The sequence below is a fragment of the Xanthobacter sp. genome (genome assembly GCF_041911315.1).
Taxonomy (GTDB): domain Bacteria; phylum Pseudomonadota; class Alphaproteobacteria; order Rhizobiales; family Xanthobacteraceae; genus Xanthobacter; species Xanthobacter aminoxidans.
In genome coordinates, this window is the sequence record NZ_JAYRPE010000071.1 from 1 (window position 1) to 112,139 (window position 112,139).

A 112,139-nucleotide genomic window follows, 5' to 3' on the forward strand; every position below is an offset into this window, starting at 1 on the left:
AGGCCCGGCCGCCCGACACCGACGCGCCCCGCCGTGCGCCGGCCGAGGGTGATAGCGCCGGATGAAAGGGCCGCCGCCGGTGCGGTGGAAGCCGCGTGCAAGGCCGGCCACGCCACGGCCGCCTATCGCGCCTATCTCGACTGGAACCGCGCCTCAGGGCCGGGCCATTCGGGCACCGCCTCAGCCCGCACTCCGGCCATGGCGGCGGCGCTGCATGAAGTCAGCCGCCACCTTTATGCAGGGGAAGGCGACACCTGGGACGGCCGCGGCTTCCGCTCCGCCTTCGCCGCCGAGCGTAAGGCTGCCCTGAAGCCGACGAAGGCACGCACCGCGCGGGGCCTCGCCCCGCTCTATCCGAAGGCGCGCTGAGGGGGCTGCGCTGCCCCAGAAGCCCGCGCGGCGCTTGAGCGAAAGCAATGTCAAAAACCCGCGCGGCGCTTGAGCGGAGGCAACGCCCCCCACGCGGCGCCTGAGCGAAAGCAACGCTCAGGTCCCGCCCCACACCCGCCGCATGTAATCGGTGAAGACCGTCACCGCCGGCGCGCGCACCGGAGTGGCCCAGGCGGCGCAGGTGATGAGCTTGTCGGCCACGTCGTCGAGATCGCGGATGACGATGCCGCGCCGCTGCAGGTTGCGCACGCAGCTCGCATAGACCGAAACCCCCGCCCCCGCCGCCACCAGCCCGAAAATGCCTTCGGAGGACGACGCCTCCTGCACGATGCGCGGGGTGAATCCGGCGCGGTGGCAGACGGCGAAGAAGGCGGTGCGGAAGGCGCCCCAGTTCTCGCCGGAGCCCAGCACGAACGGCTGGTCGGCAAGGTCGGCGAGGCGCAGCACCCGCACGTTAGAGAGGGGATGGGTGATGGGGAGCAGCGCCACGTAGCGATGGTCGTCGAAGGTGTAGCTCTCCATGCCCGCCTCCTCGAACGGCCCGATCATGAAGCCGATGTCGATGCGCTCCACGAGGAGCGCCTCCTGCTGCTGAAGCGTCGGGGTGAACGACAGCTCCAGCCGGATCTCCGGCCGGTAGCGGCTGAAGGCGTTCAGGAATTCCGGCAGGCGGCCGTTGATGGCGAAGTCCATGTAGCCGATGCGCAGCACGCCCACCTCGCCGCCCGCGGTGCGCCGCGCGCTGGTCACCGCCCGCTCCAGCCGCGCCAGCGCCTCTCGGCTTTCCGCAAGGAAGGCCTTGCCCGCCTCGGTGAGCACCACGGTGCGGGTGGTGCGGGCAAACAGCGGCACGCCGACATCCTGCTCCAGATCGCGGATGAGGCGGCTCATGCCCGGCTGGGTCATGTGGGCGCGCTGGGCGGCGCGGCCGAAATGCAGCTCCTCGGCGAGGATCACGAAGCAGCGGACGTGGCGGAGATCGAAGCGCATGCCTATTAATACCACAAAAGATATCAATAGCGCCGAAATTAGAATTTCCCAATCCGACTGACCTCGCCCAATCTTCTCCCTGCGAGCCCGGTGGCAACGGGCACAAAACCATCAGGGATCAAGGACATGGCCTTCGAGGAAGACCTCGACGCAGCGCTGACGCGCGCCTTCGAGCAGGCAACCCAGCTTTACCAGCGCAACGGCTTCCAGCGGCGGGTCGGCTTCGGCCGGCGGCCGGCGCTCATCAATGTGGACCTCGCCAATGCGTGGACCCGCCCGGGCAACCCGTTCACCTGCGAGAAGATCGACGACCAGATCATCCCCGGCGTGCAGGCGCTGCTCGCCGCCTGCCGTCGCAACGGCCATCCGGTGGTTCATGTCACCACCTGCTATCAGGTGACGGACGAAACCAAGGCCGCCACCGACATGGGTCTGTGGCACCACAAGATCCCGATCGAGGTGGTGGATCAGGCCAAGCCCGAGCTGTGGGCCATCGACAGCCGCATCGAGCCGGTGGCGGGCGAGCAGGTGCTCATCAAGAAGCGGGCCTCGGCCTTCCACGGCACCTACCTCGCCGGCTTCCTGCGCGCCAACAACGTGGACACCATCCTCGTCACCGGCGTCACCGCCTCGGCCTGCGTGCGCACCACTTTGTGCGACGGCCTTGCGGAAGGCTTCCGCACCATCGCGGTGAAGGAATGCATCGGTGATCGCGTGCCCGGCGCGGTGGCGTGGAACCTGTTCGACATCGACGCCAAGTTCGCCGACGTGGAACCGCTGGAGCGCTGCATCGCCTATCTCGACGAGGCGGGCGGCAAGTCCAAGGCGGCCGCGTGAGGCCGAAGTACTTCTGAAAAGACCTGCCGGTGGCGCCTCCCGCGCCGCCGGCTTTAAGCGTTCGACTTCAAATCATAATCCAGAGGCGAACATGACCAAGCTCATTACCCAGCTCACCGGCGCCCCCTCCCGCCGTGCCGTCCTTGCCGGCCTCGGCGCGGGCGCCACCGCCCTTGCCATGCCCGGCCTCGCCCGCGCGCAGGACAAGACCCTCGTCGTCTCCAACTGGGGCGGCGACTGGAACGAGCGCACCATCAAGTTCGTGGAAGCCCCGCTCGTGGAGAGCCAGGGCATCAAGATCGTCCGCGACCTCGGCATGGAGCCCGAGCGCAAGGCGAAGCTGATCGCCGAGAAGCGGCTGCGCCGCGGCACCATCGACGTCATCCACATCAACGAGGGCGACAGCGTCGAGCTGTACGGGCAGGAGGTGATCGAGAACATCGACTTCTCCAAGGTGCCGAACTACGCGAACGTCGTCCCCGCGCTGAAGTCCAAGCCCTTCTTCGTGCCGTGGCTCTACAGCGGCGTGACCATCATCTACAACAAGGACAAGGTGCCGAACCCGCCCAAGTCCTATGCCGAGCTGTGGGACAAGAAATGGGCTGGCAAGATCGGCCTCACCAACCAGCTCTATTTCAACTACATCATGATGGCTGGCCTGATTAAGGGCGGCAACGTCACCAATACCGAGGAAGGCAAGGCCCGCCTCATCGAGCTGAAGGAACTCACCCAGCCGCGCATCTACGCCGCGCACCAGCAGCTCGGCGCCGGCCTCGTCAATGGGGAGGTGGACATCGCGGTGAACTACAAGGCGCGCGGCCTGCAATGGGCCAATGACGGCGCGCCCCTCGCCATCGGCTATCCCTCCGAGGGCGCCATCGCCGTGATGTTCGGCGCCGCCCTGCCGAAGAAGGCGCCGAGCCCGGATTTGTCCTACATCTATTTCAACGCCATGCTGGACCCCAAGGCCATGGCCGGCCTTGCCGGCGCGAGCTTCTACGCCCCGGCCAACGGCAAGGCGGAGCTTTCGCCCGAACTCAAGGCGAAGGTGGACTTCACCGCCGCCGAGGCCGCCGCACTGAAGTTCCCCGATTACGCGCACGTAGCCAAGAATACGGCGGAATGGCTGGAGTGGTGGAACAAGAACATCGCCCGCTGAGCGAGGCCCCCATGACCTCCTCCGCAAGCTCCGGCGCCACCGCGCCGGTGGCAACAACGTCTCCGCCCGCACCGCGCGGGCGGGAGGGGCGGCGGCTCGCCCCCGCCTACGGCCTCACGGCGCCGGCCACGATCTTCGTGCTGGTCGCGCTGATGGGGCCTCTGGCGCTCATGTTCCGCTATTCGCTGAACCGGTTCGTGCCGGGGCAGATGATGGTGGAGGCGCTGACGCTGGACAACTACGCCCGCTTCTTCGCCGACAGCTTCTATCAGGAGGTGCTGGGCACCACGCTGTGGATCTCCGCCCTCTCCACCCTGCTGTGCCTCGTGGCGGGCTTCCCGGTCGCCTATTTCCTGGTGCGGCAGGCCAGCGACAAGTGGAAGGGGCGGCTGCTCCTGCTCATCGTGCTGCCCCTCCTGATGGGCAATGCGGTGCGGACGGCGGCGTGGATGGTCATCCTCGGCGACAAGGGGCTGTTCAACGCCGTGGTCGGTGCCGTCGGCCTCTCGCCGGTGAAGCTCATGTACACGCCCACCGCCGTGGTCATCGGCCTCGTCTCGGTGCTCTTGCCCTTCATGATCGTCACGCTCCAGAGCGTCATCGAGGGCATCGACGCGAACCTTGAGTCCGCCGCCCAGTCGCTGGGCGCCTCCCACCTCACGGTGCTGTGGCGCGTGGTGCTGCCGCTCGCTCTGCCCGGCATCCTCGCCGGGACGATGCTCTGCTTCATCCTCTCCATGAACGCCTATGCGACGCCCGTCCTCATCGGCGGGCCGAGCTTCCACATGATGGCGCCCACCGTCTACCAGCAGGTGGCGAAAGCCATGAACTGGCCGTTCGGCGCGGCGCTCGCCTTCGTGCTGATGGCGGTGACTTTGGTGCTCACCACCACCGCCAACGTCCTGGTGCAGCGCCGTTACCGGCGCTGGAGCGAGTGAGGAACCGATGGGACTTCTCGCCGTCAACCGCATCTATGCCGCCATCACCGCCCTCGTGCTCGCCTTCGTGGTGCTGCCGCTGGGCGCGGTGATCTGGGTCAGCTTCTTCGCCAACCGCATCCTGTCCTTCCCGGCGACGGGCTACACGCTGGACTGGTACGCGCGCGCCTGGCAGCTCGACTCCTTCCGCAACGGCTTCATCACCAGCGTCGAGACGGCGCTGGTGGCGGTGGCCCTCTCGCTGGCGCTCGGCGTGCCGGCGAGCCTCGCGCTGGTGCGCTACCGCTTCCCCGGGCGCGATGCCATCCAGACGCTTCTGCTCTCGCCCATGGTGGTGCCGGGCATCGTCGGGGGCGCCGCGCTGTTCATGGCCTTCATCGAGCTGGAGATCCTGCTGGACGTGGACATTTCCGGCACCCTGCCGGGCCTGTTCGTCGCCCACGGCCTCATCGCCTTGCCGTGGACCGTGCGGCTCGTCACCGCCTCACTGGTGGGCATGAGCCCGTCCTATGAGGAAGCGGCGCAATCGCTGGGGGCGGGGCGGCTCACCACCTTCTTCCGGGTGACGCTGCCCATCATCAAGCCGGGTATCGTGGCGGCGGCGCTCTTCTCCTTCGTCATCTCCTTCATCGATCTGGAGAAATCGATCTTCCTCGTGGGGCCGGGGCGCACCACGCTGCAGATCGCGCTCGTCTCCTATCTCGAATGGAACCTGGATTCGACGGTGGCGGCGGTGGCCACCGTGCAGATCCTCATCATCGGCGTGCTGCTCCTCGTGTCGGATCGCTACGCCCGCCTCTCCCGCGCCTTCTGAGGAGCGTGCTCATGTCCGATGTCGTGCTGCAATCCATCGTCAAGCGCTACGACGCCATGACCGCCGTGGACCATGTCTCCCTCACCATCGGCGAGGGCGAACTCGTCGCGCTGCTCGGCCCCTCCGGCTGCGGCAAGACCACGACGCTGCGCATGGTGGGCGGCTTCATCCCGGTCACCGAGGGACGCATCCTCGTGGGCGGGCGCGACCTCACCCACCTGCCGCCGAACAAGCGCAACATGGGCTTCGGCTTCCAGAACTATGCTTTGTTTCCGCACATGAGCGTGGCCGAAAACGTCGCCTTCGGGCTTCAGATGCGCAAGCTCCCCAAGGCGGAGATCTCGGCGAAGGTAAAGACGGCCCTCGACCGGGTGAAGCTCTCCCACCTCGCCGAGCGCCTGCCCAAGCAGCTCTCCGGCGGCCAGCAGCAGCGCGTGGCGCTGGCCCGCGCCCTGGTGATCGAGCCGGACGTGCTGCTGCTGGACGAGCCGCTCTCCAATCTCGACGCCCAGCTGCGCCACGAGATGAAGACGGAGATCCGCACCCTGCAGCAGCAGCTCGGCATCACCACCATCTTCGTCACCCATGATCAGGACGAGGCACTGTCGGTGGCTGATCGCGTAGTGCTCATGCGCAATGGCAGGATCGAGCAGCAGGGCTCGCCGGACGACCTCTTTGGCCGCCCCGCCTCGCGCTTCGCCGCCGAGTTCATGGGCGTGACGAACCTGCTGTCCGGCGAACTCGCCGGTGTCGGCCGCTTCCGGCTGGCGAGCGGCGAGGAAGTGCGTGTCGATCCGGCGGGCCTCTCCGGCGACCTCTCCCTCGCCGTGCGGCCGGAGCGGCTGGTGCTGGACGGCGCGGAGGAGGACCACAACGCCCTTCCCGCCGTGGTGGAGCTCGCGACCTATCGCGGCCTCGTCATCGACTATCGCGTGGCCACCGCCTCCGGCCTCGCCCTCATCGCCCGCCGCCCCTCACCCGCCGTCGGCGGCCCCGCCCCGCTCAAGCCCGGCCAGCCCGTGCGCGTCTCCTGGCACCCAAACGCCGGAACGCTGGTGGCCGCCTGAGCCATCCTGAATTTCGTTTCCAATAAAGGGGAAAACCCGGTGTCCGACCTTCACGACAAGCTCATCGTCATCGACGGGCTCATCATCTCCGACTTCTCCCGTCCCGTCTTCGAGGACATGCGCAAGGGTGGCCTCACCGCCGCCAACTGCACCTGCTCCATCTGGGACAACTTCACCGAGACGATGCGCAACATCGCCCGGTGGAAGAAGGATTTCGCGGCGAATGCGGACCTCATCTCGCAGGTCTACACCACCGCCGACATCCTGAGAGCGAAAGAGGAGGGCAAGACCGGCATCATCCTCGGCTGGCAGAACACCACCGCCATCGAGGACCACCTGGAATATCTCGAGCTGTTCCACGAGCTGGGCGTGCGCATCATCCAGATGACCTACAACACCCAGAACTGGGTGGGCTCCGGCTGCTACGAGGGCCGCGACAGCGGCCTCTCCGACTTCGGCCGCGACGTGGTGGCGGAGATGAACCGCCTCGGCATCCTGTGCGACCTCTCCCACGTCGGCCCGAAGACCTCGGAAGACACCATCCTCGCCTCCAAACAGCGCGTCGCCTATTCCCACTGCCTGCCGGCCGGCCTCAAGGCCCACCCGCGCAACAAGACCGACGAGCAGCTGCGCTTCATCGCCGACAAGGGCGGCTTCATCGGCGTCACCATGTTCCCGCCCTTCCTGAAGAAGGGGCCGGCCTCCACCGTGGCGGACTATGTGGAGGCGATGGAATATGTCATCGACATCGCCGGCGAGGACATGGTGGGCGTGGGCACCGACTTCACCCAGGGCTATGGCAAGCCCTTCTTCGACTGGATCACCCACGACAAGGGCAATGGCCGCAAGCTCACCGACTTCGGCGAGGTCATCAATCCCGAGGGCTTCCGCGTGATCGGCGACTTCCCCAACCTCACGGCGGCGATGGAGAAGCGGGGCTGGTCCACGGGGCGCATCGAGAAGGTGATGGGTGGAAACTGGCTGCAATTGCTGAAGGATGTGTGGGGGAAGTGAGTCGCCGCACCCTAGCGAGGCCCTGATGGCGAAGCCTGAAATCGAGATCGACGTGGACCCCGAGACCGGCCGCTGGTTCGTGGACAAGATGCCCATGATCCTGGTGCCGCAGCACTTCTACAACAACAACCACTTCGCCATCGAGGCGGCGCTGGGGGCGGAGGCGTTCGACGCGACGCTCGCGCCCGCCGGCCGGCTCTCGGCCTTCGTGTGGTGCGAGCGGCAGGCGCAGGTCTATGGCCTCGCCGGCACCGACGTGTTCGCGCACTACATGAAACGGCTGTCGCAGCGCGGCTGGGGGCGCTTCTCCATCCTCGCGCTGGACCCGGTGGCAGGGACGGGGACGATCCGGCTGGATCACTCCTCCTTCGTCACCGAGGCGACCAAGGGCGCGGGCCGCAAGCTCTGCTACATGTTCGTGCCGTGGCTGGCCGGAGCGCTGGAGTTCGTCTGCGAGCAGGCGGGCGCGCCGCGCCGGCTTCAGGCCCGCGAGGTGCAATGCGCCGCCGAGGGCTTCGACCACTGCCTGTTCGAGGTGGCTCCCGCCGCAGATTGAGCACCAGCCACGACGCCGGACGCAAAAAAGCCGGGCGACCTCGCGGCCGCCCGGCTTTTTCTTGGAATGCTCAGTAGTTGATGGTGGTGCGCACACCGAACACGGCGGCATTCTTCACCAGCGAGATGCCGAGGGGATCGTTCGGGTTCAGCACGCCGCCGCCGGGGTTCCAGATGTACTGGAAGTCGGGCTGGATGGTCCAACCGGGCATCACCTGCGCCGAATAGGTCACTTCAAGCACCGTCTCGCTGCTGCGGATGGGATAGTAAGACCCGTTGTAGAGCGCGGTGTAGAGGTCGGCCTGCTGGGCCGCGTTGGTCACCCGCGCATTGCCGAAGGCGACGCCGAACGAGTCGTCCTCGCGGCCCGGGACGAGGCCCTTGAAGGTGATGCCGCCATCCCAGTAGAAGCCGAGCTGGTTCTGCTCGCTGGGGGCCGCCGTCACGCGCCCGAAGACGCTGATGCCCTTGTCCTTGGTGCCGGGCTTGCGCCAGATCATCTGGTCGATGATGGCGTAGAAGGCGTAGTCACCCTGGATCTGGTTGGGGAGGCCGATGGAAGCGGGGCTCGCCAGCGGCACGCCGAAGATGTCGTAGACTTGGCTGTTGAACGAATTGGAATTGTACCAGCCACCCACCTTCACGGTGCCGGGCAGCCAGGCGGCGTTCTCCGCCTTGTTGTAGCTGTAGGCCACTTCGCCGATCACGAACACGCCCTGATCGACGATGAAGTTCAGGCCGTACTTGTTCTCTTCCTGAGGGTCGCCGCAGCAGGGCGCGGGGTTGCCGTTGAAGAGGCCGACGAGAACGGTCCACTCGTCGTTCGGCACCCACTTCACGCGCACGCCGGGGGTGGCGAGGGGATAGGCGGGGCCGCCGCTCGGCAGATCGGCGGCAAACAGAGCCGGCCAGCCGAACGTCGAATTCAGGAACAGCGAGCCGTTGTCCGAGATGGCGAATTCCGAATCGGCGGAGAGCTGGCCGAAGCGGATGGAGGACTTTCCGTCGCCGAACGCCTGCTCGATGTAGAGCTCGAACAGGCGGGTGGTGGAGAGGGCGTCCACGTTGCTGACGCCCATGATGTTGCCGAGATACTGGCCGGAGAAGCCCGAGCCCTGGATCTGCAGCACGCTGGCGTGGAAGGTCGCGCCCTTCCAGTTGAACAGCTTGTCGAGGTCCGCATCGAGAGAGAACTGGAAGCGGCCGTTGTAGGCGGTGCCGGTGCCGAGGCCGCCCTCGGTGTTGCGCCAGAGTTCGCCGATATAGTTCACGCCGATCTTGATGCCCGCTTCGGCGAGCTTGGGACGGTAGCCGCCCCAGTCGCCCAGCCAGCCGAGCTGCGGGGCGATGGAGGGCTCTGCCTCCTCCTCGGCGGGAGCGGCTGCGGCCGGCGCCTTGGTCGCCACGTCGGCCGCGTGCGCGGTGCCGAGCAGGGGTGCGCCCAGCAGCGCACCGGCGGCGACGCCGGCGAGGAGATAGCGGGCAAGGAGGGTCCGCGTACCCGGAAGGTCCCCGCGGCTGCCGCGGGCGGCGGTCCGAAACACGGTGTCCAGCATCTTAAATTCCCCCATCGGCAGAAGGAGCGCAGCAGAAGGCCCGAACTGCCCTACCGCGCCGGCGCGACTACCATGTTACAGCGCGGCCTTCCGCAAGGCTGAAAAAGACCCGCAAATCGCCGCTAACGAGGCCGGATTGGGGGCGAGTGGCCATGCTTTGTCAATCAGGTCGGCCCCCTTATTGATATAGAATATCTCTAAACTGGCGGTATGGAGATGACGGGAACTTTTGCCAACCTACGGAATTCATACCGCGATATCCGATAGTTAGATCGCCCGCCCCGGTTACCGCCACCCTCCGCGACCAGCCGGACGGGCCAATGGGCCATGATGGTTCGCTGGCCGATGTGGTAACTATGCAACGCGCCGCGACGGCGACCGGGACGGGAGCGACACACTGGGCGCCATGACCGACGCCAAATTGACCGACGCCACATTCCTTCTGCTCATCAATGGCGCGATCGGCCTGACATTCGCAGCGGCGTTCCTTGGAACCACCTGGCGCTCGTCGGTGGAGCTGGGGCGCTGGTGCGCCACGGCCTTCGTCTGCGCCGCCGCCACCGTCCTCATCGAGGCGCTGGCGCGGGACATCCCCTCGGTCAGGCTCGCCTCGACCCTCTCGTTCGGATCGCTCATGGCGGCGCTGTCCCTGATCGCGGCGGGGCTGCGGCGCCACTACCGACCTGATTCGCACCTCGGCTGGCTCGGCGCGGCGGCGCTCCTCGCGGTGGTCTTCACGGCGCTTGCGGGCGTCGACCTGCCGCGCGGAGGCTGGGCGCAGGCGCTGACCTATCAACTGCCCTTCGCGGCCATCCTCGCGTTCGCCGCCGGCACCGTGCTGCGGCACGCGCCCGGGCGGGCGGTGGATCTTGTCCTCGCCGGCGTGCTGGGGCTCTGCGCTCTGCAGTTCGCAGCGAAGGCGGTGCTCATTCCCCTCGAAGGTGCCGACAACGGGGTGCGGGACTATCTGACGAGCGCCTATGCCCGTTATTCGCAGACAGCCGGCAGCATCCTGTCGCTCATGCTCGGCGTGGCGCTGCTCGCGCTCGTCGTGAGGGAGGTCATCGCCGAGGCCACCGGACGGCTGGAGCGGGACGGCCTCTCCGGTGTCCTCACGCGCACGGCCTTCCTCGAACGCGCGGAGCGCCTCGCGGAAGCCGCGCCGCCGGGCACCCGCATCGGCCTGCTGCTCTGCGACCTCGATCATTTCAAGGCGATCAACGACAGGTTCGGGCACCCGGCCGGCGACGAGGTGATCCGGCGGTTCGGCGCGCTGCTCGCAGCCTGCGCGCGCCAGGGGGATCTATGCGGCCGCATCGGCGGCGAGGAATTCTGCCTGCTGATGCCCGCCGCCGATGTCGAGGCCCTCGCCCGCATCGCCGCCGCGCTGAGAACCGGGGCGGAGCAGATGCGCTTCGCCTGGCTGCCGGAGGAGCGGCGCATCACGGCCAGCCTCGGCGGCACGCTGATCGCCCCCGGCGAGCCCCTCGCCTCCGCCATCCGCCGCGCCGACATCGCCCTCTACCAGGCCAAGGCGGACGGCCGAAACCGCTACCGGATGGCGGACCGCCCGGAAGCCGCCTGAGCGCCCTCCCCCAGCGCCGCCGCGCGCGCGAGCAGCCGCTTGGCGGAGAGATAGAACGGCACCTCGATGATGAAATCTCCCAGCCGCGCCCGGTCCTGACCGGCGGCGCGGGCCGCTTCGAAGGCTGCGACGATCTCCCCCGCCTCGGCGACAGCGGCGGCGGAAGGGGTCATCACCGTGTTGATGAGCGCGATGTGGCCGGGCTCCACGGCGCTCTTGGCGCTGTAGCCCAGCGCCCGGCCGGCGCGGGCATCGGCCTCGCAGCCTTCGGGATCGGCAAAGGTGTAGGGGCAGTCGATGGAGAGCACCTTCGCCGCCCGTGCTTCCAGATGCAGGCGCTGGCGGGCATAGGCCAGCTCCACGGCCGCCCGGCTGCGCGGCGCGTCGAGGTCTTCCGCAAGATCCTCGGTGGAGCACAAAACGGCCGTCACGCGCGGGCTGGCGGTGGCGATGGCATAGGTCTGCATGATGCCGCGCGCGGTCTCGATGTTGGGCACGATCTCGATGGCGCCGGGCGGCAGGCCGAGCCGCGCCTCGTGGCGGCTGATCTCCGCATCCAGCGCCATGACCTGCTCGGGCTCGGCGATCTTGGGCAGGTGTATGGCGTCCGGTCGCCCCGCGATCACGCCCGCGAGGTCGGCGAGGCCGTCGCCCTCCAACGGATTGATGCGCACGCAGGCCACGATGCCCGCCGCGCGCCATGCCGCCATCACCTCCGCAGACAGGGACCGCGCCGCGGCCCGAAGCTCTCGCGGCGTGAAGTCCTCCAGTTCCTGGATCAGCGCATCCGCGCCGCAGGACATCGCGGCCATCAGTGCACTCTTGTCGCCACCGGGCGCGAACAGCCAGCTGCGCCGGAGCGCCGGCGGCCGGCGCGTGCTGTCCTGCCGTGCGGTGGTCTTCTGTTCTGTCGCCGACATGGATCTTCCTCTCCCGAGGCGGCGAGATGAGCCGGAACGCGGCCGGCGCACAAGAGCGCGCGCGGTGGGCTTTGGGCCGCGTCACGTCCCCGGATGGGCGCCGCGGAGCTTTTCGGCGAGGAAATCCACGAAGACGCGCACGCGGGCCGGCGTGTTGGCGCCCCCCACGAACACCGCGTGGATGCTTTCCTTGTCCTGCGGGTTGAACGCTTCGAGCAGCGGCACCAGCGCGCCGCTGGCGAATTCGCCGCGCGCATTGGCTTCATCGATGTGGAAATTGCCGACGCGGGTGATGCCCACGCCCTGCGCGGCGAGCTGCACCAGCGTCTCGCCGTTGTTGGCGGTGATGTTGCCCTTCACCTCCAGCATGAAGTCGCGCCCGTCCTCGCGGAACGGCCAGCCGGGCTCGATGCGGCGGAAGCTGAAATCGAGGCAGTTGTGATGGGCGAGGTCGGCCGGCACGCGGGGCGTGCCGTGGCGGGCGAGATAGGCCGGCGCGGCGATGACGGTGCGACCCGTCTCGCCGAGGCGGCGGGCGGTCAGCGGGCTGTCGGCGAGGGGGCCGAAGCGGATGGCCACGTCCACCCGCCCGCCGAGCACGTCGGCGATCTCGTCGCTCAGCTCCATCTCCACCTCGATATCCGGATAGCGGGCCACGAATTCGCCGAGCAGCGGCACAATAACGAGGCGACCATGGGCCATGGAGGCGCTGACGCGGATGCGCCCGCGCGGATTGGCGCGGTCGGCCAGCGCCGCCTCCGTCTCGTCTATATCCGCAAGGATGCGCCGGGCGGCGCGGGCATAGGCCTCGCCTTCCGCCGTGAGGCGCAGCTGCCGGGTGGTCCGCACCATCAGGCGCACGCCGAGCCGCGCCTCGATGCGGGCCAGGATGCGGCTCACCGCCGAGGGGGTGAGGCCCAGCTCGCGGGCCGCCCCGGAGAGGCTTCCCGCGCACGCGACCTTGAGGAAGGCGGCCATCTCTCCGGTCCGGTCGGGGCGGTCCATTCGTGACTCCGGCGCACAGATGCTGGTCTCGGATGCTCTCTATTGCTGCACTGCAATGTCAACCATATTCCGGGACAACACGATCTGCCCCGGAGTTCCTCCCATGAAGATCAACCTGCCGCTGGTGGCGCTTGCCATCGGCGCCTTCGGCATCGGCGTCACAGAATTCTCCCCCATGGGGATGCTGCCGATCATCGCCATGGACCTCGGCGTCTCCATCCCCGCCGCCGGCCTGCTGGTGAGCGCCTATGCCTTCGGCGTTCTGGTCACCGCACCCATCATGACGCTGGCCTTCGCCAGCATGCCCCGCCGCCGGCTGCTGGTGCTCTCCATGGGCATCTTCACCGTGGGCAACCTCATCTCCGCCTTCGCCGACGGCTACTGGATGCTGCTCGCCGGCCGCATCGTCACCTCGTTCAACCACGGCGCCTTCTTCGGCGTCGGAGCGGTGGTGGCGGCGAGCGTGGTGCCGGCGCATAAGCGCGCCGGGGCGGTCGCCGCCATGTTCTCGGGCCTCACCATCGCCACCATCGGCGGCGTGCCGCTCGCGGCGTGGGTGGGCGAGGCCATCGGCTGGCGCGCGGCTTTCTTCGGCATCGCCGTCATCGGTGCCGTCGCCATGGTGGCGGTGCGCCTCTCCCTTCCTCCGCTCGAAGTTCAGGGCGAGAGCGACATGCGCTCGGAACTCAAGGTGCTCATGCGCGGCCCGGTGCTCGCCGCCCTGTTGCTGACGGTGGTCAGCTCCAGCGCCATGTTCACGGTCTTCACCTATATCGCGCCGATCCTGCAGGTGGAGACCGGCGCCGCCTCCGGCTTCGTCACCGCCATGCTGGTGGTCTACGGGCTGGGGCTCGCGCTGGGCAACTGGCTGGGCGGGCGCTTCGCCGACCGCTCGCTGGATGGCACGCTCATCGGCTCGCTGACGGCGGTGGCGGTGCTCCTCGTGCTGTTCGTGCCGGGCATGCACTCGCATGTCGCCACGGTGCCGCTGGTCTTCCTCTGGGGCATCGCCAGTTTCGCCCTCGTGCCGCCGTTGCAGATGCGCGTGGTGCACGAGGCGGCCGAAGCGCCGCATCTGGCCTCGGCCATGAACATCGGCGCCTTCAACCTCGGCAACGCGCTGGGCGCGGCGCTGGGCGGCGCGGTGATCGATGCCGGCCTCGGCTATCCCGCCGTCTCCCTCGCCGGCGCTGGCACCGCCCTCGCGGGCCTCGCCTTCACCCTGCTGCTGCGGCGTGGCCGCCGAGGGCTGGAAGCCGCGCCCGCCCGGGGCTGAAGACCAAGGGATGGCTGCTACGGAAGCGGCCATCCATTCCCCAGCGGAAAAGACCGGCGCCGGATTGGTCCGCTGCGCACGGAAGGGACGCGCCCCCTCCGTATCATCCCGAGGGGGACCGGCGTGGCCGTGGAAATGCCTTAGTGCAGCGCATGGTGGTGCCGTGCGCCCTCTGGCGCGCCACTTCCCCGGACGGTCGATGCGCGTTCTCATTCTCGAAGACAATTCCCGCCTGCGGGCGCTGACCGCCGGAGCCCTGCGCGCCGCCGGCTTCGCCACCGACGCCTTCGAGACCCTCGCCGATGCCCGTGCGGCCGCCGAGACCACCGCCTATGACTGCATCGTGCTCGACCTCGGCCTGCCCGACGGCGACGGCATGGACCTGCTGGAAGCGCTGCGCCGGCGCGGCTCCTCGACACCGGTACTGCTGCTGACGGCGCGCGACGACAAGGCCTCCGTGGTGCAGGGCCTCAACCGGGGCGCCGACGACTATCTGCGCAAGCCGTTCGACGTGGACGAGCTGATCGCCCGCATCCGCGCCCTGCTGCGCCGTCCGGGCACCGCCTTCCAGACGGTCCTTGCGGAAGGCAACATCGCCCTCGATCCCTCCGAGCGGCGCGCCGTGGTGGATGGCACGGCCATCGACTTCAGCCGCCGCGAGGTGGGCGCGCTGGAGATGCTGATGCGCTCCTCCGGTCGGGTGGTGCAGAAGTCCGCGCTAGAGGAAGCGCTCTACGGCTATGACGAGGAAGTCAGTGTCAACGCCATCGAGGTGCTGGTCCACCGGCTGCGCAAGAAGCTCTCCGGCGCTGGCGCCAACCGGGAAATTGTGACCCTGCGCGGCATCGGCTATCTGCTGGCGGAGCCGCGGGCATGAGGCAAGAACCGTGAAAATCCTGCCCCGCGACGTGTTCGGCCGGCTGGTGCTGGGCCTCGTGGGGGTGAGCCTCGTTGCCGTCGCTGTCGGCGCGTTCTATCTCTACACGCGCTTCCACAACACCCATTCGCTGTTCTTCGAGGGCACGCTGCAAGCCTTCATCGGCGACATTGCCGACGACATCCATGTCGTCGACGGCAAGCTGACCGCCAATGTCGATGCCACCACCCGCAAACGCATCGCGGACGAATCCGGCCGCTACGTCGTGCTGGATGAAAAGGGCGACATCGTCGCCGCCTCCCCCGGCGTGACGGAGCGCTTCACCTCGTTCCGCACGGTTCGCCCGCTCTATTTCTGGATCCCCCGGCAGGCGGAGGAAGGGGAATATTACGGCCTCTCGACCCGCATCCCGGAAGTGCCCGTCCCGGTCTATGTGCAGCTGATGTTCCCCAAGGGGCACATCATCTTCGAGTCGGTGCTGCACGAATTCATGAAGGACATCGCCTGGATCTGGCTGCCCTTCCTGCTCGCCATTCTCGCGGTCAACGTCATCGTCGTGCGCATCGCCCTCGCCCCCCTCTCGCAGACGGTGGAGGAGGCGCGCGCCATCCAGCCCGGCGGCCCGGCGACGCTCACCGAGAAGGGGCTGCCGGACGATCTTCTGGCACTGGTGCGCACGGTGAACGCGGCCTTTGAGCGGCTGCGGGAGGCCCATCGCCTGCAGGAGGAGTTCGTCGCCGACATGGCGCACGAGCTGCGCACGCCGCTTGCCGTGATGAAGGCCGAGCTTGCGACCATGAAGGACCCGCACGCCCGCATCCTCGAACACGACCTCGGCGCCATGGAGCGTCTGGTGGAGCAGTTGCTCGACCGCGCGCGGGTCGGCCGCTTCAATCTCGAGACAGGCAAGATAGTAGACCTCAGGGAGGTGGCGCGCGAAGCCTGCGCCTTCCTCGCCCCGCGCATCGTTGGCCGGGGCCGGATGATCGAGGTCATCTCGCCGGACGTCCCGGTCCTCGTGGCCGGCGGACGGGACGACGTGTTCCGCGCTGTGCGCAATCTGGTCGAGAACGCCCTGGAGCACACGCCCGACAAGGGGTTGATCTCGGTGGAGATCACCGGCGAACCGGCCATCGTCGTGCGTGACCAGGGACCGGGATTTCCCTCGCAGGTGCTCGACCGCGAGACCCGCCGCAGCGGGCGGGTGCGCAGCGAGCGCCGGGAGGGGGTGGGCCTTGGCCTCTCCATCGTGGAGCGCACCATGATGGCGCACGGTGGCGACCTCACCTTGTCCAACGATCCCGGCCCGGGCGGCCGCGCCATCATGCGCTTTCCCGATGCCGGCTGGCTGCCGGCGGCCTGACCGCTCACGCAGCCCGTGCGACGGCGACCAGCCCCTCGACCCCGAACGGCAACCGGTGGGCGACGACGCGGATATCCGCATCGCGGAATCCGCCTTCGACGAGGAGGCGCCGCAGCCCGGCCGCGTCATAGGTCCGGTGGGTATCCGCGCCGGCGAACGGCCAGCGCGCCATGGTCGATCGGTCCGTCACGTAGAGCACCGCGCGCCCGCCGGGCTTCAGCACCCGCCGGATCTCGGACGCCGCGGCGCCCCCCGCATCGAAGAAATAGGCGACATTGACGGCGAGCACCCCGTCGAAGCTCGCACCGGCCCACGGCAGAGCGCGGAAGTCCCCCTCCCTCAACTCCACCTGACCGCCCGCGACGGCGCCGCGATTGCGAGACGCCGCCAGCCGGAGCATGGCTGGCGAGCCCTCGATGCCGGCCACATGGCCACCCGGCACGCACTCCGCCAAGGCCGCGATGCCGGCACCGGGCCCGAAGCCGATTTCCAGCACACGGTCCCGCTGCGCGGGGCGAAGGGCCCCGATGGCCAGCCGGTAAGGCGCGCGATTGGCGAGCGACATCGCTCGCCCCACCAGCACGCCCCCTCCCCCCTCGGGGTGGGCGAGCTGGTGGCCGAGCCAGTGCCACAGGGGGGCGACGCCCGCGGAGGCGATGTTCGCCATCAGTGCTTCGCCTTGATCTGTTCGAGCTTCTCGGTGATGACCAGCCGGCGGTTCTCGTCCCACACCTTCCGGTCCGCGCGCACGGGAATGGCGAGCGCGTGGATGAAGGCCTCGCGGGCCTTCCCATACTCGCCCTGGGTCATCAGGAAATCGCCGTAGAAATACCAGGCGTCGAGCCCGTCCGGCGCGCTCCTGGTGGCCTGCTCCAGCAGCGCCCGCGCCTTCGCCTTGTCGCCGAACGCTACGGGAAACCCCGGCACCCGGTAGTAGAGCACGCCGAGGCTGGTGGGCGCGCCGGCATCGAGCACGGTCGGGTTCATCTTGTAGGCCTTCTCCAGCGTGTCGCGGGCGCGGGAGGCGAGCGACAGCGCCGAGATGGGATTGACCAGGGAGGCGCGCTCGCTGGTGACGATGCCGTCCCAGATCAGCACTTCCACCCGGTCGGGATATTTGGCGGCGAGGCTGTCGGCATCGGCGCCGAGGGCGGTCATCTCGTCGGTCTGCTTGGCGCCTTCGGGCACGGTGAACTTGATGGTCTCCCATCGGGTCTGGATCTGCTTCACCTGCCCGAGCACGGGGTCGTCGGCGGGGGTGGAAGCGGCGGGGGCCGCATGGGCGGAAACGGCGAAAGTGGCGGAGAGGAGAGCGCCGAGGAAGAGGGTTGCGCGCATGGTGATGTCCTTGGTGTGCAATGCGTGGATGTGATCCGTCGGCTCAGGTGCCGGAGCGCGCGAGGGACCGGTCGATCAGCTTCGGGAACAGGCGCTGGAGCAGCACGAACAGGCGCTCGGGTCCGGCGGGATAGACGGCATCGCGGCCCGCATCCACCGCCCGCCAGATGTGGGCGGCGACCTTCTCCGGCGTATCGAGGCGCATACCGGTTCTGGCGATAAGGTCACTGAAGGCCGCCGCCGCATCGGTCTGCGTCGCCCGCGGCGCCGCGTAGGTGACGGCAATGCCGCGCCCCTTCCATTCCCGCCGCAGCGCACTGGAATAGCCGCGCAGGGCGAACTTGGAGGCGGAATAGGCGGCAAAGCCGGGATAGGCGATGTCGCCAAACACCGAGCCCACGTTCACCACCCGCGACGGCCGGGCCGCGGCCAGCAGCGGGGCGAGGTCCCGCGTCAGCGCCATGGGGGCGATGACGTTGGTGCGGAACAGGTTTTCCAGCACCGCGTCGGCCATCTCCTCCATATCGCCGCCATCCACGCGGCCGGCATTGTTGAACAGGAGGTCGAGCCGGCCCCAGGCCTGCTTCAATCCGGCGGCGATGCGGGCGCGGTCCTCCGCGCGGGTGAGATCGGCCGGGATGACGATGGGGCGGGCGGAGGGCGGCAGCGCTGCCGCCGTCTCCTCCAGCGCCGCCGCGCGACGGCCGCACACCGCCACGAACATGCCGCGCCGGCCAGCCTCCAGCGCCAGCGCCCGGCCGATGCCGGAGCCGCCGCCGGTGACGAGCACGCACTTCACCTCGCGCGGCAATCCCGTGCGGGGCGCGCCCTGGCCCGACATGTCCTCACGCCGCATGGCTCAGCTCCGCGCGGGCGCCGAGATCCCGGAAGATGTCGCCGTAGAGGCGATAGAACATCCTGGAATGGTCGATGATGATGTCCTGAACGGCCGTGTCCTCGATGCCGTCCACCAGCGCGCGGAAGAAGGCCACGTGCGCCTGATCGAGGCTGCCGTGGGAGGTGAGGTAGGAGAAGCCGGCGCCGCCCGCGCTCCCGAACGTCTTGGCCAGCGTCGCCGCGAGTTGGTCGGCGAGCAGCACCGACATGCCCTCCAGCACGTGCACGCTGCCGAGCATGGCATAGGGGCTCACATGCTCGATGGCATAATAGGTGAAGCCCACCATCACGCGGCAGGCCTGCCCCGGCTGGCCGGTGCGCACCGCCTCGGCATCGCCGCCCATGGCGCGGATGTCGTCGAGGATCCATTTCTCGTGCCCGCGCTCCTCCTCCATGTATTCGAGGAGGGCTGCCTGATAGCGCTCGTCCGTGGCGCGGGAGGCCGCCAGCGCCAGCAGCGGGAAGGTGTGCTTCACGTGGTGGTAGGCCTCGGTCAGGAAGGCCAGATAGAGTTCGCGCGTGCCGCCCGTGCGGGGCGCGTTGGCGACGAGGGGAATGGCGAGGAAGCTCTCGCGCGCCGCCGCGGTCTCGCGGGTCAGGCGTTCATGGAAGCTCATGGCCGATGCCTTTCTGATGATGGCCGGGAAGGGAGTGTCAGAGGGCCGCGGCGACATCGGCGGCGAGCAGATCGCGCGCCACGCGACGGCGGATGCGGCCGTTGTCAGTGAACAGGCCGGCGGCCTTGGCGGGGACCATCTCGATGACGCGCACACGGGCCGGCCGCGCATAGGGCGGCAGCCCGGAGCAGGCGGCGGCGATGCGCGCCTCCACCGCCGCGCGGCCCGCATGGGCGAACCATTCGGCGGCGGGAGGAACCGGCACCACGAGGGCTGCGAGGCCGTCCGGGTCCGCCGCGACGGCGCAGGCGGCGATGTAGGGATCGGACAGGAGCGCCGTCTCCACCCATTCGGGACTGACGTTGCGCCCCAGCGGCGTGACGATGAGATTGTCCTTGCGGCCGGAGACCGTGAGCCGGCCGTCCGCGTCCAGCGCCACCAGATCGCCCGTCGGCCATGGCCGGAGGGCGGGCGCACCGCGCAGATAGCCGTCCGTGACGCACGGCCCGTCCACGTGCAGCTCCCCATCGACGACGGTGAGGGTCAGGCCCGGCAGCGGCTCGCCCACGGTGCCGGCCACGCGCCGGCCCGGCCGGTTCACCGCCACCACCGAGCAGCATTCGGACAGGCCGTAGCCTTCGTGCACGGGAATGCCGAGGTTCCACGCGGCCTCCGCCACCTGGGGCGGCACGGCGGCGCCGCCGACGGCGACGAAGCGCAGGCTGTCCGGGGCGCGGGCCCGCGCGGCGGCAAGCTCCACCACCCAGAGGCGGAGCAGTTCCGGCACCAGCACGCCGGTGGTCGGCCGATGGCGGGCGAAGGCCTCGGCGATGCCGGTGACCGCGCCGCGGCCGATCCGCTCCGAGACCGCGGTGTCGAAATGCACGCGGCCACCCACGAGGGCCGGGATAAACAGAGCGCAGATGCTCTCCAGCAACAGGGAAAGCGGAAGCACGGAGAGATAGGTATCGTCCTCCCGCGCGCCGATGGCTTCCGCCAGCGCGGCGGCGGACCACCCCACCTGCCCGCTCTCGTGCCGCACGCCCTTGGGCTGGCCGGTGCTGCCGGAGGTGTAGATGAGCGTGCCATAGCCCGCGCGGAAGGCCGGCGTGGCGCCGGGCGCGCCGGTCACGGTGACCGCCTGGCGGGCGACACCTTCAGGCACGGCCCCCTCCCCGCCCGGCGCGACGAGGATCAGCTCGATGCCCGCATCGCGCACCACATGGGCGATCTGGGCCGGGCTGAAGAAGCCGGGCAGCGGAACGGCGATGCGCCCCGAAGCCACCAATGCAAGCTGAGCCACGGCATAGGCCCGCCCGTTCGGCAGGAGCAGCCCGACCACCCGCGCGGCAGTCGGAAGCCCGGCGACGAGGCGCGCCGCATCGGCCAGCAACCCGGCGCGGGTGATGGCGCCATCCGGATCGGTGAAGGCGACGCGGTCCGGTGCCCGGCGGGCGTGGCCCGCCACGGCCTCAAAGAATGTCTGCATGGTGCAGCACCCGGCCGGCGTCTGACGGAATGCAGACGGAAGCCGTCTGCGCCCGGCGATAGGCGGCGAGCATGTCCACGCCGCACACGCCGAAGACCTTCGGCTCGGTCTCGTAATAGCGCCCCCAGACCTCGGGATGGGCGACGCGGGCGGGATCGGCATCGCCGAGATAGATCGGCGACAGGCCGCGCCGCCGCACCAGAAGGCTCAGGCGGCGCGTGAGGGTAAAGAAGCACCAGGACAGGCCGTTGGCGCCACCGAAGGCCACGATATCGGCGATGAACGGCACGAGGTCGTGCGGTGCGCCGCTGGCCAGCGTCGTCACCTCATAGACGTCCGAGCGCCGCGGCTTGCGGCCGGTGGCGTGGGAGAGTGCGGCTTCCACCGGCCCGTCCAGATAAAGCTCGGAGAAGAAGCCGTCTTCGGCGAGGCGCAGGCCGGCGGCACACAGGATATCGCCCGCTGCGTTCCGTCGGCACAAGAGGCGCTCGGCAAACGCGCCGACGTGAGCGCCGTACTCGCGGGCATAGACCGATCGGATGAAAGCTTCGACCTCGGCGCGCTCGGCGTCGCCGGGTTCAACAATATGTGCAGATCCCATGTCCGCTTGTCCGTCCGCTTGTGCGTTGAATGCTCTGTCACGGACGTTGCAAGGCTGAGCTTACGCCTCGCTTACAGGCGAGCGGTCAGGGCGGGGAGAATTTGAGGCGGTTTCGGGGCACCGGAAGGCTCTCGCGCCACGCGACGGGGCCAGCGTCGCGCGGCGAACTTCCGCCGCGCCCGCACCCCAGGTGGCGGATTTCCGCCACCCCCATGCGGACGAGCGTGGAAAACCTTGTTTCATTTCAATGAGTAATGCCAGCCCCGCGCATTCCGCAGGGGTGGCATGCGCGGTGCAAAGGCAGGGGCATCATCCGAACCGGCACCAATGCCGGGCTCCCTGGGAGAAACGCCGTGCTGAAACGACTTCGCATCACCGCCACCCTTGTGTCCGCTGTCCTGATGTCCGCTGTCGCGGCGGGGGCGGTCTCGGCGCAGGAGACGGTGCGGGTGGGCAACCTCAAGCTCGCCCATTTCGCCGGTGTCTCCTACATGAAGGAGATCGCGCCGAGCTGCGGCATCAACATCGACCTCAAGCTCTTCCCCAAGGGGCCGGACGTGATGCAGGCGATCCTCGCCGGCGAGCTGGACGTGGGCGCCACCGCCTCCGAGGCCGCCATCTCCGGCCGTGGCAACGGCGCGCCCATCTATATCGTCGGCGGCTTCGCCAGCGGCGGCGCGCGCCTTCTGGCGACCCCCGACAGCGGCATCAAGTCGGTTCCGGACATGAAGGGCAAGCGCGTGGGCGTCACCCGCGGCTCCATCCAGGAGGTGCTGCTGGCCGCTGAACTGGGCAAGAACGGCATGTCCGCCAAGGACATCACCATCGTCTATCTCGGCTACCCCGACCTCAACCAGGCGCTGCTGCAGAAGCAGGTGGACGCCATCATGCAGACCGAGCCGCAGTCGGCGCAGGCCATCGCCCGTGGCTTCGGCGTGGAAGTGCTGAAGCCCTACGACACGCCCATCGGCTCGCCCATCCGCACCCTGGTGATGAGCGAGAAGTTCTACAAGGAACACCCCGAGACGGCGAAGAAGCTGATGGACTGCTTCGTGAAGGCGCAGAAGACCTTCATGAACGACCCCAAGGCCGCCGAGAAGTTCGTGACGCAGGACGTGTTCAAGGGCCAGCTCACCGGCGAGGAATTCCAGGAAGCCCTCGCCAATTCGCCCTACTCCCTCGACATGAGCGCCGACCACATCCAGAAGACCACGGACGTGATGGCCAAGTACGGCGTCGGCAAGATGTCCGCCCCCGCCAAGGCCGAGGACTGGGTGAAGCTCGACCTGCTCAATGCCGCCAAGGCGTCCAACGGCGTCAAGTGAGGGCGGCCCCATGAACATCTCTCGATTCAAGGCGCTCGGCGAGGGGCTTCTCGTGCCCGTCGCCGTGTTGCTCCTCTGGCAGGTGGCCTGCTCCGCGGGCTGGGTGAACCCTATGGTCCTGCCCTCCCCCGCCGCCGTCGCGGCGCGCTGGTGGAGCTATCTTGCTCCACTGGAAGCCTATGATCCGGCAACGGAAAGCTGGATCGCGTGGATCTTCTCCGGCGAGTTGATCCACGATTCCCTCGCCAGCCTGTCGCGGGTGGTCATGGGCTTCGTCGTGGGCGCCGGCCTCGCGCTGCCGCTCGGCCTGTTCATGGGTACGAGCGATTCTATCTATCGCTATGTCAATCCGCTGATGCAGCTGCTGCGGCCCATCCCGCCCATCGCCTACATCCCGCTGTCGATCCTGTGGTTCGGCCTCGGCAACGCGCCGGCGGTGTTCCTCATCGCCATCGGCGCCTTCTTCCCGGTGCTGATGAACACCATCGCCGGCGTGCGTCATGTGGACAGCATCTACATCCGCGCCGCCCGCAGCCTCGGGGCGAGCCGCCTCACCATCTTCCGGCGGGTGATCCTGCCGGCGGCGACGCCCTACATCCTGTCGGGCGCGCGCATCGGCATCGGCACCGCCTTCATCGTGGTGATCGTGGCGGAGATGATCGCGGTCAACAACGGCCTCGGCTTCCGCATCCTGGAGGCGCGCGAATACTTCTGGTCGGACAAAATCATCGCGGGAATGCTGACCATCGGGCTCATCGGCCTCGCCATCGATCTCGCCGTTAGCCGTCTCAACAATCATCTGCTCCGCTGGCATCGCGGCCTGGAATCGTGAGGACCGACATGCCCATCGCAGCTCCCCTCGCGGCCAGCCCCGCCCCCTCCGCCGCCGCGCTCGCGGACGCCGCACGGCCGCACATCGTGGTCTCGGGCGTCGACAAGCGCTTCGTCATTCCAGGCGGCGAGATCGTCGCCCTGAAGGACATCGACCTCACCATCAATGAGGGCGAGTTCGTGTGCCTGCTCGGCCCCTCGGGCTGCGGCAAGTCCACCCTGCTCAACGCCATCGCCGGCTTTTCCGCCCCCACCACCGGCACCATCACGGTGGACGGCCGCGCGGTGAAGGATCCCGGGCCGGATCGGGGCATGGTGTTTCAGGAATACGCCCTGTTCCCGTGGATGACGGTGGCGCAGAACATCGCTTTCGGCCTTGAGATCAAGGGCATGAGCCGCGCCCAGATCGAGCCCAAGGTGAACGAGCTGCTCGCCATGCTGAAGCTGGCGGAATTCCGCGACCGCTTCCCGAAAGACCTCTCCGGCGGCATGCGCCAGCGCGTGGCCATCGCCCGCGTGCTGGCCCTCGACAGCCCGGTGATGCTGATGGACGAGCCGTTCGGCGCGCTCGACGCCCTCACCCGCCGCTCGCTGCAGGATGAACTCATCCGCATCTGGTCGGCGACAGGCAAGACCATCGTCTTCGTCACCCACTCCATCGAGGAGTCCATCTATCTGGCGGACCGCATCGTCGTGCTCACCTACCGGCCGGGCACCATCAAGCGGGACATCAAGGTGGAGCTGCCGCGCCCGCGGGATTCCGCTTCAACCGCCTTCAACGAGCTGAAGCGAGAATTGTCCGCCCTCGTCACCGCCGAGCAGCACCGCTTCGAGGAGGTGGAGGTCAAAGGCTTGACCACCGACTGAGGGCGGACCAGCATCCCGCCTTTATGGCCGGGCCATCCGGGGCCCGGCCGCACCACCTTGAGGACGCGGAATTTTCCATGCGATCGAACCGCATCACGGCCCTCGGTGCCGTGCTGTCCGCCGTGCTGGCGGCGGCTGCGGTGTTCGCCGTTCTCGAAGCCGGGGAGATGGCCGAGGCGCGGGTGGGCGAGCGCCTCGCCTCGGATGCGCGCCACCGGGCGGAAATCTATGCACAGAGCCTCGAAGGTGTCATCGAGCGCTTCGGCTACCTGCCCACCGCCGCCGCCCTCGACGACAATGTGAAGCGCCTCCTCGCCACCCCGCATGACACCGAACAGCTGGCGCAGGTGAACGCCTACCTGGAAACGCTGAATCGCGCCGCGGGCGGCACCGTGCTCTATCTGCTGGCGCCCGGCGGGATCACCATCGCCGCGTCCAACTGGAACACGCCGCAAACCTATGTGGGCGCGGATTTCAGCTACCGCCCCTATTATACCGAGGCCATAGCAGGCCAGACCGGCCGCTTCTATGCGGTGGGCACGCTCACCGGCGTCCCCGGCTATTTCATCAGCGCGCCGGTGATGGTGGACGGCAAGGTCGCCGGCGTGGTGGCGACCAAGGTCAATCTCGACCCGCTGGAAGCCGTCTGGCACGAGGCCGCCGACACCGTCCTGGTGGCGGACGGGCACGGCATCGTCTTCCTCGCCTCGGATCCGAAGTTCAAGTTCCGCTCCCTCCGGCCCATCGACGCCACCGCCGCCGCCGAGATCGCCAAGACCCGCCAATATGGCCACAAGTCCTATCCCTTGCTGCGCATGGGGCAGGCACAGGACGAAGGCGGCCTGAAGGTGCTCTCCGGCTCCGACCTGAGCCCCGCCGGCCTCGTCATCCGCGATGAGAAGGACCTGCCGACCTACGACTGGCGGCTGCTGCTTTTCACCGATGCCGCACCCGTGGTGCTGGCGGGGCGTTCGGCGCGCATCGGCATGACGCTGGCGCTGGTCATTCTCGGCCTTGTCGGCCTCTACTGGCGCCAACATCTCAGGCGCGCCCGCGAAAGCCTCGCCGCGCAAGCGGCACTCGCGGCTGCCCATCGGGAACTGGAAGGCAAGGTCGCCGAACGCACCGCCGACCTCTCCGCCGCCAACACCCGCCTTGCCGCCGAGATCGAGGAGCGGCGCCGTGCCGAAACCGACCTGCGCGCGGCGCAGGACGAGCTGGTGCAGGCCGCCAAGATGGCGACCCTCGGCCAGATGGCGGCCGGCGTGACCCACGAACTGAACCAGCCGCTCACCGCGCTCCGGGCGCTGGCGGACAACACCACCAAGCTGCTCCAGCACGGGCGCGAGGAGGATGCGGAGGCGAACCTCACCCGCATCGCCGCGCTTGTGGATCGCCTCGGCAAGATCACCGGCCAACTGCGTGCCTTCGCCCGCCGCACGTCCAGCGAGAAGGGGCGGGTGGACGCCGCCGCGGTGCTGGCGGAAAGCCTCGCCATCCTCGCCCCGCGCCTGAGGGCATCGGGCGCACGCGTCGTCAGTGATCTCGCTCCCGATGCGACGCAGGTGATGTTCGAGCCCATCCGCCTCAGCCAGGTGCTGGTGAACCTCGTGGGCAACGCCCTCGACGCGGTGAAGGGGCGGCCGGAGGCAATGGTCCGCATCGCTTCCCATCGCGACGGCAGCCGCGTCGTGCTGACCGTGGAGGACAACGGGCCGGGCCTCGCGGAGGGCGCGGCGGCGCGCATCTTCGATCCCTTCTTCACCACCAAGCCGGCGGGCGAGGGGCTGGGGCTCGGCCTGCCCATCTCGCTCGCCATCGCCCGCGATTTCGGCGCCACCCTCGTCGCCCGCAGTCGGATGGAAGGCGGCACGGCGTTCGATCTCGTCATGGACGCGGCCAAAGCCGAAGAGCACCTGACCCTTCCCGCGGAGCCGCTGCGCCATGTTTCCTGAACGCGCCTTCTCCGCCGAGGCCGAAGCGCCCCGCCACGCCAACCGCCCCCGGGTGCTGCTGGTGGACGACGAGGAGATGATCCGCCTCTCCATCGAGCAGACCTTGGATCTCGCCGGCATCGACGTGACCGCCTTCGCCAGCGCGGAGGCCGCCTTGCCCGCCATCGGCCGGGACTATCCCGGCATCGTCGTCACTGACGTACGCCTGCCCGCCCGCGACGGGCTGGAGCTGCTGGCGGATATCCGCCGCCGCGATCCGGAGCTGCCGGTGGTGCTCATTACCGGCCATGGGGATGTGGCCATGGCGGTCAGCGCCATGCGCGAGGGCGCCTACGATTTCATCGAGAAGCCGTTCGTGAGCGACGCTTTCGTGGAGGTGGTGAAGCGCGCGCTGGAGAAGCGTGCCCTCGTGCTGGAAAACCGGCGCCTGCGCACGGCACTCGACCGGGGCGATGCCATCGAGCGGCATCTCGTCGGCCAGTCGGCGGCCATGCGGCGGCTGCGGGACGACATCGCCCAGCTGGCCTCCACCAGCGCCGACGTGCTGGTGCTGGGAGAGACCGGCGCGGGCAAGGAACAGGTCGCCCGTGCCCTGCACGAGGGCGGTGCCCGGCGCGACAAGCCGTTCGTTGCGGTCAATTGCGGCGCCATCCCCGAAAGCATGTTCGAGAGCGAGATGTTCGGCCACGAGGCCGGCGCCTTCACCGGGGCCGGCAAGCGGCGCATCGGCAAGATCGAGCACGCCTCCGGCGGCACCCTCTTCCTCGACGAGGTGGAGAGCATGCCGCTTGCCATGCAGGTGAAGCTGCTGCGGGTGCTGCAGGACCGGCGCATCGAGCGCCTCGGCTCCAACACGCCGGTGCCGGTGGACCTGCGCGTCATCGCCGCCACCAAGGAAGACCTCGGCGCGCTGGCCGATGCCGGCGGCTTCCGGAAAGACCTGTTCTTCCGCCTCGACGTGGTAAAGCTCGTCCTCCCGCCCCTGCGCGAGCGGCGCGAGGACATCCCACTCCTCTTTGAGCTGTTCCTGGTGCAGGCGGCGGTGAAGTATCAGCGCCCGGTGGTGGAGGTGCCCCCTTCGCTGCGGCGGGCCCTGATGCTGGCGGACTGGCCGGGCAATGAGCGCGAGCTGAAGAACGCCGCCGAGCGCCACATGCTGGGCTTCCTCGCCCCCGACTTCACCGGCGGCGCGGCCGCCGCCCCGAGCCTCAACGAATTGCTGGACCGGGTGGAGCGCCTCGTCATCGAGGATGCGCTGAAAGCTTCCGGCAACCGCGTCTCCGCCGCCGCGCTGGCCCTCAACATTCCCCGCAAGACCCTCCACGACCGCATGAAGCGGCTGGGCCTCACCACCACCGACTGACACATCCGGACCGTTCATGACCGCTACCGCCCCCGCCGAGGCCCTCCTCTGGCCGCCCCTCGTCATCGCCAACGCCCCCAACGGCGCCACCCGCACCAAGGCGGACCACCCGGCTTTGCCCATGACCGCCGCCGAGCTGGCGCGCAACGCGGCGGAGATCGTCGAGGCGGGCGCCGCCCTCATCCACATCCATGTGCGTGACGGCGAGGGCCGCCATCTCCTGGATGCCGACGCCTATCGCGAGGCCACCGCCGCCATCCGGCGCGAGGTGGGGGACAGGCTGGTGGTGCAGGCGACGTCCGAAGCGGCGGGGCGCTACAAGGCAGCGGAGCAGATCGCCGTGGTGCACGCCCTGCGGCCGGAGGCAGTCTCCCTCGCCTTGCGCGAGATCATCCCGGATGAAGCGCACGAAGCCGCTGCCGCCGACTTCTTCGCCTGGCTGCGGCGCGAGCGCATCCTGGTTCAGATCATCCTCTATTCGCCGGAGGAGGTGTTACGCTATCACACGCTGAAGGGGCGCGGCGTGCTGGGCGAGGGGGAGGACTTCCCGCTCTTCGTCCTCGGCCGCTACACCAGCGGGCAGGTCTCCACGCCGGCCGATCTGGTGCCCTTCCTCGCCGCCGGCACGCCGCCGCGGCTGTGGGCCATGTGCGCCTTCGGGCCGAAGGAGAATGCCTGCGCCACCATCGCTGCCGGCCTGGGCGGGCATGCGCGGGTGGGTTTCGAGAACAATCTCTTCGCGCCGGACGGTACGATGGCGGAGAACAATGCCGCGCAGGTGCGGCGCGCGGCAGAAGGCGCACGGCTGCTCAACCGTCCGCTCGCCACGGCCGATGTGGTGCGCGGGCTCTACAACGCCTGACGGCGTTCGCGCAGGCGGCGAAGATGCAGGCGTCTTGCGATACGCATTTTCTTCATGCGAACCGGAATCCACTTCGCTTGAAAATGCTCTAGAACGGCAGCGCTCCTCTCACCGGGCGTGCCGCCGACATGCAAGACTCCGCCGTCCTCGCCTGGGTGTTCTACGCCGCCCACCTCAGCCTGCAGATCATCTTCGTCATCCGCGCGCTGCTGCGCCCCCACCGCGAGCCCGCCTCACGCATGGCGTGGGTGCTGGTGATCCTGCTGGCGCCGGTGGTGGGCATGCTCGCCTACGTCCTGTTCGGCGAGGTCAATCTGGGGCGCAAGGCGGTGGAAAGCCTGCGCGCGGCGGTGGCCGCCCTGCCGCCTGCGGAGGGTGTCGCCGGCCCCTCGGCGGAGGCGGAACTTCCCGAACGCCATGTGCCGCTGTTCCGGGTCGGCCAGTCGGTGAACCACTTCCTCCCGGTGGCGGGAAACCGCGCCGAGCTGCTACCAGATTCCGCCTCTGCCATCGCGTCCATGGTCAAGGACATCGACGCCGCGCAGCAGAGCGTCCACGTGCTGTTCTACATCTGGCTCGACGATGCGAGCGGACGCTCCGTGATGGAGGCGCTGAAGCGCGCAGCGGCGCGGGGCGTCACCTGCCGGGCAATGGCGGATGATCTCGGCTCCCGCGCCCTCATCCGCTCCCCCTTTTGGCGGGATATGGCGGCGGCAGGCGTGCGGCTCGCCACGGCCCTGCCCATCGGCAACCCGCTCTTGCGCCCGTTCAAGGGCCGCATCGACCTGCGCAATCACCGCAAGATCGTGGTCATCGACAACGCCATCACCTATTGCGGCAGCCAGAACTGTGCTGATGCCGCTTTCGCGGTGAAGGCGAAGTTCGCCCCCTGGGTGGACGTCATGGCGCGCTTCGAGGGGCCGGTGGTGCGGCAGAACCAGCACCTGTTCGCCAGCAACTGGATGGCGCAGGTGAAGGAAGACCTCGCCCCCCTCTTCGCCGAGCCCCTGCCGCCGCAGCAGCCCGGCTTCATCGCGCAGGTGATCGGGTCCGGGGCGGGCGTCCGCTACTCGGCCATGCCGGAGATGTTCGTGGCGCTGATGAATGCGGCGCGGCGCGAACTCGTCATCACCACGCCCTATTACGTGCCGGACGAGCCGCTTCAGGCGGCGCTATGCTCCGCCGCCCGGCGCGGGGTGGCGACCACCATCGTGTTTCCGAAGCGCAACGACAGCTGGATCGTCGCCGCCGCCAGCCGCAGCTATTACCACGAGCTGCTGGAGGCAGGCGTCGAGATCCGGGAATACGTCGGCGGCCTGCTCCACGCCAAGACGCTGACCCTCGACGGCGAAGTGACCCTGATCGGCTCGGCCAACATCGACCGCCGCAGCTTCGAGCTGAATGCGGAAAACAACATCCTCCTCTACGACCCCACCTTCACCCGGACCCTGCGGGCGCGCCAGCAGGTGTTCCTGGATGCCGCGACGCCGGTGACGCAGGACGATGCGGACGCCTTCAGCGCGCCCCGCCGCCTGTGGAACAACACCATCGCCATGCTCGGCCCGGTGCTGTAGGCGCTGCCGATTTTCCAGTCGCCCATTTCTTAGGCGCCAACGACCGAAATCAGAGCAGATCGGACGAGGCCTGCCGCCCGCCGTGGGCCGCGACGATTTTCTTCATGGCTTCAATGAATTGCCGACGCTCCTCGGGCGCCAGCATCTCCACCGTCACCGCATGGGCGCGGCGGGCGCCGGCCTCCATCTCCTCCAGCATGCGGCGTCCCTCCTCGGTGAGCGAGCAGCTTTGCGAGCGGCGGTCAGTGGCCGACGTGCCGCGCCGCACGAGGCCCCGCGCCTCAAGGCGCTTCAACGCTCCAGTGGTGGTGGTGCGATCCAGCGCGACGATGCGCGACAGGGTGGTCTGGTCCGCCTCGGTCCGGTCCGCGAGCGCCGACAGCAGGCTGTATTGCACCGGCGTCACCCCGAACGGGGCACACAGCTCAGAAAACAGGCTGACATGGATCTGATGCACCCGGCGCGCGAGGAAGCCGGGGCGGTCGGCAAGCGGCCAATCCTCATGCATCCCAGCCTCGGGCTCCACCGTGGAGCCCTTTGATTTTTCACGCGATCTCGTCACGTCCATCCCCTCCGGCGCGCGGCGCCGCTCTCGAAAAATTGATCTAAATCAAAACTGGCACGCGCCCTGCATTTGAAAAATGCGACGTATGCTTCGCTTTTCCAAGGCGGTCCCGAGACCGCACATGCATGGACGGAGACCCCTGATGGCTGAACCCGCCGGCTACGATATCCTCCTCAAGGGCGGACATGTCATCTGCCCCGCCACCGGCATCAACGGCATCCGCGACGTGGCCGTCCGCGACGGGCGTATCGCCGCAGTGGAGGAGACGATCCTCCCGTCGAGCGCCACCGAGACCATCGACGTGTCCGGCAAGCTGGTGCTGCCGGGCATGATCGATACCCACGGCCATATCTACCAGTACGTGACCGGCCGCTTCGGCCTGAACCCGGACATGGTGGGCGTGCATTCCGGCGTCACCACGGTGATCGACCAGGGCGGCCCCTCCTGCATGACGCTGCCGGGCTTCCGCAAGTTCATCGTGGAGCCTTCCGACACCCGCATCTACGCCTTCCTCTCCGCCTATCTCGTGGGTGGCCTTGAGGGCCATTACTACCCCAACCTCTACAGCCCGGATTGCGTGGACATCGACGCCACCGTGCGCTCGGCCATCGCCAACCGCGACCTCGTGCGCGGCATCAAGGGCCACGCCGAGATCGGCGGCTTCGCCCGCTGGGGTATCAAGGTGATGGAAATGGCGGCGGAGATCGCCCGCCGCGCCGAAATCCCGCTCTATGTCCATTTCGGAACGCTCTGGGGCTTGCCGGAGAACGGCGCCAACGGCGAGGATGCCGACACGATCCTTGAGCGGGTCATCCCGCTTCTGAAGGAGGGCGACGTACTGGCCCATCCCTTCACCCGCCATCCCGGCGGCTTCGTGAACCAGCAGGGCGAGGTCCATCACGTCATCCAGGCGGCGCTCGACCGCGGGCTGAAGGTGGACGTGGGCCACGGCAGCCACTTCTCCTACCGCCTCGCGAAGAAGGCCATCGCCGCCGGCGTCGTGCCCCACACGCTGGGTGCCGACATGCACGGCTACAACACCCATGTCCCCGCCCCCGCCGGCACGCCGGAGGAGCATTATGACGACGAGAACCACCCCTTCAAGGGCCAGGCCCGCTTCAGCCTGACCCAGGCCATGAGCTCCATGATGGCGCTGGGCCTCTCGCTGGAACAGGTGGTGCCCATGGTCACGATCAATCCCGCGAAGATGATCGGCCTGACCGACCGCGTCGGCTCGCTCACCGTGGGCTATGCGGCCGACATCTCGGTGCTGGACGACAATCGCGGCCGCTTCCTGCTGCGCGACAACGAGGACACGAAGGTGGTGGCCGAGCGCCTGCTCACCCCCGCCTTCTGCCTGCGCGCCGGCAAGAAGTTCGATGCCGATGCCGTCATCCTGCCCCGGGCGGTGGCGGCGTGAGCCCGGCATCCGCACCCGTTCGGCCGGCTCCGCAGGAGGTCTGGGACACCCTGTCCCAGGCCGAGCGGGATGCGGCCTACAACAACAATGCCGCGGTGAAGGACAGCGCGGCATGGGTCGAGGCGCGCGACAAGGCGGCCCCGCTCTTCCGTGCCGCGACGCCCGCCCATCTGGACATTCCCTACGGCTCCGGCGCCCGGCAGAAGCTGGACATCTACCCCGGCACGCCGGGCGCGCCCTGCCTCGTCTTCATCCATGGCGGCTACTGGCAGCGCAACACGCGCGAGGCCTTCGCCCACTACGCGGAAGGCCTCCTCGCCCACGGCTGGTCCGTGGCGATGCCCAGCTACACGCTGGCGCCGCAGGCGCGCCTCGGCGCGATCGTTGACGAGATCGGCGCGGCGCTCGATCTCATCGCAAAGGACGGCGCCCTTTATGGCGTCACCGGCCCGGTGGTGGTCTCCGGCTGGTCGGCGGGCGCGCAGCTCGCAGTGATGCAGCTGGACCATCCCGCCGTTGCCGCCGGCCTCGCCATCTCCGGCGTCTATGAGCTGGCGCCGCTGCGCGACACTTTCCTCAACGCCGCGCTGGAACTGACGGACGCGGAAATCGCCGCCTGCTCGCCGCTGCGCCATGCGCCGTCGCCGAAGCCGCTGGCCATCGCCTACGGCACGGGGGAAGTGCCGGCGCTGGTGCACGATTCCCGCGCGCTGGCGGCAAAGCGCGTGGCCGCCCATGCGCCCGGCGCGTTGCTGCCCATCCTGGGCGCCAACCACTTCTCCATCCTCGACGAACTGCGCCGCCCCGACGGCCTTCTGGTGCGCGCGGCGCTCGACCTGATGCCGGGAGCCCACGCATGAGCGAACCCCGGTCTCAGGAAGGCGTCGGCGCCCGTCTTCCCCGCAAGGAAGACGATCGGCTGATGCGCGGGCGCGGCCAGTTCATCGCCGACATCCGCATGGCGGGGATGCAGGACGTGGCCTTCGTGCGCAGCCCGCTCGCCCATGCGCGCATCCGCGCCATCCATGTGCCGGAGGATCTGAAGGGCCGCGTCTTCACCGCCGCCGACCTCGACGGGGTGAAACCCATCCGCGCCGTCTCCGGCCTGCCCGGCTTCAAGGTCTCGGAACAGCCCGTGCTTGCCACCGGCAAGGTGCGGCAGGTGGGCGAGCTGATCGCCATGTGCGTCGCCGACACCCGCGCCGAGGCCGAGGACATGGCCGCCCGCGTGGAACTCGACCTGGAAGAGCTGCCCGCGCTCCACGACATGCTGGACGCCCGCAAGCCCGGCGCGACGCTGGTGCATGAGCACTGGGGCGACAACGTCTTTCTCGAAAGCCTCGTGAACATCAACATCGAGGCCGCCTTCCACGCGCCGGTGAAGGTGTCGCGCACCATCTCCACAGCCCGCCAGTGCATGGCGCCCATCGAGGGGCGCGGCACGGTGGTGCATTTCGATCACCGCACCGACCAGCTGGTGGTGCACACCGCCAGCCAGATGCCGCACATCGTCCGCTCGGGCCTCTCCGAATGCCTCGGGCTGGAAGAGGGGCAGATCCGCATCATTTCCCCGGATGTGGGCGGCGGCTTCGGCTACAAAGCCATCCTGCTCAGCGAGGACGTCTGCCTCGGCTGGCTCACGCGGAAGATCGGCCGGCCGGTGCGCTGGCTGGAGGACCGCCGCGAGCACCTGACCGCCAGTGCGAACTGCCGCGAGCATCATTACGAGATCACGCTCTATGCCGAGCGCGACGGCACGCTGCGCGGCATCGATTGCGAGGCGAGCGTGGATAGCGGCGCCTATTCCGCCTACCCCTTCTCCGCGTGCCTCGAAGCCGCGCAGGTGGCGAGCATCCTGCCCGGCCCCTACGATTTCCCGTCCTATCGCTGCCGCACCTGGTCGGTCGCCACCAACAAGTGCCCGATCCTGCCCTATCGCGGCGTGGCGCGCACCGGCGTGTGCTTCGCGCTGGAAGTGGCGCTGGATGCGCTCGCCGCTGAGTTGGGCCTCGCCCCGGAAGTGGTGCGGCTGAAGAACCTCGTGCGGCCGGAGCAGATGCCGTTCGACAACATCACCAACAAGCATTTCGACAGCGGCAACTATCCGGAGGCGCTGCGGCAGGCGCTGGATGCCATCAAGGCCGATGCGGTTCGCAAGCGCCAGCTCGCGGGGGAGCCGGACGGCCGCCGCATCGGCCTTGGCCTCTCCATCTATTGCGAGCAGGCGGCCCACGGCACTTCGGTCTATTCCGGCTGGGGCATCCCCATGGTGCCGGGCCATGAGCAGGCCGGCGCACGCCTCACGCCCGATGGCGGGCTGGAACTGCGCATCGGCGCTCATTCCCACGGCCAGGGGCTGGAGACGACGCTGGCGCAGGTGGCGCACGAAATCCTTGGAATGCCCGTCGCCCGCACCCGCCTCGTGCATGGCGATACGGCCATGACGCCCTATTCCACCGGCAGCTGGGGCTCGCGGGTGATGGTGATGGCCGGCGGCGCCGTGGCGACGGCCTGCACCGAACTCGCCGAGCGCATCCGCCGCATCGGCGCGCACATGCTTCAGGCGCGGCCCGAGGACGTGCGGCTCGAAGCCGGTCGCGTCATCGGCCCGTCGGGGGACGTGACCATCCAGCAGGTGGCGCACACTTGGTATCGCCGCCCGCAGGACCTGCCGGCGGACGTGGACCCGCACGGCCTTGAAGTCACCGCCGGCTACAAGCCGGTGCGCGACAGCGGCACCTTCAGCTACGCCGCCCATGCGGTGGTCGTCGCGGTGGACCCGGACCTCGGCGAGGTGGAAATCCTCGATTACGCCATCGTGGAAGACGGCGGCACGCTGGTGAACCCCATGGTGGTGGATGGCCAGATCATCGGCGGCCTCGCCCAGGGCATCGGCACCGCGCTCTATGAGGAGATGGCGTTCGATGCCTCCGGCCAGCCGCTGGCCTCGACATTGGCGGACTATCTGCTGCCCGGCGCGCCGGAAGTGCCCATGCCCTTCATCGGCCATATGGAAACGCCTTCGCCCTATACCAAGTTCGGCGTGAAGGGCATCGGCGAGGGCGGGGCCATCGCGCCGCCTGCCGCCATCGCCAACGCCATCAACGACGCGCTGCGCCCGCTGGGCGCCGAGATGCTGCGCGCACCCGTGACGCCCCGGCGCATCGTGGAACACGTGCTGGCGGTGCGCGCCGGCGAAAGGAGCGCGGCATGAAGCCCGAACCCTTCCGCATCGAGCGCCCACGCACCATCGCCGACGCTGTCGCGCTCCTCGCCTCGGGCGGAGACGGCGCGAAGGTCATGGCCGGGGGCCAGTCCCTCGGCCCCATGCTCAATCTGCGCCTCGCGACGCCCGACCTCATCGTCGATCTCTCCGGCATCGACGATCTGCGCACCGTGCGCGAAGAGGCCGGGCACATCATCTATGGCGCCCTCGTCACCCACGCGGACGTGGAGGACGGTCGCGCGCCCGACGTGGGCGCGAACATCCTGCGGCGCGTGGCCGGCGGCATCGCCTACCGCGCTGTGCGCAACCGCGGCACCATGGGCGGCAGCCTTTCCCATGCCGATCCGGCCGCAGACTGGGTGAACGCCCTGTCCGTGCTCGGTGCCGAAGTTGAGATCGCGGGCCCGGCCGGCGCGCGCCGGCTTCCCATGGGCGCCTTCCTCGCCGGGGCGCTCGCGACGGCGCTGGAGCCGGGCGAAATCCTCGTCGCCGCGCGGGTGCCGAAGGTGCCTGCCACCGCGCGCTTCGGCTATGTGAAGCACTGCCGCAAGGTGGGTGAGTTCGCCCACGCCATCGGCGCCGTGCTGATCGATCCCGCCACCGGCACCGGCCGCGCGCTGATGGGCGCCATCGACGCGCCGCCCCTCGTCTTCGCCGATGCCGCGCCGCTCTTCGGCGGCCGGATCGATGCCGGCTTCGCCGCCCGCTTCGACGCATCCGCCGCCAATGCCGCGATCGTCGCCGCCGGCCTGACGGACGCGGTGGACCGCCATGTGCATGTGGAGGTGCTGCGCCGCGCCGCCACGCAGGCCGCCAGCCTCTTCACCGACACGCGGAGCGCCGCATGACCGCTTCGCCAAGGCCCGAGACAATCGCCATGGGCGCGTCCCGCATGATTTCGCTGACCCTCAACGGCCGCCCCGTGACGGCCGAGGCGGAGGGGCGCACCAACCTCGCCGATTTCGTGCGCGACACGCTGAACCTCACCGGCACCCATCTCGGCTGCGAGCATGGCGTGTGCGGCGCCTGCACCATCCTCGTGGACGGTGAGCCGGCGCGTGCGTGCCTCTCCTTCGCCGGCGCCTGCCAGGGGGCGGATGTCGTCACCATCGAGGGGCTGGACGACGATCCCGTCACCGCCGAGCTGCGCGCCGCCTTCAATCGCGAGCACGCGCTCCAGTGCGGCTTCTGCACGCCGGGGATGCTCGTCTCGGCCCGCGACCTGGTGCTGCGCCTTCCGGAAGCGGACGAGACGCGCATCCGCCTCGGCCTCGCCGGCAATCTCTGCCGCTGCACCGGCTATGCGGGCATCGTGAAGGCGGTGGCCTCCGTCATATCAGCGCGTCGGGCGCAGGGCATCGGCCCGCTGACCGCCGAGCGGCCTCTCGGCCCGGTGGGCGCGCGGGCTGGCGGCGCGGTTTCCGCCGCTTTGCCGACCACCGTCGCGACCGCAGCGGCGCCCTCGGCAACCACCACCGCTCTCGCCGAGGATTTTACCCCCGCCCACAGCTTCGAGCAGAGCTTCCAGGTGCCCTTCCCGCCCGCCGAGGTGTTCGCCTTTTTCGGCCGCATCGAGGAGGTCGCCGCCTGCCTGCCCGGCGCGGTCATCGACGCCATGCCCTCGCCGGAAAACGTGCAGGGCGGGATGCGGGTGAAGCTCGGCCCCATCGCCACCACCTTTCGTGGCAGCGCCCGCATCGGCCGCGACGACGCGACGAAGAGCGGCACCATCCATGGCGCGGGGGCCGACGGGCGCTCGCGCACGGAAGGCCTCATCCGCTATCGCGTGACGGACGGCGCAACACCCGGCACCGCCCGCGTGGTGCTCGACGTGGGTTACACGCTGAAGGGGCCGCTCGCCCAGTTCGGCCGCCCCGGCCTCGTGCGCGAGGTGGCGGGCCGTCTCATCGCCGAGTTTGCAGCCAACCTCGAGGCCCGCCTCGGCGGCACGCAGCCCTCGCCAACGCAGGCGCGCGGACTCGACCCGCTCAAGCTTCTCATCTCGCTCGTTTCCGATCGCATCGGCCGCCTGTGGCGCCGTGGCGGTCCCACTTCTTGACCCTGACTGCCCTTCTCGAGACTGGAGACCAACCATGTTGATGTCACGCCGGACGACACTCGCCGCTCTCGCCTTCAGCCTCCTTGCCGGCACGGCCTTCGCCGCCGACACCATCAAGATCGGCGTCAACGAGCCCCTCACCGGCGCCTTTGCGGCCTCCGGCACCTATGTGGTGAACGGCGCCAAGATCGCCGCCGACGAGATCAACGCCAAGGGCGGCATTCTCGGCAAGAAGGTCGAGCTGGTCATTGAGGACAACAAGAGCAACCCGACCGAGGCCGCCTCGGTGGCGGAAAAGCTCATCACCTCCGACAAGGTGCCGGTGCTGATGGGCGCCTGGGGCTCCTCGCTGACGCTGGCCACCATGCCGAAGCTGGAGGAATACTCCGTGCCCATGCTGGTGGAGACCTCCTCCTCCGGCAAGATCACCACCTCCGGCAACCCCTTCATCTTCCGCATCTCGCCGCCCTCCTCCGTGGAGGCCGAGGCGTTCGAGCCCAGCGTCAAGAAGCTCGGCCTGAAGAAGGTGGACTTCCTCGTCATCAACAACGACTGGGGCCGCGGCGCCGCCGCCGACTTCTCCAAGATGCTGAAGGCCAACGGCGTCGAGGTCGGCCTCGTGGAGACCATGGACCAGTCGGCCCAGGACATGAGCGCCCAGCTCGCCAAGCTGAAGGCCTCCGACGCCGACACCATCATGGTGACGAGCGCCGTGGATCAGCTCACCCTCCTGTTCAAGCAGATGGCGGCCCTTGGCCTCAAGAAGCGCATCATCACCACCGGCGGCTCGCAGAACCCGGACCAGATCATCGCCCAGGCCGGCGCTGCGGCGGACGGCACCATGCACCTCACCACCTTCCTGCCCTGGTGGCCGGAGAAGACCCCGAACCCCGAAGCCACCGCCTACTTCCTCAGCGAGTGGAAGAAGCGCGGCTTCGACTTCGCCGGCGCCACCGAGAGCTTCCGTGGCTATGACGGCATCCGCACGGTCGCGGCCGCCATCGCGGCGGGCGGCGGCACCGATCCCGCCTCCATCCAGAAGGGCTTCTGGAAGGTGGACTTCAAGGGCCTCAACGGCCCCATCAAGTTCAACAAGAGCGGCCCCGCCGGCAAGGAGAGCGGCCAGTCCAAGCCCAACGTCTACATCATCGAGATTTCCGGCGGAAAGGTGAACCAGGTTCAGCTCGGCGGCTGATCTGGCGCCTCGCGCATTCCCCCGCCTTCCGGCGGGGGTGTCGGGGTGAAGGCGGGCGCGCGGGGCCGACTGCCCGGCCACGCCGCCCGCCCTCACCCCGCTCTCGCCGAGCGGACATGCTTCAGCCCCGAACGCCAGACCGGACAGGCCAGATGGACCAATTGCTGCAACACATCTTCAACGCGCTGGTGCTCGGCGGCACCTATGCGCTGCTGGGCATCGGCCTCACCTTGATCTTCGGCATCATGAACGTGGTGAACTTCACCCATGGTGCCCTCTACACCTTCGGCGGCTACGCCATGTATCTGGCGGCCGTGGCGCTGGGGCTGAACTTCTTCGTCGCGCTGCCGGTGGCCCTCGTGGCGGGCCTCCTGGTCGGCGCGTTCATCGAATTCACTTTGCTGCGGCCGCTGCGGCGCTCAGACATCGACACCACCATGCTGGTGATGATCGGTGCCGGCATCATCATGCAGTCGGGCACGCTCTGGATCTTCGGCGGCGTCGCCAAGGCCGTGCCGACGCCCTTCCCGGCGCAGCCGCTCACCTTCGGGCCGGTGTCGCTCTCCTACGTGAACCTGTTCGTGCTGTGCGCGGCGGTGGCGCTCATCGCCATCACCTATTTCACCATCAACGGCACCAAGCTCGGCCGCGCCATGCGCGCCACCTTCCAGGACCACGACACGGCGTCTCTCATGGGCGTCAACGTTTCCCTCATCTACACCGCCACCTTCGCCATCGGCTCGGCGCTGGCATCGGCGGCGGGCGCGCTGCTCGGGCCGGTCTATGTGGTGACGCCGCAGATGGGCGACCTCGCCGCGGTGAAGGCCTTCGCCATCGTCATTCTCGGCGGCCTCGGCTCCATCTCGGGCGCCACCATCGGCGGCTTCATCCTCGCCTTCGCCGAGGAGCTGGGCGCCGGCTACATCTCCTCGGGATATCGCGACGCCATGGGCTTCCTCATCATCATCGCGGTTCTGCTGGTGAAGCCCACCGGCCTGTTCGCGCGTGCGGAGCGGATCGGATGACGCGCTTCATCGCCCCCCTCTTCCTCGTCGTCTTCGCCCTGCTGCCGCTCGGCCTGACCGACCCCTATCTGCTGAATGCCCTCATCATCACGGGCATCCTCACCATCTGCGCCATGAGCCTCAACCTACTGCTCGGCTTCACCGGGCAGCTCAGCCTCGGGCACGTGGCCTTCTTCGGCATCGGCGCCTATGTGAGCGCGCTCACCGCGCTGGGCTTCGACGTGAGCCTGCCCTTCGGCCTGCGCGTGACCCACGAGGGCGGCGCGCCGCTCCTCGGCTTCCTGCTCGCCATCCTGATCACGGGGCTCGCCGGCTACCTCATCGGCCGGCTGTCGTTCCGGGTGCGCGGCGCCTATTTCGTCATCGTCACCATCTCGTTCGCCGAGGTGGTGCGGCTCGTCGCGCTGAACTGGGTGGAGCTGACGCAGGGCCCCCTCGCCCTCACCGCCATTCCCAACATGGTGCTGCCGGTGCCGGGCCTCGGCGACATGGCGCTGCGCTCCAAGATGCAGAACTATTATCTGGTGCTGGCGGTGGCGGTGGCGAGCTATCTCCTCATCGCGCGGCTCGTCGCCTCGCGCTTCGGCCGGGCCATGCGGGGGCTGAAGGAGAACGAATCCCTCGCTTTGTCCCTCGGCATCAACGCGACGCGCACGCTCACCGTCGCGGCCACCATTTCCGCCGCCATGGCGGGTGCGGCGGGCAGCCTTTATGCCCACTACATCCGCATCATCGATCCGGACGTGTTCCTGTTCTCCTACACCGTCACCATGGTCATCATGGTGGTGTCCGGCGGAAAGGGCACGCTGGCGGGGCCGCTGGTGGGCGGCATCCTGTTCGGCCTGCTGCCCGTGGCGCTGCGCCCGGTGATGGCTCCGGAAGCCCAGTGGATCGTCTACGGCGCCATCCTCATCGCCATCCTGTTCCTCATGCCGCGCGGCATCGTGCCGGCATTGGAAGGCCTCGGCGAACGCATCGCCGCCCGCCGCAAGGCCGGCGACAAGCCGACGGACGTGATGCCTGCCAAGATGGGAGCGAACCCATGAGCACGACGCGTGGCAACGCCATCCTGAACGTGGAGCATGTGGGCATGAAGTTCGGCGGCCTCACGGCCATCGCCGACCTGCATTTCGACGTGCAAGAGGGCGAGATCCTCAGCCTCATCGGCCCCAACGGCGCTGGCAAGACCACCGCCTTCAACATCATGACCGGCTTCCTCAAGCCCACGCAGGGCCGGGTGCTGTTTCGGGGCCGCGACCTCTCGCAGACGCGGCCCAACGAGATCGCCCGCCTGGGCCTTGCCCGCACCTTCCAGCGCACCAGCGTGTTCGCCGACGATACGGTGCGCGACAACGTGCTCATCGGCCTGCACCGCCACGGCGACGACACGCGCGCGGCGGCCCTCCTCGACCGCCTGTTCCCCACCCCCGCGGCACGACGGGCGGAGAATGCGGTGCGCGAGCGGGCGGACGCCATCATCGACATGGTGGGCCTCACCGCCCGCGCCGGCGACAAGGCGGGGTCCCTCTCCTATGGCGAGCAGCGGCTCGTGGGCTTCGCGCTGGCGCTGGCCGTGGAGCCGAAAATGCTGCTGCTGGACGAGCCGGTCTCCGGCATGAATGCCTCGGAGACGCAGGGCTTCGTGCGCCTCATCCGCAAGGTGCGGGACGAGGGCGTCACCATCCTCCTCGTGGAGCACGACATGCCCATGGTGATGGAGGTCTCCGACCGCATCGTCTGCCTCAACTACGGCCGGCTGATCGCGGAAGGGCCGCCCGAGGCCATCCGCACCGATCCCAAAGTCATCGAGGCCTATCTCGGCAAGAGCGCCGCGAAGCTGGAGCAGCGGGAGGTGGCCCATGCTTGAGATTTCCGATCTCGTCTGCGGCTACGGCCAAGTGGCGGCGCTCCGGGGCATCTCGCTCAGCGTCGGCGAAGGGCAATTGGTGGCGCTGGTGGGCGCCAACGGCGCGGGAAAATCCACGACACTGCGCACCATCTCCGGCCTCGTGCCGGCGCGCGCCGGCTCCATCCGCCTTCAGGGCGACGACGTGACCCGCGCCGGGCCGCAGAAGATGCTGAAGCTCGGCGTCGCCCACTGCCCGGAAGGCCGGCGGGTGTTCCCGCACATGAGCGTTTCGGAAAACCTCGCCATGGGCGCCTATCTGCGCGCCAGCGATGCCGGGCTGAAGGCGGATTACGAGCGCATCTATACGAGCTTTCCCCGTCTCGCCGAGCGCCGCCACCAGATGGCCGGCACCCTTTCCGGCGGCGAGCAGCAGATGCTGGCCATCGGCCGCGCGCTCATGTCGAGGCCCCGCCTCGTCCTGTTCGACGAGCCGTCGCTCGGGCTGGCGCCGAACATCGTGGAGCAGATGTTCGCCATCATCGGTTCCATCCGCGACGCCGGCACCACCGTGCTCCTGGTGGAGCAGAACGCCTTCGCCGCGCTGGAACTGTGCGACTACGCCTATCTGCTGGAGGCCGGACGTATCGTCATGTCCGGCAAGGGCGCGGATCTGATCGACGACCCGCACGTGCGGGCGGCGTATCTGGGAAGCTGACGCCGGCATCCCGCCCCGCCGGGCGCGTCCGAACGCGGCAAGCGCATGGAGTTCGCCGCGGTCAGGGCGCGGACGCACCGATTGTTGCGGGTTGCAGCCGATCGCGGTGGCGGACGATCATCGCCCGGTAGAGGCCTTCGAGGGCGAGGGTGTAGGCCGACACGTCGAACAGAGGCGTCGCCAGCCGGTTGGCGTCCAGCCGTGCCTTGAGGGTCGCGAGGCGGCCGGGCTCCGTGGCGATGCCGTAGGCTAACTCGAAATAGCCGGCATGGTCCTCGGCGACCAGCTCGCCGAGACCGACCGCGTGCAGGATGGAGCCCGCCACCCGCGACGGAAAGGTTTCCCCCGGACAAGTCACGATCGGCACGCCGGCCCAGAGCGCGTCGCTCGCCGTGGTGTGCGCATTGAATGGCGCAGTATCGAGCATCAGGTCGGCGAGCTGGAGCCGGGCGAGATGGGCCGCCTGTGGCAGGTTTGCGCCAAAAACCAGCCGCCGCGCATCCACGCCATGGCGGATTGCCTCCGAACGGAGGTTGCCGGCGGCATGGGGATGGTCGAGCAGCCACAACACGCTGTCGGGCACCAGGGCGAGCAGCCGGCACCAGATTGCGAAGATGTCGGGGGAGATCTTGTAGGGCTGGTTGAAGCAGCAGAAGACGAAGCCCTCCTCCGGCAACCCGACCTCCCGCCGCCCCGGCCTGCTGCCGGGAGGCGTCCGCCGGCCGTGGGGGTGATAGGTGTGCGGCATGTAGGCCAGTGCCTCGGCATAATCCGGGGCGCTGGCGGCGGGCGTGAGAAAGCGGTCGGTGATGAGGTAGTCGCACATCCCCGCGCCCATGGTGCCGGGATAGCCGAGATAATTCACGATGATCGGCGCCGGCCGCAGGAGGACGATGCCGCTGCGCGCCCCTGACGTGAACCCCTTCAGATCAATGAGAATGTCCACGCCGTCGGCATGGATGCGCGTCGCCGCAGCCTGGTCGTCCATGTCCGAGATGTCGATGAAATGGTCGCAGGCGGCCATGGTCCGGCGGCGCATGGATTGGCCGTCATCCGCGCCGAAAGAATAGGCAAGCACCTCGAAATCCGCACCGGCATGGGCCTCCAGCACCTCGATCAGAAGGTGGGCGGTGGCGTGTTCCTGAAAATCGTTGGAGAGATAACCGAGGCGCATTTTCCGGCCGCGCCCGTCATCGAAGGCATAGCGCAGCCCGGAATCTGCCGTCCTGGCCGCCGTCCGGCGCGCACGGGTCCACAATTCCGAACACGCCCGCTGCTGCTTCGCGCTCACGCCGGGCGTGGACAGAAGATGAAAGGGCGGCAGCAGGTGATCGCCATCGCCGGCGAGCATTACGCCGATGGCGATGTCTTCGGGCGCGAGATCGTCCCATTCGCAGACGCTGCGCTGCCGCACCGTGGCCATGTTCACACTTCCCGTTCGCGCCTATGGCCTGCGCAGGACAGCGACGGCCATCTGAAGTGCCGAGCGGAGGAAGTCAGCCTCGATCTCGAAAGTCAGACCCCATTGGCAAGCAAGGATCGCGCCGCCGGAGGGGAGCTGGAGGCTAATCCTGAAGCAGCGCCGTGCGGTCCGCGCCCAATTCTCCCGTCTCCTCGAGCCGCGCGGCAGCGGCGACGAACAACGGTGCGAGCCGCTCGGCCCATTGCCGCTGGCCTTCCGGCCGGCCGACGAGATCCTGCCGGATCTCGATGCCCACATGGGGAATGCCGCGCCGCTCGCCGTGCTCCGGGATAGTCCAGTCCGTCGCCTCGCTCACCGCATACGGCTCGTTGTCTCCCACCGTGAGCGCGGCATCGGCGCGCAGCAGGGGGAGGAGCGCCCGCGCGAAGCGGCTGTCGCGATGATAGAGCAGGCCGGCGTGCCACGGCCGCACGAAGCCGGCGAAAACCGGCGTGAAACTGTGCATGGCGAGGAGGATGGCCGGTGCGCCTGCGGCCTGCCGCCGGTCGAGTTCGGTCGCGATGCGCGCGTGATACGGCAGGAAGATCCCGGCCTCGCGTGCTCGGCGCTCCGCCGCGCCGATCCCCTGATTGCCGGGAACGGGCGACGCATCACTCTCCGCCGGGATGGACTGCGCGGCGCCCAGTGGCCGGTTGCAGTCGATCAGCAGGCGAGAATAATTCTGTTGAATGAGCGTGGCATCGAGTAATTCTGAAAGCGCGTGGCAAACGCCGGCAATGCCGATGTCCCACGCGATATGGCGCTCGCGGTCCACCGCCGGGAGGCCCAGCGTTCCGACCGAGCGGGGCAGCCTGTTTCCCGCGTGATCCGAGACGATAAGGAACGCGGAACGCCCTTCGGGATTTATCACAGTGACCGGCGGAATGTCGTCCGCCGTCAGTAAGGAAACAGGCGCGCTCACGTCAGGACCTTTCCGGCACGGGCCACGCACCTGACGCGACAGCCCCGAGGCTGCGCGCACCATAACCGATCTGCGGGCCATGTCCGCACAGAGCTGAGGCCCAGATGCTGATTCACGCCGGCTACGAAATTACCTACGGCTGCCCGCAGCCGACACCCATGATTCTCACCCTGAGTGTCCATCCCTCCCGGATCACCGATCTCCTGAATCCGGACCGGGTGATGTTCGACCCGCCCATTCCCGCCAACACCTATCACGACAGCTTCGGCAATTTCTGCCACGTCATCTCCGCCCCCGCCGGCGGGCTCACCATGCGCACGGACTTCAAGATCCGCGATAGTGGGCTGCCCGACGTCGTGGTACCCGACGCGCCCCAGCATGCCCTCGGCGACCTGCCGGTGGACGTGCTCCTCTTCCTTCTGGGGAGCCGCTATTGCGAGACCGATCGCCTGAGCGCGTTCGCCTGGTCGCAGTTCGGCCACCTGCCCAAGGGTTGGCCGCTGGTGCAGGCGATCTGCGATTTCGTCCACGGCCACATCGTCTTCAACTATGCCCACGCCAGCCCGCTGAAGACCGCCTTCGACGCCTACACCAGCCGGCAGGGCGTGTGCCGCGACTTTGCCCATCTCGCCGTCACTTTGTGCCGGTGCATGAACATCCCGGCCCGGTATTGCACCGGCTATCTCGGCGACTTCGGGGTTCCCGCCGATCCGGCGCCCATGGACTTCAGCGCCTGGTTCGAGGTCTATCTCGGCGGGCGGTGGTACACGTTCGACGCCCGGCACAACACGCCGCGCATCGGCCGCATCCTGATGGCGCGGGGGCGGGACGCGACCGATGTGGCGCTCGTGACATCCTTTGGCCCGTCGACGCTCACCTCCTTCAAGGTGTTGACCGTCGAAGCCCCGGAAGCCCCGTGAGGCGATGACGCAATCGGGCGCATCGCTTTAGCGGCCATATCGCTCTACACTCACCACACACCGGCCACGGCCGGCATCCGGGCGAGCGGTCAGACATCTGGCCGGGGACCCGGGACGACCTTCAGATTGGATATCTTTTGCAGGTTCTCGTCAGAGACAACAATGTTGAGCAGGCCCTCAAGGTTCTCAAGAAGCGCATGCAACGCGAGGGCGTTTTCCGGGAGATGAAGCAGCGCCGGGCCTATGAGAAGCCTTCCGAGCGCAAGGCGCGCGAGCATGACGAGGCGATCCGCCGGCATCGCAAGGCCGCCCGGAAGAAGGCCCAGTGGGAAGGCCTGATCGCCGCCCCCAAGCGCCGCGTCCGGCCCACCAACGCCCGCGGCCCGGCACCCGGCACCACGCCGACCTTCACCGGCCGCTGATCCCTGCAGCCGTCAGAGGGCCGGGGGCACATTGCCCCGGCCCCTCGACCGCGTTCAGTAGAACGGCCGCGCGAGGCTGGCGGAGGCGAGGAGCTTGCCTTCGGCGTCGATGGCTTCAACGGTCCAGGTGTAGATCCCACCGACGCAAGGCGACCGGTAGGAGACAGCGCCCTTGGGGATGGCTCCGCGAGCGGGAAGCTGCACGTCGGCCCCGCCAAGCTCACGTCCGCTGGGCCCCATCAGCGCAAACCGCAGCCGTGCCGTCCCGGACGGGACATTATCCACCTGGAATTCCGGGCTGCTTGGCCGCGGCGCGCACAGGGTCGTTCCGATCCATGTGAAATCCAGTGTCATGACGGGGGAGTTCGCCCAAGCGGGTGATGCACCTGCCCAGAGGAGGCAGATCAAGACGCACGCTTTTTTCATGGCAGCTCCTTCGGTCTCGGCATCGAAACCGTTTCAATCCTATCATGAACATGCTCGGACGAGTGATTAAAACTGTCCGATAAATCTCTCATCTGAACGAGAATTGAGCACGCCTGGGCGAGAAAGTGTGCTAAAGGAAAAGCATGGTTACGAAATTTAACGCCAATGGCTGGGTTGAGTTCATTGCGGGCTTCCGATCGCCGCAAGGGCGGTTCCAGATCGTCCGCATCATGCCTCAGGACAAGGGCGAGCCGAGCTATCGCGTGAAGGGCGAGAACGAGGCGTTCGAGCGCATCGCTCGCGAATCCGAACTTCGCCATCCCGGGGAAATATAGGCGGAGAAATAGAGGCGGCGAACAGAGAAGCTGGCCGGACATAAATCCAGGCCTTGCTATCAACACAATAGCCCCCTATGTTCCGTTTGTCTGAATTTGACGGCTGATTTTCTGACGCCAAGCCGCGTCTGACGATACCTCCCTTCAATTTCTAACTCTTGTTCTGCTCGACCTCTCGGGCGGAACTCCTACGCGCGATTGAAAGGAAATCGTCATGAATATCGGCACCGTGAAGTGGTTCAACGCCACCAAGGGCTTCGGCTTCATCCAGCCCGACAACGGCGGCGCGGATGTGTTCGTGCATATCTCGGCCGTCGAGCGCGCTGGAATGCAGGGCCTCGCCGAAGGCCAGAAGCTCCAGTTCGACATCGTCCGGGACAACAAGTCCGGAAAGAATTCGGCCGGGAATCTCCAGGCCGCGTGACATTGCTCCGGCGGACCACGGATGTACTGGCCGCTGGACTAATGCATCATGAATTCAAGAAAGGCTCCGCCTGAACAGGCGGGGCCTTTTTCTTTATCCATTTTTCTCAAATCTTAGTTCTCGGGCTTCGACCCGGATCATGATATCCTTCGGAATGACCCCAATCACGACACATCAGAACACGCTCTCCAGCGCCGAGAGCCGCCGCCAGCTGGACGAATCCATCGAGCGGGCCATGGAGCGCAACAAGGGCGAACTGGAAGCGGTGCGCGAGAAGAGCGCGCGGCTTCGGGCCCTGCGCGAGGCCAGCGAACGGGAAGCTCCCGCCGCGCCGCCGCCCAAGCGCCGCCGCAAGGCCTGAAGCAGGAAGACCTGAAGCAGCAAGACCTGAAGCAGCAAGACCCGCCAAAGCTCGGGGCAAGGCCCGTGATCCCCGCCGGCGGTGCGCCGCGGCATCCGGGACGGCGACGGGCATAATTGCCGCACCTCACGCTTGGACACCCTCTCCCCGCCCCCGTCGCAGCTTGGCTGAAACGGCGCCGATGCTGGCGTCTCTGGTGCATGGCTGCCCTGCCTGGCGAAGGCTGCCGCTTGCCAGCCGCGCCGCTTGGCGGCAAAGTCCGCGCCGAAAAATGCTTAACGGTTGCGTCTGGTGCGCACACACCGTCGGCAACGGGATCAAGGGACACTGCGAGATCATCATGAGGGACGAAGTTGCCATGTCCGGGCTCGGGTCCGGCGCTCTCAGCCGCCGCTCTTTCCTGCTCGGCTCTGCCCTCGGCATCGGCGCGCTCGGGCTGGCCGGCTGCTCGTCGGATGTCATGAGCCTTGCCGAGGCGCAGAAGCTCTATGGGCCGATGCCCAACGAGAAATTCCCGATTCCCGCGCCGGACATCAGCAAGGTCAACCCCAAATATTACCGCCGGACCGTCGCTTACGAGAGCAATGAAGCGCCCGGCACGATCATCGTCGATCCCAGCAATTATTACGTCTACCGCGTCGAGGGCGAGGGCAAGGCCACCCGCTACGGCGCCAATGTGGGCCGCGCCGGCTTCCTGTGGAGCGGCGACGCCTATGTGGGGCGCAAGGGCGAGTGGGCGGTCTGGACCCCGCCCAAGGAGATGATCAAGCGCCAGCCCGAAGCGGCCAAATGGGCCAACGGCATGCCGGGCGGCCTGGAAAATCCCCTCGGCGCGCGCACGCTCTACCTCTACCAGAACGGGCAGTATACGCTCTACACGATCTATGCGAGCAGCGACCCCGAGTCGATCGGCACCGGCGTCACCAGCGGCTGCGTGGGCCTGCTCAGCCAGGACATGATCGACCTCTACGAAAAGACGCCGGTCAAGACCAAGGTCGTCGTCATGCCGGCCTGACGCTGAGGCAAGCTCAAAGCCCCAGCTTCAGCCTCCACAGCGCCCCCTGTGGCACGGCGTCGAAAACGAAGTGGCCGCCGGGCGCGACCGGGACCAGATGAAGGCCAACGTCGCGGCCGGGCGCGCCATCGCAGCGCGCCCGCTTTGTCCGCTCAGATGCGCACCACCGTACGCCCGCGCACGCCACCGGCGATGATGTCTTCGGCCACCTGCGGCAGGTCCTCGAGCGTGACCTCGCGGGTGACGAGATCGAAATCGGCCTCGGTGAGGAGTTTGCCGAGCCGGGTCCAGGCGGCGAGACGGCGCGGGGTCGGGCAGTTGACGGAATCGACGCCCAGCAGCGCCACGTTGCGCAGGATGAAGGGGAAGACGGTGGTCGGCAGATCCGTCGCCGCCGCGAGGCCGCAGGCGGCCACCGCGCCGTTGTAGCGGGTGGCGGCGAGCACGTTGGCGAGAATGGTCCCGCCCGCCGTGTCCACCGCCCCGTGCCAGCGCTCTCCGGCCAGCGGCTTGCCCGCGGCGGCATAGGTGGCGCGATCGACGATATCGGTGGCGCCGAGGCTCTTCAGGAAGTCCGCCTCGGCCGGACGGCCGGTGAGCGCGCTCACCTTGTAGCCGAGGCGCGAGAGCAGGCGCACCGCGACGCTGCCCACGCCGCCGGCCGCGCCGGTGACGAGGACATCACCACCCGCCGCGATGCCATAGCGCTCCAGCGCATCCACGCACAGCATGGCGGTGAGACCGGCCGTGCCGATGGCCATGGCCTGGCGCGCGGTGAGGCCCTCGGGGAGCTTCACCAGCCACTCGCCCTTCACCTTCGCCCGCTCGGCGAAGCCGCCGGACCAGTTCTCGCCGACACCCCAGCCGGTGAGCACCACCTTGTCGCCGGGGGCGAAGGCGGGGTTGTCACTGGCGCGCACCGTGCCGGCGAAATCGATGCCCGGCACCATGGGCAGCGCGCGAAGGATGCGGCTCATGCCCTTCAGCGCGAGGCCGTCCTTGTAGTTGAAGGACGAATATTCCACGTCCACCGTCACGTCGCCGGCCGGCAGATCGGCCTCGGTGATGGTCTCGATGGCAATGGCCTGCCCGGCGTCGGTCTTGCGCGCCATGAGGGCGCGGAGGGTCTCGGTGCTCATTGGACGTTTCCCTGTGATGTGCGTGGACCGCGCAGGCGCGGATCAGGGGCCTCGGCTCAGGGCCGGATGGCCTTGCGGGCCTCTTCGGCCTTCTCGTACTGGGCGCGGATGTAGCGCACGAGACCGCCGAGCGCGGCCACCGCCGCCTCGCCGTCGCGGTCCCGCAGCGCGGCGAGGAGCGTCTCGTGGTGGGCGACGATCTCGGTCCGGTCGCGGACGCGGAAGATGATCATGTTGCTCACCGGCATGAGCGCTTCCACCACCGCATTCATGAGGAAGCGCAGCAGGGCATTGCCCGCCGCGTCCACGATGGTGCGGTGGAAGCGCACGTCGGAGGCGCAGAAATCCTGATCCGAAAGGCTGGCGGTCCGCTGCAGGGCGATCTCCGCCTCCAGCGCCGCAAGGTGCGCGTCCGTGCGGTTCAGGGCGGCGAGACGGCAGCAGACGGCTTCCATCTCCAGCCGCGCCGTCGCCATTTCTTCCAGCGAAACGCCGCCTGTGGCGACGAGGAGCGTGACGGACGTGCCGAGGCTGGTGGCCAGCTCCTCCGGCGACGGGCCGGTGACGAAGGTTCCCCCGGTGGGGCCGCGCCGGGAGCGGATGAGGTGGCGCGCGGCGAGCCGCTTCAGGGCCTCGCGCACGGTGGGCCGCGAGACGCCGAACTGCGCGGCCAGCTCCTCCTCGGTCGGCAGGCGCTCATCCACCTTCAGCCGGCCGTCCATGATGGCCTGCTGGAGCTGATCGGCGATCTGGCTCGCCGCGCTTGTGGTGACGATCTGGCCGTAGCTCGGTTCCATCTGATCCGTTCCGGGGACGCCTGTGGTCATCCCCTTGGTCTCAGATCGGCGGCTTCAAATCAACCTAAAAATTATTCGTTTGACAAATCTTCAAATGAGCCTTTTGGTTCCACAGATCGCGGACGGAGATGCCGCGGCACAAGAAGACACTGGAAACGCCGGGAGAGAAAAAATGCGCGCTGCCCTCGTAGCGGCGACCGTGCTGTCGTGCGCCGTCGCCGTCCCGATCACGACCGCTTACACAGCCTCAGCTCAGGATCTGCCGACGTTCCGCATCGGCGTCATGAACGACCAGTCGAGCCTCTATTCCGACATCGCCGGCCCCGGCTCCGTCACCGCCGCGCAGATGGCGGTCGCGGACTTCAATCCGGAGAAGCACGGCTTCAAGGTGGAAGTGGTCTCCGCCGATCACCAGAACAAGGCGGACATCGGCTCCTCCGTCGCGCGGCGCTGGTACGACCTCGACAAGGTGGACGCCATCGTCGACGTGCCCACCTCCTCGGTGGCCCTCGCCGTCGCCGATATCAGCCGCGACAAGAACAAGGTGTTCCTGGTTGCGAGCGCTGGCACGTCCGACCTCACCGCCAAGTCCTGCACACCGAATACCGTGCACTGGACCTACGACACCTGGGCGCTCGCCAACGGCACCGCCCGCGCCATGATCAAGCAGGGCGGCGATTCCTGGTACTTCCTGACCGCCGACTACGCCTTCGGCCATGCGCTGGAGCGCGACGCGGCCGAGGTGGTGAAGGCCAACGGCGGCAAGGTGCTGGGCCATGCGCTGGCACCGTTCCAGAGTTCGGATTTCTCCTCCTTCATCCTCCAGGCGCAGGGCTCTGGCGCGAAGGTGGTGGCGCTGGCCAATTCCGGCGGCGACACCATCAATTCGGTGAAGCAGGCCGCGGAGTTTGGCCTGTCGCAGAAGCAGAAGCTCGTCAGCCTTCTCATCTTCCTGTCAGATATCCATTCTCTGGGCCTGAAGACGGCGCAGGGCCTGATGCTCACCAACGCCTTCTACTGGGACCTGAACGACGGCACCCGCGCCTTCGGCAAGGCCTTCGGGGCGCGCAACAATGGGCGCATGCCGACCATGAACCAGGCCGGCACCTATGCCGCCACGCTGCACTGGATGAAGGCCATCGCCGCCATGGACAAGGCGAAGGCCCATGACGGCGCCGCCGTGGTCACACAGATGAAGGCCATGCCCACCGACGACCCGCTGTTCGGCAAGGGCCACATCCGCGCCGATGGCCGCACCATCCACAACATGTACCTGTGGCAGGTGAAGACGCCGGAGGAGTCCAAGGGCCCCTACGACTATCTGAAGCTGGTGGCGACCATCCCCGGCGACGAGGCCTTCCGCCCCATGTCGCCCGAGGCCTGCCCGATGCTGAAGAAGGCCGGCTGAGGTGACAGCGCCGGCGACAGCCGCCCGCACGGACGGCAAGGCCTTTTCCCTCGCGATCCTCGTGGTCGCGGAAGTGGCGGCGATGGCGACCTGGTTCGCCACCACCGCCTCTCTGGGGGCGATCCGGGCGCAGTGGAGCCTGTCGCCGTTTCAGGAGGCTTTGCTCACCAGTTCCGTGCAGGCAGGCTTCGTCGCCGGCACCCTCCTCAGCGCGCTGCTCTCCCTCGCGGACCGCGCCGATCTGAGGACGCTCTTCTCGGTCGCGGCCTTGGTCGCGGCGCTGGCCAACGGGGCCATCCTCCTGTTCGAGCCCACCCATCCGGCGGTGCCGCTGCTGCGGTTTCTCACCGGCATGTGCATGGCGGGGGTCTATCCCGTGGGCATGAAGCTCGCGGCCACCTGGGCCAAGGGCGATCTCGGCCTGCTCATCGGCATGCTGGTGGCGGCGCTGACGCTGGGCTCGGCCTCGCCCCACGCCATGGCGGCGGTCGGCGGGCTGGACTGGCGCGCGCCGGTGGCGGGCGCGGCGGCGAGCGCGCTGGTGGCCGCCCTCCTCATCCGCTTCGCCAAGGTCGGCCCCAACCATGCGAAGGCGCCGCCGCTGAAGCTCTCCAACGCCCTCGATGCGTTCCGTCGGCCGGCGCTCCGGCTCGCCAATCTCGGCTATTTCGGCCACATGTGGGAACTCTACGCCATGTGGGCGTGGATCGGCGCCTTCTTCGCCGCGAGCTTCGCTGCGCGCTATGGCGATGCCCCGCCCCTCGACCCGCGCCTTGCCACCTTCTGCGTGGTCGCCATCGGCGCCGTGGGCGCGCTCGGCGGCGGCTTCGCGGCCGACCGGCTGGGGCGGACCTTCGTCACGGCTCTGTCCATGGCGGTGAGCGGACTGTGCGCGGCGGGCATCGGCTTCCTGTTCGGGGCCTCGCTCTGGCTGGTGCTGCCGCTGGCGCTGGTGTGGGGCGTGACGGTGATTTCCGATTCCGCCCAATTCTCCGCCGCAGTGACGGAGCTGTCCGACCGCAGCCTCATCGGCACCATGCTGACGGTACAGACCTGCGTCGGCTTCCTCATCACGCTGGTGAGCATCCACCTCCTGCCCTATGCGGTGGATGCGTTCGGCTGGCGCTTCGCCTTCCTCATTCTCGCCATCGGCCCCTTCCTCGGCGTCCTCGCCATGCTGCGCCTGCGGCTCCGGCCGGAAGCCGCTGCCATGGCCGGCGGGCGGCGCTGATCCCTCTCCACGAGGCTTTCATGACCTTCACCAAGATCGCTTACGAAACCCGCGACGGCATCGCCCTCCTCACCCTCAACCGGCCCGAGCGCGCCAATGCGCTGGACCAGGAGATGCTGGGCGAGATCAACGCCGCCATGGACCGCGCCGAGGCGGATGCGGACGTGAAGGCGGTGATCGTGCGCGGCGCTGGCAATGCCTTCTCTTCCGGCTTCGACCTGAAGGCGCAGATGGAGGCGCGCCCGGTGGGCGTCGATGCGTGGCGGCCTGTGTTGCGCAAGGATTTCGACACGGTGATGCGCTTCTGGCACTGCCCGAAGCCCACCATCGCCATGGTGCGTGGCGCCTGCCTCGCTGGCGCCTGCGAGCTGGCGCTGGCCTGCGACATGACCATCGCCTCGGAAGACGCCTTCTTCGGCGAGCCGGAGCTGAAGTTCGGCGCCGGCATCGTGGTGATGCTGCTGCCGTGGATCGTCGGCCCCAAGATCGCCAAGGAAATCATCCGGCTCGGCGAGGACCGGGTGAGCGCGCAGCGCGCGGCCGAGATCGGCATGATCAACCGCGTCGTTCCCGCCGACCGGCTGGAGGACGAGGCGCTGCGCATCGCCCGGCACATCGGCGCCATCGACCCCAGCCTCGTGAAGGAAACCAAGCGCGCCCTCAACCGCGCACTGGAGACGCAGGGCATGTTGCAGGCGCTGGAGAGCGCGCTGGAGATCGACCTTTCCATCGAGGGCGCCGGCTCGGCCGACAAGATCGCCTTCTTCGATGTCGCCCGCCGCGAGGGCCTGCGCGCCGCCATCGCCTGGCGCGATGCGCGCTTCCCGACCCGCGAAGGCTGAGGAGGCCGTGATGGCGAAGACGGGCGCGCTCTGCCGCATCCTGGACGAAGCGGCCGGCACCGTGGCCGAGGACGGCGGCGCGGCTCACACCGCCGACGCCCTGCGTACTGCTACCTCCGGCCTCGCTGCGCAGCTGCGCGCGGATGGGCTCGCGCCGGATGAGCCGGTGATCGTCGCCGTGGCCAATCGCGCCGCGGACCTCGCCTCTTTCTTCGGCGTCTGGCAGGCGGGCGGCGTCGCGGTGCCACTCCATGCTGGCGCGGCCGAGATGACCCGTGCCACCATCCTCGAGCAGACCGGCGCCCGGTTCCTCGTGGCGGACGGCACCGTGGCGCGCCTTGCGGAAACGCCGCCGCCGGCCCGACCACTGCTCGACGGCGCGGCGCTGATTGTCTTCACCTCCGGCTCCACCGGCAAGCCCAAGGGCGTGGTGCTTGCCCATGACCGCTTCGCCGGAAAGCTCGATGCGCTTCAGGATCTGCTCGCCCTCACGCCCAACGACAAGGTGGTGCTGCCGCTCCAGCTCATCTTCATCTTCGGCCTGTGGGTGGCGCTGCTCTCCCTGAAGACGGGCGCGCGGCTCGAACTGGTGGGCAAGTTCACGCCCGCCGGCCTCAAGGCGCGTCTTGGCGAAGCCACCGTGCTCGCGACCGTCCCCTCCATGCTGCGCACCCTGTTCGGTGAGGGCGAGGTGGCGGCACCGCAATTGCGCACCATCCTCACCGGCGGCGAAGGGCTGGGAACGCATCTGGCCGGGGCGATCGCGACGCAATTGCCCGGTGCCGGCGTGTTCGACCTCTACGGTCTCACCGAGACCGGCTCCTGCGACTTCTGCCTGAGGCCGGCGGACGCGGAGACGGGGCGCGGCTCCATCGGCCGGCCGACGCCGGGTATCGACTACCTCATCTCGGACGATCCTGCCGCCGGAGCCACGGGCGCGGGGCCAGACGCGGCGGGTGAGCTGCTCATCCGCACGCCCTTCGGCATGATCGGCTATCTCGACAATCCCGACCTCACGCAGACCGCCTTCCGGGATGGCTTTTGCCGCACCGGCGACGTGGCACGGCGACGGCCGGATGGGTGCGTGGAGATCGTCGGCCGCATCAAAGAGATCGTCTCCCGCGGCGGCAACAAGATCGCCCCGGCGGAGATCGAGACGGTGCTGTGCGCCCATCCCGCCGTCGCCCAGGCCCTCGCCGCTGGCGTGCCCGACCCGCGCCTCGGCGAGGCGCTCCATGCAGCCGTGGTGCTGCGGACGGGAAGCGGTGCCTCTGCCGATGAACTGCGCGCGTGGTGCGCGGCGCGCATCGAGCGGTTCAAGGTGCCGGACGCCATCCATGTGGTGGCCGCGCTCCCCACCGGCCCCACGGGGAAAGCCTACCGGCCGGGCATCCGCGCCCTCGCCGACGCGGCAGTTCCGACCGGAACGCAAGGCCGCTAGGACCGGGGCGGCGGTTCTTTCCAGCACCGCCGTTGCCCGCCGCTCCCGCCTGCGAGACCCAATGTCGCGCTCCCGCCGTGGAACCCGGCCCCGCCTTCGCGCCTTCCTTCCGAGATGCCGTAGAGGCATGTCCGAACATCCGGGGGCGAAGGGACGCATTGCTCGACCGCCGATCATTCATGCTGGGTGCGACTGCGCTTTCGGCTCTTCAGGCCGCCGCAGCTCATCCCGCGCTTGCCCAGGAGGGCGAGCGGTTCGATGCCGACACGGTACGCAACACGGCGCGCCAGCTTGCCGCCAAGCCCTTCAAGCAGGGCAACCAGTCGTTGCCGGCGGAGCTCGACAAGCTCAGCTATGACGACTACCGCAACATCCGTTTCAACGCCGATCGTTCGATCTGGCGCGGCCAGCGGCTGCCGTTAGAGATGCAGCTGCTGCATCGAGGCTTCCTGTTCCGCGATCAGGTGGATGTCTTCGTGGTGGCCGAGGGGCGGGCACGGCGCATCGCCTACGATCCCGGCCTGTTCCGCTTCGAGCACGGGCTGAAGACGCCCCAGCCCGGCACCGACCTCGGCTTTTCCGGCTTCCGCCTGCACGGACCGCTGAACCGCCCCGATTATCTCGACGAGATCGCGGTGTTTCAGGGCGCGAGCTATTTCCGCGCCGTCGCCAAGGGGCAGGGCTACGGCACCTCAGCCCGCGGTCTGGCTGTGAAGACGGCATCGGCCTCCGGCGAGGAATTCCCTGTCTTCAAGGCCTTCTATGTGGAGCAGCCGCGACCGGACGTGCCCTCCATCGTCGTCCACGCTTTGCTCGACAGCCCGAGCGCCACGGCGGCCCATCGCTTCACCATCCGCCCCGGCGATGCGACCGTGATGACCGTTGAGATGGCACTGTACCCCCGCACGGACCTGACCGAGGCGGGCATCGCGCCGCTCACCAGCATGTTCCTGTTCGGCCCGGCCGATCATGCGGGCTTCGACGATTTCCGCCCCGCCGTCCGCGATGCCGAGGGCCTCGCCATCACCGACGGCACGGGCGAACAGCTCTGGCGGCCGCTCTCAAATCCCGGCCGGCTTCAGATCAGCGTGTTCTCGGGCTCGAACATGCGCGGCTTCGGCCTGATGCAGCGCCAGCGCTCCTTCTTCGACTATCAGGATCTGGAAGCACGCTACGAGAAGCGGCCGAGCGTGTGGGTGGAGCCCATCGGCGACTGGGGCGAAGGCGCGGTGCATCTCGTGGAGATCCCCACGCCGCAGGAAGTCCACGACAACGTCGTCGCCTTCTGGCGCCCCAAGGACGCCCTGCGCAAGGGCAGCGAATACACCTACACCTATCGCCTGCACTGGACGTGGGACATGCCCACCCCGCCGGCCCTCGGCCGCGTGGCCGGCACGCGCGCGGGTGGGACCGACGAGCGGCGGCTGTTCGTCATCGATCTGGTGGACGGCCCCATGGCGGGGCTGACGCCGGACGGCATCCGGCTGGATGTCTCCGCCAGCGCGGGAGAGGTCCGCGACGTGGTGCTCCAGCCCAATCCGGAAATCTCCGGCGCCCGTCTCTCCTTCGCCTTCGAGCCGAAGGGCGCGAACCTCTCGGAATTGCGGGCGCGTCTCATGAAGGGCGATGTGCCCCTCACCGAAACCTGGCTCTATCGATGGACGCCCTAGCGCACGCCCGGCCGGCCACGCGCCAGGCCCCGGAGCCCGCTTTGCCGCCCGAAGCGCCCCTCGCCATGCCGGCGCAGGATTTCCGTCGCAGGCCGGAGCAGGTCAGGTCCGGGACGCGGCTCGGCGCAGCGCTTATCGCGCGCCGCGTCTTCGTGTTCGGCGGGGCCATCGCGCTGACCGGCCTTGCCGCCTACGAGATGTACAAGGTGCTCGACGTGGGCGGGCTGACCTACCTCGAATACGCGGTTCTGGTGCTGTTCGTCGTCCTCTTCGCGTGGATCGCCCTCGCCTTCACCAATGCCCTCGGCGGCGCCATCAGCCTCCTGTCGGGCCGCAAGGCGCTCGGCATCGACCCGGACGCGCCCCTGCCCGCCCCGACCATCCGCACCGCCCTCCTCATGCCCTGCTACAACGAGGAGCCGAACCGCGTCTTCGCCGGCCTGGAAGCCACATGGCGCTCGCTGGAGGCGACCGGGTGCGCCGGCCTGTTCGACGTGTTCATCCTGAGCGACACCACCGATCCGGATGTCTGGGTCGCGGAGGAAGCCGCCTTCCTCGCCCTGCGCCGGCGCACCGGCGGCCGCTTTTTCTATCGCCGCCGCGCGCAGAACACGGACCGTAAAGCCGGCAACATCGCCGATTGGGTCACTCGCTTCGGCGGCGCCTACGAAGCCATGCTCATCCTCGACGCCGACAGCGTGATGACCGGCGACTGCATGGTCCGCCTCGCCCACGCGCTGGAGCGCAGTCCGGATGCAGGGCTCATCCAGACACTGCCGGTGATCGTCGGCGGGCGCACGCTGTTCGCCCGGCTCCAGCAATTCGCAGGGCGCCTCTATGGCCCCCTCATCGCCCACGGACTTGCCTGGTGGCACGGGCCGCAGAGCAATTACTGGGGCCACAACGCCATCATCCGCACCCGCGCCTTCGCCGAGGCGGCGGGCCTGCCGCACCTCAAGGGGCGCAAGCCGTTCGGGGGGCATATCCTGAGCCACGATTTCGTGGAGGCGGCGCTGCTGGTGCGCGCAGGCTGGGGCGTCCACATGGTGGCCGGCCTTCCCGGCAGCTACGAGGAAGGGCCGCCTTCCCTCACCGATCTGGCCGTGCGCGACCGCCGCTGGTGCCAGGGCAATCTCCAGCACGCGGCCGTGCTGCCGGTGCGCGGGCTCCGCTTCGCGAGCCGCATTCATCTGCTCACCGGCATCGGTTCCTATGTCTCGGCGCCGCTATGGCTGCTGATGCTGCTGGCGGGCCTTCTCACCTCCCTTCAGGCGCGCTTCGTGCCGCCGGATTATTTCCCCTCCGGCTTCGCTTTGTTCCCGGTCTGGCCGGCGCAGGACCCGGTACGCGCGGCCTGGGTGTTCGGCGCCACCATGGCGGTGCTGCTGATGCCGAAATTCATCGCCTTCGCGCTGATGCTCGGTGATGGCACGGCGCGACGCGGCTTTGGCGGCGCGGGGCGGACCTTCCTCGGCATGATCAGCGAGATCCTGCTCTCGGGCCTCATGGCGCCGGTGACCATGGTGTCCCAGTCCTTCGCAGTGGTGAGCATCCTCATGGGGCGGGACGGCGGGTGGAATCCGCAGCGGCGGGACGACGGCAGCCTCGGCTGGCGGGAGGCGTTCCGGCACTTCTGGCCCCACACGCTCCTCGGCCTCGGCTTTGCGGCCGCGACCGCCGCCATCGCGTGGCCGCTGATGGCGTGGATGTCGCCGGTGATCCTCGGACTTCTCACCGCAGTGCCGCTCGCGGTGTGGACCAGCCGTCCGCGCCGTCCCGGCGGACTTCTGGAAACGCCGGAGGCGAAGACCCCTCCGGCCGTCCTGCGCTCGGCCACGGACCTGCGCGCCGCCCTCGCCGGAACCGACGGTCCGGCGGAGGCCGTCGCGCACCTTGCCGGCGATCCCGACCTCCTCGCCTTCCATCGCAATGCGTTGCCCGCGCAGGGCAAGCGCCTGCCCGGCGATGTCCGCCCCGATCGCCTCGTCGCGCGGGCGAAGATCGAGGATGCGCGCTCGCGCGCGGAGGCGCTGACGGGGCTCTCGCCTAAGGAAAAGGCCGCCGCCCTCGCCGACGATCAGGCCCTCGCCCGGTTGCTCGCACTCACCTGAACGCCCGCCCCGGGACCGGCGCGATCAGTCCCGGTCCGACACGGACCGGCGAATGTGGGCGGCGAGATGATCCGCCGCCGACGAGCCGCCGGGGTGGCGCTCCCACAGGATGAGATCCACGCTTTCGAGCGGCGGCAGACCTTCCGCGCTGCCGAGACGCACCAGCCCCGGCGTGCGGACGGATTGCGCGAGGACGCATACGGCGGAATCCGCCAGAGCCATGGATTGCAGGCCGGCGATGCTCTCCGAGATGCAGGCGATGCGCCAGCGTCGGCCAATATGGTCGAGCGCCGCTAGCGCATAATCCCGGTAGAGATTGCCGTCCGGCAGCATGGCCAGCGGAATGGGGTCCGCAAGGTGGGCGCTGCCGCCCTCCGCACCCAGCCAGATCAGCGGTTCGGGCCGCAGCAGCGTTCCGGTGCCGACGCGCGGGGAGACGCCCGGCATGCGGGTGGCAATGGCGATGTCGAGGAGGCCCTCGGTCATGTCCTGCGCCAGCTGCCGCGACAGCGCGCAGCGCACCGTCACCTCGACGCCCGGATAGGTGTCGCGGAAGCGGGCCAGCGTCTCCGGCAGGAGGAAGGCGGCATAGAGATCCGGGCAGCCGAGCGTGACGCGGCCCGCCACATCGTCGGCGGAAAGCCGCAGCCGGGCTTCCTCATCCAGCCGCAGCATGGTGCGCGCATGGGGCAGCAGCATCTCGCCGTGCCGCGACAGCTTGAGATGCCTCAAGTCCGGCTCGAACAGGGGAAAGCCCGCCGCCGCCTCCAGCCGCCGGATCTGCAGGCTGACGGCCGGCTGGGTGCGGTTCAGGCGCCGGGCGACACGGGTCACGCTCTTCTCCTCCACCAGGAGAACGAAGGTGCGCAGCAGGGCGATTTCCAGCGGCCGGGACATGCCGCCCATTAAAATAACTTTGCCAAGAGCAAAGCAATATAAATTTGATTTGATCGTAATGCATCTGTCTAATCTATGAGCGGTCGCGATCGACTGTCCAATACCTGCTCAAGATCTGCGATTTTGATGCACATCAAAAAGGCATTTGCGCAACCGCAAGGCATTGTCGCCCTGCGCCGTGGAGGCGATGTGAACCCCAGCCCCTTCCTTCAGGTCCACGGTCTGACCCGGCGCTATGGCGGCGTCGCCGCACTCGACGGCGTCACCCTCGATCTCGCCCGTGGCCAGGTCACCGGCCTCATCGGCCCCAATGGTGCCGGCAAGACGACGCTGCTCAACGCACTGACGGGGCTCGCCCGGCCGGAGGCCGGAACGGTGCTCCTGGAGGGCGAGAATGTCACCGGCCTTCCGGCCCATGTGATGGCTGCCAAGGGCGTGGTCCGCTCCTTCCAGATCGTGCGGGAGCTCTCAAGCCTCACCGTGTTCGAGACCCTTCTCGCCGCCCCGCCGGCCCAGAGTGGGGAGACGGTGACGGGCGCCCTGTTCGGCCGCCGCAAATGGTGGGCGCAGGAGCGCGCCAATGCCGATCTCGCCCGTGCGCTGCTGGAGCGGGTGGGGCTCGTGAAGCTCGCCGACCAGTCGTCCGCCATGCTCTCCGGCGGCCAGAAGAAGCTGCTGGAAATGGCCCGCGCACTGCTGATGAAGCCGAGACTGATCCTGCTGGACGAGCCGGGCGCCGGCGTCGCGCCGCCGCTGCGGCTGGAGATCGTGCGGCTGGTGCGGGAGCTGAAGGCGGAGGGCCTGTCCTTCGGCATCGTCGAGCACGACATGCATCTGGTGGAGGAGGTGTGCGACCACGTTCACGTCCTCGCCCAGGGGCGCGCCCTCGTCTCCGGTACCTTCGCCGAGGCCACGGCAGACCCGCGCGTCGTCTCCGCCTATCTCGGGGTGGCGGCATGACTGCGCGCCCCTGCGATCCGAAGGCGGAAGAACTCTCCCTCGCGCTTGCCGTCTCGGGCTTGCGCGCCGGCTACGGCCGGGGCGGCGATATCGTCTGCGGCATCGATCTCGCCCAGACGGCGGAGAGCATCGTCGCCGTCATCGGCCCGAACGGCTCGGGCAAGTCGTCCTTCATCAAGACCATCGCCGGCCTCGTGCCGACGCGGGCCGGAACGGTGGCGGTGACGGGGCGGGACATCACCACGCTCTCGCCGGCACGCCGGGTGGCGTCGGGGCTCGCTTATGTGCCTCAGGAAGCCAACATTTTCGCCACCCTCACCATCGCCGAGAACCTGAAGCTCGCCACCGAATTCCTGCGCGGGCGCGCCGGCGTCGGGCCGGAGCAGCGGGAGAAGGTGCTCGATCTCTTCCCCGAACTGCGGCAGCGGCCGCGCACGCTCGCGGGCAACCTCTCCGGCGGCCAGCGGCAGATGCTGGCCTTCGCCTGCGCCCTCCTCGCCAATCCCGAAGTGCTGCTGCTCGACGAGCCCTCGGCCGGTCTCTCGCCCAAGATTGTCGGCGAGACCATGGAAGCGGTGGTGCGCGTGCGGGAGGCCGGCGTCACCGTGCTGCTGGTGGAGCAGAACGTCGCCGCCGCGCTCGGCATCGCCGACGAGGTGGTGGTGCTGGTCGCCGGCCGGCTCACACTCCGCGCCTCCGCCGCCGACATCCGCCAGGCGGACCTCGCCGGCCTCTTCTTCGGAAAGGCGGCCTGAGCCATGGCGCTTCAGCTCTTCCTCAATGGCCTCGTCACCGGTCTGCTGCTGGCCCTGCCGGCGCTGGCGCTGACACTGGTGTTCGGCATCCTGCGCTTCGCCAATTTCGCGGTGGGGGCGTTCCTCACCCTCGGCGCCTATGCGGCTTATACGGCGAATGTGGTGCTCGGCCTGCCGCTGCCCATCGCCGCCGCTTTCGCCGCGGGCACGGTGGCGCTCGCCTCCCTCATCGCCGATGCACTGGTGTTCGAGCGGCTGCGGACGCGCGGCTCCATCACGCTGCTGGTTGCCTCCATGGGCGTGTCGCTGGTGGTGGAGAACATCTGCCGCTTCATCTTCGGCAATGCCGCCAGAAGCTTCGATCTCGCGGTGGCGCGGCCGATGCGCTGGAACGGCCTGCGCATCAACCACGAACAGCTCATCACCGCCGGCGTGGTGATCATCGCGCTCGTTCTGCTGCACCTTCTCATCACCGCCTCGCCGCTCGGCCGGGCCATGCGAGCGGTGGCGGACAATGCCTCCCTAGCCGCCGTGCGCGGCGTGGAGCGGCGCACCATCGCCCGCATCACCTTCGCCCTCACCGGCGCGCTGATCGGGCTCGCCGGCGTGCTGGCGGGGCTGGATCGCGCCATCGATCCGCTGATGGGCTGGAACTATCAGATCCCCATCTTCGCCGCCGCCATCCTCGGCGGGCTGGGCAGCCCGATCGGCGCTGTGGCGGGCGCGCTCCTCATCGGCGTGGCGGAGGAGATGTCCGCCCTCGTCCTGCCCGTCTCCTTCCGGCAGATCGTGAGCTTCGGCGTCATCCTGCTGCTCCTCCTGTTCCGCGCCAATGGCCTGTTCGGGAACAAGGCCATCCGAAAGTGAGGGCGCGGCAATGATCTCCTACCTCGTCACCGTCGTCATCCTCGTCGCCATCGCGGCCCTCGTGGGGCTGGCGCTGAACCTGCAATGGGGCCTTGCCGGGCTGGTCAATTTCGGCGTCGCCGGCTTCGTCGCACTGGGTGCCTACACGCTGGCCATCAGTGCGCCGCATGTGGGCTGGCTCGCCGGCATGGTGCTCGCTGCGGCCGTTTGCGCGGGCCTTTCCATGCTGCTGTCGCTGCTCACCATCCGGCTGGAGGAAAACTACCTCGCCATCGTCACCATCGGCTTCGCGGAGATCGTGCGCATCCTGCTGCTCAATCTCGGCGAGCTGACCGGCGGGGCGCTCGGCATCGCGGATATTCCCCGCCCGTTCGCAGGTATCACGCCGGCGGGATGGGGCGATGCGGTGATCCTCGCCTTCGCGCTGGGGCTGGTGGCGATCGTCTTCGCCTTCAGCGAGGCGCTGGTCCGCTCGCCCTTCGGTCGGGCGCTGCGCGCTGTGCGGGACGATGCGACGGCCGCAGCGGCGCTCGGCAAGCCCGTGCTGGCCCTGCGGGTGCGCGCCTTCGCCATCGGCGGGGCGATCATGGGGCTGGCGGGGGCGCTACACGCGTTCTTCCTCACCTATATCGACCCGAGCCAGTTCACCCCCATCATCACCGCCTATGCCTTCATGGCGGTGATCGCCGGTGGGCGTGGTTCCAACCTCGGCCTCGTCCTCGGTGCCGGCTCCATCATGCTGATCCTGGAGGCGACGCGCTTCCTGAAGGACGTGATCCCGGGCGTCGATGGCGTCCAGCTCTCCGCTTTGCGGCTCGGGATGATCGGGGTGGGCATCGTCCTCCTCCTCATCCTGCGGCCGGAAGGCCTCGTCGCCGAGCCGAAGCGCCGCTTCGCCGACTTCTTCCCGCCCGAAAGCGAGAAAGCCTGATGCCCCGCGTCGCCCCCCTCACCGCGGCCGACCTGCCGCCCCCCTATGCGGAGGTCTTCACGGCCTTCGCCGGCGGCTATTCCGATTTCCGCGACCAGGCGTCGGTGCTCGCCCATGTGCCGCCCGCGCTCGATCATCTCTACCGGATGCTGATGGAGCTGCGGGCGCGGGAAGGCGTGCCGTTCCGCTACATCGAGCTGGCGGTCGTGACCGTCTCGAAGCTCAATGCCTGCCCCTATTGCGTCTCCCACCACACCCCCCTGCTGGAGGTGGAGGGCGTGCCCGAGGAGGCGGTGGCCGCCCTCCCCGCCAGCGATCATCCCGCCTTCGATGCGGCCGACCGCGCGGTGATCGACTATGCCCGGCTCGTCACCCAGCGCGCCTGGGGCATCCGCGACCACGTGTTCGATGACCTCCGGCAGCATTTCACCGAAGCGCAGATCGTCGAACTGACGTTGCGCGCGGCGCTGGCCGGCTTCTTCAACCGCTTCAACGACGCATTGCAGATCGACGACGGCGCCGCCGAGGCGCTGCTCCACCTCCATCCCGAACCCGACACAGCAGCAGGAGAACAGCCGTGACGCGCAGTCTGCCCCTCACTCGCCGGCACGTGGTCGCCGGCCTCGCCTCGCTTCCGGCGGCCGCCCTGCTGGGCCGGCCGGCGGCGGCTCAGGCGGCCGAGATCCCCATCGGCATGGTGCTGCCGTTTTCTGGCGCCACCGGGCCCTACGGCCCGGACATGAAGAAGGCCGCCGAGATGGCGGTGAAATGGGTGAACGATGCCGGCGGCATCCTCGGCGGACGCCCGCTGAAGCTGTTCATCGAGGATTCCGAGACCAATCCCACCGTCGGCGTCACCGGCACCAAGAAGCTGCTGGAAGTGAACAAGGTGGAGCTGGTGGGCGGCTTCTGGGGCAGCCCCATCGCGCTGGCGGCCAAGCCCATCATCCTCGCCGCCGACAAGGTGCAGATGGTCTCCTGCTCGGCCAATGCCGTGACCGAGGGTGACACCAAGGGCATGGTCTTCCGCTTCCAGGCCAAAAGCACGTCCTGGGGCCCGGCCGGCGCCAAGGTGATGAAGACCATCGGCGCCAAGACGGCGGTGGTACTGGCCCAGCAGAACCCCTTCGTGGTGGCCATGATCGAGCCGTTCAAGGCGGAGTTCGCCAAGCTCGGCGGCAAGGTGCTCGACGTGGTGATGTACAACCCGGACCAGCCCTCCTACCGCTCGGAAGTCGAAAAGGCATTCGGCGGCGAACCCGACGCGGTGTTCTGCCTCTCCCTGCTGACGGATTTCGTCTCCATCGCCAAGGAAGTCTATCGCGGCGGCTTCAAGTCCAAGATCGTCGCGCTCTCCATCGGCGCCGATGCGGAGGGCAAGTTCCTCCAGGCCGTCGGCCCGGAGGTGGCGAACGGCATCTACCACCTTCAGCCCGCGCCGCCGCTGGACTCGCCGTCCTACAAGAAGTTCGTGAAGGAGATGGGCGCTGCCCCCGGCACCGTCTTCCTCTTCGCCGGCAATGCCCACGACCAGATGTGCGTCACCGCCCTCGCCATGGAGCACGCCAAGTCATCCGACGCGAAAGTGTGGGCGAAGTCCGTGTTCGAGGTCTGCAACCCGCCCGGCGAGGAGGTGGACGACGTGGTGAAGGGCCTCGAACTCATCCGGGCCGGCAAGAAGATCAAGTTCGTCGGTGCCGGCGCCACCTGCGATTTCGACGCCCGGGGCGACCAGATCAACCGCTCCTTCCTAGTCCAGGAGATCAAGGGCGGAAAGAACGTCTCCCTCGGCATCATTACCTGACGCCCAGGCTCCCATCCCCCGGCCCGGCCGGGGGATGACCATCCAGTCAAAACACCAAGGTCTCATCATCAGCATGCGCAGGGCATCCGGCGCGTGAACCGGAAAGCCTTGCCCAAGATCGGGACAGGGAGGATCTACCATGCCAAAACCCATGCATCTGTGCGGCTTCCTCATCGCCGGCCCGGTGGTGCACAGCCACGCCATCTGGCGCAATCCGGCGCACGAGACGCCGTTCCTCAGCCTCGACCACTACGTGCGCATCGCCCGCCTGCTGGAGCAGGGGTGCTTCGACTTCCTGTTCTTCGCTGATCGTCTCGCCATCGCGGATCGCTACGGCGACAGCCATGCCGCCGGCCTCGCCCGTGGCGATCAGGACGCGACCCGCATGGACCCCATGCCGATCCTCGGCGCCATGGCGGCGGTGACGCGCCACATCGGCCTCGGCGCCACACGCTCCACCACCTATGACGCGCCCTACAACATCGCCCGCGAGTTCGCGACGCTGGACCACATCTCCGGCGGGCGGGCGGCGTGGAATGTCGTCACCTCCATGAACGACGGGGAGGCGCTGAACTTCGGCACCGTGCCGCATCTCGGCCATGACGAGCGCTACGACCGCGCCGACGAGTTCATGGAACTCGCCTTCCGCCTCTGGGACAGCTGGGACGAAGATGCCCTCGTCCTCGACCGGGCGGCCGGCATCTACGCCGATCCCGCCAAGGTGCATTACGTGAACCATCGCGGGCCGTGGTTCCAGTCGCGCGGGCCGCTCAACATCCCGCGCAGCCCGCAGGGGCGGCCGGTGATCGTCCAAGCGGGCTCCTCCGGGCGCGGCAAGGCGTTCGCGGCGCGCTGGTCCGACGTGATCTTTGCGCTCCAGCCCAATATGGAGCGGATGCGTGCCTTCAAGGCCGATGTGGCGGGCGCGCTCGAAGCGGCGGGCCGTCCGCCGGGGGCGAGCAAGGTGCTGATGGCCATCATGCCCTTCATCGGCGCCACCCGCGCCGAGGCGGAGGCGAAGGAGGCCCTGCACGATTCCCTGGCCGATCCGGTCGCCGGCCTCTCCACACTGGCGGCACACGCCAACACCGACTTCTCCAGCCTGCCGATGGAGGCCACGGTGAAGGAGATCGCCGCCTCGGGCAGTCAGGGCAACCTCGCCGCGCTCCGCAGCATCACGCCCGATGGCGGCATGACCATCGCCGAGGCGGGCGGCGTCTATGCGCGCGGCGTCATGTGCCCGCGCGCCGTGGGGACGGCAGAGGACGTGGCGGACCAGCTCATCGCCATCATCGACAGCGGCGCGGCGGACGGCTTCGTGGTGTCGCCGGCCTTCCTGCCGGACACGTTCGAGGACTTCGTGCGCGAAGTCGTGCCGCTCCTGCAGGCGCGCGGCTACCTGCGGCGCGGGTATGGCGGCGGGCACCTGCGCGATCTCCTCACCGAGGGGGCGGCCTGATGAGCCGCGCCGCTCCCCTCGCGACGCAGCCCGTGGATGCGGCCGACTTCAAGGCCGCCATGCGGGTTCTGGCGGCGAGCGTCACGGTCATCACCTCGCGCCGCGGCGACCAGCTCAATGGCATGACGGCGACGGCGGTGTGCAGCGTCAGCACCGCCCCGCCGCAGATCCTCGCCGTGGTGAACCGCGAGACCACCTCCCACGGCTTGATCGCCGACAGCGGCGCCTTCGCGGTGAACATTCTCGCCGCACACCAGCAGGAATTGGCGGGCCGCTTCGCCCGCCGGCTCGACCGGCCATTCGAGGATGTGGCGCATGGATTGGGCGAGACCGGCTGTCCTCTTCTCGCCGAGGCGGTGGCCGTGATCGAGTGCCGGCTGCGCGAGCGCCACCACGCCGGCACGCACACCATCTTCGTCGGCGAGGTGGTCGGCGTCAGCTGCCGCGGTGCCGAGCCGCTGCTCTATTTCGACGGCAGCTATCGGCGGCTCGCGGCTGCTGCGGATGAGGCCCCGCCGTCTTGGCGGTGAACGCACGCCGCGGGTTCAGGCGTGCGCCAAAAATCTCAGGTCCCCTTGGCGCTCAGGGCTCGCGACCGGCCAGGACGGCCGCGCGAGCCCTGAGACACGCCCGCCAAAGCTAGCGGTTCACGACGCGGCCGCTGAAGGTCAGGACCATCACCGCACCGAGCACCAGAATTGCCGCCAGGGTGTGCAGGGCAACCATGCCACCATCAACGACATGATCGCGCAGCCACCCGATCGCGAACGGCGCGGCGAACCCGCCCAGCGCGAGGGCGGAATTGATGAGCGCGAGGCCGCCCGCCAATGCCGGGGCGCCGAGGACAAGGCCTGGCAGCGTCCAGAAGGTGGCGATGGCCGAGCTTATTCCCGCCACACCCATCGTCAGCCCGATCAGCACCGTGGTGAGATCGCCGCTGGACTTGACGGCGATCACGATGCCCAGGGCTCCGACGAGGATGGGCACCACGAGGTGCAGGCGCCGCTCCCGGAAGCGATCCGAAGACCACCCCGCACCGATGATGACAACGATGGAGAACAGGTGCGGAATGGCCGACAGAAGGCCGATCATCGTATTCGACCCGGCTCCCGCCTCCTTGAGCAGGGTGGGCATCCAGAATGCAATTCCGAGGAAGCCGGCGCCCAGCGAAAAGTAGATGAAGGTCAGCTTCCACAGCGCCAGGGACGTCAGCGCGTCGCGGAAGGAATGGCCCGGGGTCGCATGGGATTCCTCCACCTTGATCTGCTTCAGCCGCCCCCGGTCGGCCGGCGAAAGCCATTCGGCATCCTCGGGTCCGTCGCGCAGGATGAAAAGGCAGGCAATTCCCAGGAGAATGGACGGAAAGCCCTCGACCAGGAAGAGCCACTGCCACCCCTTCAGCCCGCCGACCTGATGCAGGGCGTCGAGGAGCCAGCCCGAGACCGGGCCGCCGATCAGGCCGGAGATGGGAATGGCGCAGATCAGGGCCGCCATGATGCGCCCGCGCAGCCTGCTCGGGTACCATGTGGTCAGGAAGTAGATGATACCCGGAAAGAACCCGGCTTCCGCAACCCCGAGCAGGAAACGCAGGATGTAGAATGAGACCTCGCCCTGCACGAAAAGTGTCGCACAGCTGATGGCGCCCCAGCTGATCATGATGCGCGCCAGCCAGAGCCGGGCGCCGACGCGATCGAGGATGAGGTTGCTCGGCACCTCGAGGAAGAAGTATCCGATAAAGAAAATACTTGCGCCGAACCCGTACACGGAGTCGCTGAATTGCAGGTCCTTCGCCATGGATATCTTCGCGAATGACACGTTCACCCGGTCGATATAGGCGAATAGGTAGCAAAGCATGATGAACGGGATGAATTTCCAGCTTATTCTTGCGAACAGGCTCCCGTCCTCGTCACTGGCGCCCGCGCTGGCGATTGCTGTTGTATCGGAGCTCATGTGGTTTCCCCCGAATTCATATTATCGTTGTTTGCACGTCACGCCGCGTATCTCGACTGCCGGCGCTCCAGCAGGCGCAGCAGAGCCTTCCAGTCGCGCTCGTCGATGAAGGGGTCGATATCCTCGAACTGCTTCGCCGTCCGCCGGGCGACGGCCTCGGACGGGAAGATGAGGGACGAGCCGGCAGACTGGGCGGCCACCTGGATCTTGCAGGCCGTCTCCAGGTAATACATGAGCTCGAACGCGTCCCGGACCGTCTTTCCGCACGTCAGAAGCCCGTGATTTTCCAGAATGAGTGCGTTGTGCGAGCCGATATCGCGCACGAGACGCGTCTGCTCGTCGAGATCGAGGGCGATGCCTTCGAACGGATGATAGCCGATCCGCTCGAAGAAGCGCAGGGCGTGCTGGGAGATGGGAAGCAGCCCCTCCTTCCGCGCGGAAACGGCGACGCCGGCGGCCGTGTGCGTGTGGAAGATGCATCGTGCGTCCGGTCGCGCGCGGTGTATGGCCGAGTGGATGACGAAGCCGGCGGGACTGACATCCAGCGGGTCGTCATCCAGCTGATTGCCGTCGATATCCACCTTCACGAGGTTCGATGCATTCACCTCCTCATAGAGCAGGCCGAAGGCATTGATGAGGAAATGCTCGTTCTCGCCGGGGATGCGCAGGGAGATATGATTGTAGATCATATCGGTCATCCCGTAGTGGGCGCACAGATGGTAGCATGCGGCAAGCTCGACGCGCGCCGCCCATTCCCCGTCGCTGACCCGGTGGCGCAAGGTGGCGCGACGCAGCAGTGACTGCTGCATTTTATCGTTGTTCATCACCCAGGATGCTCCCTATCATCTCTTTCAGCCATGTTTGGGCGGGGGTGAAGCTGCAGCAGCCGTCCTGCGAAATCCAATGCCGTGTGAGCTAAGGACATAACCAAAAATCATGCCCCTGGATTCGAGATTGGTCACGGCGTTCCTCGCGGTCGCCGAGCAGGGCTCTCTCAGCCGCGCGGCTCAGGTGCTCAACCTGACCCAGCCCGCCCTGACCCGCACGATCAAGCGCCTGGAGGCCCAGGTGGGCGCACCTTTGTTCGAACGCCAGCCGACCGGTATGACGCTGACCGCCTATGGCGAGGTGCTGCTGCGCCGCGCGCGCATCCTCGAAAGCGAGACCCAGACCACGCTCTCGGAGATCCGTGCGCTGCGGGGAATCGGGCAGGGCAGCGTCCGGCTCGGGGTTGTGTCCAGCGCGGCCGAAGTCCTTCTTCCGCCGTCGATCATGCGCATGGGGGCCGCATTTCCGGAGACGGTGTTCTCCATCGTCGTCGGGCTCGAAGACGAATTGGCCGTGCGCCTCGTGCACGGCGAGCTGGATCTGGCGGTGGCCTTCCATTTGCCGGAGGGACAGGACATTCAGTGTCTTGTCCGCGGCCCCTCGCACGAGGGCTGCTGCTTCGTCTCCGGCAGGGGGCACGCGCTCGCATCGCGCGCCAACCTCTCGCTGGAGGATATCCGGGAGGCCAATTGGGTGCTTCCGCCCGAAGGCACTTCGGTGCGCTCCCAGGTCAGCGAAGTGTTCGCCCGCAACGGGGTTCCCGCCCCCGACGTTCGGGTCGAGACGCAATCCCTGCTGGTCATGAAGGCCCTGGTGGAGCGGGCCGGCTTTTTGACCTGGCTACCACCGATGCTGTTTGAAGGGGTCGCTTCGCCTCTCGTCGCGCTCGATGTGAGACAGGCGCAGATGCAATCGAGCCGGAGCTTCTCGATCTATTGCCGGACGAACAGCTTGCTGACGGTCGCCGCATCCCGCGCGCTGCAGCAACTGCGGAAAGAACTGGGTTTCGGCCACCAGGCGGGGGGCGCCCGCGGTGCGACCTGAACAGCGGCCGGCGTCGCCCGCACCGTCGCCGCGCACCTATCGCAGCGCGCGCATGGCGCGGACGATCCAGTCGATCTGCGGCGCATAGTGCGTGCGCACGTCCTGGCTGCGGCAGGCGAGGTGATAGGAGAAGATGCCGGGCACCGAGAGGTCAAACAGGCGCACGAGTTCGCCCGTCCTGAGATAGTCCCGCACCACGAGGGAGCGCGCCATGGCGATGCCCTGCCCGGCCAGCGCGCCGCGGATGGTGAGGGCGATGTCGTCCAGAAGCGTGGACTGGGTGGGGTAGACGATGGGCAGGTCCGCCTTTTCCAGCCAGAGGTTCCACGTCACCTGGGAATGCAGCAGCAGCGGCACCTCGGGCATCCGTTCCAGCGACAGGTCCGGGTAGCGCGCGAGGAAGGCGGGGCTGCAGACCGGAAACACCTCCTCGTCCGCGATCTTCTCCACGATCATGCCGGGCACGTCGCCGGTGCCGTAGACCAGCGCGATGTCGGTGTCTTCAGGGCACTTTTCCTCAAGGTCCGGCAGGCTCGTCATGCGCAGCACGACGGGGCCGAGCACCTGCTTGAACTCATTGAGGCGCGGCAGCAGGAAATGCTCCGCCAGCGCCACCTGGAGCGACAGGTTCAGCATCTGCGGCCGCGGCACCGCCTGGGCGTGGGCCACCGCATAGGCCTGGCTGAGATAGTCGAGCGCACGCCTCGTCTCCGCCGCGAGGCTCCGGCCGACCACGGTGAGCGCCATGCGGTTGCCCTGCCGTGTGAAGAGCGGCTGGCCAACGGCCTCCTCCATGGCGCGGATCTGGTGGCTCACGGCGCTGTGGGTGATGCACATCTCCTCGGCCGCCGACGTGAAGCTGCCAAGGCGCGCCGCCGCCTCGAAGCAGCGCAGCGTCTGGAGCGACGGCAGGGAGCGATAGAGTTGAGACATTCCAATTTCACACGCGGCCACGGACAAATGCCCTTGAGGCATGGGGCCCCGCCGCCCGCATGTCAATTCCGCTCACATCCCGCTTGAAAATTGACCAATTGCGGCGCGCACCCGCCATTCCTATCAAGGTCCAAAGCCCTGTTCGCCAAGGCATTTCGTGGCCGAGGCGGAAAGGCCCGCGCAAAAGGCGCGGCAAGCAATAATCGTGGAGGAATACCGATGAGCCTCGATGTCTCTGGCAGCCGCCCCGCGGCCGCCGGCGCGCGCTGGTATGTGGGCGCCACAAAGGCCCAATGGCAGTCGTTCTGGTCCGCCTATCTCGGCTGGGCCCTCGACATCATGGACCTGCTGCTGTTCGCGATGCTGATCAGCCACATCAGCGCGGACCTCGGCATGGAGCGGTCCACCGCCGGCATGATCGCCTCCGCGAGCCTCGTGGCCACCGCCTTCGGCGGCCTCGTCTTCGGCTTCCTGGCCGACCGCATCGGCCGCACCCGGTCCATGGTGCTCTCCATCCTGTGCTACTCGGTGGGCACGCTGCTGTGCGGCTTCTCCCAGAGCATCGCGCAGTTGCTGCTGTTCCGCGTTGTCGTCGGCCTCGGTGTCGGCGGCGAGTGGTCGGCCGGTGCGGCCCTCATCACCGAGACCTGGCCCGCCCAGCACCGCGGCAAGGTCATGGCCTGGGTGCAGAGCGCGTTTGCCTCGGGCTATGCGCTGGCAGCCATCGTCGCGGCGGTGCTGCTGCCGGTGATCGGCTGGCGCGGCGTGTTCTTCTTCGGCATCGCCCCGGCGATGCTCGCCTTCTGGATCCGCCGCCACACGCCGGAGCCAGAGATCTGGAAGCAGCAGACCCGCCGGCTGACCTTCATGGAAACCGTGCGGATGCTGAGCGGCGAGCATGGACGCAGCACGCTGGTGTGCTTCGCCTTCACCGCGGCCGCCATGTGCGGCTACTGGGGCCTGTTCACCTGGATTCCCACCTGGCTCGCCACCCCCGTCGCCAATGGCGGCCCCGGCCTTGATCTCGTGAAGTCCACCACCTGGATCGTGGTGATGCAGGTGGGCGCGGCGCTCGGCTTCATCTCCTTCGGCTATGTGGCGGATTCGCTGGGCCGCAAGGTGGCGTTCATCGTCTACTTCGTGCTGTCGGCCATCGCGGTGCCGGTCTACACGATGATCTCCACGCCCACGGCGCTGCTGGCCTTCGGCCCTGTCGTCGCCTTCTTCGGCACCGGCTTCTACTCCGGCTTCGCCCCCACCTTCGCCGAGATGTTCCCCACCAACGTACGGGCCACGGCGCAGGGCTTCATCTACAACGCGGGCCGCGCGGTGAGCGCCCTCGCCCCGATGATGGTGGGCTTCCTCGCGGCAAGCTACGGCCTCTCCGGTGCCCTCGCCTTCACGGCCGGCTTCTTCCTGCTCGCCGGCCTCATCGTCCTCATCTTCCTGCCCGAGACGAAGGGAGCCAAGCTCCAATGAATGCCGTCACTTCCGCGCCGTCCCGCAGCTTCGATTTCGAGGACTGGCTGAAAGCCGCCGAGGCTGCCCGCAGCATTGACCTCAGCCACCCCATGCAGAAGGGAATGCCCATCCACCCGGCGCATCCCCCCTTCCACATCACCCTCAACAACCGGCACGGCGACGTGCTGCGCTCCTGCGGCCATTCCTCGTCCAACGAGCTGATGGTGACGAGCACCCACTCGTCTACCCACATCGATGCCCTGTGCCATGTCTCCGAACATGGCGCGCTCTATGGCAAGTATGATGCGGGCCGCGAGCAGCAGGGCACCGGCCTGTTCAAGGTGCACGGGGCGGAAACCATCGCCCCCATCTTCCGGCGCGGCGTGCTGCTCGATGTGGCACGCGCGCTCGGTGTCGAGGCGCTCGATCCCGCCCACGAGATCACCGTGGCGGAGCTGGAGGCGGCCGAGGCCGCATCCGGCACCCGTGTGGGCGCGGGCGACGTGGTGCTGGTGCGCACCGGCTGGGCGGCCTACTGGCAGGATTCGCCGAAATATCTCGGCCTCGATTCCGCCGGCGCGCCCGGCCCGGGCGTCGAGGGCGGGCGCTGGCTTGCGGCGCGCAAGCCGTTCTCCGTGGGCTCCGATACGTCCGCGTTCGAGGTGATGAACCACCACAACATCACGTTGGAGGTGCACATGATCCTCATCGCCCAGAACGGCATCCACATCATCGAGAACCTCACCCTCGACGAGCTGGGCGCGGCGGGTCAGGGCTCCTTCGCCTTCGTCGCCCAGCCGCTGCGGATCACCGGCGCCACGGGCTCGCCGGTCCGTCCCCTCGCCCTCCTGTGACCCCGCGACGGAACACGCACCCATGATGACCGAAGAGGAGCGCCGCCTCGGCGCCGAATCCATTCTCAAGGCCGAGCGGGAGGGCAAGCCGGTCGTCCAACTGAGCCGCACCTTCCCGCACATGGAGATCGAGGACGCCTATCGCGTGCAGGATCTGTGGGCGCAGGCGCGCATCGCCAACGGCGCCCGCGTGGCCGGCCACAAGATCGGCCTCACCTCCCGCGCCATGCAGATGGCCTCGAAGATGACCGAGCCGGACTATGGCCGCATCCTCGACGACGCGCTGTTCAACGACGGCGCCCAGATCCCCGCCGCGCGCTTCATCAAGCCGCGCCTTGAGGTGGAGCTGGCCTTCGTGATGGGCGAGGACCTCGAAGGGCCGGGCGTGCGCATCTATGACGTGATGCGCGCCACCGAGTTCGTCGTGCCAGCGCTGGAGATCATCGACTATCGCACCGAGGTGCCCCGCGCCATCGTGGACACCATCGCCGACAATGCCGCCTTCGCGGCCATCGTGGTGGGCGGGCGCGTCATCCGCCCCATGGACATCGACATCCGCTGGGTGGGCGCAACGCTGAGCAAGAACGGCATCATCGAGGAGAGCGGCGTCTCGGCCGCCATCATGGGCCATCCGGCGGCCGGTATCGCCTGGCTGGTGAACAAGCTTTCCGCCGTGGGCGCGAAGCTGGAGAAGGGGCAGATCGTGCTGGCGGGCTCCTTCACCCGGCCCGTGGACATCGCCGCCGGCGACGTGATAACCGCCGATTATGGACCGGTGGGCGCCATCAGCGTCTCCTTCACCTGAGGCTTTCACCTGAGGCTTTCCCATGAACCTGCCCCGCAACGCCTTCAAGGCGGCCCTGATCGAGGGCCGCCAGCAGCTCGGCCTCTGGTGCACCCTCTCCAGCGCCTACGCCACCGAAGTGGTGGCCGGTGCCGGCTATGACTGGCTGCTCCTCGACACGGAACATTCCCCGGCCGAACTGACGACGGTCCTCGCCCAATTGCAGGCGGTCTCGGCCTATCCGGTATCCCCGGTGGTGCGGCCGGCGGCCAATGACACCGTGCTCATCAAGCGCCTGCTCGACATCGGCGCTCAGAGCCTGCTCATCCCCTACGTGCAGAATGCCGAGGAGGCCCGCGCGGCCGTCGCCGCCACGCGCTATCCGCCCGATGGCATAAGGGGTGTGTCCGCCCTCACCCGCGCCACCCGCTTCGGCCGGGTGAAGAACTATGCCCACGCCGCCGCGCAGGAATTGTGCCTGCTGGTGCAGGTGGAGACGCAGGAGGCACTCGACCAGATCGACGCCATCGCCGCTGTCGAGGGGGTCGATGGCATCTTCATCGGCCCCGGCGACCTTGCCGCGAGCCTCGGCCACGTGGGCGACCTGAAGCATGCCCGCGTGGTGGATGCCGTGGAAAACGCCATCGTCCGCATCCGCGCCACCGGCAAGCCGGCGGGCATCCTCACGGGCGACCCCGCTTTCGCCAAGCGCTGCATCGATCTCGGCACGACCTTCACGGCCATCGGCGTCGACGCGGGCATCCTCGCGCGCCAGTCGGAGCAGGCGCTCGCGGCCTTCCGCTAGACCAGCGCTGGATTTAGGCCGGCGAGCCAATCGCGTCAGGCGCACCGGAAGCTGCCGCCGCAAATCGGCCTTGGATACCGGGCGGTTTCGGGACCGGGACGCCTCAGGCCCCTGCTGGCGGACGGTTGTAGCCGGGCGGCTGGGCGCGCTCGAACGCCGCCGCCGCGCGCACCACATCGTCCTCGCAATAGGAACGGCCGACGATCTGAAGGCCGATGGGCATGCCCTGCGGCGAGAGGCCGGCGCACACCGCCCCGGCGGGCTGGCCGGTGAGGTTGAAGGGGTAGGTGTAGAACACCCAGGACACGAGATTGCGGTCCTCCAGCCCCTCCGGCAGGTTGCGCCCGGCCTCAAGCGCGCTCACCGGGAGCACCGGGGAGATCAGCAGGTCGTAGCGCTCGAAGAACAGGCGCATCTTCTCGCGCAAGGCGTAGCGGGCAAAGACGCTGGCATAGTAGCTCTTCATCTCCTGGCCGAGGGCCGGCATCAGGATGTCCGCCACCGCCGGGTCCAGAAGCGCGCGGCGGTTTTCCAGCACATCGCGCAGGCGGGTGCCGACGCCGGCATAGAATTCCGCGGTCCACAAATCGGCGGGGTCGGTGTCGAACACCGCGTCCACCTGCTCCACATGGCAGCCCAGCGCCTCGAATGTCTGGGCAGCACGGTCGGTCGCGGCAATCACCTCGGGCGCGGGGCGGGCGTAGCCGAAGGTGGGGCTGTAGGCGACGCGCATGCCGGCCACGGAAGCCTGCGCCGCGCCCATCACGTCCGGCACCGGGCCGGCGACGGCGAAGGGATCACGCCGGTCGTGCCCGGCCACGGCGGAAAACAGCAGCGCCGCATCGCTCATGGAGCGGGCGATGGGACCCACATGGGCCAGCGTCGGCGTCGCCGAGGTGGGCCATACCGGCACCCGGCCGAACTGGCCCTTCAGGCCCGAAAGCCCGCTGAAGGCGCAGGGAATGCGGATGGAGCCGCCGCCATCGGTGCCCAGCGCGAACGGGGTGATGCCCGCCGCCACCGAGGCCGCCGCCCCCGCGCTCGACCCGCCTGGCGTCATGGCGAGGTTCCACGGATTGCGGGTGATGCCGGTGAGCGGGCTGTCGCCGATGGGCTTGCAGCCGAATTCGCTGGTGGTGGTCTTGCCGATGAGGATGCCGCCCTGCGCCTTCGCCCGCTCCACGGCGGGGGCGTCCACCTCGGCGATGTTGTCGGCCATGGCGCGGGAGCCGGAGGCATAGCGCACCCCCTTCACCGCCATCAGGTCCTTGGCGGAAAACGGCAGTCCGTGGATGAGGCCGAGCGGCGCGCCCTTCATCACCGCATCCTCGGCGACGCGGGCGGCGGCCATGGCCTCCTCCTCCAGGATGACGAAGAAGGCGTTGAGGGTCGGCTGGGTGGCGATGGCGCGATCGAGGGCGCGGCGCGTCAGCTCCACCGGCGAGACGTCGCGCCGGGCCACCAGCGTGCGCAGGGCCGTCGCGCTCAGGGTGTCGAACTCGGCGGACATGGGGCTGCTCCGGCGCGGGATTGATCTTGGGTGAAGACCGCAAGATGAGCGCTGCTGGATGGTCGGCAGTGACCATCCAGCAGACCCATACGTCTAGTCAGGGCAGAAGAGACGTATTCACAATGATCAGTTGAGGATAGCGAAGGCGCGCACCGGCGATCCGGAGCCGCCCTTGAACTTCAGCGGCACGCCGAAGAACTGGAATTCGCCCTTGCCCACCAGTTCCTCCAGATTCACCAGCCATTCCCAGTGGCTCATGCCGAGGTCGCGGCACAGGCGGTGCTGGGCGAAGATGTTGTCGGAGGGCTTGTCGGTGGAGGGGCCTTCCACGCCCTGCATCTTCGAGCCGCGGTCATACAGCCACTTGGTGGCTTCCGCCGTGAGCAGCGGATTCTTCCACACGGAATCCAGGCTCGGATAGTTGCGGTTGTGGAAGCCCGTGCACAGCAGCACGATGTGCCCGTCCACCTTCACGCCGGCGGCCGCCTCGGCCTTCTCCATATCCTCGACGGTGATCTCGCCGAGGTCCGGGATGTGGCGCAGGTCGAAGCACACCGCCTTGCCCATGAACATCTCCAGCGGCATCTCGTCGATGGGCGCGCCGTCCGGCTTCACATGGCGGAAGGCGTCCACATGGGTGCCCACATGGTCCAGCATGGCGATGAAGTTCGTCTGGAAGGTCATGGCGTCGCCGGGCACGCCGAGGCCCAGCGCCTTCGAGCTTTCGTGGCTCATGTGGGTGGTGATGACCGGCCGCTGAAATAGCTTGTGGGCCGGCATGTTGTCTTCGATGAGCAGGCTGAGGTCGACGATTCTGGACATGGGGGCTCCTTGGACTGGACGGACTTGCAAAATGATGAGGCTCAGGCCGCCGGTTTCTTGCGGCCGAGGAAGGCTTCCATCACCTCGGGATCGCGGGCGAGCACCTGGCTCGGCCCCTCCCGCGCGACGCGGCCGTTGGCGATGACATAGGCATGGTCGGCGATGGCCAGCGCATAGGAGGCGAGCTGTTCCACCAGAAGGATGGTGAGGCCGGCCTTGTTGAGGGTAGAGAGCACGCCCATGAGCTGGTCGACGATCTTGGGCGCGAGGCCGAGCGACAGCTCGTCGATGATGAGCAGCTCCGGCTCGGCCATCAGCCCGCGGGCGATGGCCAGCATCTGCTGCTCGCCGCCGGACATGGAGCCGGCCTGCTGGGTAAGGCGCTCCTTGAGGCGCGGGAACAGCTCCAGCACCTTGTCGCGGGTCTGTTTCGCCCGCGCGCCCTTCAGCCCGCCATGGACGTAGGCGCCGAGGATGAGATTGTCCTCCACGCTCTGGTCGGGGAAGATCAGCCGGCCTTCCGGCACCATGACGAGGCCTTGGCCCACCTTGGCGTTGGCACTCATGCGGGTGGTGTCGGCGCCGCGGAACAGCACCTTGCCGCCGGAGGGGGCGACGAGGCCGGTCGCGCCCTTCACCATGGACGACTTTCCGGCACCATTGTTGCCGATGACCGCCACCAGCTGGCCGCGCTTCACCTGAAGGGATATGTCGCGTACCGCCACCGCCGCGCCGTAGCGCAATTCCATGGACTGGATGTCGAGCAGCACGTCCGCCGTGTGGGTATCGGGAGGGGTCATGCCGTCACCTCGGCCGGGTTCGCGTGATCGAGGGAGGTGCCGAAATAGGCCTCGATGACACGCGGGTTCTCCTGCACCACGGCGGGCGTGTCGCTGGCGATCACCTGGCCGTAGTCCAGCACAGTCACCGTGTCCGCCACCGCCATGATGAGCTCCACATGGTGCTCGATGAGCAGCACCGAGACCCCCAGCGCCGCGATGCGCCGGATCATGGCTTCCAGCTCGTCGATTTCCTGGGTGGTGAGCCCGGCGGCGGGCTCGTCCAGCAGCAGCAGGCGCGGCCGGGGGGCGAGGGCTCGGGCGATCTCAAGGCGGCGCTGGAGGCCGAAGGGCAGGAAGCGCGCCTCCTCGTTGGCATAGTCCTCAAGCCCCACGAACACGAGCAGGCCGATGGCGGCGCGCCGGCATTCCTCGTCCTGCCGCCGCATGGCCCCGGTGCGGAGCACCGCGGCGAGGAGCCCGTAGCCGAGGCGCTGCTGGTAGCCCACCATCACGTTTTCCAGCACGGTCATCTCGCCGAACAGTTCGGTGTTCTGGAAGGTGCGGGAGAGGCCGGCGCGGGCGATCTCGTGGGAAGGCTTGCCGGCGAGCTGGATGCCGTCCAGCTCGAAGGCGCCCTCGCTCGGCTGGTAGAAGCCGGAGATGGTGTTGACGAAGGTGGACTTGCCGGCGCCGTTCGGCCCGATGAGGGCATGCACCTCGCCCGGCTTCACCCGCAGCGAGGCCTTGGCCAGCGCCGTGAGCCCGCCGAACCGCACGGTAAGGTCGCGCGCCACCAGCTCGGATTTCTGCGCGCGGGGATCGAGCCGCAGCGTGTCCTCGGCGGGCAGGCCTTCGGACGCGGCGACCGCACGGGGAACCGGCACGAGACGCTTCAGGCCGGCGGCGAGCGAGCCCATGATGCCGCGCGGCATCACGAACATCACGATGAGCAGCAGCGCGCCATAGGCGAACTTCTGCCACACCGCGAACTCCTGCAGATATTCCGGCAGATAGGTGAGGATATAGGCGCCGAGCACCGGCCCGAAGGTGGAGGCGGCGCCGCCCAGGATCACCATGAGCAGGAAGCGCACGCTGTCCGAGAAGGTGAAGATGTCGGGCGAGATGTAGGAATTGAGGAAGGCGTAGAAGGTGCCGGCGAGGCCCGCCGTCACGGCCGCCGCCACGAAGGCCAGCGTGCGCATGGCGGTGGCATCCACGCCCAGCGCCCGCGCCGCGATTTCGCTCTGGGACACCGCCAGCATGGCGCGGCCGTAGCGCGAAACCTTGAGATTGTGCGCGGCGGCGGTGGCGAGGAACAGCACCACGGCCAGCACGCCGTAGAAGGCATAGCCGGACAGCCGCACCCCGAACGCATTGGCCGAGGGAATGGAGGTGATGCCGGTGGTGCCGCCCGTGAGCGACTGCCATTCGATGGCGACATTCTCCACGATGAGGCCGAAGGCGATGGTGACGACGGCGAGATAGACCCCGCGCACCCGCACCGTGGGATAGGCGAGGAGCACGCCGAACCCGGCCGCCACGATCGCGGCGATGAGGCTCGACGAGATCATGTCGAAGCCCAGCCGCGTCGCCACGATGGCGCCGGTGTAGGAGCCGAGCGCGAACAGGCCCGCCTGTCCGAGGGAGACGAGGCCGGTCAGCCCCACCAGCACGTTCAGGCCCACGGCGATGATGCCGTAGATCAGGAACAGCATGAACAGGCGCAGCTCATACTCGTTGCCGGAGGTGAGCGGCACGATCACCAGGATGGCGGCGAGGGCCGCGAAACCCAGCAGGGTGAGATGGCGGGTGAGGTGTCTCATACCTTCATCACCTCCCGCTTGCCGAACAGGCCCTGGGGGAACACCAGCAAAGTGAGGATCATGAGGGAGAAGCCGATGATCTCGCGCGCGGCGGTGGAGATGTAGCCCTCGACGAATTTCTCCATCACCCCGTAGACGAGGCCGGTGATGACCACCCCCGGCGCCGAGGTGATGCCGCCAATGATGGCCACGGCGAAACCCTTCAGTCCCGGCAGCACGCCCATGGCGGCGGAGGCCTGCACAACCGGAGCGACCAGCACACCGGCCGCCGCGCCCAGAAGCCCGGCAAGGGCGAAGGAGAAGGCGACCACCGCATTCACGTTGATGCCCATGAGGGCCGCGGCATTCTTGTTATGGGCCACCGCCCGCATGGCACGGCCCACCAGGGTGTGGCGCTGGAGGGCCCGCAGGCCAAGCATGGCCACCACCGCCACCAGCGGGATCACCAGTTCCTGCGGATAGATGCCGGCGCCGAGGATATGCACCGAGGAGGCCACGCCCGGCGAGGGCAGCGGCCGGGCGTAGCCCTGGGTCTGGATGGTGGCGAAGCTCTCCACCATGATGCCCACGGCGATGGTGGTGAGCATCCAGCCCACCGAGCCCTGCTGGGACAGGAAGGGGCGCACCGCGATGCGCTCCAGCACCAGCCCGAACAGGCCGCCAGCCAGCACCGCCACGAGACAGGCGAGGCCCAGCGGCAGGCCGGCAGCGAGCAGATAGACGGCCAGCAGGCCACCGATCATCAGCGTGTCGCCATGGGCGAAGTTCACGGCCTTGGCGGACGACCACATGATGTGGAAGCCGAGGGCCACCAGGGCGTAGATGCCGCCGATGGCAAGGCCGGACAGGATGTATTGCACCACTGTGGTCATTGCGGGCGACCTGTCAGATGGAGGGGCCCGGCCGTGGCCGGTCGAGGCGCGGGACGGCTGCGCGGGAGAGGCAGAAGCGGGAGGCGGCGAGGGAAACCGCCTCCCGCGCGGGCTCACTTGTCGTAGGGCGAGCCCTTGAGGGGGATCAGCTTGCCGTCGTGCCAGACGGTCAGCAGGTAGTATTGCGGCAGGATGGCGTCCTGGCGCTCAGGATCGGCCTTGTCGAAGGCGGGCTTGTAGGGGGCGACGATGCCGTCGCGGCTCACCTGGTAGAGGGCCTGCTGCACCTTCTTCCAGTCGAAGGAGCCGGCGATCTTGATGGCGTCGGCCAGCACGTAGACCGCGTCATAGGAATTCGCGATGCCGGACGGCGCCTTGATGTCCTTGGGGTCCTTGATGCCGGTCTTGGCCTCGACGGCGGCAAGCAGCTTCTTGCCGGCCTCGCTCTGCGGGGTAAGGAAGGAGTAGGTCTGCATCACCCGTACGCCGTTGGCGAGAGGCCCGGCCAGCTCGCCGAGATTGCCGGAGATGCCCCAGGCGCCGATGATGGCCGGCTTCCAGCTCGCCTTGTCCATGGACCGCAGGATCTGGTTGGCCTCGCGGTCGAGGGACCACACGATGACCACGTCCGCCCCGACGTCGCGGGCGCGGATCACCTGGGGCGACATGTCCTGGTCGTTCCAGTTGAAGGTCTCGGCGGCGACCAGCTCCTTGCCCTTGGCGGCAAGCGCGGCCTTCACGTCCGGCAGGGCGCCGTTGCCCCAGCCGGTGTTCTCGTAGAAGAACGCCACCTTGCCGGTCTTCGATGCCTTCAGCGCCTCGTCCACCAGGAAGCGGGCGACCCACTTGTCCTTGGCGGAGACGCGGAACATGAAGTTGGGATCGCGCCCGTTCTCGATGGCCTTGGTGTTGGCCGCCCACACGCCCATGTAGGGAATGCCGATCTCGTGGATCGGGTCCACCTGCGCCAGAGCGACGGTGGAATGGAAGCCGCCGAGCACGGCGATGCACTTGTCCGCCAGCGCGATGCGGCGGGTGTTGTCGACGCCGCGCGGCGGGGCGCCGGCATCGTCATACTGCACCAGCCGCAGCTTCTTGCCGAGCACGCCGCCGGCCGCGTTGATCTCGTCGATGGCGATCTCGGCGCCCATCTTGATGGCGAGGCCCGAAAAGGCAGCCGGGCCGGTGACGGCGGCGGAATTGCCGATACAGGGTTCCTGATCGGCCAGCGCCGTGGCCGAGAGGCCGGTGCAAAGGCCGAGCGCCACCGTCGCAGCCAGGAGCTGGCCGCGCAAAATGCTCTGTGGAGGCATGTCTGTTTCTCCTGCCGTGTACAGGACGCGCCGGGCATGACCGCCCGAAAATCATCTGCGAGATGAGGCTGATATAGGCGCTGCCTCAGGACAAAGATTATTTTCCGATCACATATATAGGAACAGCCTATAGGGTACTTTAATAGGCTGTAACGAACCCAAATCGACCATAGCAAACCATTGATTATTATCGGATTATGCCACTTTATAGCCCATAGTTTGTGCATATGGCTATATATCATGCAATTTGACAATCGCCTTTAGGCAATGCCATTTCAGATAATGCAAAGGTGAGCCATGGACCTTCGTCAGCTCAAATACTTCGTCCAGATTGCAGAGAGCGGGAACTTCTCGCGTGCGGCAGAGGTTTTGCGCATTGCTCAGCCCTCGCTGAGCCAGCAGATGAAGAATCTGGAGGAAGAGCTGGGGGTCGAACTGCTCATGCGCCACGCCCGCGGCGTCACGCCCTCCGAGCTGGGACAGCAATTCTACGACCATGCCCGCCGCATCCTTGAGGAGGTGGACCGGGTGAAGGACCAGGTTCGCTCCACGTCGCTCAATCCATCGGGACGGGTGTCGGTGGGGCTGCCCACCTCCGCCTGCCGGGGCCTCGGACTGCCGCTGATCTCGGCGATGGCCGAACAGCAGCCCAAGATCGCCCTCCACGTGGTGGAGGCCATGACCGGCTATCTCGACGATCTCCTCCAGGCCGGCCGGCTGGACGTGGCCCTGCTGTACGACCACAAGGCGTTCGAGCATGTGGCCTGGACCGAGATGATGGTCGAGGACCTCATGCTGTTCACAGCGCCCGACCACCCTCTGGCAGCCAAGGGCGCCATCGCGTTCCGCGACATGTTCGCGTGGCCCATCGTGTTGCCCGGCGCGCCCAACGTGATGCGCACGGTGATCGAGCAGTTCGCTGCCCGGAACGACGTGGAGCCCATCGCCACGGCCTGCGACAGCCTGCCCACCATCGCCCGTCTGGTGCGCTCCGGCCGGGCGCTGGGGGTGATGCCGCATTTCGCTTTCATGGACGAGATGGCGCGCGGCGAGATGGTCGCCGTCCCCATCCTCGATCCGACGCCGTCCTGGCGGCTGTCCGTCGTCGTCTCCCAGCGCAGCATGAACCCGCGCGGCTCCGAGGCGGTGGCCAAGGTGATGGCCAATGTCATCGCCGAGATGGTCGAAGCCGGAACCTGGCGCGCCAAGCTCAAGGGCGAGAAGGCCCGCGCCAGCGTGAAGTGAAATCGCGGAAATCAACCCCTGCCAGCCGTCGAGGCCCCCCATGGACCTGATCGTCAAGAACGCCCGCCTGCCGGACGCGCCGGACCCTATCGTCGATATCGCCATCACCGCCGGCCGCATCGAAGCCATCGCGCCCGAGATCACGGCTGACGCCGAGGTGGTGGATGCCGGGGGATGCCTCGTCGCCCCCGGTTTCGTGGAAACCCACATCCACCTCGACAAGTCCTGCATCCTCGATCGTTGCTCTTCCCGGCGGGGCGATCTGGAGGAGGCCATCGCCGAGGTGGCCCGCGCCAAGAAGGACTTCACTCCGGAGGACGTGTACGCCCGGGGCCGGCGCACCATCGAGAAAGCCATCTCCCAGGGCACCACCCACATGCGCACCCACCTGGAGGTGGACCCCGGCATCGGCCTGCGCGGCTTCGAGGGGGTGATGCAGCTGGTGGCGGATTATCGCTGGGCCATCGACATCGAGGTCTGCGTGTTCCCGCAGGAGGGCCTCACCAACAATCCGGGCACCGCAGAGCTGATGGTGGAGGCGCTGCAACGCGGGGCGAAGGCGGTGGGCGCGGCGCCCTATACGGACAGCGACCCGCGGGGACAGATCGACCGGGTGTTCCAGATGGCCCGCGACTTCGACGTGGACATCGACATGCATCTGGATTTCGGCGCCGATCCCACGGCGCTCGATCTCGAATATGTCTGCACGCTCACCGAACGCTTCGGCTGGGGCGGGCGTGTGGCCATCGGCCATGTCACCAAGCTCGCCTACGTGGAACCGGAGCGGCTGGCGGAGATCGCCACGCGCATGCGCGATGCCGGCGTCGCGCTCACCGTGCTGCCCTCCACCGACCTGTTCCTGATGGGCCGGGATCGCACCTTCGCCAAGACGCGCGGCGTCACCCCGGCGCACCTGCTGCTGCAGCAGGGGGTGAACTGCTCACTCTCCACCAACAATGTGCTGAACCCCTTCACCCCGTTCGGCGACTGCTCGCAATTGCGGATGGCGAACCTCAACGCCAACATCTGCCATGCGGGCTCGGCCCACGACATGACCGAGTGCTTCCACATGGTGACGAGCCGCCCCGCCCGCCTCATGAACCTTCCCGACTACGGGCTGGAGGTCGGCAAGGCGGCGGATTTCGTCATCATCGACAGCCCCTCCCCGCGCGATGCGGTGGCCGAGTTGTCGCCTGTTCTCGCGACCTTCAAGGGCGGTCGGCGCACCCTGACGCGGGAGCGGGCGAAACTGCACTTTCCCGGCTGCGGGTGCGGACGCTGAGCGGTGCCGATTCCCTCAGCATATTCATCCCCGGCCCCGCCTCGCCCGGCCCAGCGCCGCATTCGGCTCCCGCGCCGGCCCTGGTCTAACTTGCCTCATTCCTGATCGTGACCACTGTCGTCACAACGCCTTGCAGGCGACCAAGAAGGTATCCCAAACCTGCCGTCAGGAGGAGGATCACCGCCGCCGAAAAGTCGGGAGAGACTCCCGTTCGACCGCCATGCTCCCCTGCCCCAGCCCCTGAAAGGAAATAGGCGGAAGCGACGAGCGAGGTCGCGAAGATACAGAGCCCGGCCAGGCGCATTCCGGCGGACACGGCGTGGGGCGGAGGTGCCGCGGCAGAAGGAGCGCCGGGCGAATGCCCGACAGGAGCGGCAGGGTTGGGGGGCGGCGGAGGCATGGCAGCCGATGCCGGCGCATCCCCTTGCCCGAGGGTCCGGCGCGCGATGATCTCCTGCGCGAAGCGCTTGAAGAAGGCGCCCGACATCTGCTTTGCGGTCGCATCGATGAGGCGGGCGCCGAGCTGAGCCAGCTTTCCGCCCACCTGCGCATTGACCTCGTATCGCAGGATGGTGTCCGCCCCGGCCGCCTCGAGCGTGACCCTCGCCTCGCCCTTGGCGAAGCCGGCCATGCCGCCCTGCCCTTCGCCGCTGATGCGATAGCCGTTGGGCGGATCGAGGTCGGAGAGGGTCACGGCCCCCTCGAAACGGGCGCTGACCGGTCCCACCTTGAGCACCACCTTGGCGCTCATCTGCGTGTCGGAGCTTTTCACCAGCTCCTGGCAGCCCGGAATGCAGAGCTTGAGGATCTCCGGATCGTTGAGCGCCTGCCAGACCACCTCGCGCGGGGCCGGGATCAACTGTTCGCCGCTCATGTCCATGTGCGTGTCTCCCTTCCCCTTCAGGCCGGGGCGTCAATGCCGCCGAGGCAGCCCGCGAGACCGAGCAGGGTGGCGGAATGCTTGTCGGTCATATCGCGTCCTCTCAGCCCTGGAAGTCCACCACCAGCCGCACGACGGAGCCGTCGTGCAGCCGGTCGAAGCCTTCGTTGATGTCCTCAAGCGGGATGCGCCCGCTCATGAGGCGGTCCACGGGAAGACGACCCGCCTTGTAAAGCTCGATGTAGCGCGGCACGTCGCGCACCGGCACACAGGTGCCGATATAGCTGCCCTTCACCGTGCGCTCTTCCGCGACGAGGCTCACGATGTTCACCGGCAGCACTGCATCCGGCGGCGGCAGGCCGGCGGTGACGGTGGTGCCGCCGCGCTTTGTCATCTTGTAGGCATTCTCCAGCGCCCGGGCGGAGCCGGCGAACTCGAACACGAAGTCGGCCCCACCGCCGGTGAGCGCCCGCACCTGCTCGATGGCATCAGGGGCGCGGGCATCCACGACGCCGGTGGCGCCGAGGTCCTTGGCCAGTTGCAGCTTTTCCGGCGACAGGTCCACCGCAACCACCCGCGCGGCGCCCGCCGCCAGAGCCCCGAGGACGGCGGCGAGACCGACGCCCCCAAGACCGACCACAGCCACCGTCTCCCCCGCCTGCACACGGGCCGTGTTCACCACCGCACCGACCCCCGTCAGCACCGCGCAGCCGAACAACGCAGCGACATCGAGGGGGATATCCTTGTCTATCCGGACCAATGAGCGACGTGAAACCACCGCGTGGTCGGCGAAGGCCGAGCATCCCAGGTGATGATGGATGGTCTCCTCGCCCTCGTGCAAGCGGATCGCGCCGGTCAGCAGTTCACCCTTGCCGTTGGCCACCGCGCCGGGCTCGCACAGGGCGGGGCGGCCCTGCGAGCAGGGCTGGCAATGGCCGCAACTGGGCATGAACACCATGACCACGTGGTCGCCGGGCTTCAGGTCGTCCACCCCGTCGCCGGCCTCGACCACGATACCCGCCGCCTCGTGGCCGATGGCCATGGGCATTGGCCGGGGGCGACTGCCGTTGATGACGGAGAGGTCCGAGTGGCACAGGCCCGCCGCCGCGATCTTCACCAGCACCTCGTCGCGGCCGGGCCGGTCCAGCTCCACCTCCTCGATGTGGAGCGGCTGGCTCTGCGCGTAGGGCATCGGCGCGCCCATGCTGCGCAGGACGGCGGCTTTGATCTTCATGGCTTTGAGGCTCCCTGACGGTCGTCGAACGCGCCTGCCGCCAACTCCGGGCAGCTTGACACGATCTATCATAGTCTAATAATGCAAGTCACTAGGGAACGGAACCAGACATGCCGGAAATGCGCCGATGAAGCCCGCCCGGTTCGACTATGTGCGCGCCGAGAGCATCGCCCACGCGGTGGAGGCGCTTGCGGGCGCGGGCGGCGACGGGAAGGTGCTCGCGGGCGGGCAGAGCCTCATGCCCATGATGAATTTTCGCCTCGTGAAGCCATCGGTCCTCGTGGACATCAACCGCATCCCCGGCCTGGACCGCATCACGCATGAGGCCGGCGTGTTGCGCCTCGGCGCGCTGGTGCGCCACCGCATGACGGCGGAGGACGGGCTGGTGGCGCGGCACATCCCGGTGCTCCACGCCGCCATGAAGCACGTGGCGCATCTCACGGTGCGCAACCGCGGCACCTTCTGCGGCAGCGTGTGCCACGCGGACCCCGCCGCCGAGATGCCCATGATGACGCTACTGCTCGACGGCACGGTCCATATCGCTTCCCCGCGCGGCGACCGGACCATGGCCGCACGGGACTTTCTGGTCGGCTCCCTCTCCACCGCATTGGAGCCGGACGAGATGGTCGTCGCCGTCGATCTGGCCATCCCCGAGGACGGCACAGGCTGGGCATTCGAGGAGTTTTCGCGCCGCCACGGCGACTATGCGCTGGCAGCCGTCGCCGTGCTTATGGCGCGGGCGGATGGACGGATGCGGAACGTGCGCATCGCCATGATGGGCATCGCGGACACCGCCGTGCGGTTCGCAGACGTGGAAGCGGCTCTGGAGGGGCGCGAGGGCACTCCTGCGGCCTTCGATGAGGCCGCAGCGCTGCTCCAGGCGGCCATCCAGCCGAACTCCGATCTCAATGCCTCCGCCGACTATCGCCGCCACCTCGCAGGCGCCCTCGCACGCCGCGCACTCGCCGACGCCTGGAAACGGGCGGGCGAAACCACCGGCGGGGCGGCGTGATGCAGGACCCGGCCACCATCACGCTCACCATCAACGGGCTCACCTATACCCGCGCAGTGGACGCGCGGCTGTTGCTGAGCGATTTCCTGCGCCACGAGATCGGCCTGACAGGCACGCACGTGGGCTGCGAACACGGCGTGTGCGGCGCCTGTACCATCCTTCTGGACGGGCGCAGCGCCCGCTCCTGCCTCACCCTCGCCATTCAGGCAGACGGCGCGACCATCGAGACGGTGGAAGGGCTCGGCCGGATGAGCGATCTCGGCCGCGTCCAGCAGGCCTTCCGCGAGCACCACGGCCTCCAGTGCGGCTTCTGCACGCCGGGCTTCCTGATGACCATCACCGACATGCTGCGCCATCACCCGCTGGAGAGCGACGACGCGATCCGCGAGGCGCTCTCCGGCAACATCTGCCGCTGCACGGGCTATCAGCACATCGTGGATGCGGTGCGCGAGCTGGCGCGCGAACGGGGGCCGCTGACATGACTGCCTTCGACGCTTCCGTGGAGATGCGCCCCAGGCTGGTCGGCCAGCGCATCAAGCGCACCGAGGACCCGCGCCTGCTGACCGGTTCCGGCCGCTATGTGGACGACATGGCCCCGCAGGGCCTCCTCCATGTGGCGGTGCTGCGCAGCGACCAGCCCCATGCGCGCATCCGGTCCATCGATGTCGGGGAGGCCTTCGCGGTGCCCGGCGTGGTCGCGATCTTCGACGCCGGTGACATCGTCGGAGACTTCAAGCCGGCTATCCCCACCTCCCGCATGAAAGGCTACCACGCGACGCCCTTCCGCCCCCTCGCCGAGGGCAAGGTGCGCTATGTGGGCGAGCCCGTGGTCGCCGTGGTCGCCGAAAGCCGCTACGCCGCCGAGGACGCGCTGGAGCTGATCTCCATCGATTACGAGCCGCTGCCCGTCGCCGTCGCGAAGGAAGAGGCGTCCGCGGACGACGCCCCGCTCCTGCATGACGAGGCCGGCACCAACGTCATCATCTCCCGCACCTTCGCCCGCGGCGATGTGGATGCAGCCATCGCCGCGGCGGCAGTGGTGGTGAAGGGGCGCTTTCGCATGACGCGCAAGACGCCTATGCCCATGGAAACCCGCTCCTACCTCGCCGAGTGGGACCGGCGGCGGCAGGCCCTCACCCTGCATTCCTCCACCAACATCCCCGGCATCATCTGCGACGTGCTCGGTGCCTGCCTCGACCTTCCGGGCAATCGGGTGCGGGTGGTGGCGCCCGACGTGGGTGGCAGCTTCGGCGGCAAGGGCTCGCTGAACCACGAGGAGATGCTGGTCTGCGTGCTCGCGCGCAAGCTGGAGCGGCCGGTGAAGTTCGTCGCCGACCGCATGGAAGACCTCACCGCCATGAGCCAGGCCTTCGACGAAACCATCGAGGCGGAGCTGGCGGTCGATGCGGACGGGCGCCTGCTCGGCCTCCGGGCGGACGTGATCGGCGATATCGGTGCCTATTCGATCTACCCGTGGACCGGCGCGCTGGAGCCGGTGCAGGTGGTGAGTTTCCTGCCCGGCCCCTACCGCATGGAGCATTATCGCGGACGGGTGCGCGGCGTGCTCACTCCCAAGCCGCCCACCGGTCCCTATCGCGGCGTCGGCCGTCCCTCCTCCACCTTCGCCATGGAACGGCTGATGGACATGGCCGCGCGCCGGCTCGGCATGGACCCGGCCGAGATCCGCCGGCGCAATCTCGTCACGGCCGAGGAATTTCCCTACCGTACCGGCTCCGGCATCATCTGGGATCGCTCCGCCTTCCAGGAATGCCTTCAGGGCGTTTGCGAGCTGGTGGACTACCCTGCCCTCCTGCGCCAGCGCGACGCGGCCCGGGCCGAGGGGCGATGGGTCGGCATCGGGCTCGCAAGCTATGCGGAGCTGACGGGCATCGGCTCGCGCATCGCCGTCGCGCCGGGCATGCCCATCAACACCGGCACCGAGACCGCCTCCATCCGCATCGATGCCACCGGTGCCGTGACGGCCGCGTTCGGCATCTCCTCCCACGGCCAGGGGCTGGAGACGACGCTCGCCCAGGTGGTCGCCGACGAGCTCGGCTGCCGTATGGAGGACATCGAGATCCAGCACGGCGACAGCGCCCTCGTGCCCATGGGCACGGGCACCTATGCCAGCCGTTCGGCCGTGCTCGGTGGCGGCGCCGCTACCAAGACCGCACGCGTGGTGAAGGCGAAGGTGCTGAAGGCCGCCGCCTTCCTCATGGACGTTCCGGTGGACGACCTCGAGGCAGAAGGCGGCGTCATCCGTGCCCGCTCCTCCAATGCGACGATGACTTTCCGGGAGGTCGCCCACGCGGTCTATGCGCAGATGGGGCGCATCCCCCACGAGCAGCGGGAGGATCTCGTCGGCTCCGAGAGCTACGACCCCTATCTCGGCACGGCCTGCGCCTCCACCCATCTCGCCATGGTGGAGATCGATCCCGCGACCTTTGCGGTGACGGTGACGCGCTTCGCCGTGGCGGAGGATTGCGGGCGCATCATCAATCCGCTCATCGTCGACGGGCAGGTGCACGGCGCCGTCGCCCAGGGCATCGGCGCCGCCCTGCTGGAGGAAGTGGTTCACGATGAGGGAGGCCAATTGCTGACCGCGAGCCTCGCCGACTATCTCGTGCCCATCGCCAGCACCATGCCTGAGATCGAGATCCTCCATGTGGAGGCGGAGCTGCCGAACAACATCGGCGGGTTCCGTGGCATGGGAGAGGGCGGCACCATCGGCGCGCCGGCGGCCATCGCCAATGCGGTGTCGGACGCCCTCGCGCCGCTCGGCATCGAGGTGGACACCCTGCCTGTGACGCCGGATCGCCTGTTCCGCATGGTTCAGGCCGCACGGGCCTCAACGTCCACCTGAACCATGCTCCGGCTGCGATCCGCGGAAGCGGATCGGGCGCCGAACCCTGAGGATCCGGCGCCCGTCGCTCCACGGGAAGGTCGATGCAGCCGTGTCAGGGCTAAGACTGCACCATCTCCTTCAACCGGAAGCGGATGATCTTGCCGGAGCCGGTGCGCGGGATTTCGTCCACCTGATGCACCACATGGGGCACCTTGTAGGATGAGAGGTGATGGCGGCAGTGGTCGAGCAGCAGGTCGGCGTCGAAGCTGCCATCGCGCGGAACCACGTACAGTGCCGGCACCTCGCCGAGCTGGGGATGGGGCACACCCGCGACCGCGCAATCAAGCACGGTGGAGAACAGCAGCACCACCTCCTCGATCTCTGCTGGCGCGATGTTCTGCCCGCCGCGGATGATCAGCTCCTTCAGCCGGCCGGTGATGGTGACGAAGCCATTGCGGTCGGCGCGGGCGAGGTCGCCGGTGTGGTACCAGCCGTTGCGCAGGGCCTTGGCCGTCTCCTCCGGCTTGTTGTGATAACCGAGCATCACGTTCGGCCCGCGCACGATCAGCTCGCCTTCATGGCCCGCATCGAGATCGCGCAGGCTAGCCGGATCGACGATGCGCAGCGCCACGCCCGGCAGGGGCAAGCCGCACGACCCCATGACGCGCGAGGACGCGGCGGCGTTCATCGTGACCATCGTGGAGGTCTCGGTGATGCCGTAGCCATCCAGCAGCGGCACGCCGAAGGCCCCCTCGAACGCGGTGTTAAGCGTCGCCGGCATGATGGCCCCGGCAGAGACGCAGACGCGCAGGCCCGGCAGCGCGTCGCGCCCCTCCGCCTGCGCCGCCTCCATCAAATAATGGAACATGGTGGGCACGCCGGGGAAGACGGTGAATTCGCCGGTCTCAAGCAGGCGCATGGCCTCGCGCGTCGAATATTTCTCCAGAATGTATTCGCTCGCACCGGTGGCGAGGATGGACAGCACCGAGAAGTTGAGGGCGTAGGAGTGGAACAGGGGCAGCGGCGAGAGCACATTGTCCTCGCTGCCGAGGCCGACCACGGGGCTCCAGCACGCCGCCGTCACCCACAGCATGCTGCGGCACGTGAGCAGCACGCCCTTCGCGCGCCCCGTCGTCCCGGACGTGTAGATGATGAAGGACGCCGCATCGATATCAGCGGGATCGCGGGCGGGCGTGGCGGGCGGCAGCTCCGCCAGCGCCTCGAAACTGCGCAGGTCGCCGGCGGGGGCGTCCACCAATAGCAGGCCGGCGACGCTGGGCGCCTCGCCGCGCAATGTCTCCACCATCTCCGCGCGGGCGGCTGTGGTGATGACGATCCGGCAGGCGGCATCGGACAGGCGGTAGGAGACTTCGCCCGGCGCCGCATCCGCGCTGATGGGCACCGCGACGGCCCCGGCCCGGACGATGGCAAGGCAGGCCTCAACCCAGGCGACGCAGTTCGGCAGCAGGATCGCCACCCGGTCCCCGGCCCCGACGCCGAGCCCGGCGAGATGCCCGGCGAGGTTCGCCGTGCGCAGCTCCAGCTCGGCATAGGTGACGGCGCGCCGCGCATCGCGGAACGCGACTTTCGCGCCGCGCTCCGTCGCATGCCGCCGCAACAGCTCCGGTACCGGAGCGATCAGATCGGCCTTGAGCATCTGTTCCTCCCCATTGATCACCGCGTTCTTGTGCGCGGCTGTCCTCACACCATGCAGAAGCCGCCGGAGATGGAGATCACCTGCCCGGTGATCCACGAGCCCTTCGGCGAGGCCAGCAGGGCAACTGTGGGTGCGATATCCTCCGGCTGGCCGAGACGGCGCAGCGGATAGAATTTGGTGAGCTTGTCGCGGTTGGCTTCCACCCACGAGCGGTCGTGGGCGGTCTCGACGAGGCCGAGGGACACGGTGTTGGCCGTCACGCCGCTGCGGCCCAGCTCCCGTGCCAGCGACTTCATGAGGGCGATGGTGCCCGCCCGTGCCGCAGCAACGATGGCGAGGCCGGATTCGCCGACGCGCGAGGAGTCGCCGACGATGGCGATGAGACGCCCGTCGCCCGCCTTCTCCAGATGCGGGACGGCCGCGTGGGCGAGATGGATGGCGCCATAGAGGCAGGTATCGATCTGCGCCTTCCACTCTTTCTCGGTGGAGTCGGTGAATTTCTGCCGGATGGCGAGGCCGGCATTGTTGACCACGATGTTCAGGCGGCCGAAATCGGTGACGATGGCCTCGACCATCGCCTTGACGGCGGCGAAGTCAGCGACGTCCGCCTTGTAGGCCTTCGCCTCGCCGCCGCGCGCGCGGATTTCATCCACGACCGCCTGCGCCTCCTCCGCCGAATTGCGATAGTTGAGCGCGACCGTCGCCCCCTCCGCGGCGAGGGCGAGCGAGATCTCGCGCCCCACATCGCGCGCGCCGCCGGTGACCAGCGCAACCTTGCCCTTCAGATTGAGATCCATGGAAAATCCGCCTTGCGTGAGATGATGGATGGAAATGGGCCCGCGCCTCACTCGTAGGCGTCCGCCCCCTTCCGCAGGGTCTGCCACTGGGCGTCGTCATGGCCGCACAGGACGGTGGCGCCGCCCGCCTCGATCCTGCGGATTTCCGCGATGGAGCGGTTGTGCAGATCGACGTTCCAGGTGTTCTTCGGCACCACGCCGGGGTCGAGGCTGGTGCGCACGCTCACCGCGTCCGAGGCCAGCAGGAAGGGGCCGTCGCGGTCCAGCGCGACGAGCGCGCCGGTGAGGCCCGGCGTGTGGCCGGGAAACGGGATGAGGGTGATGCGTCCATCACCGAACAGATCCTTCTCCCCGTCGATCAGCTCAAGCGGATTGCCCTGATCCCACTCCACCGGGAGATAGCCCGCGGAAGCTGCATTCTCCGCCTTTGCAGCGGCGAGTTCCGCCGCGTGCACGACAACCGTCGCCTTGCGGAAAAAGCCGTTGCAGCCGCAATGGTCGGGATGGAAGTGCGAGCACACCACCACGTCGATGTCATCCGCCCCAAGGCCCACACAGGCGAGCTGGGAGACCACATTGTCCTCGCGCCCCATGATCGGCGTCATGGCCCGCGCCACGCCGCCCCAGCGGGCCTCGGCGTCGTCCACCACGGACGGGTGGCAGCCCGTGTCGAACAGGACGTTGCCCTGGGCGTGGCGCAGCAGGATGGAGGCAACGGGCAGCTCGATGCTCTCGCTGCGGTCGGCGTCGGGCTGGTAGATGTGCCGCTTCATCCGGAGGCGGCCGCCCGAAAGCACATGCATCTTCATGGCTGTTCCTCCCGTGCGGGACCGCTCACCGTCCCTCGAAGCGCGGCGGGCGCTTCTCGGCGAAGGCGTTGCGCCCCTCCTGATAGTCGAAGCTGCGGGATGCGCCGTCGATGCGCGCCTGGGCGGCATCGAGATCGAGCGCACCGGGCCCCATGGCGAGGCCATCGAGGATGAACTTCGCCCCGCTCACCGATAGCGGTGCATTGGCCGCGATGCGTCCAGCAAGGCTCCGGGCCGCAGCCATCGGGTCGTCGGCCATCTCGTCCGCGAAGCCGATGCGCAGGGCCTCCCCGGCGGGGATGCGATCGGCAGTGTAGAGAATGCGCTTCGCCTGCGTGAGCCCGACGAGGGACAGCAGGCGCTGGGTGCTGCGCACGCCGTAGACGATGGACAGCTTCGCCGCCGGAATGCCGAAAATGGCGGTCGGCGCGGCGATGCGGAAATCGCAGGACATGGAGAGGTGACAGCCCCCGCCGAGGCAATAGCCGGAGACCACGGCGATGGTCGGCTTGCCCGCCCCGGCGATGGCGTCGGACGACGCATCCACCGCGACCTCGTAGTCCACGCTCTGCTCAAGCGTATGGCGCACCACGGGAAATTCGGAAATGTCGGCGCCGACGCTGAAATCCGCGCCAGCCCCCGCGAGCAGGATCGCCCGCACGTCACGGTCCGCGCCGAGTTCGGAAAATATCCGCGCCACGTCCCGCCACATGGCAAGCGTCATGGCATTGCGCTGCGCCGGACGATTGAGCGTGACAGTCGCGATGTGGTCCTCGACGGCGACTTCGATATCCGCCATTCAGCCCTCCTTGGTCCCGGTGCCCGCCTCGTCGACGACGAGGGGCGCAAGAACTTGGCGCAGCTTGTCCGAGAGTGGAACAGGCCGGTTGGTGGCACGGTCCACATAGACGTGGATGAAATGCCCCTGCGCGGCCGCGACCTGGTCCGCATCGCGGAAGATGCCGATCTCGTATCGCACGCTGGTGGTGCCGAGACGCCCGACGCGCAGCCCCGCATGCACCGTCGAGGGAAACGACAGGGACGAGAAATACTGGCAGCGCGTCTCCACCACGAGCCCGATGACAGGGCTTGCCTGGACATCCAGCGCGCCCGTCTCGATCAGGTAATGGCCGACAGCCGTATCGAAGAACGAGTAGTAAACCACGTTGTTCACGTGCTGGTAGACGTCATTGTCCATCCACCGCGTCGCGATTTCCCGGAAGTGTGGGTAGTCCTGCCGCCGGTCCGGCGTTGTGCGCGCGCTCACCTGACGCCTCCCTCCAAGGACTGCCCGCGGGCAGGCACCTGCGGTTTTTGCCCGCCGCTCCAGGCCGCCCGATGGCGATCGCGGTGATCGGTTCCGCTGATCAATTCGTAACTTGCATTAATAGACTGAAAGTGCTGTTGTCAATGCCGCACCGACCGACACGGGACCAACTGCCCGGCCTTCGACAGCATTTCCTGCAACAAGCACCCATCCATACTGCATTGCAGGATAGGGCGACCGAGACGCGGCAATTCAAACGTCCATTTATGAAAGACATCGGTCGGCGCAGGGACAGACCAGCCGGACGCTAAGCCGGAAAGGCGCGCCGGATCATGCAGGAGGAAGACGGATGTCCAGGATCGCACACGTGGCGACGATTTGCGCCGCGCTTGCCATGTCGCTGCCGGCCTATGCCCAGAGCCCCGCGGCTCCGCCAGCCGCCGGCAAGATTTCCAACGATGTGGTGAAGGTCGGTGTTCTCACCGACATGTCGGGGCAGTTCTCCCACGAAGCGGGCGAGGGATCCGTCACGGCGGTGAAGATGGCCGTCGAGGACTTCGGCGGGAAGGTCCTCGGCAAGCCCATCGAGGTCATCGTCGCCGACCACCAGAACAAGACCGAAGTCGCCATCGCCAAGGCGAAGGAATGGTTCGACGTCGACAAGGTCGACATGATCGCCAACCTCATCAATTCGGCCGTGGCCATCGGCGTCGCCGGGGTGGCGAAGGAGAAGAACGGCATCGCCATCATCAACGGCTCGGGCTCCTCGCGCCTCACCGGCGACATGTGCACGCCGAACTCGATCCATTATGCCTACGACACCTACGCGCTGGCCGTCGGCACCGGCAATGCGCTCATCAAGCAGGGCAAGAAGAACTGGTTCTTCCTGACCGCGGACTACGCCTTCGGCCACGCCCTGGAGGCCGACACCGCGTCGGTAGTGAAGGCCGGCGGCGGCAACGTGGTGGGCTCGGTCCGCTACCCCATCAATACGCTCGATCACGGCTCCTTCATGCTTCAGGCGCAGGGATCGGGAGCGGACGTGATCGCGGTTGCCGGCTCCGGCACCGTCTTCATCAACGCGGTCAAGGCCGCGCATGATTTCGGGCTGACGCAGTCCGGCAAGCAGTCCCTCGCCGGACTTCTGGTGTGGATCACCGACATCCATTCCATGGGTCTCGAAAATGCCCAGGGCCTCGTGCTCACCAATGCCTTCTACTGGGATCGGGACGACGAGACCCGCGCCTTCTCCAAGCGCTTCGAGGCGCGCATGGGCCGCAAGCCGCACATGGGCGACGCGGGCGACTATTCCTCCACCATGCACTATCTGAAGGCCGTCGAGGCGGCGGGGACCGACGAAGCGCAGGCCGTCATGGCCAAGATGCGCGAGATGAAGGTCAACGACTTCTTCGCCAAGAACGGCTACATCCGCGCGGACGGCCGGTTCATCCACGACATGTACGTCTACCAGGTGAAGAGCCCGTCGGAATCGAAGGGCCCGTGGGACTATTACAAGCTGGTGCAGGTCATCCCGGGCGAGCAGGCGTTCCGCCCGCTGTCCCAGAGCCAGTGCCCGCTGGTCAAGAAGTAGCGCGCGCAGGGCGGCCCCGGCGCGGGGCCGCCTGCTTCTCCGGCCGGGCCACATCCTGCGCCGGCGCATTCTCGCCCGGCACCAGAACAGCAACCATCCGGTCGCCGGCCTGCGGGGCGCCATACCGCGCAGGATCGTAATTGAGGCGGTAGCGCATGTCCGGCGCCTCGATCGGCTTGCGGCACTTGTCGCAGACGACAACGGCGGAAAAATCGTGGCCGCAGTCGAGATGGGTCAGGATCAGAGGCGGATCGCCGGAGGACAGCCAGCGGTCGCCCCAGGCGCCCATGGTGATGAATGCGCCGTAGAGGTCCTTGCCCATCTCGGTCAGCCGATATTCGTAGCGTTCGGGCAGATCCTGATACTTGACCCGATCGAAGACCCCGCGCGCCACGAGCCGGCCGAGCCGCTCGGTGAGGATGTTGGGCGCGATCCGCAGCTCGGTCTGCATCCGGTCGAAACGCCGCACGCCGAAGAATGCCTCGCGCAGGATGAGAAAGCTCCAGCGGTCGCCGATGATCTCCAGGGAGCGCGACACCGAGCTCGGGCGCCCACGCGAGAAGCTCGCGGATTCCGCGGTGCGCCGCGCCCGCTTCGCAGGTTCCACGGGGGTGCGGCCGGCGCCCGGTCCGTCGCGGTAGCGCACCCGGTTCGCCTTCACCTCGCCGAGGCAGTGGGAACACGCCACATAGGGTTCGCATTCCTGCCCGCAGGTGGCGTGGATGAGCTTGAGCGGCGGCCCCTCCGGACCCGACAGCCAGCGGTCACCGAACCGGATGAGCGCGACGAAGCTCGGATAAAGCTCCATCCCGCAGCGGGTGAGGTGATACTCCGCCCGGCTGGAATTGGCCGAATAGCTGACCTGCCGAAAAATTCCCCGCACCGTGAGGCGCTTGAGCCGTTCCGCCAGGGTGCCGCGGGGCAGCCCGAGCGCGGTGCGGAACTCCTCGAAGCGGCGCGCGCCGAAGAACGCCTCGCGGATAACCAGGAAGCTCCACGCATCCGACATGATCGAGATCGTGCGTCCCACCGAGCAGTTGCGCTCAAACAGCTGAAGCACGGCACGGTTCCGCGATGCGGCCTTCGCATTCGATGCAGGGCCCGCACGCTTTTCGTTCGGCATCTGGACGCAGACTCCATGCATCGGATTATCGTCTACTTATAGTACCAACCACTCGTCTCGTCGCGCGAATCGCGCCGTCGCGCAGCGCGGATTGCGCACTGAAAATTCCAGCGAATGCCGACACCCATCAAAAACGACAATCTGAATTATCTAAACAGAAAGTATAAAGCGATCACCCTGACTAGTAAGGCAGCCGACCTTGCGCTGGAGGGTTTCCGGCGTGGACTGAAGCGCGGCTCCCTCTAAGGACCAGCTTGTTCACGCAAAACGCCGGCTCACGGGCCTGATAGGCGATCGACGAAGCTGCTCGGTTTTTCGGTGAGGCGATCGTGGTGCTGCCGGCTCTGTTCACGCGGCTCGGAACGGTGGCTGTCTGTCCGCGAGGTGGTCACGTTTGCAACGGAACCTACCCCTTGCGGTAATGCGCCTCGATCACGTCAAACGCCCTTCGTGCCGACGCCAGCTTCTCGAATACCGATACCGCAGTCCCATGGCTGACCGGCGGGCAGCCGTGACTGACATACGACGCCAGATTGCGCCGCAGCTCGCCATAGGTGGCGTAGAAGCCGACGAAGAGCGACAGGTTGGGCGCGCCTACGGCGACGAAATGCGGGACGGCCGCATCGAACATAGGCGTGTCGCGCGCCATGGAGGCGTTGATGTCCAGCACCTGCGAGGGGCAGGAGCCATTGGCACTGTCGATCCTGGCCTGCAGCCCCTCGGCCCGCTTCAGGACCTCGTTGAGCGTGCTGGCCTCCACAAGCAGGGCCTCGCCGACACGCCGCAGTTCGTCGGCCTTGCGCGCCTGTTCGGTTTCCGCAGAAATGGCGGTGGAGATGGCCAGGATGCCCGCGCCGGTCACGAAGCCAAGCATGGTGCCGATCAGCGTCTGCCACTGACGCAGCAGACCCAGTTGCGGGTTGTCGCCGCCGGTTCGGATGTCCACCACGATCAGCGCGCTCAGCGCGACGATGACGAGCGCGACGATCAGGATTGCGGTCGGGATCATGACCGCGCGCACGCCCCGCGCCGCCGCCCAGCGGTCGCACCCAGATGGCCACTGGCCGCTTGCGATGTGCCGATGGCATCAGTCGCGGGCAAGCGCACGCTGGGCCTCCTGCGCAAGATCGGTGTAGGCGGCCTTCTCCACGGTCACGGCCACACCCTGAATGGTGCCACCCTTGAACGTGCCGGGCGACGTATAGTCCTGGCTCACCGCATCGCCGCTGTCATAGCCGATGCAGAGCCCGTCGCCGGAGAGCGTGAACTTGGCCGGCTGGGTCCGCATGGGTCCTTCGGCCACGACCTTGTCGTCGATGTAAAGCTTGGTCGTGCCGAGCGATTCACTGTGCGGGCCGGCGCCTGTGCGGGTAAACTCCATCCCCAGCGTGTATTTGCCGGGCTTCAGATCGACATTGGAAATGAAGGTCTGTTCCGGCTTGATGCCGAGGAAGTTGTAGACGTAGTAGAGCTTGTGATCCTTGATGAACAAGGCATGCCCGCCGAAACGCGAGCCGTGGGCGAAGATCACGCCGGACGCGTCGGGGGTGTCGATCTCCACATTGGCGAGGATCTTGTAGGACCGGTTGCGCACGTTGACCGCGACGCCCTCCGGCACCGGCGCCGTGCCGGGGTAATAGATGTAGCGGTCGCGCGCCGGCTCGGCACTGGGTCGCTCCACGCCGAGCATCTCCGGCGCGGTGCGGTCATCGAGCGGCAGCGCCAGATTGGTGCGCGCCTCCTCGTTCCAGGCCTTGATCAGCGCCGCGAGCTTTTCGGGGTGCGCGTCGGCCAGATCCTTTGATTCCGAGCGGTCCGCCTCGACGTTGTAAAGCTGCCAGCGGTCCTGATCGAACTTGCCCTTGCCCGTGAACGGCGCGTGCACGGCGGACGCCAGCCAGCCATTTTCCCAGATGCCGCGCGTGCCCAGCATCGCATAGAACTGCCGCTTCTTCTGCGTGGGGGCGTCGGGCGCGGCATCGAACGTATACCGCATGGAGACGCCGGACAGGGGGAACTGCTCCACGCCGCGATAGACCTTGGGCATCTCGATGCCGATGATATCAAGCAAGGTCGGCACGATGTCCACCGAGTGGTGGTACTGATTGCGAATCTCGCCGCGCGCCTTGATGCCCTTCGGCCAGGAAATGACCAAGGGGTCCGCCGTGCCGCCCGAATATTGCGAATAGCGCTTGAACATCTGGAACGGGGTCGAGAACGCGGCGGCCCAGCCGGTGGGGAAATGCTCGTAGGTGTCGGGGCCGCCGAGCTTGTCGATCAGCTTCATGTTCTCGGCGATATCGTCGGGATAGCCGTTGAAGAACTTGTTCTCGTTGACCGAGCCGTTCGGCGAGCCCTCGCCGGAAGCGCCATTGTCCGCCGCGTAGATGACGATGGTGTTTTCGAGCTGGCCGGACTTTTCCAGATAGTCGATGATGCGACCGATCTGGACATCGGTGTATTCCGAGAAGGCGGCATAGACCTCGGCGAGGCGCGAGAACAGCTTCTTCTCGTCGGGCGAGAGGCTGTCCCAGGGCCGCACCATGTCCGGGGCATAGGCCGCGTCCGCCGGTAGCGGGTTGAGCGGCGTCAACTGCGTGTCCTTGGGCAGGACGCCCCGCTCGATCATGCGCGCCAGCACCCAGCTGCGATAGGCCTCGTAGCCGTCGTCGAACTTGCCCTTGTACTTGTCGATAAAGTCTTGCGGCGCCTGATGCGGCGCGTGATTGGCGCCGGGGTTGTACCACATGAACCACGGCTTCGAAGGGTTGGTGGCCTTCTGGTCGCGGATCATGCGGATGGCCTGATCGGCCAGATCCTTCGAGAAATGGTAGCCGTCCTGCGGGGCAGAAGGCGGCTCGATGAAGCGATTGTCTTCGACGAGATCGGGATACCATTGATTGGTCTCGCCGCCGATGAAGCCGTAGAAGCGGTCGAAGCCCATGCCCAGGGGCCAGGTGCTGCGATTTCCGCCCGAAGCCACGTCCTGCTCCGGCACATTGTGGTTCTTGCCCAGCCAGAAGGTGCTGTAGCCATTGTCCTTGAGGATTTCGGCGATGGTCGCAGCCTGCGGCGGAATGCGCCCGCTCGCCCCAGGGAATCCGTTGGCCCCCTCGGTGATCGCGGCCATGCCGTTGAGCGTGTGGTTGCGGCCGGTCAGCAGCGTCGAACGCGTGGGCGAGCACAGCGCGGCCGTATGCCATTGCGTATAGGTCAGCCCTTCCGCAGCCAGCTTGTCCAGAGTCGGCATATTGATCCGCCCGCCATAGGGCGACCATGCAGCCAGGCCGGTGTCGTCATAGAGCACGAACAGGATGTTGGGCGCACCTTCCGGCGCCTTCCTGGGCGTGAATGGACCCCAATCCGCCACCGAGTCGCGCACATCAAGCTCGATCTTGCCCTTGAAGTCCTTGTAAGGCCCCACAGGCTGGGTCTGCTGGGCCGCGGCGGGGCCGGCGATGGCCACGCCGAGGCCGATGCAGGCCATCGAAAAGAGAGTGGCTGGCGTCATGGCGGACCTCCCTGGTTGGCGATTGTGATCGCGTTCTTCTTTTCATGCATGGCATTGGCCGGCGCCGGACCAGATATCCGCTCACGTCAACGGACCCGCTTTCATCCCGCGTCTCGAATTTACCATCACTACATGCTCAGTCTGGCGTCGCTACTCTGGAACCTCTGAACATAATTACATGTCGATCAGGATGTCACAGGTCCGATTATAGCCTTGACGTCAGTCAATTCACTTAAAATTTGAGCGCTGAGGTCGTGCCACGCGAGGGGACTGCGCTGGCTGGGCGAGGAGAAGGTCGCGTCGGCCGCCCTCGCCTCCGATCACGGCCATCCAATTATCTCTAAAGGCGAAATCAGCTATGGTCGCCTGTCGGTACACGATCTTGGCTGATGCGTGGGGGCGATGAGTGCGGTAGAGATGCGGTCGGCCCCGGCGGGGCGGCGAGACCGCTCCGGGACATAGTCTTCGCTGCTGGACCTGTACCGTGGAAGGTAGAAGAGGATGCGGCTCAGGAGCATCCTGTCAGTCTTGTTGGCTGGCGTCCTCGCAGCCTTGATGATCTCGTTCATCGCGGCGGCGCGGAGCGACCGAGGCCGCCAAGCGGGTGCCTTGGCCGCACCTGCCGAACTTTCGTCCGGCGGCATCGGGGCGCTAACGCCGCAGGCGCCGGAGGGATATGTCGGCTCGGCGGCATGCGCGGGCTGTCATGCGGCGGAGGCCAAGGCCTGGCTGGCCTCGCAGCACTCCGGCGCCATGAGCCTTCCAACGGAAGCAACCGTCAAGGGTCGCTTCGACGGGGCGGAGGTCGGTCAAGGTCCGGCGAGCGCTCGCTTCTTCCGGGAGGGGACGGGCTATCGCGTGGAGATCGCCGGCTCGGACGGGACGCGGACGGTCTATCCCATCGCCTATACGTTCGGGCTCTACCCGCTCCAGCAATATCTGGTCGCCATGCCGGACGGGCGGGTGCAGGCGCTGCCCTTCGCCTATGATACGCGTCCCGCGTCCGAGGGCGGCCAGCGCTGGTTCCATCTTTATGGCGACGACGCGCCTCTGCCAGGCGACCCTCTGTTCTGGACCGGGCCGCAGCAAAACTGGAACCACATGTGCGCGGAATGCCATTCCACGGCGCTGCGCAAGGCCTACGATGCGGCGGCCGACCGCTTCGACACGCGCGTCTCCGAGATCAGCGTCGGCTGCGAGAGCTGCCACGGCGCCGGGGCAGGACACCTCGCCTGGGCGAAGGGGCCGCGCGATCGCGCGATATCTCATGTGGGATTTGCCAGTGCGGCCGCACCCCGGCCCGTCGTGGACTGGACTCCCGATCCGAAGACCGGAAGCCCGGCCCATGGTGTGGACCGGCCGCCTGGGGACGTTGTCGAGACCTGCGCGCGCTGCCACGCCCGCCGCGGCGTCTCATCCGAGAGCTGGCAACCCGGCCAGCCGCTGACGCAGACCCACATGCCCGTGCTGCTGGAGCAGGGCCTGTTCGAATCCGACGGGCAGAATCAGGACGAGGTGTTCAACGATCACGCCTTCAAGCAGAGCCTGATGTACAAGCGCGGCGTCGCCTGCACCGATTGCCACGACCCGCACACCGCGGCCCTGAAGGCGCCCGGCGCGGCGGTGTGCAGCCAGTGTCACCTGCCGGAGCGCTTCGCGGTCCAGAGCCACACCGGCCACGCCCCGGGACCCGGCGCGCCGGATTGCATCGGATGCCACATGCCGAAGCGCACCTACATGGTGGTCGACGCGCGCCACGACCATTCCTTCCGCATTCCGCGCCCGGATCTCTCCGCTGCGCTCGACACGCCCAATGCCTGCACCGATTGCCACACTCAAAAGCCTGCGATCTGGGCCGCCGAGGCGGTCGAGCGCTGGCATAGGCCGGAGCGCAAGGGCTTCCAGAGCTGGGGGCCGGCGTTTCATGCCGCGCGCCTTGGGGCAGCAGAGGCCCGTGCGGCCCTTGTCGCGCTGGCTGGAAATCGGGACGTGCCGGGCCTCGTTCGGGCCACCGCCGTCGGGGCGCTGGCGCAGTTCCCGGCGCGTATAAGCGACGAGGGGGTTCGGGCATCCCTCGCCGATCCCGATCCCATGGTTCGTGTGGCGGGGCTGCGGGCGGCGGCCAACCTGCCGCGCGCGGAGCGCTGGCGGAGGGCATCGCCGCTTCTGTCAGACCCGTCCGCCGCGGTGCGGCTGGAGGCGGCGGACCAGCTCGCCGATGTCCCGCCGGATGAGGTGGTCGAGCCTGAGCGCAGCCGCCTCCTCGCTGCGTTCAGCGAATACGAGGCAGCCCAGAGGCTGAATGCGGACCGGGCGGATGCGCGAGCCAATCTCGGCACCTTCCTTCTGCGCCGGGGCGATGGAGCCGGGGCGGAGATGGAGTACCGCGCCGGTCTCAAGCTCGATCCGACCTTCGCGCCCCTGCGCGTCAACATGGCGGACCTCTATCGGCGGCAGAAGCGCGAGGCGGACGCCGAAACGGTGCTGCGCGAGGGGCTCGCCATGCGCAATGACGCCGCCCTCCACCATGCGCTCGGACTCACCCTCGTGCGGCAGAAGCGTTATGACGACGCGCTGGTGGCGCTGGCATCCGCCCGCGCGCTGGCGCCCACCGAAGCGCGCTACGCCTATGTGGAGGCGATCGCCCTGCAATCGCTCGGCCGCCAAACTGAAGCACAGGACGTGGCCCGGCAGGGGCTGGAGCAGAGCCCGAACGATCCGGCGCTGATCGGACTTGTCCTCAATGCGGCGCTGGGCGCCGGAGACGTGAGCCGCGCCCGCGCGCTTGCGGAACGCCTGGCGGGCCTTCAGCCGGACAATCCCGAAGTGGCACGCATTGCCGCACGGCTCCGAGCGCGCTGACAGGCCTGCGCGACAAAGTCTTCGAACGATACCGCATGCGCCATAACCGTTACTGCCTGCGCTGCCGGTACCAGGGTCGGAATTCGTCGCCTGAGTGATCCGGTTCAATGCCCCCTGCGCCTGGTCGATCACCTCCAGCGCCTTGTCGGCGGTGGAGCCACCTGCGGGGATGGATGCCGCAGCGGTGCCCTGGATGACCCCGGATTGGGAAAGCGGCTGCTCCTCCACCGAAGCATCCAGCACAACTGTACCGGTCGGGACGCAGGTTCTTGAACCTAGAGCCAGGGTAAGAGTTCAAGCGCGATCCTAGATGGTCCGAGCCGCCCGCCGCAGTGACTGCGGGGCTTGGCCGAAGGCGCGGACGAAGGCGCGGCGCATGCGCTCCGGATCGCGAAAGCCGGTCACTTCTGCGACCCGTTCGATAGGGTCCGAAGATGACTGCACGTGCTCTCGCGCGACTTCCAGGCGCAAGCGCTCTATGGCCTTGGAGGGCGTCGTCCCGGTCTCGGCGGTGAAAATGCGCGCGAAATGGCGGGGGCTCAGCCCCGCCCGGTCGGCCAGCATGTCGACGGTGAGCGGCTTGTCCAGATGCTCCCGCACCCAGGTGAGCAGGGTGCCGAACCGTCCGTTCGGGGTCTTCAGTTCCAGCAGCGAGGAGAATTGCGACTGCCCGCCGCTGCGGCGATGGTAGAGCACCAGCTGGCAGGCGATGTCCTTTGCAACCGCATCCCCGTGCTCCTCCGCGGCGATGGCCAGTGCGAGGTCGATCCCGGCGGTGATGCCGGCAGAGGTCCAGACGTTGCCGTCGCGCAGGAAGATGCGATCGGGATCAAGCCGCACCTTCGGATAGCGGGAGACGAAATCCTGGGTGCGGCACCAGTGGGTCGTTGCCTTGCGGCCGTCCAGCAGTCCCGCCGCCGCCAGGACGTAGGCGCCGGAGCACACGCTCGCCACCCGCCCGCCACGCGTGGCATGGCGGCGGACGAAGGCGAGGGTCGTCCGGCAGTCGATGGCGGCCTCGACCCCCAGCCCGCCGGCGACGACGAGCGTGGTGATGGACTTGGCCGACTTGAGGCTGGAGGCCACCACCTCCACGCCACAGGAGCTGCGGACCGGCCCGGGCTGTGCGGCGATCATCTGCACGTTCGGCGCGGTGGGAACCAGGCGGCGCGCGATCTCGAACACCGATGCCGGGCCCGATGCGTCCAGAAGCTGGAAATCCGGGAAGATCAGGATGCCGATCATCGCCATGGCCGAAAACGAGGGAACCGTGACATTCTACATATGATCGCACCATGCCATGCTCGGCGGGTCAAGATCGGACCCCGAAGGTCGTAGAATGTCTTCATCCCTGAAATTCGGCTTGCTCGTCTTTCCCCGCATCACGCAGCTCGACATGACCGGGCCCCTGCAGGTGTTCTCCAGCCTGCCCGGCGCTGAGGTCCATCTGGTCTGGAAGCGTATCGAGGCGGTGCAGAGCGACACGGTGCTGTCCATCCTGCCCACCACCGCCTTCGCCGATTGCCCCCAGTTTGACGTCATCTGTGTTCCGGGCGGCTACGGCACCGACGACCTGATGGGCGATGACGAGGTGCTGAATTTCCTGCGCGCGCAGGCCGCCGGCACCAAGTTCGTCACCTCGGTCTGCACGGGCTCGCTGGTGCTTGCCGCGGCCGGGCTGCTGGAGGGCCGCAAGGCCGCCACCCACTGGAGCGCCGTCGATGTCCTGCCCGTCTTCGGCGTGACCGCGAGCCGCGAGCGGGTGTGCATCGACGGAAACCGCATCACGGGCGGCGGCATCACCGCCGGCATCGATCTCGGCCTGACTGTGATTTCCGAGCTGGTGGATCGCAGGACCGCCGAGGCCATCCAGCTGCGCCTGGAATACAACCCCGCGCCCCCGTTCAACGCCGGATCGCCGGAGACGGCCCCCGCCGACGTTCTGGCGCTGCTTCAGGAGAGGATGAAGGTGGCGAAGGCGCGCCGGCTCGACCTTGCCAGAGCGGCAGCGGCCCGCGCGCGGTGATCCGGCCATCGGCAGCTATTTTACCCCGCGGTCGAGACCGTCGACCGCGGCCGCATCGCCGTCGATGGCCCGTGCCAGACGCTCGGCTGTGACAGGCCCAAGGGTAAACCCCTGGTGGCCGTGGCCGAAATGGAACCACAGGCCGGGGTGGCGCCTCGCGCGGCAGGCGAGCGGCAGCAGGCCCGGCAGACAGGGGCGCGTGCCGGACCAGGGCGTTGCTTCCACGGGCGATCCCAGATCCACGAGGGACCGGGCTGCGGCCTCCCCCCGCGCGAGCTGGCGCGGGCTGGTGTCGGGCGCAGCGGCGGACAGCTCTGCGGCGGTCGCAATGCGCAGGCCGTCTCGCATGGGCGACAGCACCACGGAGTGGTCGGCAAGCAACATGGGCCGGGTGAGGCCGTGGGTGCCGCCATAGTGGCGATGATAGCCGCGCTTGCGGACCATCGGCACGCGATAGCCGAGGGGCTGGAGCAACTCCGGCGACCAGGGCCCGAGCGCCACGACGACGATTTTCGCGTCCATTCCCGCGACCTGCCAGCCGGCGCCGGAGCGCTGGAGGGTCCGTGCATCGCCGGTGACGATCCGACCGCCGCGATCCTCAAACAGCCGCGCGTAGGCGTCGACCAGCCCTCCCGGTGCAAGGCAGGTCCAGGGCGCTGTCCAGTGAACGGCCCCTGCCGGCGCCCGCCGCAAGGCAGGCTCGGCTGCGGCAAGCCCCGCCCTGTCGGCGACGGAGAAGGTGACACCATGCTCGCGCCCCTTGCGCTCCGCCTCCCGCACGGCGGCTGCAAGGCCCTGCTCCGTATCATGGACCTCCCAATAGCCGTCCCGGCGGATCAGCTTGTCGGCGCCCGCCGCCTCGATGAGGGCGGCGTGACGGGGCACGGCCTCCGATACCAGTTGGCGCCAGAGCGGAATGACCCTGCCCAGCGGACCGGGCAGGGATGACCGCCAATAGCCGAACAGCGCGGGCGCCTGTCTGGGCAGAGACGGCCAGTGCAGGTTTACGGCGTTCCTGGCGCCCCCCGCCATCGCGAGAAGCGCCAGCGGGCTTGTCGGCAGCGCGTACGGCTCGACAGCTTCCGCCTGGATGATGCCCGCATTGCCGTAGCTCGTTTCCGAACCGGGTGGCGCGCGATCAATGACGACACAGTCGTGTCCCCGCTCCTGCAGAGCCAGCGCCGTGGCCACGCCGACCATGCCGGCACCCAGAACTACAATTTCAGCCATGCTGCTTCCCCGAGAGCCGCCCGCGTGAGGGCCGTAGACTGTACTGTTATTCCGGAGCCATCGCTTCGAGCTCGGCCGTTGCCGCGGCTGCGTCGAAGATGCCCGTGCGTCCGATGAGCACCAGCCGCGCGCCCTCCACGGGCAGATCCGAGGGCAGCAGGCTTGCGCGGCGGCCGACGAGCTGGAACAGAAAGCTCTGGCCCGGCCGCTCGGCGACGCGGATCAGGCCCTTGGCCCGCACGAGACGCGGCGCGAGGGACTCGATGACGGCCCTGAACCGCGCGAGGACCACGGCACGCGGCGACATCCATTCGGCATGGACGAAGCGATCGTCGCGGATCACAGGGGCCTCGGCGGGAGCGGCCGGTTCGCGCGGAAAGGGCTGACCGAGAAGAAGCTCCAGCGGAATGCCGCCGCCCTCGTCCGCGACGAAAACCAGTGACTTGCCCATGCCCTCCAGCCTCGCCCGCAAGCTTGCATGATCGGCGGCGGCCGTCTCGCCGACCTTGGCGAGGACAATGATGTCGGCAGCCCGGACCTGGGCCTGCCAGAGGTCGTCGGCAACATCATGCGCCTCGGCGTCCACCACCGTCACCACCGCGTCGAGCCGCACGGCCTTCTGCAAGACGGGATCATGCAGCGCCTCGATGATCCCGCGCGGGTCGGACACGCCGCTTGCCTCGATCACGATGGCATCGATTGGTCGGCCGACCGACAACACCCCTGAAAGGGTGCGCAGCAGGTCGCCCTGCAACGAGCAGCAGATGCATCCGTTCTTCAATGCAAAGACCGGAAGGCCGGTGGCGGAGAGGATCGCCTCGTCGATGGCGATGGCGCCGAAATCATTGACGACGACAGCCAGGGACAGCTTCAAGTCACCGCCCAGCATGGCATTGATCAGGCTCGTCTTTCCGGCTCCGAGCGCGCCCGCGACGACGACAACGGGAACAGGACGCGCGGCACGGTCCTCATGCATGCGCCGGCCCTCGGCCACGCAGCGCACGCCCCGGCCGGGCGCGCGCGTCAAGCCGGCCGTCCAGAATGACCGGTCGCCCGCCCACCAGCAGCGCCTCGACCCCTGCGGCCGGCGCCGTCATGTCGGAAAAGCTGGCCCGGGCGGCGATGGTTGCCGGATCGAGCACGAGGATATCCGCGTCGCAGCCTTCCTGGAGGCGCCCCTTCCGCTTCATTTCGGGCGAGCAACTTTCGATGAGGCGGGCCGGCAGCACCGTGCATTTGGCCAGCGCCTCCACGAGGCCGATCTTGCCGCGGTCGCGGCAATACTCGCCGATGAACTTGGTGAAGGTTCCGGCTGAGCGCGGGTGGGACGACAGGCGCCGGGGCAGCGGCCATTCCTCGCCACGATAGATGGCGCCGTCGGGCTCCACCCATGGCATTGCATCCGAGGCGATGATGCCGCCGGGGTAGAGCACCGACAGGTCGAGAAGGTTCTGGAACGCCGGTTCGCTCTCGATATCGAGGAAATGCCACGCCACCAGCGCGGCGGGGTCCGCGTCCCGCGCCGAAAGGAGGTCGGCCCTGTCCCTCAGGTGCTGACGATTGTGGACCAGCTCGATGCTGTCATATCCCGACCCGGTCCGCTCCGGAAAATCCGTGGCCGCGAAGAAGCTCGCCGAAATCACCGTCGAGCCTGTCCCGTAGGGATAGGCCTCCACCGTGACCGGCAGACCGCGCGCCTGTGCGTGCTGGATCAGCGCCCGGCAACGCGCGATGTCGTGCAGCGAGGTCGAGTTGAGGTGGCAGATGTGCATGTGCGCACCGGTGGCGGCGGCGAGGCCGATGATGCGGACATAGGAGTCTTCGGAACTCAGGGGATCCGCATTGGCCATATGGGCGATGTGTGTGAAGGTTGGCGCCGCATGGCGGGCGGCGAGGTCGCAGACCCGCGTCATCTCCTTGATGCCGGCGCCCGGCGCGTAGCCATGGGCGATGCCGATGCCGATCCCCCCTTCCCGCAGTCCGGCCTCGATGACGGAGCAGATGTCCTCGACCGCGCGCGCCCTCGCAACCTCGCTCGACCACCCGCCGCGATTGTCGGCCCCCTCCCCCATCATTTCCATCGGATGCCGGCCCGGATCGGGCACGATGCCGGCCATCACCTGCTTGCGGGCAAAGATCCAGCTGGCGGAAGCCCCGTAGTTGAGCACCCGCCCGGCATTCTCCTGCCGCTCGTACCAGGCGCCGACCGGAAGGACGCCAACCTCCAGCTCGAGCGTCGTCGTCACCCCGTCGAACGCCTGCATCCAGTCCGCGGCGACACACTGGCCGTGGGCGTGGAGATCGATGAAGCCGGGGCACACGACGCGTCCGTCCGCATCGATCCGGCGCGTCCCGTCCGCTTCCGGAATGCGTCCGATCCGCACGATGCCGCCGTCCCTCACCCCGACATCGGCGACCTCGTCGCGGCCGGTCTCGGGATCGATCAGCCGGCCCCCGGAAATGATGCAATCGAAAGCTTCGCTCGGCACGACGTTCCGCCTCCGCCCGTCTTCACATGCCCGCCCACCCGCGCCACTTTTGGCGCGCTCGGTCTATTTCGGCTTGCCGGCAACCAGCGGGCAGTCGCTCTCGCTCAAGGGGCGATAGGCGACATCGGCGGTGATCGTCTCCAGGACCTTGTAGTAGGCCCAGGGCTTTTCCAGTTCCTTCGGCTCCTTCACCTGCACCAGATAGAAATCGTGGATCAGCTTGTTGTCGGCCCTGAGCCTGGCGCCCGGGGCGTAGAAGTCGTCGACCGGCGTCGCGCGCATCTTCTCGATCACGCGATCCGTGTCGTCGGAATTGATGGCCGCCACCGCCTTGAGATAGTGGAACACGGCGGAATAGACCGCGGCCTGCGGCGCCGTCGGCATGGCGCCGTGCAGGGCATAGAAGCGCTTGGCGAAGGCGCGGGTGTTGTCGTTCAAGTCCCAATACCAGGCCGTGACACCCGTCAGGCCCTTCGCCATCTCCAGGCCCATGCCGTGGATGTCGGTGAGGAACATCAGTAGCGCGACCGGGGTCTGGGGACCGGCATTCATGTTGAACTCGTTCCACTGCTTGATGGAAGAAACGAGCTGCTCACCTGCGTTGGCGAAGGCGACGACCTTGGCGCCCGAGCTCTGCGCCTGGAGGAGGAAGGAGGAATAGTCCGCATTGCCAAGCGGGTGGAACACCGAGCCGACGGACGTGCCGCCCACGGTGCCCAGCATGCGTTCGGACTCAGCCACCATGTTGCGCCCGAAGGCGTAATCGGCCGCGATGAAGAACCATTTGTCCTGCCCCTGGCCGACCAGCTTGCGGATGGGACCTGCGACCAGGTTGTAATTGTCGTGGAGCCACGCCAGCCCGGTCGGCGCGCACTGCTTGCCGGTGATCTCCACCGTGCCCACGGCGGAGTACATGACCAGCTTGTTCTTTTCTCGCCCGAGAGACTGGATGGCGAGGGCAACTGCCGAATTTCCGATGTCGGCCACCATGTCGACACCTTCGGAGAACCAGCGCCGCACGATCTGGGCGCCCACGTCCGCCTTGTTCTGGTGATCGGCGACGAGGAGTTCCACCTTGATGTCGGGCGAGCGTTTCCTGAAATCCTCTATGGCAAGCTTGGCGGCGACCACAGACCCCTTGCCGGAAAGATCCGACAGCGGGCCGGACTGGTCATTGATGATGCCAATCCTGACGACTCCATCCGAGATTTCCGCAGCCGCCGGCGTCGCCGCGAGGGCGAGGGCCGTGAGGGCGCCGACACCTGATATCCAGAACGCGCGCAGGAGACCCCTGCGGCTCCGCATGCCTTGATCGTGGTTCATTTTCCGGTGTTCCCCTGCGAGCCGTATCGGCTTCCTGGATTGGTTGCAGGCGGCGGGTGGAACCGGGCAAAATGGTCCGCCGTCGCCTGGTCCTTTGCAAATCCTGCGCTGTGAGGCGGAAGGCTACAACGGCCGTTTTCCCTCGTTTTCTGCCATCGCCCCGGTGGCCCGTGCGATCAATTCCCGGGCCATGACGTCCGCCACCAGCGCAGGCGACGTCCGGCTTGCCTCAGCGCGGTCGAGAACCTGCGCCAGCCGATCTGGAATGCGGTGCACGGCGTCATGGACCATGCCGCGGTCGTGCCCGAGATATTCTGCCGCAACGTTGATGATGCCCCCGGCATTTGCGACGAAGTCGGGCACGTAGAGAATGCCCCGCTCGTGTAGGAGGGCGGCATCCGCCTCCGTCGCGAGCTGGTTGTTCGCCGCGCCGGCGACGAGCCGCGCGCGCATCTGC

Annotated in this window: 104 protein-coding genes (1 of these 104 running past the window's edge); 62 read left to right on the forward strand and 42 right to left on the reverse strand. The window is 67.9% G+C overall.

Annotation, left to right across the window (positions count from 1 at the left end):
- Window positions 1-369 (forward strand): hypothetical protein (locus tag ACE3QW_RS20210; RefSeq protein WP_374253566.1); only part of this gene is annotated, 369 nt, incomplete at its 5' end.
- Window positions 370-486: 117 nt separating this feature from the next.
- Here the strand turns inward: ACE3QW_RS20210 and ACE3QW_RS20215 are convergent.
- Window positions 487-1,380 (reverse strand): LysR substrate-binding domain-containing protein, encoded by an 894-nt coding sequence (locus ACE3QW_RS20215; RefSeq protein WP_250166296.1) that lies wholly within the window; start codon window positions 1,378-1,380, stop codon window positions 487-489.
- A 126-nt stretch (window positions 1,381-1,506) separates the two neighbouring features.
- On the opposite strand from ACE3QW_RS20215, the gene ACE3QW_RS20220 reads away from it, so the two are divergent.
- The 7 genes from ACE3QW_RS20220 (at window position 1,507) to ACE3QW_RS20250 (ending at window position 7,765) form a co-directional block, all read left to right on the forward strand.
- Window positions 1,507-2,217, forward strand: a complete 711-nt coding sequence (locus tag ACE3QW_RS20220; protein ID WP_250166295.1) for an isochorismatase family protein — start codon at window positions 1,507-1,509, stop codon at window positions 2,215-2,217.
- A 91-nt stretch (window positions 2,218-2,308) separates the two neighbouring features.
- Window positions 2,309-3,376, forward strand: a complete 1,068-nt coding sequence (locus tag ACE3QW_RS20225; RefSeq protein WP_250166294.1) for a PotD/PotF family extracellular solute-binding protein — start codon at window positions 2,309-2,311, stop codon at window positions 3,374-3,376.
- A gap of 11 nt (window positions 3,377-3,387) precedes the next feature.
- Window positions 3,388-4,314 (forward strand): ABC transporter permease, encoded by a 927-nt coding sequence (locus tag ACE3QW_RS20230; protein ID WP_374253567.1) that lies wholly within the window; start codon window positions 3,388-3,390, stop codon window positions 4,312-4,314.
- 7 nt (window positions 4,315-4,321) lie between these two features.
- A complete protein-coding gene (locus tag ACE3QW_RS20235; RefSeq protein ID WP_029554920.1) occupies window positions 4,322-5,128 on the forward strand; it encodes an ABC transporter permease in 807 nt (268 codons plus the stop codon).
- A gap of 11 nt (window positions 5,129-5,139) precedes the next feature.
- Window positions 5,140-6,195, forward strand: coding sequence for an ABC transporter ATP-binding protein (locus ACE3QW_RS20240; protein WP_374253569.1), 1,056 nt, complete (start codon window positions 5,140-5,142; stop codon window positions 6,193-6,195).
- 39 nt (window positions 6,196-6,234) lie between these two features.
- On the forward strand, window positions 6,235-7,209 hold the full coding sequence (locus tag ACE3QW_RS20245) for a dipeptidase (RefSeq protein ID WP_374253571.1): 975 nt from the start codon (window positions 6,235-6,237) through the stop codon (window positions 7,207-7,209).
- A gap of 25 nt (window positions 7,210-7,234) precedes the next feature.
- Window positions 7,235-7,765, forward strand: a complete 531-nt coding sequence (locus tag ACE3QW_RS20250) for a DUF5943 domain-containing protein (RefSeq protein ID WP_374253573.1) — start codon at window positions 7,235-7,237, stop codon at window positions 7,763-7,765.
- A gap of 70 nt (window positions 7,766-7,835) precedes the next feature.
- Here the strand turns inward: ACE3QW_RS20250 and ACE3QW_RS20255 are convergent, their stop codons facing one another.
- Window positions 7,836-9,320 (reverse strand): carbohydrate porin, encoded by a 1,485-nt coding sequence (locus ACE3QW_RS20255; protein WP_374253575.1) that lies wholly within the window; start codon window positions 9,318-9,320, stop codon window positions 7,836-7,838.
- A gap of 406 nt (window positions 9,321-9,726) precedes the next feature.
- Between ACE3QW_RS20255 and ACE3QW_RS20260 the strand changes: the two genes are divergently transcribed.
- Window positions 9,727-10,905, forward strand: a complete 1,179-nt coding sequence (locus ACE3QW_RS20260; RefSeq protein ID WP_374253577.1) for a diguanylate cyclase — start codon at window positions 9,727-9,729, stop codon at window positions 10,903-10,905.
- On the opposite strand, the gene ACE3QW_RS20265 is transcribed toward ACE3QW_RS20260, so the two are convergent.
- Window positions 10,872-11,825, reverse strand: coding sequence for a CoA ester lyase (locus tag ACE3QW_RS20265; protein WP_374253579.1), 954 nt, complete (start codon window positions 11,823-11,825; stop codon window positions 10,872-10,874). The genes ACE3QW_RS20260 and ACE3QW_RS20265 overlap by 34 nt on opposite strands.
- A gap of 81 nt (window positions 11,826-11,906) precedes the next feature.
- Complete coding sequence (locus ACE3QW_RS20270; RefSeq protein WP_374253581.1) at window positions 11,907-12,830, reverse strand: LysR family transcriptional regulator; 924 nt, start codon at window positions 12,828-12,830, stop codon at window positions 11,907-11,909.
- Window positions 12,831-12,933: 103 nt separating this feature from the next.
- Between ACE3QW_RS20270 and ACE3QW_RS20275 the strand changes: the two genes are divergently transcribed.
- The 3 genes from ACE3QW_RS20275 to ACE3QW_RS20285 all read left to right on the forward strand — a co-directional run bounded on the left by ACE3QW_RS20275 (window position 12,934) and on the right by ACE3QW_RS20285 (window position 16,346).
- A complete protein-coding gene (locus tag ACE3QW_RS20275; RefSeq protein WP_374253583.1) occupies window positions 12,934-14,106 on the forward strand; it encodes an MFS transporter in 1,173 nt (390 codons plus the stop codon).
- Window positions 14,107-14,305: 199 nt separating this feature from the next.
- Entirely contained in the window at window positions 14,306-14,983 is a 678-nt protein-coding gene (locus tag ACE3QW_RS20280) for a response regulator transcription factor (protein ID WP_024278151.1), read from the forward strand.
- Between the two features lie 10 nt (window positions 14,984-14,993).
- Complete coding sequence (locus tag ACE3QW_RS20285; protein ID WP_374253585.1) at window positions 14,994-16,346, forward strand: sensor histidine kinase; 1,353 nt, start codon at window positions 14,994-14,996, stop codon at window positions 16,344-16,346.
- A gap of 4 nt (window positions 16,347-16,350) precedes the next feature.
- Here ACE3QW_RS20285 and ACE3QW_RS20290 read toward each other — a convergent pair whose 3' ends face one another.
- Genes ACE3QW_RS20290 through ACE3QW_RS20315 form a run of 6 tightly spaced genes read right to left on the reverse strand, consistent with a single transcriptional unit; the run spans window position 16,351 to window position 21,288 of the window.
- The gene (locus ACE3QW_RS20290; RefSeq protein WP_374253587.1) at window positions 16,351-17,013 is read right to left on the reverse strand and encodes a class I SAM-dependent methyltransferase; all 663 of its coding nucleotides are present in this window, start codon (window positions 17,011-17,013) and stop codon (window positions 16,351-16,353) included.
- Window positions 17,013-17,684 carry a tetratricopeptide repeat protein gene (locus ACE3QW_RS20295; RefSeq protein WP_374253589.1) on the reverse strand — a complete coding sequence of 224 codons (672 nt, stop codon included), beginning with the start codon at window positions 17,682-17,684 and terminating at the stop codon, window positions 17,013-17,015. Before ACE3QW_RS20295 ends, ACE3QW_RS20290 begins: the two co-directional genes overlap by 1 nt.
- A 43-nt stretch (window positions 17,685-17,727) precedes the next feature.
- Window positions 17,728-18,540: an SDR family NAD(P)-dependent oxidoreductase gene (locus ACE3QW_RS20300; RefSeq protein WP_374253591.1), complete on the reverse strand. Its 813-nt coding sequence runs from the start codon at window positions 18,538-18,540 to the stop codon at window positions 17,728-17,730.
- On the reverse strand, window positions 18,530-19,198 hold the full coding sequence (locus ACE3QW_RS20305) for a TenA family transcriptional regulator (protein ID WP_374253593.1): 669 nt from the start codon (window positions 19,196-19,198) through the stop codon (window positions 18,530-18,532). The genes ACE3QW_RS20300 and ACE3QW_RS20305 overlap by 11 nt, the downstream gene beginning before the upstream one ends.
- A gap of 37 nt (window positions 19,199-19,235) precedes the next feature.
- Complete coding sequence (locus ACE3QW_RS20310; protein WP_374253595.1) at window positions 19,236-20,687, reverse strand: class I adenylate-forming enzyme family protein; 1,452 nt, start codon at window positions 20,685-20,687, stop codon at window positions 19,236-19,238.
- Window positions 20,671-21,288, reverse strand: coding sequence for a thermostable hemolysin (locus tag ACE3QW_RS20315; protein ID WP_374253597.1), 618 nt, complete (start codon window positions 21,286-21,288; stop codon window positions 20,671-20,673). Before ACE3QW_RS20315 ends, ACE3QW_RS20310 begins: the two co-directional genes overlap by 17 nt.
- Before the next feature lie 353 nt (window positions 21,289-21,641).
- On the opposite strand from ACE3QW_RS20315, the gene ACE3QW_RS20320 reads away from it, so the two are divergent.
- From ACE3QW_RS20320 to cls, 7 genes are all read left to right on the forward strand, one after another.
- Entirely contained in the window at window positions 21,642-22,613 is a 972-nt protein-coding gene (locus ACE3QW_RS20320; protein ID WP_250166276.1) for an ABC transporter substrate-binding protein, read from the forward strand.
- 10 nt (window positions 22,614-22,623) lie between these two features.
- Entirely contained in the window at window positions 22,624-23,445 is an 822-nt protein-coding gene (locus tag ACE3QW_RS20325) for an ABC transporter permease (RefSeq protein ID WP_374253599.1), read from the forward strand.
- A gap of 8 nt (window positions 23,446-23,453) precedes the next feature.
- Window positions 23,454-24,311: an ABC transporter ATP-binding protein gene (locus ACE3QW_RS20330; protein ID WP_250166275.1), complete on the forward strand. Its 858-nt coding sequence runs from the start codon at window positions 23,454-23,456 to the stop codon at window positions 24,309-24,311.
- A gap of 77 nt (window positions 24,312-24,388) precedes the next feature.
- Entirely contained in the window at window positions 24,389-26,266 is a 1,878-nt protein-coding gene (locus ACE3QW_RS20335) for an ATP-binding protein (RefSeq protein WP_374253602.1), read from the forward strand.
- A complete protein-coding gene (locus ACE3QW_RS20340; protein WP_374253604.1) occupies window positions 26,256-27,629 on the forward strand; it encodes a sigma-54-dependent transcriptional regulator in 1,374 nt (457 codons plus the stop codon). Before ACE3QW_RS20335 ends, ACE3QW_RS20340 begins: the two co-directional genes overlap by 11 nt.
- Before the next feature lie 16 nt (window positions 27,630-27,645).
- Window positions 27,646-28,491: a 3-keto-5-aminohexanoate cleavage protein gene (locus tag ACE3QW_RS20345; protein WP_374253606.1), complete on the forward strand. Its 846-nt coding sequence runs from the start codon at window positions 27,646-27,648 to the stop codon at window positions 28,489-28,491.
- Between the two features lie 128 nt (window positions 28,492-28,619).
- Window positions 28,620-30,065, forward strand: coding sequence for a cardiolipin synthase (gene cls / locus ACE3QW_RS20350; protein ID WP_374253607.1), 1,446 nt, complete (start codon window positions 28,620-28,622; stop codon window positions 30,063-30,065).
- A gap of 49 nt (window positions 30,066-30,114) precedes the next feature.
- Here cls and ACE3QW_RS20355 read toward each other — a convergent pair whose 3' ends face one another.
- Complete coding sequence (locus ACE3QW_RS20355; RefSeq protein WP_024278137.1) at window positions 30,115-30,633, reverse strand: MarR family transcriptional regulator; 519 nt, start codon at window positions 30,631-30,633, stop codon at window positions 30,115-30,117.
- 139 nt (window positions 30,634-30,772) lie between these two features.
- On the opposite strand from ACE3QW_RS20355, the gene ACE3QW_RS20360 reads away from it, so the two are divergent.
- The 10 genes from ACE3QW_RS20360 to ACE3QW_RS20405 all read left to right on the forward strand — a co-directional run bounded on the left by ACE3QW_RS20360 (window position 30,773) and on the right by ACE3QW_RS20405 (window position 42,119).
- The gene (locus ACE3QW_RS20360) at window positions 30,773-32,050 is read left to right on the forward strand and encodes an amidohydrolase/deacetylase family metallohydrolase (protein WP_374253609.1); all 1,278 of its coding nucleotides are present in this window, start codon (window positions 30,773-30,775) and stop codon (window positions 32,048-32,050) included.
- Window positions 32,047-32,910 (forward strand): alpha/beta hydrolase, encoded by an 864-nt coding sequence (locus ACE3QW_RS20365; protein ID WP_374253611.1) that lies wholly within the window; start codon window positions 32,047-32,049, stop codon window positions 32,908-32,910. Before ACE3QW_RS20360 ends, ACE3QW_RS20365 begins: the two co-directional genes overlap by 4 nt.
- Window positions 32,907-35,264, forward strand: coding sequence for a xanthine dehydrogenase family protein molybdopterin-binding subunit (locus ACE3QW_RS20370; protein WP_374253612.1), 2,358 nt, complete (start codon window positions 32,907-32,909; stop codon window positions 35,262-35,264). Before ACE3QW_RS20365 ends, ACE3QW_RS20370 begins: the two co-directional genes overlap by 4 nt.
- Window positions 35,261-36,124 carry a xanthine dehydrogenase family protein subunit M gene (locus ACE3QW_RS20375; RefSeq protein ID WP_374253614.1) on the forward strand — a complete coding sequence of 288 codons (864 nt, stop codon included), beginning with the start codon at window positions 35,261-35,263 and terminating at the stop codon, window positions 36,122-36,124. Before ACE3QW_RS20370 ends, ACE3QW_RS20375 begins: the two co-directional genes overlap by 4 nt.
- Window positions 36,121-37,335: a 2Fe-2S iron-sulfur cluster-binding protein gene (locus ACE3QW_RS20380; RefSeq protein WP_374253616.1), complete on the forward strand. Its 1,215-nt coding sequence runs from the start codon at window positions 36,121-36,123 to the stop codon at window positions 37,333-37,335. The genes ACE3QW_RS20375 and ACE3QW_RS20380 overlap by 4 nt, the downstream gene beginning before the upstream one ends.
- A 40-nt stretch (window positions 37,336-37,375) precedes the next feature.
- The gene (locus ACE3QW_RS20385; protein WP_029554947.1) at window positions 37,376-38,530 is read left to right on the forward strand and encodes an ABC transporter substrate-binding protein; all 1,155 of its coding nucleotides are present in this window, start codon (window positions 37,376-37,378) and stop codon (window positions 38,528-38,530) included.
- A gap of 152 nt (window positions 38,531-38,682) precedes the next feature.
- On the forward strand, window positions 38,683-39,555 hold the full coding sequence (locus ACE3QW_RS20390; RefSeq protein ID WP_024278130.1) for a branched-chain amino acid ABC transporter permease: 873 nt from the start codon (window positions 38,683-38,685) through the stop codon (window positions 39,553-39,555).
- A complete protein-coding gene (locus tag ACE3QW_RS20395) occupies window positions 39,552-40,601 on the forward strand; it encodes a branched-chain amino acid ABC transporter permease (RefSeq protein ID WP_374253618.1) in 1,050 nt (349 codons plus the stop codon). Before ACE3QW_RS20390 ends, ACE3QW_RS20395 begins: the two co-directional genes overlap by 4 nt.
- Window positions 40,598-41,422 (forward strand): ABC transporter ATP-binding protein, encoded by an 825-nt coding sequence (locus tag ACE3QW_RS20400; RefSeq protein ID WP_029554949.1) that lies wholly within the window; start codon window positions 40,598-40,600, stop codon window positions 41,420-41,422. The genes ACE3QW_RS20395 and ACE3QW_RS20400 overlap by 4 nt, the downstream gene beginning before the upstream one ends.
- Complete coding sequence (locus ACE3QW_RS20405) at window positions 41,415-42,119, forward strand: ABC transporter ATP-binding protein (RefSeq protein WP_024278127.1); 705 nt, start codon at window positions 41,415-41,417, stop codon at window positions 42,117-42,119. Before ACE3QW_RS20400 ends, ACE3QW_RS20405 begins: the two co-directional genes overlap by 8 nt.
- Window positions 42,120-42,180: 61 nt before the next feature.
- Here the strand turns inward: ACE3QW_RS20405 and ACE3QW_RS20410 are convergent, their stop codons facing one another.
- Both ACE3QW_RS20410 and ACE3QW_RS20415 read right to left on the reverse strand, forming a co-directional pair.
- On the reverse strand, window positions 42,181-43,542 hold the full coding sequence (locus ACE3QW_RS20410) for a UDP-N-acetylglucosamine-peptide N-acetylglucosaminyltransferase (protein ID WP_374253620.1): 1,362 nt from the start codon (window positions 43,540-43,542) through the stop codon (window positions 42,181-42,183).
- Between the two features lie 142 nt (window positions 43,543-43,684).
- Window positions 43,685-44,566, reverse strand: a complete 882-nt coding sequence (locus ACE3QW_RS20415) for an N-formylglutamate amidohydrolase (RefSeq protein WP_374253622.1) — start codon at window positions 44,564-44,566, stop codon at window positions 43,685-43,687.
- 41 nt (window positions 44,567-44,607) lie between these two features.
- Here ACE3QW_RS20415 and ACE3QW_RS20420 point away from each other — a divergent pair, with 41 nt between their 5' ends.
- Both ACE3QW_RS20420 and rpsU read left to right on the forward strand, forming a co-directional pair.
- Window positions 44,608-45,423: a transglutaminase family protein gene (locus ACE3QW_RS20420; RefSeq protein WP_029554953.1), complete on the forward strand. Its 816-nt coding sequence runs from the start codon at window positions 44,608-44,610 to the stop codon at window positions 45,421-45,423.
- 137 nt (window positions 45,424-45,560) lie between these two features.
- The gene (gene rpsU, locus ACE3QW_RS20425) at window positions 45,561-45,845 is read left to right on the forward strand and encodes a 30S ribosomal protein S21 (protein WP_024278123.1); all 285 of its coding nucleotides are present in this window, start codon (window positions 45,561-45,563) and stop codon (window positions 45,843-45,845) included.
- 54 nt (window positions 45,846-45,899) lie between these two features.
- Here the strand turns inward: rpsU and ACE3QW_RS20430 are convergent, their stop codons facing one another.
- A complete protein-coding gene (locus tag ACE3QW_RS20430; protein ID WP_029554954.1) occupies window positions 45,900-46,199 on the reverse strand; it encodes a hypothetical protein in 300 nt (99 codons plus the stop codon).
- A 215-nt stretch (window positions 46,200-46,414) separates the two neighbouring features.
- On the opposite strand from ACE3QW_RS20430, the gene ACE3QW_RS20435 reads away from it, so the two are divergent.
- From ACE3QW_RS20435 to ACE3QW_RS20450, 4 genes are all read left to right on the forward strand, one after another.
- Window positions 46,415-46,606 carry a hypothetical protein gene (locus ACE3QW_RS20435; protein ID WP_024278121.1) on the forward strand — a complete coding sequence of 64 codons (192 nt, stop codon included), beginning with the start codon at window positions 46,415-46,417 and terminating at the stop codon, window positions 46,604-46,606.
- 214 nt (window positions 46,607-46,820) lie between these two features.
- Entirely contained in the window at window positions 46,821-47,030 is a 210-nt protein-coding gene (locus ACE3QW_RS20440; protein WP_024278120.1) for a cold-shock protein, read from the forward strand.
- A 154-nt stretch (window positions 47,031-47,184) separates the two neighbouring features.
- Window positions 47,185-47,391, forward strand: a complete 207-nt coding sequence (locus ACE3QW_RS20445) for a hypothetical protein (RefSeq protein ID WP_024278119.1) — start codon at window positions 47,185-47,187, stop codon at window positions 47,389-47,391.
- A 340-nt stretch (window positions 47,392-47,731) separates the two neighbouring features.
- Window positions 47,732-48,406 carry a L,D-transpeptidase family protein gene (locus ACE3QW_RS20450; RefSeq protein WP_029554955.1) on the forward strand — a complete coding sequence of 225 codons (675 nt, stop codon included), beginning with the start codon at window positions 47,732-47,734 and terminating at the stop codon, window positions 48,404-48,406.
- Window positions 48,407-48,558: 152 nt separating this feature from the next.
- Here the strand turns inward: ACE3QW_RS20450 and ACE3QW_RS20455 are convergent, their stop codons facing one another.
- Together ACE3QW_RS20455 and ACE3QW_RS20460 are read right to left on the reverse strand one after the other, a co-directional pair.
- Window positions 48,559-49,545, reverse strand: a complete 987-nt coding sequence (locus tag ACE3QW_RS20455) for an MDR family oxidoreductase (RefSeq protein WP_374253627.1) — start codon at window positions 49,543-49,545, stop codon at window positions 48,559-48,561.
- Between the two features lie 56 nt (window positions 49,546-49,601).
- Window positions 49,602-50,342 carry a FadR/GntR family transcriptional regulator gene (locus ACE3QW_RS20460; RefSeq protein ID WP_024278116.1) on the reverse strand — a complete coding sequence of 247 codons (741 nt, stop codon included), beginning with the start codon at window positions 50,340-50,342 and terminating at the stop codon, window positions 49,602-49,604.
- Window positions 50,343-50,514: 172 nt separating this feature from the next.
- Here ACE3QW_RS20460 and ACE3QW_RS20465 point away from each other — a divergent pair, with 172 nt between their 5' ends.
- The 6 genes from ACE3QW_RS20465 to mdoH all read left to right on the forward strand — a co-directional run bounded on the left by ACE3QW_RS20465 (window position 50,515) and on the right by mdoH (window position 59,045).
- Entirely contained in the window at window positions 50,515-51,750 is a 1,236-nt protein-coding gene (locus ACE3QW_RS20465) for an ABC transporter substrate-binding protein (protein WP_374253629.1), read from the forward strand.
- Window position 51,751: 1 nt separating this feature from the next.
- Window positions 51,752-52,981, forward strand: coding sequence for an MFS transporter (locus tag ACE3QW_RS20470; RefSeq protein WP_374253630.1), 1,230 nt, complete (start codon window positions 51,752-51,754; stop codon window positions 52,979-52,981).
- A gap of 20 nt (window positions 52,982-53,001) precedes the next feature.
- Entirely contained in the window at window positions 53,002-53,823 is an 822-nt protein-coding gene (locus tag ACE3QW_RS20475; protein ID WP_374253632.1) for an enoyl-CoA hydratase/isomerase family protein, read from the forward strand.
- Window positions 53,824-53,833: 10 nt separating this feature from the next.
- Window positions 53,834-55,264, forward strand: a complete 1,431-nt coding sequence (locus tag ACE3QW_RS20480; RefSeq protein ID WP_374253634.1) for a class I adenylate-forming enzyme family protein — start codon at window positions 53,834-53,836, stop codon at window positions 55,262-55,264.
- 179 nt (window positions 55,265-55,443) lie between these two features.
- Window positions 55,444-56,934, forward strand: a complete 1,491-nt coding sequence (locus tag ACE3QW_RS20485) for a glucan biosynthesis protein (RefSeq protein WP_374253636.1) — start codon at window positions 55,444-55,446, stop codon at window positions 56,932-56,934.
- Window positions 56,922-59,045 carry a glucans biosynthesis glucosyltransferase MdoH gene (gene mdoH / locus ACE3QW_RS20490; protein WP_374253638.1) on the forward strand — a complete coding sequence of 708 codons (2,124 nt, stop codon included), beginning with the start codon at window positions 56,922-56,924 and terminating at the stop codon, window positions 59,043-59,045. The genes ACE3QW_RS20485 and mdoH overlap by 13 nt, the downstream gene beginning before the upstream one ends.
- 24 nt (window positions 59,046-59,069) lie before the next feature.
- Here mdoH and ACE3QW_RS20495 read toward each other — a convergent pair whose 3' ends face one another.
- Window positions 59,070-59,942 carry a LysR substrate-binding domain-containing protein gene (locus tag ACE3QW_RS20495; protein WP_029554964.1) on the reverse strand — a complete coding sequence of 291 codons (873 nt, stop codon included), beginning with the start codon at window positions 59,940-59,942 and terminating at the stop codon, window positions 59,070-59,072.
- A gap of 189 nt (window positions 59,943-60,131) precedes the next feature.
- On the opposite strand from ACE3QW_RS20495, the gene ACE3QW_RS20500 reads away from it, so the two are divergent.
- The 8 genes from ACE3QW_RS20500 to ACE3QW_RS20535 all read left to right on the forward strand — a co-directional run bounded on the left by ACE3QW_RS20500 (window position 60,132) and on the right by ACE3QW_RS20535 (window position 67,248).
- Window positions 60,132-60,902: an ABC transporter ATP-binding protein gene (locus ACE3QW_RS20500; protein WP_374253639.1), complete on the forward strand. Its 771-nt coding sequence runs from the start codon at window positions 60,132-60,134 to the stop codon at window positions 60,900-60,902.
- Window positions 60,899-61,657, forward strand: coding sequence for an ABC transporter ATP-binding protein (locus ACE3QW_RS20505; RefSeq protein ID WP_250166256.1), 759 nt, complete (start codon window positions 60,899-60,901; stop codon window positions 61,655-61,657). The genes ACE3QW_RS20500 and ACE3QW_RS20505 overlap by 4 nt, the downstream gene beginning before the upstream one ends.
- A gap of 3 nt (window positions 61,658-61,660) precedes the next feature.
- On the forward strand, window positions 61,661-62,524 hold the full coding sequence (locus ACE3QW_RS20510; RefSeq protein ID WP_374253642.1) for a branched-chain amino acid ABC transporter permease: 864 nt from the start codon (window positions 61,661-61,663) through the stop codon (window positions 62,522-62,524).
- A gap of 10 nt (window positions 62,525-62,534) precedes the next feature.
- Entirely contained in the window at window positions 62,535-63,455 is a 921-nt protein-coding gene (locus ACE3QW_RS20515; RefSeq protein ID WP_374253644.1) for a branched-chain amino acid ABC transporter permease, read from the forward strand.
- Complete coding sequence (locus ACE3QW_RS20520) at window positions 63,455-64,036, forward strand: carboxymuconolactone decarboxylase family protein (RefSeq protein ID WP_374253646.1); 582 nt, start codon at window positions 63,455-63,457, stop codon at window positions 64,034-64,036. The genes ACE3QW_RS20515 and ACE3QW_RS20520 overlap by 1 nt, the downstream gene beginning before the upstream one ends.
- Entirely contained in the window at window positions 64,033-65,259 is a 1,227-nt protein-coding gene (locus ACE3QW_RS20525; RefSeq protein WP_374253648.1) for an ABC transporter substrate-binding protein, read from the forward strand. The genes ACE3QW_RS20520 and ACE3QW_RS20525 overlap by 4 nt, the downstream gene beginning before the upstream one ends.
- A 139-nt stretch (window positions 65,260-65,398) precedes the next feature.
- Complete coding sequence (locus tag ACE3QW_RS20530) at window positions 65,399-66,718, forward strand: LLM class flavin-dependent oxidoreductase (RefSeq protein ID WP_374253650.1); 1,320 nt, start codon at window positions 65,399-65,401, stop codon at window positions 66,716-66,718.
- Entirely contained in the window at window positions 66,718-67,248 is a 531-nt protein-coding gene (locus ACE3QW_RS20535; RefSeq protein ID WP_374253652.1) for a flavin reductase family protein, read from the forward strand. The genes ACE3QW_RS20530 and ACE3QW_RS20535 overlap by 1 nt, the downstream gene beginning before the upstream one ends.
- Window positions 67,249-67,357: 109 nt before the next feature.
- Here the strand turns inward: ACE3QW_RS20535 and ACE3QW_RS20540 are convergent, their stop codons facing one another.
- Together ACE3QW_RS20540 and ACE3QW_RS20545 are read right to left on the reverse strand one after the other, a co-directional pair.
- Entirely contained in the window at window positions 67,358-68,668 is a 1,311-nt protein-coding gene (locus tag ACE3QW_RS20540; RefSeq protein WP_374253654.1) for an MFS transporter, read from the reverse strand.
- A gap of 38 nt (window positions 68,669-68,706) precedes the next feature.
- On the reverse strand, window positions 68,707-69,492 hold the full coding sequence (locus ACE3QW_RS20545) for a class II aldolase/adducin family protein (RefSeq protein WP_081762565.1): 786 nt from the start codon (window positions 69,490-69,492) through the stop codon (window positions 68,707-68,709).
- A gap of 112 nt (window positions 69,493-69,604) precedes the next feature.
- Here ACE3QW_RS20545 and ACE3QW_RS20550 point away from each other — a divergent pair, with 112 nt between their 5' ends.
- The gene (locus ACE3QW_RS20550; RefSeq protein WP_374253656.1) at window positions 69,605-70,540 is read left to right on the forward strand and encodes a LysR family transcriptional regulator; all 936 of its coding nucleotides are present in this window, start codon (window positions 69,605-69,607) and stop codon (window positions 70,538-70,540) included.
- A 36-nt stretch (window positions 70,541-70,576) separates the two neighbouring features.
- Here the strand turns inward: ACE3QW_RS20550 and ACE3QW_RS20555 are convergent, their stop codons facing one another.
- Window positions 70,577-71,473, reverse strand: coding sequence for a LysR substrate-binding domain-containing protein (locus ACE3QW_RS20555; RefSeq protein WP_051678702.1), 897 nt, complete (start codon window positions 71,471-71,473; stop codon window positions 70,577-70,579).
- A 219-nt stretch (window positions 71,474-71,692) separates the two neighbouring features.
- Between ACE3QW_RS20555 and ACE3QW_RS20560 the strand changes: the two genes are divergently transcribed.
- The 4 genes from ACE3QW_RS20560 to hpaI are packed head-to-tail and all read left to right on the forward strand — an operon-like array spanning window position 71,693 to window position 75,377.
- Window positions 71,693-72,952 (forward strand): MFS transporter, encoded by a 1,260-nt coding sequence (locus ACE3QW_RS20560; RefSeq protein WP_374253659.1) that lies wholly within the window; start codon window positions 71,693-71,695, stop codon window positions 72,950-72,952.
- Window positions 72,949-73,788 (forward strand): cyclase family protein, encoded by an 840-nt coding sequence (locus ACE3QW_RS20565; RefSeq protein WP_374253661.1) that lies wholly within the window; start codon window positions 72,949-72,951, stop codon window positions 73,786-73,788. The genes ACE3QW_RS20560 and ACE3QW_RS20565 overlap by 4 nt, the downstream gene beginning before the upstream one ends.
- A 22-nt stretch (window positions 73,789-73,810) precedes the next feature.
- Window positions 73,811-74,593, forward strand: a complete 783-nt coding sequence (gene hpaH, locus ACE3QW_RS20570) for a 2-oxo-hept-4-ene-1,7-dioate hydratase (protein WP_029554978.1) — start codon at window positions 73,811-73,813, stop codon at window positions 74,591-74,593.
- A gap of 22 nt (window positions 74,594-74,615) precedes the next feature.
- On the forward strand, window positions 74,616-75,377 hold the full coding sequence (gene hpaI, locus ACE3QW_RS20575; protein WP_374253664.1) for a 4-hydroxy-2-oxoheptanedioate aldolase: 762 nt from the start codon (window positions 74,616-74,618) through the stop codon (window positions 75,375-75,377).
- A 103-nt stretch (window positions 75,378-75,480) separates the two neighbouring features.
- On the opposite strand, the gene ACE3QW_RS20580 is transcribed toward hpaI, so the two are convergent.
- The 6 genes from ACE3QW_RS20580 to ACE3QW_RS20605 all read right to left on the reverse strand — a co-directional run bounded on the left by ACE3QW_RS20580 (window position 75,481) and on the right by ACE3QW_RS20605 (window position 82,499).
- Window positions 75,481-76,887, reverse strand: a complete 1,407-nt coding sequence (locus tag ACE3QW_RS20580; RefSeq protein WP_374253666.1) for an amidase family protein — start codon at window positions 76,885-76,887, stop codon at window positions 75,481-75,483.
- Between the two features lie 126 nt (window positions 76,888-77,013).
- Entirely contained in the window at window positions 77,014-77,709 is a 696-nt protein-coding gene (locus tag ACE3QW_RS20585) for a cyclase family protein (RefSeq protein WP_029554981.1), read from the reverse strand.
- 41 nt (window positions 77,710-77,750) lie between these two features.
- Window positions 77,751-78,509 (reverse strand): ABC transporter ATP-binding protein, encoded by a 759-nt coding sequence (locus ACE3QW_RS20590; protein ID WP_374253668.1) that lies wholly within the window; start codon window positions 78,507-78,509, stop codon window positions 77,751-77,753.
- Window positions 78,506-80,314, reverse strand: a complete 1,809-nt coding sequence (locus tag ACE3QW_RS20595; RefSeq protein ID WP_374253670.1) for an ATP-binding cassette domain-containing protein — start codon at window positions 80,312-80,314, stop codon at window positions 78,506-78,508. The genes ACE3QW_RS20590 and ACE3QW_RS20595 overlap by 4 nt, the downstream gene beginning before the upstream one ends.
- Window positions 80,311-81,186: a branched-chain amino acid ABC transporter permease gene (locus ACE3QW_RS20600; RefSeq protein ID WP_024278090.1), complete on the reverse strand. Its 876-nt coding sequence runs from the start codon at window positions 81,184-81,186 to the stop codon at window positions 80,311-80,313. The genes ACE3QW_RS20595 and ACE3QW_RS20600 overlap by 4 nt, the downstream gene beginning before the upstream one ends.
- A 113-nt stretch (window positions 81,187-81,299) precedes the next feature.
- On the reverse strand, window positions 81,300-82,499 hold the full coding sequence (locus tag ACE3QW_RS20605) for an ABC transporter substrate-binding protein (protein WP_374253672.1): 1,200 nt from the start codon (window positions 82,497-82,499) through the stop codon (window positions 81,300-81,302).
- Window positions 82,500-82,796: 297 nt separating this feature from the next.
- On the opposite strand from ACE3QW_RS20605, the gene ACE3QW_RS20610 reads away from it, so the two are divergent.
- Together ACE3QW_RS20610 and ACE3QW_RS20615 are read left to right on the forward strand one after the other, a co-directional pair.
- Complete coding sequence (locus ACE3QW_RS20610) at window positions 82,797-83,744, forward strand: LysR family transcriptional regulator (RefSeq protein ID WP_168459086.1); 948 nt, start codon at window positions 82,797-82,799, stop codon at window positions 83,742-83,744.
- Window positions 83,745-83,784: 40 nt separating this feature from the next.
- Complete coding sequence (locus tag ACE3QW_RS20615; RefSeq protein WP_374253674.1) at window positions 83,785-85,026, forward strand: amidohydrolase family protein; 1,242 nt, start codon at window positions 83,785-83,787, stop codon at window positions 85,024-85,026.
- 85 nt (window positions 85,027-85,111) lie between these two features.
- Here ACE3QW_RS20615 and ACE3QW_RS20620 read toward each other — a convergent pair whose 3' ends face one another.
- Window positions 85,112-85,906, reverse strand: coding sequence for a carbon monoxide dehydrogenase subunit G (locus ACE3QW_RS20620; RefSeq protein WP_374253676.1), 795 nt, complete (start codon window positions 85,904-85,906; stop codon window positions 85,112-85,114).
- A gap of 103 nt (window positions 85,907-86,009) precedes the next feature.
- Entirely contained in the window at window positions 86,010-87,140 is a 1,131-nt protein-coding gene (locus tag ACE3QW_RS20625; protein ID WP_374253678.1) for a zinc-dependent alcohol dehydrogenase family protein, read from the reverse strand.
- A 127-nt stretch (window positions 87,141-87,267) separates the two neighbouring features.
- Between ACE3QW_RS20625 and ACE3QW_RS20630 the strand changes: the two genes are divergently transcribed.
- The 3 genes from ACE3QW_RS20630 to ACE3QW_RS20640 are packed head-to-tail and all read left to right on the forward strand — an operon-like array spanning window position 87,268 to window position 91,015.
- Window positions 87,268-88,152: a xanthine dehydrogenase family protein subunit M gene (locus ACE3QW_RS20630; RefSeq protein WP_374253680.1), complete on the forward strand. Its 885-nt coding sequence runs from the start codon at window positions 87,268-87,270 to the stop codon at window positions 88,150-88,152.
- Window positions 88,152-88,634, forward strand: coding sequence for a (2Fe-2S)-binding protein (locus tag ACE3QW_RS20635; protein ID WP_374253765.1), 483 nt, complete (start codon window positions 88,152-88,154; stop codon window positions 88,632-88,634). Before ACE3QW_RS20630 ends, ACE3QW_RS20635 begins: the two co-directional genes overlap by 1 nt.
- Window positions 88,631-91,015: a xanthine dehydrogenase family protein molybdopterin-binding subunit gene (locus ACE3QW_RS20640; protein WP_374253682.1), complete on the forward strand. Its 2,385-nt coding sequence runs from the start codon at window positions 88,631-88,633 to the stop codon at window positions 91,013-91,015. The genes ACE3QW_RS20635 and ACE3QW_RS20640 overlap by 4 nt, the downstream gene beginning before the upstream one ends.
- Window positions 91,016-91,115: 100 nt before the next feature.
- Here the strand turns inward: ACE3QW_RS20640 and ACE3QW_RS20645 are convergent, their stop codons facing one another.
- The 5 genes from ACE3QW_RS20645 to ACE3QW_RS20665 are packed head-to-tail and all read right to left on the reverse strand — an operon-like array spanning window position 91,116 to window position 95,527.
- The gene (locus tag ACE3QW_RS20645) at window positions 91,116-92,654 is read right to left on the reverse strand and encodes a class I adenylate-forming enzyme family protein (protein WP_374253684.1); all 1,539 of its coding nucleotides are present in this window, start codon (window positions 92,652-92,654) and stop codon (window positions 91,116-91,118) included.
- 44 nt (window positions 92,655-92,698) lie between these two features.
- Window positions 92,699-93,451: an SDR family NAD(P)-dependent oxidoreductase gene (locus tag ACE3QW_RS20650; RefSeq protein WP_374253685.1), complete on the reverse strand. Its 753-nt coding sequence runs from the start codon at window positions 93,449-93,451 to the stop codon at window positions 92,699-92,701.
- Between the two features lie 47 nt (window positions 93,452-93,498).
- On the reverse strand, window positions 93,499-94,260 hold the full coding sequence (locus ACE3QW_RS20655) for an N-acyl homoserine lactonase family protein (protein ID WP_374253687.1): 762 nt from the start codon (window positions 94,258-94,260) through the stop codon (window positions 93,499-93,501).
- Window positions 94,261-94,285: 25 nt separating this feature from the next.
- On the reverse strand, window positions 94,286-95,059 hold the full coding sequence (locus ACE3QW_RS20660) for an enoyl-CoA hydratase-related protein (protein WP_029554995.1): 774 nt from the start codon (window positions 95,057-95,059) through the stop codon (window positions 94,286-94,288).
- Window positions 95,060-95,527 carry an acyl-CoA thioesterase gene (locus ACE3QW_RS20665; RefSeq protein ID WP_374253689.1) on the reverse strand — a complete coding sequence of 156 codons (468 nt, stop codon included), beginning with the start codon at window positions 95,525-95,527 and terminating at the stop codon, window positions 95,060-95,062. It lies immediately after the preceding gene.
- 349 nt (window positions 95,528-95,876) lie between these two features.
- On the opposite strand from ACE3QW_RS20665, the gene ACE3QW_RS20670 reads away from it, so the two are divergent.
- Window positions 95,877-97,118, forward strand: coding sequence for an ABC transporter substrate-binding protein (locus ACE3QW_RS20670; RefSeq protein ID WP_374253691.1), 1,242 nt, complete (start codon window positions 95,877-95,879; stop codon window positions 97,116-97,118).
- Here the strand turns inward: ACE3QW_RS20670 and ACE3QW_RS20675 are convergent.
- From ACE3QW_RS20675 to ACE3QW_RS20685, 3 genes are all read right to left on the reverse strand, one after another.
- Entirely contained in the window at window positions 97,108-98,178 is a 1,071-nt protein-coding gene (locus ACE3QW_RS20675) for a winged helix-turn-helix transcriptional regulator (protein ID WP_374253693.1), read from the reverse strand. The two genes, ACE3QW_RS20670 and ACE3QW_RS20675, sit on opposite strands and share 11 nt — an antisense overlap.
- A 469-nt stretch (window positions 98,179-98,647) precedes the next feature.
- A complete protein-coding gene (locus ACE3QW_RS20680; protein ID WP_374253695.1) occupies window positions 98,648-99,262 on the reverse strand; it encodes a hypothetical protein in 615 nt (204 codons plus the stop codon).
- A 66-nt stretch (window positions 99,263-99,328) separates the two neighbouring features.
- On the reverse strand, window positions 99,329-101,752 hold the full coding sequence (locus ACE3QW_RS20685; protein WP_374253697.1) for an arylsulfatase: 2,424 nt from the start codon (window positions 101,750-101,752) through the stop codon (window positions 99,329-99,331).
- 753 nt (window positions 101,753-102,505) lie between these two features.
- Between ACE3QW_RS20685 and ACE3QW_RS20690 the strand changes: the two genes are divergently transcribed.
- Window positions 102,506-104,614 (forward strand): tetratricopeptide repeat protein, encoded by a 2,109-nt coding sequence (locus tag ACE3QW_RS20690; protein ID WP_374253698.1) that lies wholly within the window; start codon window positions 102,506-102,508, stop codon window positions 104,612-104,614.
- Between the two features lie 306 nt (window positions 104,615-104,920).
- Here ACE3QW_RS20690 and ACE3QW_RS20695 read toward each other — a convergent pair whose 3' ends face one another.
- Entirely contained in the window at window positions 104,921-105,859 is a 939-nt protein-coding gene (locus tag ACE3QW_RS20695; RefSeq protein ID WP_029555001.1) for a GlxA family transcriptional regulator, read from the reverse strand.
- 94 nt (window positions 105,860-105,953) lie between these two features.
- On the opposite strand from ACE3QW_RS20695, the gene ACE3QW_RS20700 reads away from it, so the two are divergent.
- Window positions 105,954-106,640, forward strand: a complete 687-nt coding sequence (locus ACE3QW_RS20700) for a DJ-1/PfpI family protein (RefSeq protein WP_374253699.1) — start codon at window positions 105,954-105,956, stop codon at window positions 106,638-106,640.
- 15 nt (window positions 106,641-106,655) lie between these two features.
- On the opposite strand, the gene ACE3QW_RS20705 is transcribed toward ACE3QW_RS20700, so the two are convergent.
- From ACE3QW_RS20705 to ACE3QW_RS20725, 5 genes are all read right to left on the reverse strand, one after another.
- Window positions 106,656-107,870 (reverse strand): NAD(P)/FAD-dependent oxidoreductase, encoded by a 1,215-nt coding sequence (locus ACE3QW_RS20705; protein WP_374253701.1) that lies wholly within the window; start codon window positions 107,868-107,870, stop codon window positions 106,656-106,658.
- A 46-nt stretch (window positions 107,871-107,916) separates the two neighbouring features.
- Entirely contained in the window at window positions 107,917-108,897 is a 981-nt protein-coding gene (locus tag ACE3QW_RS20710; RefSeq protein ID WP_374253703.1) for a GTP-binding protein, read from the reverse strand.
- Window positions 108,839-110,359, reverse strand: a complete 1,521-nt coding sequence (locus tag ACE3QW_RS20715) for an amidohydrolase family protein (protein ID WP_374253704.1) — start codon at window positions 110,357-110,359, stop codon at window positions 108,839-108,841. Before ACE3QW_RS20715 ends, ACE3QW_RS20710 begins: the two co-directional genes overlap by 59 nt.
- Window positions 110,360-110,422: 63 nt before the next feature.
- Window positions 110,423-111,682 carry an ABC transporter substrate-binding protein gene (locus ACE3QW_RS20720; RefSeq protein ID WP_374253706.1) on the reverse strand — a complete coding sequence of 420 codons (1,260 nt, stop codon included), beginning with the start codon at window positions 111,680-111,682 and terminating at the stop codon, window positions 110,423-110,425.
- 123 nt (window positions 111,683-111,805) lie between these two features.
- Window positions 111,806-112,139, reverse strand: the final stretch of a protein-coding gene (locus ACE3QW_RS20725) for a Glu/Leu/Phe/Val dehydrogenase (RefSeq protein ID WP_374253708.1). 743 nt of this gene lie beyond the right edge of the window; only the last 334 of its 1,077 coding nucleotides appear in the window; its start codon lies off the right edge, out of view; the stop codon is at window positions 111,806-111,808.

Excerpts from the sequence above, each read along its gene's own strand:
- ACE3QW_RS20215 (WP_250166296.1), bottom strand. The coding sequence starts at position 1,380 with ATGCGCTTCGATCTCCGCCACGTCCGCTGCTTCGTGATCCTCGCCGAG.
- ACE3QW_RS20220 (WP_250166295.1), top strand. The coding sequence starts at position 1,507 with ATGGCCTTCGAGGAAGACCTCGACGCAGCGCTGACGCGCGCCTTCGAG.
- ACE3QW_RS20225 (WP_250166294.1), top strand. The coding sequence starts at position 2,309 with ATGACCAAGCTCATTACCCAGCTCACCGGCGCCCCCTCCCGCCGTGCC.
- ACE3QW_RS20230 (WP_374253567.1), top strand. The coding sequence starts at position 3,388 with ATGACCTCCTCCGCAAGCTCCGGCGCCACCGCGCCGGTGGCAACAACG.
- ACE3QW_RS20235 (WP_029554920.1), top strand. The coding sequence starts at position 4,322 with ATGGGACTTCTCGCCGTCAACCGCATCTATGCCGCCATCACCGCCCTC.
- ACE3QW_RS20240 (WP_374253569.1), top strand. The coding sequence starts at position 5,140 with ATGTCCGATGTCGTGCTGCAATCCATCGTCAAGCGCTACGACGCCATG.
- ACE3QW_RS20250 (WP_374253573.1), top strand. The coding sequence starts at position 7,235 with ATGGCGAAGCCTGAAATCGAGATCGACGTGGACCCCGAGACCGGCCGC.
- ACE3QW_RS20255 (WP_374253575.1), bottom strand. The coding sequence starts at position 9,320 with ATGCTGGACACCGTGTTTCGGACCGCCGCCCGCGGCAGCCGCGGGGAC.
- ACE3QW_RS20260 (WP_374253577.1), top strand. The coding sequence starts at position 9,727 with ATGACCGACGCCAAATTGACCGACGCCACATTCCTTCTGCTCATCAAT.
- ACE3QW_RS20265 (WP_374253579.1), bottom strand. The coding sequence starts at position 11,825 with ATGTCGGCGACAGAACAGAAGACCACCGCACGGCAGGACAGCACGCGC.
- ACE3QW_RS20270 (WP_374253581.1), bottom strand. The coding sequence starts at position 12,830 with ATGGACCGCCCCGACCGGACCGGAGAGATGGCCGCCTTCCTCAAGGTC.
- ACE3QW_RS20275 (WP_374253583.1), top strand. The coding sequence starts at position 12,934 with ATGAAGATCAACCTGCCGCTGGTGGCGCTTGCCATCGGCGCCTTCGGC.
- ACE3QW_RS20280 (WP_024278151.1), top strand. The coding sequence starts at position 14,306 with ATGCGCGTTCTCATTCTCGAAGACAATTCCCGCCTGCGGGCGCTGACC.
- ACE3QW_RS20290 (WP_374253587.1), bottom strand. The coding sequence starts at position 17,013 with ATGGCGAACATCGCCTCCGCGGGCGTCGCCCCCCTGTGGCACTGGCTC.
- ACE3QW_RS20295 (WP_374253589.1), bottom strand. The coding sequence starts at position 17,684 with ATGCGCGCAACCCTCTTCCTCGGCGCTCTCCTCTCCGCCACTTTCGCC.
- ACE3QW_RS20300 (WP_374253591.1), bottom strand. The coding sequence starts at position 18,540 with ATGCGGCGTGAGGACATGTCGGGCCAGGGCGCGCCCCGCACGGGATTG.
- ACE3QW_RS20305 (WP_374253593.1), bottom strand. The coding sequence starts at position 19,198 with ATGAGCTTCCATGAACGCCTGACCCGCGAGACCGCGGCGGCGCGCGAG.
- ACE3QW_RS20310 (WP_374253595.1), bottom strand. The coding sequence starts at position 20,687 with ATGCAGACATTCTTTGAGGCCGTGGCGGGCCACGCCCGCCGGGCACCG.
- ACE3QW_RS20315 (WP_374253597.1), bottom strand. The coding sequence starts at position 21,288 with ATGGGATCTGCACATATTGTTGAACCCGGCGACGCCGAGCGCGCCGAG.
- ACE3QW_RS20325 (WP_374253599.1), top strand. The coding sequence starts at position 22,624 with ATGAACATCTCTCGATTCAAGGCGCTCGGCGAGGGGCTTCTCGTGCCC.
- ACE3QW_RS20330 (WP_250166275.1), top strand. The coding sequence starts at position 23,454 with ATGCCCATCGCAGCTCCCCTCGCGGCCAGCCCCGCCCCCTCCGCCGCC.
- ACE3QW_RS20335 (WP_374253602.1), top strand. The coding sequence starts at position 24,389 with ATGCGATCGAACCGCATCACGGCCCTCGGTGCCGTGCTGTCCGCCGTG.
- ACE3QW_RS20340 (WP_374253604.1), top strand. The coding sequence starts at position 26,256 with ATGTTTCCTGAACGCGCCTTCTCCGCCGAGGCCGAAGCGCCCCGCCAC.
- ACE3QW_RS20345 (WP_374253606.1), top strand. The coding sequence starts at position 27,646 with ATGACCGCTACCGCCCCCGCCGAGGCCCTCCTCTGGCCGCCCCTCGTC.
- cls (WP_374253607.1), top strand. The coding sequence starts at position 28,620 with ATGCAAGACTCCGCCGTCCTCGCCTGGGTGTTCTACGCCGCCCACCTC.
- ACE3QW_RS20355 (WP_024278137.1), bottom strand. The coding sequence starts at position 30,633 with ATGGACGTGACGAGATCGCGTGAAAAATCAAAGGGCTCCACGGTGGAG.
- ACE3QW_RS20360 (WP_374253609.1), top strand. The coding sequence starts at position 30,773 with ATGGCTGAACCCGCCGGCTACGATATCCTCCTCAAGGGCGGACATGTC.
- ACE3QW_RS20370 (WP_374253612.1), top strand. The coding sequence starts at position 32,907 with ATGAGCGAACCCCGGTCTCAGGAAGGCGTCGGCGCCCGTCTTCCCCGC.
- ACE3QW_RS20375 (WP_374253614.1), top strand. The coding sequence starts at position 35,261 with ATGAAGCCCGAACCCTTCCGCATCGAGCGCCCACGCACCATCGCCGAC.
- ACE3QW_RS20380 (WP_374253616.1), top strand. The coding sequence starts at position 36,121 with ATGACCGCTTCGCCAAGGCCCGAGACAATCGCCATGGGCGCGTCCCGC.
- ACE3QW_RS20385 (WP_029554947.1), top strand. The coding sequence starts at position 37,376 with ATGTCACGCCGGACGACACTCGCCGCTCTCGCCTTCAGCCTCCTTGCC.
- ACE3QW_RS20390 (WP_024278130.1), top strand. The coding sequence starts at position 38,683 with ATGGACCAATTGCTGCAACACATCTTCAACGCGCTGGTGCTCGGCGGC.
- ACE3QW_RS20395 (WP_374253618.1), top strand. The coding sequence starts at position 39,552 with ATGACGCGCTTCATCGCCCCCCTCTTCCTCGTCGTCTTCGCCCTGCTG.
- ACE3QW_RS20400 (WP_029554949.1), top strand. The coding sequence starts at position 40,598 with ATGAGCACGACGCGTGGCAACGCCATCCTGAACGTGGAGCATGTGGGC.
- ACE3QW_RS20405 (WP_024278127.1), top strand. The coding sequence starts at position 41,415 with ATGCTTGAGATTTCCGATCTCGTCTGCGGCTACGGCCAAGTGGCGGCG.
- ACE3QW_RS20410 (WP_374253620.1), bottom strand. The coding sequence starts at position 43,542 with ATGGCCACGGTGCGGCAGCGCAGCGTCTGCGAATGGGACGATCTCGCG.
- ACE3QW_RS20415 (WP_374253622.1), bottom strand. The coding sequence starts at position 44,566 with ATGGTGCGCGCAGCCTCGGGGCTGTCGCGTCAGGTGCGTGGCCCGTGC.
- ACE3QW_RS20420 (WP_029554953.1), top strand. The coding sequence starts at position 44,608 with ATGCTGATTCACGCCGGCTACGAAATTACCTACGGCTGCCCGCAGCCG.
- ACE3QW_RS20430 (WP_029554954.1), bottom strand. The coding sequence starts at position 46,199 with ATGACACTGGATTTCACATGGATCGGAACGACCCTGTGCGCGCCGCGG.
- ACE3QW_RS20435 (WP_024278121.1), top strand. The coding sequence starts at position 46,415 with ATGGTTACGAAATTTAACGCCAATGGCTGGGTTGAGTTCATTGCGGGC.
- ACE3QW_RS20440 (WP_024278120.1), top strand. The coding sequence starts at position 46,821 with ATGAATATCGGCACCGTGAAGTGGTTCAACGCCACCAAGGGCTTCGGC.
- ACE3QW_RS20445 (WP_024278119.1), top strand. The coding sequence starts at position 47,185 with ATGACCCCAATCACGACACATCAGAACACGCTCTCCAGCGCCGAGAGC.
- ACE3QW_RS20450 (WP_029554955.1), top strand. The coding sequence starts at position 47,732 with ATGAGGGACGAAGTTGCCATGTCCGGGCTCGGGTCCGGCGCTCTCAGC.
- ACE3QW_RS20455 (WP_374253627.1), bottom strand. The coding sequence starts at position 49,545 with ATGAGCACCGAGACCCTCCGCGCCCTCATGGCGCGCAAGACCGACGCC.
- ACE3QW_RS20460 (WP_024278116.1), bottom strand. The coding sequence starts at position 50,342 with ATGGAACCGAGCTACGGCCAGATCGTCACCACAAGCGCGGCGAGCCAG.
- ACE3QW_RS20465 (WP_374253629.1), top strand. The coding sequence starts at position 50,515 with ATGCGCGCTGCCCTCGTAGCGGCGACCGTGCTGTCGTGCGCCGTCGCC.
- ACE3QW_RS20475 (WP_374253632.1), top strand. The coding sequence starts at position 53,002 with ATGACCTTCACCAAGATCGCTTACGAAACCCGCGACGGCATCGCCCTC.
- ACE3QW_RS20480 (WP_374253634.1), top strand. The coding sequence starts at position 53,834 with ATGGCGAAGACGGGCGCGCTCTGCCGCATCCTGGACGAAGCGGCCGGC.
- ACE3QW_RS20485 (WP_374253636.1), top strand. The coding sequence starts at position 55,444 with ATGCTGGGTGCGACTGCGCTTTCGGCTCTTCAGGCCGCCGCAGCTCAT.
- mdoH (WP_374253638.1), top strand. The coding sequence starts at position 56,922 with ATGGACGCCCTAGCGCACGCCCGGCCGGCCACGCGCCAGGCCCCGGAG.
- ACE3QW_RS20495 (WP_029554964.1), bottom strand. The coding sequence starts at position 59,942 with ATGTCCCGGCCGCTGGAAATCGCCCTGCTGCGCACCTTCGTTCTCCTG.
- ACE3QW_RS20505 (WP_250166256.1), top strand. The coding sequence starts at position 60,899 with ATGACTGCGCGCCCCTGCGATCCGAAGGCGGAAGAACTCTCCCTCGCG.
- ACE3QW_RS20510 (WP_374253642.1), top strand. The coding sequence starts at position 61,661 with ATGGCGCTTCAGCTCTTCCTCAATGGCCTCGTCACCGGTCTGCTGCTG.
- ACE3QW_RS20515 (WP_374253644.1), top strand. The coding sequence starts at position 62,535 with ATGATCTCCTACCTCGTCACCGTCGTCATCCTCGTCGCCATCGCGGCC.
- ACE3QW_RS20520 (WP_374253646.1), top strand. The coding sequence starts at position 63,455 with ATGCCCCGCGTCGCCCCCCTCACCGCGGCCGACCTGCCGCCCCCCTAT.
- ACE3QW_RS20530 (WP_374253650.1), top strand. The coding sequence starts at position 65,399 with ATGCCAAAACCCATGCATCTGTGCGGCTTCCTCATCGCCGGCCCGGTG.
- ACE3QW_RS20535 (WP_374253652.1), top strand. The coding sequence starts at position 66,718 with ATGAGCCGCGCCGCTCCCCTCGCGACGCAGCCCGTGGATGCGGCCGAC.
- ACE3QW_RS20540 (WP_374253654.1), bottom strand. The coding sequence starts at position 68,668 with ATGAGCTCCGATACAACAGCAATCGCCAGCGCGGGCGCCAGTGACGAG.
- ACE3QW_RS20545 (WP_081762565.1), bottom strand. The coding sequence starts at position 69,492 with ATGAACAACGATAAAATGCAGCAGTCACTGCTGCGTCGCGCCACCTTG.
- ACE3QW_RS20550 (WP_374253656.1), top strand. The coding sequence starts at position 69,605 with ATGCCCCTGGATTCGAGATTGGTCACGGCGTTCCTCGCGGTCGCCGAG.
- ACE3QW_RS20555 (WP_051678702.1), bottom strand. The coding sequence starts at position 71,473 with ATGTCTCAACTCTATCGCTCCCTGCCGTCGCTCCAGACGCTGCGCTGC.
- ACE3QW_RS20560 (WP_374253659.1), top strand. The coding sequence starts at position 71,693 with ATGAGCCTCGATGTCTCTGGCAGCCGCCCCGCGGCCGCCGGCGCGCGC.
- ACE3QW_RS20565 (WP_374253661.1), top strand. The coding sequence starts at position 72,949 with ATGAATGCCGTCACTTCCGCGCCGTCCCGCAGCTTCGATTTCGAGGAC.
- hpaH (WP_029554978.1), top strand. The coding sequence starts at position 73,811 with ATGATGACCGAAGAGGAGCGCCGCCTCGGCGCCGAATCCATTCTCAAG.
- hpaI (WP_374253664.1), top strand. The coding sequence starts at position 74,616 with ATGAACCTGCCCCGCAACGCCTTCAAGGCGGCCCTGATCGAGGGCCGC.
- ACE3QW_RS20580 (WP_374253666.1), bottom strand. The coding sequence starts at position 76,887 with ATGTCCGCCGAGTTCGACACCCTGAGCGCGACGGCCCTGCGCACGCTG.
- ACE3QW_RS20585 (WP_029554981.1), bottom strand. The coding sequence starts at position 77,709 with ATGTCCAGAATCGTCGACCTCAGCCTGCTCATCGAAGACAACATGCCG.
- ACE3QW_RS20590 (WP_374253668.1), bottom strand. The coding sequence starts at position 78,509 with ATGACCCCTCCCGATACCCACACGGCGGACGTGCTGCTCGACATCCAG.
- ACE3QW_RS20595 (WP_374253670.1), bottom strand. The coding sequence starts at position 80,314 with ATGAGACACCTCACCCGCCATCTCACCCTGCTGGGTTTCGCGGCCCTC.
- ACE3QW_RS20600 (WP_024278090.1), bottom strand. The coding sequence starts at position 81,186 with ATGACCACAGTGGTGCAATACATCCTGTCCGGCCTTGCCATCGGCGGC.
- ACE3QW_RS20605 (WP_374253672.1), bottom strand. The coding sequence starts at position 82,499 with ATGCCTCCACAGAGCATTTTGCGCGGCCAGCTCCTGGCTGCGACGGTG.
- ACE3QW_RS20610 (WP_168459086.1), top strand. The coding sequence starts at position 82,797 with ATGGACCTTCGTCAGCTCAAATACTTCGTCCAGATTGCAGAGAGCGGG.
- ACE3QW_RS20615 (WP_374253674.1), top strand. The coding sequence starts at position 83,785 with ATGGACCTGATCGTCAAGAACGCCCGCCTGCCGGACGCGCCGGACCCT.
- ACE3QW_RS20620 (WP_374253676.1), bottom strand. The coding sequence starts at position 85,906 with ATGGACATGAGCGGCGAACAGTTGATCCCGGCCCCGCGCGAGGTGGTC.
- ACE3QW_RS20625 (WP_374253678.1), bottom strand. The coding sequence starts at position 87,140 with ATGAAGATCAAAGCCGCCGTCCTGCGCAGCATGGGCGCGCCGATGCCC.
- ACE3QW_RS20630 (WP_374253680.1), top strand. The coding sequence starts at position 87,268 with ATGAAGCCCGCCCGGTTCGACTATGTGCGCGCCGAGAGCATCGCCCAC.
- ACE3QW_RS20635 (WP_374253765.1), top strand. The coding sequence starts at position 88,152 with ATGCAGGACCCGGCCACCATCACGCTCACCATCAACGGGCTCACCTAT.
- ACE3QW_RS20640 (WP_374253682.1), top strand. The coding sequence starts at position 88,631 with ATGACTGCCTTCGACGCTTCCGTGGAGATGCGCCCCAGGCTGGTCGGC.
- ACE3QW_RS20645 (WP_374253684.1), bottom strand. The coding sequence starts at position 92,654 with ATGCTCAAGGCCGATCTGATCGCTCCGGTACCGGAGCTGTTGCGGCGG.
- ACE3QW_RS20650 (WP_374253685.1), bottom strand. The coding sequence starts at position 93,451 with ATGGATCTCAATCTGAAGGGCAAGGTTGCGCTGGTCACCGGCGGCGCG.
- ACE3QW_RS20655 (WP_374253687.1), bottom strand. The coding sequence starts at position 94,260 with ATGAAGATGCATGTGCTTTCGGGCGGCCGCCTCCGGATGAAGCGGCAC.
- ACE3QW_RS20660 (WP_029554995.1), bottom strand. The coding sequence starts at position 95,059 with ATGGCGGATATCGAAGTCGCCGTCGAGGACCACATCGCGACTGTCACG.
- ACE3QW_RS20670 (WP_374253691.1), top strand. The coding sequence starts at position 95,877 with ATGTCCAGGATCGCACACGTGGCGACGATTTGCGCCGCGCTTGCCATG.
- ACE3QW_RS20685 (WP_374253697.1), bottom strand. The coding sequence starts at position 101,752 with ATGACGCCAGCCACTCTCTTTTCGATGGCCTGCATCGGCCTCGGCGTG.
- ACE3QW_RS20690 (WP_374253698.1), top strand. The coding sequence starts at position 102,506 with ATGAGCCTTCCAACGGAAGCAACCGTCAAGGGTCGCTTCGACGGGGCG.
- ACE3QW_RS20695 (WP_029555001.1), bottom strand. The coding sequence starts at position 105,859 with ATGATCGGCATCCTGATCTTCCCGGATTTCCAGCTTCTGGACGCATCG.
- ACE3QW_RS20700 (WP_374253699.1), top strand. The coding sequence starts at position 105,954 with ATGTCTTCATCCCTGAAATTCGGCTTGCTCGTCTTTCCCCGCATCACG.
- ACE3QW_RS20705 (WP_374253701.1), bottom strand. The coding sequence starts at position 107,870 with ATGGCTGAAATTGTAGTTCTGGGTGCCGGCATGGTCGGCGTGGCCACG.
- ACE3QW_RS20720 (WP_374253706.1), bottom strand. The coding sequence starts at position 111,682 with ATGAACCACGATCAAGGCATGCGGAGCCGCAGGGGTCTCCTGCGCGCG.